Origin of the sequence: Cohnella faecalis (assembly GCF_003570905.1) — a bacterium.
GTDB lineage: Bacteria > Bacillota > Bacilli > Paenibacillales > Paenibacillaceae > Cohnella > Cohnella faecalis.
Genome location: NZ_QXJM01000029.1, coordinates 57,672 through 173,014 on the forward strand (window position 1 = coordinate 57,672; position 115,343 = coordinate 173,014).

Annotated in this window: 100 protein-coding genes, 4 pseudogenes and 1 riboswitch (1 of these 105 only partly in view); of the genes and pseudogenes, 22 read left to right on the top strand and 82 right to left on the bottom strand. The window is 53.4% G+C overall.

All coding sequences use genetic code 11. The features are described 5' to 3' along the window. Positions 1-147: 147 nt before the first annotated feature. Complete coding sequence (locus tag D3H35_RS08100; RefSeq protein ID WP_119147409.1) at positions 148-699, top strand: phosphatidylglycerophosphatase A family protein; 552 nt, start codon at positions 148-150, stop codon at positions 697-699. 1,811 nt (positions 700-2,510) lie between these two features. On the opposite strand, the gene D3H35_RS08105 is transcribed toward D3H35_RS08100, so the two are convergent. The 3 genes from D3H35_RS08105 to fni form a co-directional block, all read right to left on the bottom strand. Further along, positions 2,511-3,518 carry an MBL fold metallo-hydrolase gene (locus D3H35_RS08105; protein WP_119148593.1) on the bottom strand — a complete coding sequence of 336 codons (1,008 nt, stop codon included), beginning with the start codon at positions 3,516-3,518 and terminating at the stop codon, positions 2,511-2,513. Continuing rightward, on the bottom strand, positions 3,515-4,258 hold the full coding sequence (locus D3H35_RS08110) for a class I SAM-dependent methyltransferase (protein ID WP_119148594.1): 744 nt from the start codon (positions 4,256-4,258) through the stop codon (positions 3,515-3,517). The genes D3H35_RS08105 and D3H35_RS08110 overlap by 4 nt, the downstream gene beginning before the upstream one ends. 100 nt (positions 4,259-4,358) lie before the next feature. Next, positions 4,359-5,405 (bottom strand): type 2 isopentenyl-diphosphate Delta-isomerase, encoded by a 1,047-nt coding sequence (gene fni, locus D3H35_RS08115; protein ID WP_119148595.1) that lies wholly within the window; start codon positions 5,403-5,405, stop codon positions 4,359-4,361. 216 nt (positions 5,406-5,621) lie between these two features. Between fni and D3H35_RS08120 the strand changes: the two are divergent. The 5 genes and pseudogenes from D3H35_RS08120 (at position 5,622) to D3H35_RS08140 (ending at position 12,024) form a co-directional block, all read left to right on the top strand. Next, positions 5,622-6,991, top strand: a pseudogene (locus tag D3H35_RS08120) (YheC/YheD family endospore coat-associated protein). A gap of 134 nt (positions 6,992-7,125) precedes the next feature. Then, on the top strand, positions 7,126-8,142 hold the full coding sequence (locus D3H35_RS08125) for a YheC/YheD family endospore coat-associated protein (RefSeq protein WP_158593998.1): 1,017 nt from the start codon (positions 7,126-7,128) through the stop codon (positions 8,140-8,142). Next, entirely contained in the window at positions 8,123-9,499 is a 1,377-nt protein-coding gene (locus D3H35_RS08130; RefSeq protein WP_119148597.1) for a YheC/YheD family protein, read from the top strand. Before D3H35_RS08125 ends, D3H35_RS08130 begins: the two co-directional genes overlap by 20 nt. Next, positions 9,499-10,671 (top strand): YheC/YheD family endospore coat-associated protein, encoded by a 1,173-nt coding sequence (locus D3H35_RS08135; protein WP_119148598.1) that lies wholly within the window; start codon positions 9,499-9,501, stop codon positions 10,669-10,671. The genes D3H35_RS08130 and D3H35_RS08135 overlap by 1 nt, the downstream gene beginning before the upstream one ends. 120 nt (positions 10,672-10,791) lie before the next feature. Next, positions 10,792-12,024, top strand: coding sequence for a YheC/YheD family endospore coat-associated protein (locus tag D3H35_RS08140; RefSeq protein WP_119148599.1), 1,233 nt, complete (start codon positions 10,792-10,794; stop codon positions 12,022-12,024). Between the two features lie 171 nt (positions 12,025-12,195). Here D3H35_RS08140 and D3H35_RS08145 read toward each other — a convergent pair whose 3' ends face one another. The 27 genes and pseudogenes from D3H35_RS08145 to moaA all read right to left on the bottom strand — a co-directional run bounded on the left by D3H35_RS08145 (position 12,196) and on the right by moaA (position 43,183). Continuing rightward, positions 12,196-12,870, bottom strand: coding sequence for an HAD family hydrolase (locus tag D3H35_RS08145; RefSeq protein WP_378124834.1), 675 nt, complete (start codon positions 12,868-12,870; stop codon positions 12,196-12,198). A 108-nt stretch (positions 12,871-12,978) separates the two neighbouring features. Then, a complete protein-coding gene (locus D3H35_RS08150) occupies positions 12,979-13,167 on the bottom strand; it encodes a hypothetical protein (RefSeq protein ID WP_119148600.1) in 189 nt (62 codons plus the stop codon). A 377-nt stretch (positions 13,168-13,544) separates the two neighbouring features. Further along, positions 13,545-14,192 (bottom strand): annotated as a pseudogene (locus tag D3H35_RS08155) (rolling circle replication-associated protein); the annotation flags it as partial. Between the two features lie 988 nt (positions 14,193-15,180). After that, positions 15,181-15,408 (bottom strand): hypothetical protein, encoded by a 228-nt coding sequence (locus D3H35_RS08170; RefSeq protein WP_119148604.1) that lies wholly within the window; start codon positions 15,406-15,408, stop codon positions 15,181-15,183. A 135-nt stretch (positions 15,409-15,543) separates the two neighbouring features. Further along, positions 15,544-15,957 (bottom strand): hypothetical protein, encoded by a 414-nt coding sequence (locus tag D3H35_RS08175; protein WP_119148605.1) that lies wholly within the window; start codon positions 15,955-15,957, stop codon positions 15,544-15,546. A 238-nt stretch (positions 15,958-16,195) separates the two neighbouring features. Beyond that, complete coding sequence (locus D3H35_RS08180; RefSeq protein WP_119148606.1) at positions 16,196-16,747, bottom strand: hypothetical protein; 552 nt, start codon at positions 16,745-16,747, stop codon at positions 16,196-16,198. Further along, positions 16,744-17,433, bottom strand: coding sequence for a polymorphic toxin-type HINT domain-containing protein (locus D3H35_RS32180; protein WP_119148607.1), 690 nt, complete (start codon positions 17,431-17,433; stop codon positions 16,744-16,746). The genes D3H35_RS08180 and D3H35_RS32180 overlap by 4 nt, the downstream gene beginning before the upstream one ends. Further along, the gene (locus D3H35_RS32185) at positions 17,325-18,005 is read right to left on the bottom strand and encodes an RHS repeat-associated core domain-containing protein (RefSeq protein ID WP_119148608.1); all 681 of its coding nucleotides are present in this window, start codon (positions 18,003-18,005) and stop codon (positions 17,325-17,327) included. The genes D3H35_RS32180 and D3H35_RS32185 overlap by 109 nt, the downstream gene beginning before the upstream one ends. A gap of 1,026 nt (positions 18,006-19,031) precedes the next feature. Then, positions 19,032-19,466: a hypothetical protein gene (locus D3H35_RS08200; protein ID WP_119148610.1), complete on the bottom strand. Its 435-nt coding sequence runs from the start codon at positions 19,464-19,466 to the stop codon at positions 19,032-19,034. Positions 19,467-19,482: 16 nt separating this feature from the next. Continuing rightward, a complete protein-coding gene (locus tag D3H35_RS08205) occupies positions 19,483-22,395 on the bottom strand; it encodes a polymorphic toxin-type HINT domain-containing protein (RefSeq protein ID WP_119148611.1) in 2,913 nt (970 codons plus the stop codon). Beyond that, entirely contained in the window at positions 22,353-25,067 is a 2,715-nt protein-coding gene (locus D3H35_RS08210; protein WP_119148612.1) for an RHS repeat protein, read from the bottom strand. Before D3H35_RS08210 ends, D3H35_RS08205 begins: the two co-directional genes overlap by 43 nt. A gap of 3 nt (positions 25,068-25,070) precedes the next feature. Further along, entirely contained in the window at positions 25,071-25,979 is a 909-nt protein-coding gene (locus D3H35_RS08215; RefSeq protein ID WP_119148613.1) for a hypothetical protein, read from the bottom strand. A 30-nt stretch (positions 25,980-26,009) separates the two neighbouring features. After that, on the bottom strand, positions 26,010-28,778 hold the full coding sequence (locus D3H35_RS08220; RefSeq protein WP_119148614.1) for a fibronectin type III domain-containing protein: 2,769 nt from the start codon (positions 28,776-28,778) through the stop codon (positions 26,010-26,012). A 303-nt stretch (positions 28,779-29,081) separates the two neighbouring features. Beyond that, a complete protein-coding gene (locus tag D3H35_RS08225) occupies positions 29,082-30,524 on the bottom strand; it encodes a flotillin family protein (RefSeq protein WP_119148615.1) in 1,443 nt (480 codons plus the stop codon). 44 nt (positions 30,525-30,568) lie between these two features. Continuing rightward, entirely contained in the window at positions 30,569-31,069 is a 501-nt protein-coding gene (locus tag D3H35_RS08230; protein ID WP_119148616.1) for an NfeD family protein, read from the bottom strand. A gap of 301 nt (positions 31,070-31,370) precedes the next feature. Then, entirely contained in the window at positions 31,371-32,543 is a 1,173-nt protein-coding gene (locus D3H35_RS08235) for a KamA family radical SAM protein (protein WP_119148617.1), read from the bottom strand. Between the two features lie 190 nt (positions 32,544-32,733). Next, a riboswitch (cyclic di-AMP (ydaO/yuaA leader) is annotated at positions 32,734-32,874 on the bottom strand. Between the two features lie 98 nt (positions 32,875-32,972). After that, on the bottom strand, positions 32,973-33,542 hold the full coding sequence (locus D3H35_RS08240) for a manganese catalase family protein (RefSeq protein WP_119148618.1): 570 nt from the start codon (positions 33,540-33,542) through the stop codon (positions 32,973-32,975). Between the two features lie 12 nt (positions 33,543-33,554). Beyond that, positions 33,555-33,878, bottom strand: coding sequence for a spore coat protein CotJB (locus D3H35_RS08245; protein WP_119148619.1), 324 nt, complete (start codon positions 33,876-33,878; stop codon positions 33,555-33,557). After that, the gene (locus D3H35_RS08250; RefSeq protein ID WP_233567829.1) at positions 33,871-34,110 is read right to left on the bottom strand and encodes a spore coat associated protein CotJA; all 240 of its coding nucleotides are present in this window, start codon (positions 34,108-34,110) and stop codon (positions 33,871-33,873) included. The genes D3H35_RS08245 and D3H35_RS08250 overlap by 8 nt, the downstream gene beginning before the upstream one ends. Positions 34,111-34,238: 128 nt before the next feature. Continuing rightward, a complete protein-coding gene (ytvI, locus tag D3H35_RS08255) occupies positions 34,239-35,273 on the bottom strand; it encodes a sporulation integral membrane protein YtvI (protein ID WP_119148621.1) in 1,035 nt (344 codons plus the stop codon). A 24-nt stretch (positions 35,274-35,297) separates the two neighbouring features. Then, complete coding sequence (locus D3H35_RS08260) at positions 35,298-36,665, bottom strand: hemolysin family protein (protein WP_119148622.1); 1,368 nt, start codon at positions 36,663-36,665, stop codon at positions 35,298-35,300. Positions 36,666-36,734: 69 nt separating this feature from the next. Further along, on the bottom strand, positions 36,735-37,892 hold the full coding sequence (gene yfkAB, locus D3H35_RS08265) for a radical SAM/CxCxxxxC motif protein YfkAB (RefSeq protein WP_119148623.1): 1,158 nt from the start codon (positions 37,890-37,892) through the stop codon (positions 36,735-36,737). Positions 37,893-38,035: 143 nt separating this feature from the next. After that, positions 38,036-39,151: an HD-GYP domain-containing protein gene (locus D3H35_RS08270; protein ID WP_119148624.1), complete on the bottom strand. Its 1,116-nt coding sequence runs from the start codon at positions 39,149-39,151 to the stop codon at positions 38,036-38,038. A 159-nt stretch (positions 39,152-39,310) separates the two neighbouring features. Then, on the bottom strand, positions 39,311-40,162 hold the full coding sequence (locus tag D3H35_RS08275; RefSeq protein ID WP_199728492.1) for an undecaprenyl-diphosphate phosphatase: 852 nt from the start codon (positions 40,160-40,162) through the stop codon (positions 39,311-39,313). 30 nt (positions 40,163-40,192) lie between these two features. Next, positions 40,193-41,638 carry a bifunctional metallophosphatase/5'-nucleotidase gene (locus D3H35_RS08280; protein ID WP_233567830.1) on the bottom strand — a complete coding sequence of 482 codons (1,446 nt, stop codon included), beginning with the start codon at positions 41,636-41,638 and terminating at the stop codon, positions 40,193-40,195. A gap of 36 nt (positions 41,639-41,674) precedes the next feature. Continuing rightward, positions 41,675-42,154, bottom strand: coding sequence for a hypothetical protein (locus D3H35_RS08285; RefSeq protein WP_233567831.1), 480 nt, complete (start codon positions 42,152-42,154; stop codon positions 41,675-41,677). Positions 42,155-42,186: 32 nt separating this feature from the next. Further along, positions 42,187-43,183 (bottom strand): annotated as a pseudogene (gene moaA / locus D3H35_RS08290) (GTP 3',8-cyclase MoaA). Positions 43,184-44,515: 1,332 nt separating this feature from the next. On the opposite strand from moaA, the gene D3H35_RS08305 reads away from it, so the two are divergent. Further along, the gene (locus D3H35_RS08305; RefSeq protein WP_411675137.1) at positions 44,516-44,962 is read left to right on the top strand and encodes a ThiF family adenylyltransferase; all 447 of its coding nucleotides are present in this window, start codon (positions 44,516-44,518) and stop codon (positions 44,960-44,962) included. Between the two features lie 329 nt (positions 44,963-45,291). Next, positions 45,292-46,338, top strand: coding sequence for an HD-GYP domain-containing protein (locus tag D3H35_RS08310; protein ID WP_119148628.1), 1,047 nt, complete (start codon positions 45,292-45,294; stop codon positions 46,336-46,338). Between the two features lie 139 nt (positions 46,339-46,477). On the opposite strand, the gene D3H35_RS08315 is transcribed toward D3H35_RS08310, so the two are convergent. The 9 genes from D3H35_RS08315 to D3H35_RS08355 form a co-directional block, all read right to left on the bottom strand. Then, positions 46,478-47,482, bottom strand: coding sequence for a C40 family peptidase (locus D3H35_RS08315; protein ID WP_233567833.1), 1,005 nt, complete (start codon positions 47,480-47,482; stop codon positions 46,478-46,480). 141 nt (positions 47,483-47,623) lie between these two features. Beyond that, positions 47,624-49,018, bottom strand: coding sequence for a Fe-S cluster assembly protein SufB (gene sufB / locus D3H35_RS08320; RefSeq protein ID WP_119148629.1), 1,395 nt, complete (start codon positions 49,016-49,018; stop codon positions 47,624-47,626). A 22-nt stretch (positions 49,019-49,040) separates the two neighbouring features. Continuing rightward, the gene (gene sufU, locus D3H35_RS08325) at positions 49,041-49,487 is read right to left on the bottom strand and encodes a Fe-S cluster assembly sulfur transfer protein SufU (protein ID WP_119148630.1); all 447 of its coding nucleotides are present in this window, start codon (positions 49,485-49,487) and stop codon (positions 49,041-49,043) included. After that, positions 49,474-50,700: a cysteine desulfurase gene (locus D3H35_RS08330; protein WP_119148631.1), complete on the bottom strand. Its 1,227-nt coding sequence runs from the start codon at positions 50,698-50,700 to the stop codon at positions 49,474-49,476. Before D3H35_RS08330 ends, sufU begins: the two co-directional genes overlap by 14 nt. 2 nt (positions 50,701-50,702) lie before the next feature. Beyond that, entirely contained in the window at positions 50,703-52,010 is a 1,308-nt protein-coding gene (gene sufD, locus D3H35_RS08335; RefSeq protein ID WP_119148632.1) for a Fe-S cluster assembly protein SufD, read from the bottom strand. 24 nt (positions 52,011-52,034) lie between these two features. Continuing rightward, a complete protein-coding gene (sufC, locus tag D3H35_RS08340) occupies positions 52,035-52,814 on the bottom strand; it encodes a Fe-S cluster assembly ATPase SufC (RefSeq protein ID WP_119148633.1) in 780 nt (259 codons plus the stop codon). Between the two features lie 185 nt (positions 52,815-52,999). After that, entirely contained in the window at positions 53,000-53,572 is a 573-nt protein-coding gene (locus D3H35_RS08345) for a DUF1802 family protein (protein ID WP_119148634.1), read from the bottom strand. A 68-nt stretch (positions 53,573-53,640) separates the two neighbouring features. Beyond that, the gene (locus D3H35_RS08350; RefSeq protein ID WP_158594000.1) at positions 53,641-54,993 is read right to left on the bottom strand and encodes a DUF4179 domain-containing protein; all 1,353 of its coding nucleotides are present in this window, start codon (positions 54,991-54,993) and stop codon (positions 53,641-53,643) included. Further along, on the bottom strand, positions 54,980-55,522 hold the full coding sequence (locus D3H35_RS08355; protein ID WP_119148636.1) for a sigma-70 family RNA polymerase sigma factor: 543 nt from the start codon (positions 55,520-55,522) through the stop codon (positions 54,980-54,982). The genes D3H35_RS08350 and D3H35_RS08355 overlap by 14 nt, the downstream gene beginning before the upstream one ends. A 187-nt stretch (positions 55,523-55,709) precedes the next feature. On the opposite strand from D3H35_RS08355, the gene mtnK reads away from it, so the two are divergent. Further along, positions 55,710-56,924: an S-methyl-5-thioribose kinase gene (mtnK, locus tag D3H35_RS08360; RefSeq protein ID WP_119148637.1), complete on the top strand. Its 1,215-nt coding sequence runs from the start codon at positions 55,710-55,712 to the stop codon at positions 56,922-56,924. 19 nt (positions 56,925-56,943) lie between these two features. Further along, complete coding sequence (gene mtnA, locus D3H35_RS08365) at positions 56,944-58,002, top strand: S-methyl-5-thioribose-1-phosphate isomerase (protein ID WP_119148638.1); 1,059 nt, start codon at positions 56,944-56,946, stop codon at positions 58,000-58,002. 9 nt (positions 58,003-58,011) lie between these two features. On the opposite strand, the gene D3H35_RS08370 is transcribed toward mtnA, so the two are convergent. Further along, positions 58,012-58,332 (bottom strand): YunC family protein, encoded by a 321-nt coding sequence (locus tag D3H35_RS08370; protein WP_119148639.1) that lies wholly within the window; start codon positions 58,330-58,332, stop codon positions 58,012-58,014. Positions 58,333-58,486: 154 nt separating this feature from the next. Between D3H35_RS08370 and D3H35_RS08375 the strand changes: the two genes are divergently transcribed. Then, positions 58,487-58,933: a hypothetical protein gene (locus tag D3H35_RS08375; protein WP_119148640.1), complete on the top strand. Its 447-nt coding sequence runs from the start codon at positions 58,487-58,489 to the stop codon at positions 58,931-58,933. Between the two features lie 94 nt (positions 58,934-59,027). Here D3H35_RS08375 and D3H35_RS08380 read toward each other — a convergent pair whose 3' ends face one another. The 3 genes from D3H35_RS08380 to D3H35_RS08390 all read right to left on the bottom strand — a co-directional run bounded on the left by D3H35_RS08380 (position 59,028) and on the right by D3H35_RS08390 (position 62,092). Continuing rightward, positions 59,028-59,732: a TerC family protein gene (locus tag D3H35_RS08380; RefSeq protein ID WP_233567834.1), complete on the bottom strand. Its 705-nt coding sequence runs from the start codon at positions 59,730-59,732 to the stop codon at positions 59,028-59,030. Positions 59,733-59,746: 14 nt separating this feature from the next. Then, positions 59,747-61,591: a putative bifunctional diguanylate cyclase/phosphodiesterase gene (locus tag D3H35_RS08385; RefSeq protein ID WP_233567835.1), complete on the bottom strand. Its 1,845-nt coding sequence runs from the start codon at positions 61,589-61,591 to the stop codon at positions 59,747-59,749. A 129-nt stretch (positions 61,592-61,720) separates the two neighbouring features. Then, complete coding sequence (locus tag D3H35_RS08390; RefSeq protein ID WP_119148642.1) at positions 61,721-62,092, bottom strand: DUF423 domain-containing protein; 372 nt, start codon at positions 62,090-62,092, stop codon at positions 61,721-61,723. A gap of 77 nt (positions 62,093-62,169) precedes the next feature. On the opposite strand from D3H35_RS08390, the gene D3H35_RS08395 reads away from it, so the two are divergent. After that, a complete protein-coding gene (locus D3H35_RS08395; RefSeq protein ID WP_119148643.1) occupies positions 62,170-62,649 on the top strand; it encodes a hypothetical protein in 480 nt (159 codons plus the stop codon). Here the strand turns inward: D3H35_RS08395 and D3H35_RS08400 are convergent. After that, complete coding sequence (locus tag D3H35_RS08400) at positions 62,615-63,787, bottom strand: SulP family inorganic anion transporter (RefSeq protein WP_147355780.1); 1,173 nt, start codon at positions 63,785-63,787, stop codon at positions 62,615-62,617. The genes D3H35_RS08395 and D3H35_RS08400 overlap by 35 nt on opposite strands. Before the next feature lie 231 nt (positions 63,788-64,018). Here D3H35_RS08400 and D3H35_RS08405 point away from each other — a divergent pair, with 231 nt between their 5' ends. The 3 genes from D3H35_RS08405 (at position 64,019) to D3H35_RS08415 (ending at position 68,017) form a co-directional block, all read left to right on the top strand. Beyond that, positions 64,019-65,569 (top strand): HD domain-containing phosphohydrolase, encoded by a 1,551-nt coding sequence (locus D3H35_RS08405; protein ID WP_119148645.1) that lies wholly within the window; start codon positions 64,019-64,021, stop codon positions 65,567-65,569. A 179-nt stretch (positions 65,570-65,748) separates the two neighbouring features. Continuing rightward, positions 65,749-66,894 carry a sporulation protein YhbH gene (gene yhbH, locus D3H35_RS08410; RefSeq protein ID WP_119148646.1) on the top strand — a complete coding sequence of 382 codons (1,146 nt, stop codon included), beginning with the start codon at positions 65,749-65,751 and terminating at the stop codon, positions 66,892-66,894. A 673-nt stretch (positions 66,895-67,567) separates the two neighbouring features. After that, positions 67,568-68,017 carry a hypothetical protein gene (locus D3H35_RS08415; protein WP_119148647.1) on the top strand — a complete coding sequence of 150 codons (450 nt, stop codon included), beginning with the start codon at positions 67,568-67,570 and terminating at the stop codon, positions 68,015-68,017. Between the two features lie 72 nt (positions 68,018-68,089). Here the strand turns inward: D3H35_RS08415 and D3H35_RS08420 are convergent, their stop codons facing one another. The 11 genes from D3H35_RS08420 to D3H35_RS08470 form a co-directional block, all read right to left on the bottom strand. Next, a complete protein-coding gene (locus tag D3H35_RS08420; RefSeq protein ID WP_119148648.1) occupies positions 68,090-68,563 on the bottom strand; it encodes a YhcH/YjgK/YiaL family protein in 474 nt (157 codons plus the stop codon). Positions 68,564-68,622: 59 nt separating this feature from the next. After that, positions 68,623-69,477: a MurR/RpiR family transcriptional regulator gene (locus tag D3H35_RS08425; protein WP_119148649.1), complete on the bottom strand. Its 855-nt coding sequence runs from the start codon at positions 69,475-69,477 to the stop codon at positions 68,623-68,625. 18 nt (positions 69,478-69,495) lie between these two features. After that, positions 69,496-70,377, bottom strand: a complete 882-nt coding sequence (locus D3H35_RS08430) for an ROK family protein (RefSeq protein ID WP_325050031.1) — start codon at positions 70,375-70,377, stop codon at positions 69,496-69,498. Between the two features lie 10 nt (positions 70,378-70,387). Next, on the bottom strand, positions 70,388-71,077 hold the full coding sequence (locus D3H35_RS08435; RefSeq protein ID WP_119148651.1) for an N-acetylmannosamine-6-phosphate 2-epimerase: 690 nt from the start codon (positions 71,075-71,077) through the stop codon (positions 70,388-70,390). Between the two features lie 33 nt (positions 71,078-71,110). After that, positions 71,111-71,953, bottom strand: a complete 843-nt coding sequence (locus tag D3H35_RS08440) for a carbohydrate ABC transporter permease (protein ID WP_119148652.1) — start codon at positions 71,951-71,953, stop codon at positions 71,111-71,113. A 12-nt stretch (positions 71,954-71,965) separates the two neighbouring features. Next, the gene (locus tag D3H35_RS08445; protein WP_119148653.1) at positions 71,966-72,838 is read right to left on the bottom strand and encodes a carbohydrate ABC transporter permease; all 873 of its coding nucleotides are present in this window, start codon (positions 72,836-72,838) and stop codon (positions 71,966-71,968) included. A 69-nt stretch (positions 72,839-72,907) separates the two neighbouring features. Beyond that, positions 72,908-74,332 (bottom strand): ABC transporter substrate-binding protein, encoded by a 1,425-nt coding sequence (locus D3H35_RS08450; RefSeq protein WP_199728493.1) that lies wholly within the window; start codon positions 74,330-74,332, stop codon positions 72,908-72,910. A 14-nt stretch (positions 74,333-74,346) separates the two neighbouring features. Beyond that, positions 74,347-74,997 (bottom strand): SGNH/GDSL hydrolase family protein, encoded by a 651-nt coding sequence (locus D3H35_RS08455; protein WP_119148654.1) that lies wholly within the window; start codon positions 74,995-74,997, stop codon positions 74,347-74,349. After that, positions 74,994-75,905, bottom strand: coding sequence for a dihydrodipicolinate synthase family protein (locus D3H35_RS08460; protein ID WP_119148655.1), 912 nt, complete (start codon positions 75,903-75,905; stop codon positions 74,994-74,996). Before D3H35_RS08460 ends, D3H35_RS08455 begins: the two co-directional genes overlap by 4 nt. A 293-nt stretch (positions 75,906-76,198) precedes the next feature. Further along, on the bottom strand, positions 76,199-76,882 hold the full coding sequence (locus D3H35_RS08465) for an LrgB family protein (RefSeq protein ID WP_119148656.1): 684 nt from the start codon (positions 76,880-76,882) through the stop codon (positions 76,199-76,201). Next, on the bottom strand, positions 76,879-77,277 hold the full coding sequence (locus tag D3H35_RS08470) for a CidA/LrgA family protein (RefSeq protein ID WP_233567836.1): 399 nt from the start codon (positions 77,275-77,277) through the stop codon (positions 76,879-76,881). Before D3H35_RS08470 ends, D3H35_RS08465 begins: the two co-directional genes overlap by 4 nt. 164 nt (positions 77,278-77,441) lie before the next feature. Here D3H35_RS08470 and D3H35_RS08475 point away from each other — a divergent pair, with 164 nt between their 5' ends. The 3 genes from D3H35_RS08475 to D3H35_RS08485 are packed head-to-tail and all read left to right on the top strand — an operon-like array spanning position 77,442 to position 79,415. After that, a complete protein-coding gene (locus D3H35_RS08475) occupies positions 77,442-78,005 on the top strand; it encodes a bifunctional transcriptional activator/DNA repair enzyme AdaA (RefSeq protein ID WP_119148657.1) in 564 nt (187 codons plus the stop codon). 15 nt (positions 78,006-78,020) lie between these two features. Further along, the gene (locus tag D3H35_RS08480) at positions 78,021-78,584 is read left to right on the top strand and encodes a methylated-DNA--[protein]-cysteine S-methyltransferase (RefSeq protein ID WP_119148658.1); all 564 of its coding nucleotides are present in this window, start codon (positions 78,021-78,023) and stop codon (positions 78,582-78,584) included. A 12-nt stretch (positions 78,585-78,596) separates the two neighbouring features. Further along, the gene (locus D3H35_RS08485) at positions 78,597-79,415 is read left to right on the top strand and encodes an SPL family radical SAM protein (protein ID WP_119148659.1); all 819 of its coding nucleotides are present in this window, start codon (positions 78,597-78,599) and stop codon (positions 79,413-79,415) included. A gap of 17 nt (positions 79,416-79,432) precedes the next feature. Here the strand turns inward: D3H35_RS08485 and D3H35_RS08490 are convergent, their stop codons facing one another. The 15 genes from D3H35_RS08490 to D3H35_RS08560 form a co-directional block, all read right to left on the bottom strand. Continuing rightward, positions 79,433-80,119 (bottom strand): DNA alkylation repair protein, encoded by a 687-nt coding sequence (locus tag D3H35_RS08490; protein WP_119148660.1) that lies wholly within the window; start codon positions 80,117-80,119, stop codon positions 79,433-79,435. Between the two features lie 22 nt (positions 80,120-80,141). Continuing rightward, a complete protein-coding gene (locus D3H35_RS08495; RefSeq protein ID WP_119148661.1) occupies positions 80,142-80,759 on the bottom strand; it encodes a DNA-3-methyladenine glycosylase family protein in 618 nt (205 codons plus the stop codon). A 528-nt stretch (positions 80,760-81,287) separates the two neighbouring features. After that, the gene (locus tag D3H35_RS08500) at positions 81,288-83,084 is read right to left on the bottom strand and encodes a 4-alpha-glucanotransferase (protein ID WP_119148662.1); all 1,797 of its coding nucleotides are present in this window, start codon (positions 83,082-83,084) and stop codon (positions 81,288-81,290) included. Beyond that, positions 83,081-84,910 (bottom strand): 4-alpha-glucanotransferase, encoded by a 1,830-nt coding sequence (locus D3H35_RS08505; RefSeq protein WP_158594001.1) that lies wholly within the window; start codon positions 84,908-84,910, stop codon positions 83,081-83,083. Before D3H35_RS08505 ends, D3H35_RS08500 begins: the two co-directional genes overlap by 4 nt. Next, the gene (locus D3H35_RS08510) at positions 84,891-86,228 is read right to left on the bottom strand and encodes an HAD-IIIA family hydrolase (protein WP_119148664.1); all 1,338 of its coding nucleotides are present in this window, start codon (positions 86,226-86,228) and stop codon (positions 84,891-84,893) included. The genes D3H35_RS08505 and D3H35_RS08510 overlap by 20 nt, the downstream gene beginning before the upstream one ends. Further along, positions 86,225-87,655, bottom strand: coding sequence for a glycogen synthase (locus tag D3H35_RS08515; protein WP_119148665.1), 1,431 nt, complete (start codon positions 87,653-87,655; stop codon positions 86,225-86,227). Before D3H35_RS08515 ends, D3H35_RS08510 begins: the two co-directional genes overlap by 4 nt. A gap of 3 nt (positions 87,656-87,658) precedes the next feature. Beyond that, positions 87,659-89,143 (bottom strand): glycogen synthase, encoded by a 1,485-nt coding sequence (locus tag D3H35_RS08520; protein ID WP_119148666.1) that lies wholly within the window; start codon positions 89,141-89,143, stop codon positions 87,659-87,661. A gap of 12 nt (positions 89,144-89,155) precedes the next feature. Further along, a complete protein-coding gene (locus tag D3H35_RS08525) occupies positions 89,156-90,904 on the bottom strand; it encodes an ABC transporter ATP-binding protein (protein WP_158594002.1) in 1,749 nt (582 codons plus the stop codon). Beyond that, the gene (locus D3H35_RS08530) at positions 90,898-91,758 is read right to left on the bottom strand and encodes an ABC transporter ATP-binding protein (RefSeq protein ID WP_119148668.1); all 861 of its coding nucleotides are present in this window, start codon (positions 91,756-91,758) and stop codon (positions 90,898-90,900) included. The genes D3H35_RS08525 and D3H35_RS08530 overlap by 7 nt, the downstream gene beginning before the upstream one ends. Then, positions 91,755-92,654: an ABC transporter transmembrane domain-containing protein gene (locus D3H35_RS08535; RefSeq protein ID WP_119148669.1), complete on the bottom strand. Its 900-nt coding sequence runs from the start codon at positions 92,652-92,654 to the stop codon at positions 91,755-91,757. The genes D3H35_RS08530 and D3H35_RS08535 overlap by 4 nt, the downstream gene beginning before the upstream one ends. Before the next feature lie 20 nt (positions 92,655-92,674). After that, positions 92,675-93,697, bottom strand: coding sequence for a GHMP family kinase ATP-binding protein (locus D3H35_RS08540; RefSeq protein WP_119148670.1), 1,023 nt, complete (start codon positions 93,695-93,697; stop codon positions 92,675-92,677). Next, positions 93,694-94,299 carry an SIS domain-containing protein gene (locus D3H35_RS08545; RefSeq protein WP_119148671.1) on the bottom strand — a complete coding sequence of 202 codons (606 nt, stop codon included), beginning with the start codon at positions 94,297-94,299 and terminating at the stop codon, positions 93,694-93,696. The genes D3H35_RS08540 and D3H35_RS08545 overlap by 4 nt, the downstream gene beginning before the upstream one ends. Before the next feature lie 843 nt (positions 94,300-95,142). Continuing rightward, positions 95,143-96,296 (bottom strand): IS3 family transposase gene (locus tag D3H35_RS08550; protein ID WP_267901361.1). Its coding sequence is split into 2 segments (ribosomal slippage): positions 95,143-96,044 and positions 96,044-96,296, totalling 1,155 coding nucleotides; the frame shifts between segments, so codons are not numbered across the junction. 1,282 nt (positions 96,297-97,578) lie between these two features. Next, positions 97,579-98,613, bottom strand: a complete 1,035-nt coding sequence (locus D3H35_RS08555; protein ID WP_119148672.1) for a Gfo/Idh/MocA family protein — start codon at positions 98,611-98,613, stop codon at positions 97,579-97,581. A 2-nt stretch (positions 98,614-98,615) separates the two neighbouring features. Then, complete coding sequence (locus D3H35_RS08560) at positions 98,616-99,347, bottom strand: ThuA domain-containing protein (RefSeq protein WP_119148673.1); 732 nt, start codon at positions 99,345-99,347, stop codon at positions 98,616-98,618. A 185-nt stretch (positions 99,348-99,532) separates the two neighbouring features. On the opposite strand from D3H35_RS08560, the gene D3H35_RS08565 reads away from it, so the two are divergent. Continuing rightward, positions 99,533-100,459 (top strand): AraC family transcriptional regulator, encoded by a 927-nt coding sequence (locus D3H35_RS08565; protein ID WP_119148674.1) that lies wholly within the window; start codon positions 99,533-99,535, stop codon positions 100,457-100,459. 57 nt (positions 100,460-100,516) lie between these two features. Here the strand turns inward: D3H35_RS08565 and cobD are convergent, their stop codons facing one another. The 5 genes and pseudogenes from cobD to cobT form a co-directional block, all read right to left on the bottom strand. Next, positions 100,517-101,581, bottom strand: coding sequence for a threonine-phosphate decarboxylase CobD (gene cobD, locus D3H35_RS08570; protein WP_119148675.1), 1,065 nt, complete (start codon positions 101,579-101,581; stop codon positions 100,517-100,519). 12 nt (positions 101,582-101,593) lie between these two features. Next, the gene (cobS, locus tag D3H35_RS08575) at positions 101,594-102,415 is read right to left on the bottom strand and encodes an adenosylcobinamide-GDP ribazoletransferase (RefSeq protein WP_119148676.1); all 822 of its coding nucleotides are present in this window, start codon (positions 102,413-102,415) and stop codon (positions 101,594-101,596) included. Then, a pseudogene (gene cbiB, locus D3H35_RS08580) lies at positions 102,303-103,318 on the bottom strand (adenosylcobinamide-phosphate synthase CbiB). Before cbiB ends, cobS begins: the two are co-directional and overlap by 113 nt. A 39-nt stretch (positions 103,319-103,357) precedes the next feature. Next, positions 103,358-103,918: a bifunctional adenosylcobinamide kinase/adenosylcobinamide-phosphate guanylyltransferase gene (gene cobU / locus D3H35_RS08585; RefSeq protein WP_119148677.1), complete on the bottom strand. Its 561-nt coding sequence runs from the start codon at positions 103,916-103,918 to the stop codon at positions 103,358-103,360. A gap of 43 nt (positions 103,919-103,961) precedes the next feature. After that, positions 103,962-105,011 carry a nicotinate-nucleotide--dimethylbenzimidazole phosphoribosyltransferase gene (gene cobT, locus D3H35_RS08590; protein WP_378125343.1) on the bottom strand — a complete coding sequence of 350 codons (1,050 nt, stop codon included), beginning with the start codon at positions 105,009-105,011 and terminating at the stop codon, positions 103,962-103,964. Between the two features lie 312 nt (positions 105,012-105,323). Here cobT and desA point away from each other — a divergent pair, with 312 nt between their 5' ends. The 3 genes from desA (at position 105,324) to D3H35_RS08605 (ending at position 108,180) form a co-directional block, all read left to right on the top strand. Then, positions 105,324-106,379: a Delta(5) desaturase DesA gene (gene desA, locus D3H35_RS08595; protein WP_119148678.1), complete on the top strand. Its 1,056-nt coding sequence runs from the start codon at positions 105,324-105,326 to the stop codon at positions 106,377-106,379. A gap of 68 nt (positions 106,380-106,447) precedes the next feature. Then, on the top strand, positions 106,448-107,584 hold the full coding sequence (locus tag D3H35_RS08600; RefSeq protein WP_119148805.1) for a sensor histidine kinase: 1,137 nt from the start codon (positions 106,448-106,450) through the stop codon (positions 107,582-107,584). Continuing rightward, positions 107,581-108,180: a response regulator transcription factor gene (locus D3H35_RS08605; protein ID WP_119148679.1), complete on the top strand. Its 600-nt coding sequence runs from the start codon at positions 107,581-107,583 to the stop codon at positions 108,178-108,180. The genes D3H35_RS08600 and D3H35_RS08605 overlap by 4 nt, the downstream gene beginning before the upstream one ends. Positions 108,181-108,247: 67 nt before the next feature. Here D3H35_RS08605 and D3H35_RS08610 read toward each other — a convergent pair whose 3' ends face one another. From D3H35_RS08610 to D3H35_RS08640, 7 genes are all read right to left on the bottom strand, one after another. Further along, on the bottom strand, positions 108,248-108,616 hold the full coding sequence (locus D3H35_RS08610; protein WP_119148680.1) for an IDEAL domain-containing protein: 369 nt from the start codon (positions 108,614-108,616) through the stop codon (positions 108,248-108,250). A gap of 1,113 nt (positions 108,617-109,729) precedes the next feature. Continuing rightward, positions 109,730-110,977: a M20 metallopeptidase family protein gene (locus tag D3H35_RS08615; protein WP_119148681.1), complete on the bottom strand. Its 1,248-nt coding sequence runs from the start codon at positions 110,975-110,977 to the stop codon at positions 109,730-109,732. A gap of 5 nt (positions 110,978-110,982) precedes the next feature. Next, positions 110,983-112,323, bottom strand: a complete 1,341-nt coding sequence (locus D3H35_RS08620) for an LLM class flavin-dependent oxidoreductase (RefSeq protein WP_119148682.1) — start codon at positions 112,321-112,323, stop codon at positions 110,983-110,985. A gap of 22 nt (positions 112,324-112,345) precedes the next feature. Further along, positions 112,346-112,876 carry a GNAT family N-acetyltransferase gene (locus tag D3H35_RS08625; RefSeq protein WP_119148683.1) on the bottom strand — a complete coding sequence of 177 codons (531 nt, stop codon included), beginning with the start codon at positions 112,874-112,876 and terminating at the stop codon, positions 112,346-112,348. A gap of 30 nt (positions 112,877-112,906) precedes the next feature. Further along, a complete protein-coding gene (locus tag D3H35_RS08630) occupies positions 112,907-113,407 on the bottom strand; it encodes a DinB family protein (RefSeq protein WP_119148684.1) in 501 nt (166 codons plus the stop codon). A 39-nt stretch (positions 113,408-113,446) separates the two neighbouring features. After that, positions 113,447-114,586, bottom strand: coding sequence for an N-methyl-L-tryptophan oxidase (solA, locus tag D3H35_RS08635; RefSeq protein ID WP_267901366.1), 1,140 nt, complete (start codon positions 114,584-114,586; stop codon positions 113,447-113,449). Positions 114,587-114,607: 21 nt separating this feature from the next. Beyond that, positions 114,608-115,343, bottom strand: the 3' portion of a protein-coding gene (locus D3H35_RS08640) for an amidohydrolase (protein WP_119148686.1). Its footprint extends 422 nt past the window's final position; only the last 736 of its 1,158 coding nucleotides appear in the window; its start codon lies off the right edge, out of view; it ends in the stop codon at positions 114,608-114,610.

Consider the following 115,343-nt stretch of genomic DNA (forward strand, 5'->3'; position numbering starts at 1 on the left):
CCAGCGGAACCGTTTCCCCGGCCCCATCTTTGTAGTACTATGTATACGAGTCCCTGCGCCATTTATGTATGTTTGTCCGCTCCGGGTTGCGGAACGATTCGCGGGGCTCCACGCAGCCTAACCTGTGCGAGAAAGAGGTGTTGCTTCATGTCCGAACCGAATGTCTACAGACTGAACAGCAAAATCGTCGCAACGGCCACGGAAGAGTGGCTGACCAAAAGAGGAGTGACCAAGGAACAAATCGGTCAACTGGTCATGCTCCTGCAGAAAGATTATTTCCCCGAATTGACTCTTGATGAATGCGTGCGCAACGTGGACGCGGTTCTAGGCAAACGGGAAGTTCAGAACGCCGTCCTGACAGGCATTCAACTTGATATTTTGGCGGAAGAAGGCAAGCTGCTTCCTCCGCTGCAAGCGATGATTCAGCACGATGAAGGATTGTACGGCTGCGATGAGGTGCTTGCTCTCAGCATCGTGAACGTTTATGGCAGCATCGGATTTACTAACTTCGGCTATATCGACAAGTTCAAGCCCGGCGTGCTGAAAAAGTTGAACGACAAAAACTCCAACGAGATCCATACGTTTCTCGACGATATCGTAGGAGCTATCGCAGCCGCGGCTTCGAGCCGGATCGCCCACCGCAAGCAAGCCGAGCGGGAAGCGGAAACCGAAGCTCTCGAAGAAAGCGAGAACGGGTAAAGGAGCTTGACGTTGCTTGCCCGGTGAGACGGAGACAGCAGGGGTATCCCGCTCAGAAGTCATCTCGACGGGGAATTTGCGACGGACGGATGCTGCGCTAGAATGACTAGTATTGGCGATTCTAGTGCGAATCTGTGCCGTTACGTTTGTGAGACGAGATGAGCATCTGCTGGCAAGCTAGCGGAATAAGGTGCCGTCAGAGCGAGCGACGGGATGAGACGCTATCAGCGTTAATACCTCACGAGCGCGCTTAGGCGGCACCTTTCCGTTCTTGGAAGGCTGATTCGGATACTCGTTCGTGCGCCGACTCTGTAACCCGCTCTCGGCAGACTAATTCAGCTACTCGTTCGCGCCCCGACTCTGTAACCCGCTCTCGGAAGGCTAATTCAGCTACTCGTTCGCGCCCCGACTCTGTAACCCGCTCTCGGAAGGCTAATTCAGCTACTCGTTCGCGATCCGACTCTGTAACCCGCTCTCGATAGGCTATTTCCACCACTCGTTCGCGCCCCGACTCTGTAACCCGCTCTCGGAAGGCTATTTCCACCACTCGTTCGTGCGCCGACTCTGTAACCCGCTCTCGATAGGCTATTTCCACTACTCGTTCGCGATCCGACTCTGTAACCCGCTCTCGGAAGGCTAATTAGACTATTCGTTCGTGCGCCGACTCTACAACCCGCTCTCGGAAGGCTATTTCCACTACTCGTTCGCGCTCCAACTCTGTAACCCGCTCTCGATAGGCTATTTCCACTACTCGTTCGCGATCCGACTCTGTAACCCGCTCTCGGCAGGCTATTTCCACCACTCGTTCGTGCGCCGACTCTGTAACCCGCTCTCGGTAGGCTAATTCAGCTACTCGTTCGCGCTCCGGCTCTGTAACCCGCTCTCGGAAGGCTATTTCCACCACTCGTTCGTACGCCGACTCTGCAACCCGCTCTCGGAAGGCTAATTAGACTATTCGTTCGCGCCCCGACTCTGTAACCCGCTCTCGGAAGGCTAATTCAGCTACTCGTTCGCGATCCGACTCTGCAACCCGCTCTCGGAAGGCTAATTCAGCTACTCGTTCGCACCCCGACTTTGTAACCCGCTCTCGGAAGGCTATTTCCACCACTCGTTCGCGACCCGACTCTGTAACCCGCTCTCTGAAGGCTATTTCCACTACTCGTTCGCGCTCCGACTCTGTAACCCGCTCTCGGAAGGCTAATTCAGCTACTCGTTCGCGCCCCGACTCTGTAAGCCGCTCTCGGAAGGCTATTTCCACTACTCGTTCGCGCTCCGACTCTGTAACCCGCTCTCGGAAGGCTAATTAGACTATTCGTTCGTGCGCCGACTCTACAACCCACTCTCGGAAGGCTAATTCAGCTACTCGTTCGCGCTCCGGCTCTGTAACCCGCTCTCGGTAGGCTAATTCAGCTACTCGTTCGCGCCCCGACTCTGTAACCCGCTCTCGGTAGGCTAATTCAGCTACTCGTTCGCGCCCCGACTCTGTAAGCCGCTCTCGGAAGGCTAATTAGACTATTCGTTCGTGCGCCGACTCTGTAAATCGCCCATACCCGGCTATGTTCACTCACCTGCCCGTTCCTACTCCACGCTCCAATAGCGGCCCCCCAGTATTTGTGCCTTTTCCCTCCGATCTGAGCGAAAGGGATAATGGGACAGCAACCACGAACCCCAACGACTTCCTGCGACGACTCCCCGAACCGAACCGCACCAACCAATTCGCCTCGAACCCGCCCAGCTACGCGAACCGGCGAAGCTGTCCACAAAAAAATTAACCCAACCGTTCTCAAGAACGATTGGGTCACCTGCTTGCATTATGCCTTCCGAAACCGAATTATGGAGCCGTCGAAGTCAGCTGCTCGGATCAGCTTGCCCGACTTTTCCAAATAGACCGCATGGGCTATCGTCTCCGCCAAGGCAAATCGCAAATTGTGAATATTTCCGCGCAGCCGAGCGCCGAATGTCGCCTCGCATAGCTCGAACGTCGATATCGAACCATCCCCGACTAGCTCCAGCATATGGCTTAAGCGGCGGTCATGATGAGCCGCAATCTCCAAAACGCGCTCGTCAAACCTCGAGAACGGATCGCGATGTCCCGGAAACGCAATATCGACGGGCAATCCGAGCATCGACCGCAGCGTCTGCAAATAAGATCCGAGAGGATCGGGATCCCCTCCCGGCATCCAACCGATATTCGGAGTTATTTGAGGAAGCACCTGGTCCCCGCACAAAAGCAGCCGCCTGCGGCGATCCAGCAGCGAGACGTGCCCGGGAGCGTGTCCTTCACCGCCGATAATTTCCCAGATTGCTCCCGCCATTTTGAACTCCGTGCCCGGTTCGAGTATTCGAATGTCCGGCCTTTCCGGCCGAGGCGACACCTTCTCCCGGAACCCGGTCATATGCTCCAGCATCGACTGCTCCAGCTCGGAGGGGAGTCCGTGCTTCACGAACGCCTCTGTCAGCTCCGCCGAAAAAGTTTCGTCTTTCCCCCACAGCCGACGAGCCGTCTTCATCGCGGTTTGCGACATCCATATCGGGGCGCCCGACCTCATCTGCGCAAGCCCGGCGAGACCGTAATGGTCGGGATGATGATGAGTAACGACGATGGAGGAGATGCCGCTCCAGTCTATTCCAACCTGATCTAACACACTATCCCAACAAGCGATAGCCTCTTCCGTCCGCAAGCCGGGATCGATCATCGTCCAGCCTGCGTCGCCCGGCAGCAAATAGGAATTGACCCACTTCAGCGAAAAGGGGAGAGGAATCTTAACCTGCAGCCATCCATGCGCATGTTCCGTCCATATCGGCGATAGATCGCTCATTCGGCTCGCCTCCCTGTCATAATGAGACGGGCGGACTTCCGCTCATCGTAGCTCTCGCCTTCATAACCCCCGCGAACGGCTTCAATCGTCAAACCGGTCTGCTTGGCCATCGAACGGAAACGCTCCAATCCGATCAGCCGAACCCGTTCCTCATATCGGCGCGGCTCTCCCGTCTCGGGCGTTATTTCGATTCTTTTGACGACGAAATCGCCTTCTATGGAGCGCCGCTCGGAAATACGCAGCCCTGCAGCCCCGTCCAGCCTCTCCGAATACGGGACCAAATTTTCCTTTACGTGAGCCGCGTTCAGAAAATCGATCAAAAACTTCCCTCCGGGAACGAGCACGCGGCTCATTTCCGACAATGCCTTATCATTATCGGCATCATCCTTGAAATATCCGAATGAGGTAAACCAATTCACGACGGCTTCGAAGGAACCGTCAGCGAATGGAATTGACCTCATATCCCCCTGCACCCACTTGATCAGCCCCTTGGAATCCTTCTTCTTCGCCTCGTTTAGAAGCACGGGGGACAAATCCAATCCCGTCACTTTGTAGCCGAGCGCCCGAAGCGCCTCTGCATGTCTTCCCGTCCCGCAGCCTACGTCCAGCACTTCGGCTCCTTCCGGCAAGCTCATCCACCCTGTCATCGAGCGAATTTCCCGCTCGGCGTTCGCGAGACTGCGATGTCTATAGACGATTATGTAATCTTCTCCAAAGCTATCCTCGTACCACTCGCCCATGAAAAAAAGACTCCTTTGCCGCAATAAAGGGAAATTCGTTTCGTTATATTGTACATGTTGCCCCCGGTCAGCGGAAGAAAACTGGAGCGATGCGCTCCTGTTAGCCTAATATCCGTCTGTACAGCCGGTCCGTCGCCTGCAGCGATGCTACGTTCCGTGCGCCTATGCCGAACATAGCCGTACGAAGCTCCAGCTCGATTCGCTCCAGATCAAGCGCAACGTCGCCTCCGGGGACGGCCGCTTGCCGAAGCAACGAACGGCCGAAGCCCGCTGCGTTCGCGCCCAGCGCAAGCGCCTTGGCCGCGTCCACGCCGCTCGCCAATCCCCCGCTTGCGATAATAACGGCTCCAGGCAATACTTCACGCACTTCGCGCACGCATTCCGCCGTCGGATTGCCCCAATCGACGAACGCCTCCGCGGCGGCTCTTACTACCGGGTCGGACTGACGAAGTTTTTCGACCTGGCTCCAGGAAGTTCCGCCGGCTCCCGCTACGTCGATGAAAGCCGCGCCCGCATCCGTCAACCTTCGAGCGGTATCGCTATCGATGCCCCAGCCTACCTCCTTGATTCCGACCGGTACGGACAGGCGGCGGCATACTTCTTCGATCCGACGAAGCAAGCCGCCGAAATCGGTATCTCCTCCCGGTTGAAACGCTTCCTGAAGCGCATTCAGATGGAGCACGAGCGCATCCGCTTCCGCCAATGCAACGGCTCGGCGGCAATCTTCGGGTCCAAGGCCGTAATTAAGCTGAACGGCGCCCAAATTGGCGATCACCAACGTCGTGGGCGCTTGCTTCCGTACTCGGAACGTGGACGCAAGCTCCTCCCGCTCGATCGCCGCTCGCATCGAGCCGAGCGCGATCCCCCAGCCTCGCGCTTCCGCCGCTTCCGCCAGTCTCCGGTTAATGGCACCGGTTTGCTCGGTCCCTCCGGTCATGCTGCTTATGAGAAGCGGCGTCTTCAGCTTTTTGCCAAGCAGATCGACGCTCAATTCCGTCTCGGAGAGCGACAGCTCCGGCAATGCGGAATGACGAAACCGGTAATGCTCGAATCCGGTCGTCACCCCTTGCCCCGACACTTGCTCATCCAGACATATTCGAATATGATCCGACTTCCTCGTTGCCGTCGATTTCTCTTTTTCGTTCATTCCGTGCCGCCGAACGCGATCCTGTCGCCATTTTTCAACGCCGTTCCTCCTATTCGATAGGCCACGCCTTGCATTTTCATTCGTTCGATAACGCCTGACCACCAATCACCGATAGATAGATGTCCTCATATGATGGAGTATTCTCGCGAGCCCACGAGAGGAATTGTGGGAGTGCCTTCATCATGAAGAACGAATCGGTGGGAGGAGCAAGCTAGCATGTCCACCCCGAAAGTCAACGTCCAAATCGTCAGCTCCGACATCTTGTCCGACGACGTCCTCATGCTGGGAGAAAGCGTAATGAAGCAGCTTAAAATCCCTGCCCATCAGCCGATTTCGCTGAAATTCGGCGCGTTCCGTCACTCCGTCACTCTCGTCCCGGTTCCCCGCTTCGAAGGCATGCGCATGAGCCAGACGCTTTCTCACCGAATGGGAATCCATTCCGGTACGCCGCTAAGGCTGCAATACCGGACATCCGGCCGCACTCTTGCGCTTGGACCGCTTATCGGCGTCCTTGTCAGCCGCAGCTTCCCCCATATCCCGGATAAACCGTTCGGGGACATTACGCTCTTTTGCCGGGAATTGACAACAGCGTGCCGCGCCCAAGGAGCATACGTCTATTTTTTCACTCCGGGGGTATCGGGTCAAGTTCGAATTCGGTGGAGGGCTGGGTGCATAACGCAACCGGATGGCATCGGATGTCTCTGCCCGCACCCGATGTCGTCAACAATCGGCTGACGACCCGCAAGCTGGAGAACAGCGCCGTCGTGCAGAGCTTCATGAAGGATATCCGAAATCGGTATGGCTCCCATGTATTCAACGAGAAATTCCTGGACAAATCCGAAGTGTTCGAAGCTCTCAAAAAAGACAGCGCCGTCCAGAAGTATTTGCCCGAGTCGTACTCGCTGCGCAGCTACGCGATGTTCAAGAGTATGTGCACCCGCTATTCGGCGGTATTCTTGAAGCCCGTCCGGGGCAGCCTCGGCAAAGGAATTATCCGCCTGACCCGCGTCGGTTCGGAGAGCTGGCAGGCTTCCTATGCAACCGTCAACGGCACGCGAAGGCAGTCGTTCAACGATCCCGCCAAGCTGTTCTCCTCCATTTCCGGCAAAATGAAAACGGTCCGTTATTTAATCCAGCAAGGACTGACATTGATCGAAGCCGGAGGGCGTCCCGTCGATTTCCGGGCGTTAACGCAAAAAAACGCAAGCGGAGCGTGGCAAATAACGTCCATTGTCGGAAGAACGGCGGGTTCGCACCATTTCGTCTCCAATCTGGCTAGAGGCGGTACCCTCTCGACCGTCAAAGAAGCCGTTGCCAAATCGAATTTGCCAGGGACGCACAGAGCCGTCGCGTCGTCCCGGCTTCAACGCGCCGCACTCGATATCGCCAAAGGAATCGACGAGAAAATTCCGGCGCACTTCGGCGAGCTGGGGATCGACCTCGCGATCGACACATCCGGCCGGGTTTGGCTGCTCGAAGTGAACTCCAAGCCTTCCAAGAATGACAATACGCCATTAAAAGAAGGGAAAATCCGTCCTTCGGTGCGGATGATGATTCAATATGCCCGTCATTTATCCGGATTCTGACGCCTTCATCCGCGAGACTGACAAAGCGCCAGCGCTCGGCATACTCGTATGCGAAAAAAAATGCGCTGCCTCCGTTCGCGGAAAGCCGCTTCATCCGCAAGCTCGGCGAGCACGGAAGCCGGCAAGGCCTGTCGGTGTTCGCATTTGCCCCTTGGACCTGGAATCCGGCTGACGGAACCGTTCAAGGCTGGCGCTTTGAGCCGAGCTTGCTCAAGTGGCAGCGCGAAGCCCATCCGCTGCCAGCGCTAGTGTATGATCGCTCCTGGCCGGCGAACGAATCGGAGAAGCGCAAATATCGGCAAGCGCTGCGGAAGCTTAACTCTGCGCGACGGCTTGCTCATCTGAACGGACCCTTGCCCGGCAAAGCCGCGGTTCAGCTCGCGCTTGCAGGCGACGAACGGCTTTCTCCCTATCTTCCGCCTACGAGGCTCTATGAAGGAACCGATTCTTTTCTTCGCTGGCTGACAAGAAACCGGGGAGCTGCGTTCCTGAAGCCCGCTGCCGGAAGTCAGGGGCGCAGAGTCGTCGCCGTCCGCCGGAAAGCGGACGGAAGCGTCTCTCTACGCGGACGGCTTGCCGACAATCGAGCCTTCTCGTGCGATTGCGCCGACTTCCATGAAGCGGCAGCCCGCATCGGCAGATGGATCGGCGGCAGGGAATACGTCATGCAGCCGCTTCTTGACCTGCGCAACGCCAAGGACGAACCGTTCGACATTCGCGCTCTCGTGCAAAAGAACGGCAAGGGCCGTTGGGCGCTTACCGGCACGGCGATCCGCCGCGGCCAAGCCGAGACGGTTACCGCGAATTTGCACGGAGGGGGGACGGCTGAACCCGCGCAAGCCGCGCTTGCTTCGATGTTCGGCGGCGAGAAAGCCGTCATGCTGTTAGAAGAGATCCGGGAATGCTGCCTCCATGTCGTATGTACCCTTGAGCAATGTTACGGACGTTTCGCCGAGCTAGGCCTTGACTTCGGCGTCGATCGATCCGGCCGGCTCTGGTTTCTGGAAGCCAATTCGAAGCCTGGCCGCGCCGCCATGGAATGCTTCGGAGAGGCGGTCGCCCGGACGGCTGCCGGACGGCCGGTCAGCTACGCCCGTCATATCCTGTTTCGTTCACCTGGGAGGGTAATTCATGAGTTTGACCATCTGTAACGTCCACTTCACCCAGCAGCCCGAGAGAATCGTCTGGCTATCCAGCCCTCTCGCGAAGCAGCTCAAGCTGAACGGACGAAAATCGGTTAACGTCAAGCTCGGACGGGACACCGTTCCCGCCACGGTAAGGACGATTAATCGAGCGGGAAACCATGTCTATATGTCGGCCGGGCTTCGCCGTTCCGTGCGGATCCCGATGTCAGGCAACGTCCACTTGTCCAGCGCGGACACCGATGAAATCAAGCTCGGCCCTTTGATCGGCATTCTGACCGACAGCGCGACGAAATCGCCGACTTCGCCTTTCGGCACTCGAACCGGCTTCGTCAAGCAACTGCTTTACATGGGCCGCAAAAAAGCTTATTTCTTCGCCTTCACGCCCCGGGATATCAATTGGCAGCAAGAGACGGTTCACGGCTGGTTTCTGGATTCGGGAGGCACTTGGTTCCGTCGCGTCGTTCCGTTGCCCGACGTCGTGTATAACAGGCTTCCGAGCCGCCGCGCGGAAACAGGCACGACCATTTCCGCTCTCAGGGAGCGGTTCATACGGAAGCAAATTCCTTATTTCAACTGGAGCTTCTTCAACAAGTCGGACGTCTACAAGCTGCTGGACAACGATCCCGAGGCTCTGAACCATCTGCCGGAATCGGTCAACAACCCGACTCCCGAACGCATTCGCGAGATGCTGGAGAAGCATCACTTCCTCTATTACAAACCGACAGCCGGAAGCCTCGGCATCGGCATCTACCGTCTCACGTATCATCCCCGCCGCGGTTACTTCGTTCGCTATCGGCGGGGCAGCGGCAACGTGCTTCTGCGATTCACCCAGTTTTCCAGCCTTATGAAAATGCTGCGCTCCCGCCATGGCAGCGGACTGAGCAGCTACGTCGTTCAGCAGGGCATCCGGCTTATCGAAATCGATAATTGCCCGATCGATTTTCGCTTCCACATGCACAAGAACGGCAGCAACGAATGGGTCGTCGCCGGAATTGGCGCCAAAAAAGCGGGAAGAGGCAGCGTAACGACCCACGTTAAAAACGGCGGCTCTCTCATGACTCCCGAGCAGGCGCTAAACCGTACATTCGGCTCCAAGGCGGATGAAGTGCTTCGGGAAGCGAAACGAGTCGCCGTCAAGCTGTCGGAAGCGATCGAACGCAACCATAAGCATACGCTGGGCGAGCTCGGACTCGACATCGGCATCGACCGCGACGGAGAAGTATGGATGTTCGAGGCGAACGCGAAGCCGGGCCGCTCGATCTTCAAGCATCCCGCCCTCAAGGAACAAGGAAAAGCCTCTCTCGAATATATTCTGGATCACTGCCTCTACTTGAGCAAATTCCGGAAGAAGGAGGAGTCGTAATGCTGCCCAGACCGCTTCCGGCCGATGCGGCTTCTTCTTCCGACCGTTTCGAAGACAAACCGGTATTCGCGATTTTGACGATCGACGACGACATCCAGCTATTCCGGGGCAACCGGCAAAATTTCGCCGATCTACTCAAAACGGGCGAAAAGATGGGCTTCACCGCTTACGTCGTTACCGTCGGCAATCTAAAGCTGAAATCGGCCCGCGTGCTCGGTTACACGTACCGGGAGGAGGATGACGCTTGGGTGAAGGCTTGGTTTCCTTCCCCTGGCGTCATTTACAATCGCATTCCGCAAAGGGAAGACGAAATGCTGCCCCACGTCAAGAGGAAGCTTGTCGCTATCGCCCGCACCCCCGGCATTCGTCTGTTCAATCGCCGTTTTTTCAACAAATGGTCGTTGTTCAAGTGGCTGAATGAAAACCGGCTGAGCCGCCGTTATATTCCGGAAACGAAGCGGCTTACGGCTCCCGTCGTGCTGGCCAGCTTGCTGAAACGCCATCGGCTGCTTTATTTGAAGCCGGTGAGAGGAAAAGCGGGCGTCGGCATTATGTCGGTGAAGGTGCAGCCCGAGAAGTCTCTTCCTTACCGTCTTCAAATTCAGGAGGAAAAAGGAAGCCGCACTTTTCGATGCGCCACGCTCGGACGGCTATGGGGCAAAATGCGAAGCGAATCGGCCTCTTCGGGAGAGCCATATATCGCTCAGCAAGGCATCCAGCTTGCTGCCGTTGGCGAACGGCCTTTCGATCTTCGCGCTCTCGTGCAAAAAAACGCCGAAGGCCAATGGGAATTGACCGGAATCGGAGCCAGGGTCGCGGGGATTTCCAGCATTACCACTCACGTTCCGCGGGGAGGGTATATCGACGATCCGGAAAAACTGCTTGTATCGGTTTTCGGTCGCGAAAAAGCCGGCAAGGTGCTCGGGAAAGTGCGGGGAACGGCTGTCCTTCTCGCCCGGCAGATCGAGCGTTCTTCTCGTCTGCGGCTCGGGGAGATGTCGATGGATCTCGGAATCGATTCCGACGGGAACGTCTGGTTTTTCGAAGCCAATTCCAAACCTATGAAGTTCGACGAGCCGCATATTCGAGGAAAATCGTTGGAGCGAATTTTTCAATACAGCCTCTATTTGCACCGTTTGAATCAGAAGAGAAAGGGAGGAGGCCAACCATGAATGCAGCGGCCTCGTTCCGGCAGATCAATCTGGGCGAACAACGGCACATCGGACGGACGATCGCAATAATGAAAGCCGCGGCGCGAACCTTGGCTCGACGCAAAGGGAGGTGAGGCGGCTATGGCGCTTCCGTCCACTCCCGTACTCGGGATTCTGACCTTGTACTTGACCGACGAAGGGCGATTGGAAGAGCGCTCCGTCTACGAAAAAATGATCGCAGCCGGCAAAAGGCTCGGCATGACCGTCTTCGTCTTCACTCCCCGGGACGTGGACGACCGCAACGGCCGCATCAGCGCCCTCGTCTATCGGACCGATACGAAGAAGTGGAGCCGCAAGTGGATGAAATTCCCTCATGTCATCTACGACCGGTGCCGGATTCAAAAGTCGGTGCGATTCCAGGAGCTGCTGGCCTTCCGCAAAAAATATTCGCATCTCACGTTCCTCAACCGCCCGCTCCGCAACAAATGGACGGTGTATCGGACTCTCGGCAACGTCTCCTCCTTCCGCTCTCACCTGCCGTCGACCCGACTATTCCAGTCTTCCGACGACGTCGCCGATATGCTGAAGCGGTTTTCGACTGTTTATTTCAAGCCGATCAACGGAACCGGAGGCCGCGGCATCCTGCGCATCGACAAGGAGCGGAGAGGAACGCTTCTTCTTCAAGGACGGAATCACTCTCGCTCTATTGTTCAAGCCAAACGGATTCAGCCGGGCATGCTGTCGGCCGCGCTCCGTTCATGGGATAAACGGGGAGACCGTTACATCGTCCAGCAAGGCCTCAACATCAAGCTGCCGAACGGACGCGTGCACGACTACCGGATGCTCGTGCAGAAGAACGGACGCGGCGAATGGGAAGTAACCGGCTGCGCCGGCCGTATAGGTCCTTCGCAGAGCATTACATCCAATCTGCACGGCGGCGGGCAAGCCGCTTCCATGAACTCGCTGCTTCGGCATTGGGTAGGCAGCGAAGCCAAAATCTCGCAAATCCGCGAGACGGCCGAGTCGTTCAGCATTAGCGTCGCAAGGCATCTGGAGTCCACCTATTCGGACTTATGCGAGCTGGCGCTCGATCTCGCGATCGATCGCAACGGACGCGTGTGGCTGCTTGAGGTCAATCCGAAGCCGTCCAGAGAAGTGTTCCTCAAAGCCGGAGAAACCGACGTCTACCGGAAAGCGATTGTCCGGCCGATCGAATACGCGCTATGGGTGTACCAGCAAAAGCGCGGCTCCAAAAGCTCTCATCGCTCCCCTTCGGTAGCGTCCATTCGTTCCGTCGGCGGAGGCGGCTCTTACGCAGCCGGCTTCACCGGCCAGAATGGGGATTCTGCCATGGCCGAGGGCTATCCGACCTAAGCTTCTAAGGAAGCACTCGATTTCGCCCAATTGAAGCGGCTGGTCTGTTCGAGGTCTGCAAACTGCGAGAATAGACCGATTCCCGCGCTACCCCGTCAAAAACCAACCATAAGAGACATCCTCGGAAAATCCGAATGATTTTCGAGGATGCCTCTTACTTTTTACATACTCCTATGGAAGCAGAGTGATCAACTCTCTAAAGCTTCGAATAACCGCATCCGCCCCGTCGAGCTCGCCTTCGCGCCGGAAGCCTGCGTAATCGCAGCCGACTACGAACAACCCGTTCTTTTTGCCTGCCTCCACATCCGACGACCGATCCCCCACCATCCACGCCGACTTCACTCCGAACGTGTCCAGCAGCTTTCTCACCAGATCGACCTTCGACAACGTAGCGAACTCGCCCGCGCTGTAAGTTCCTTCGAACAATCCGGCGATCTCTTTGGCGACGGGAACACCTTTCACGTACTCCTCAAGCCCGTTGCTCGCTATGAACAATCGAATGCCTCGGTTTCGCAGCTCCTCCAGCGTCTCCCGGACGTGCGGATACAACGAGCCCCGGCCTGCCTCCAGCTCTTCAAGCTCATATTGAAGCATAAGAACGTTGGCTCGTTCGTGCGCCTCCTCGGAGCCATCCGGAATAATCTTCTTCCAAATGTCGCTCAGCAGCATTCCAAGCGAGCCGAGCAACGAAGCAATCGGCGGCGTCTCTTGCGTGTACAAGCCTTCCTCGCGCAACGTATCGAATACGCGGGCATGAACCGTCTCCAGCAGCGTTTCGGTTTGAAACAAGGTGCCGTCTAAGTCGAAGATGACGGCTTCGGGGGTAAGGGCAATAATTGACTTCACTTTCCACACCAGCTTTTGTTTGTATTTGATAAAGGCTTATTCGCATAAGATTTAGCGAATTTATTCGTCAACTTTACTTTCAATATAATATATCGTCACGAAAGCATCCTAATTAAAACCAAACATTCGCTTTTTAACTAAGTACTCCTTATCAAAAATCCCAACTATTTCATTCACACAAATCGTTGGCAACGGCACTCTAGTTTCCTGTTCCAAAATTAAATCTATCCCCACAAAAAATCTTGTAATAAAAAATTCTACTGATGAAAACAAAGGTTCATGATTCAATACTACCATTTCTATCCCTCCAGCATTTCGTATATTTTAATTCTACACCACTATTCAGGAACAGCCACCCGTAGCAGTGTTACTTGTAACCCTCTTGTTAAAAAACGAAGAGACTATAGGTTTCTGTTCCCCATCTTCCCAACAAATAAAGTCGTCCCTCAGCGGAAGCTTCTCAGCTGTAGGACGACTCTTTTCATTAATTCTATCTACTCGGAAGTAACCGTAGGGTAATGTCTTTCTTCATCGCCGTGCTGCCTTCCGCCAGCCTTTTCAGCAACGTTGCGGGCGAACTCATCCCGGTTCCGATAAACGTCCTCTACCGTCATTGGCCCGAGGATAGCGCGAAGGTGGCCCTCCATCGGCAGGCAATAAATCCGCCTCAGATCAACGCTTCCATGCCCCCAGATGGCGCTAAACGTCCCATCCGCCAACTCCGCTCTCGGAATCGTAGGGAGATCAGCGAGCAGGTGATAGTGAAGCGTTCCGCTCCGCTGAAAGGAACGGACGGCGAGATACTTAAAATCATCGTACCGTTCGCGCATCCGCTTCACCCAGTTCTCGAAGTCTCTGACCGATTCATCCAACGATACGTCTTCCTTCTCATAGGTCAACGTAAGGAACTTATGACCTTCGCAGAAGTTCCGATCCATCAGGTGACAGAAGCGCTCACGCTCAGAGAGCGTCAGTCGTCCCGGCTTCGGCGTTCGGTCAGGACGCTTTCCGGCATGTTCTTCCCTTTTCGACGGCTCCAGAATCGCCGTGTGGATGAGCTTCTCTAGCTTCGACAACAACGGGTTATCAGCTACCTCCGCAATTTCCGCGCTTCGCTCCGCCTTCGATCTCCGTGGATTCTTCCCGCCCTCGTAAATCTTCCGTCCGTAGCGTTTCGTACGCAGACAATTACCAATCTTCACCATCTGGCAGTTGTAGCTTTTCATCGCATCCATCTCCTCTCCGGGTTTTACGGAAGCAATACTTACGCTCAAACTTGCCTCTTTCCTGACTCGGCCAGTCCATACGCCAAAGCCTTCCATAACCCTCTGACCTTGCCAACGTCGCTACAGCAATCGTCGTCTTCGGGCGCAAGAGAGTCTTAAAATCGTTGGAGGAAACAGTGATATACAGCTCACCCCTCCTCCTCTTCATCCAGATAGATTCCCAGCCCTCGATTTCGTTGGTTGAAGAGCAGCCCATATCGCTTCATCTTCCTTTCTTGTTACAGATACCTAAATAAATCAGGCACTCCGAAATCCACACCACGTTGTGCTCATGGGAACCGAACTATTTCTTCGTTCAACGCGAAGGACAACACGGGGAAGGCATTACAGCATATAAACGCATAAAAGCCCCCATCAGCGACTTCAGGACGATTAACGTCCATCCAGTCGCCATCGGGGGCGAGTTAGAGCCATTCACTTCCAGAGAACAGGGAATTTCCAGCGCATTCTCATTCATCCAGATACCTCGATACCATCTCGTAAGACTTCGAAGGACGAGCGAAGCGAAGTCCTCTCCGAGCGATAGCGAGGAGTAGAGCACATTCAATTCCTTGAAGCTTTATCTGCGCGAAGCGGCTCAGGCTCCATTGGGCAGACCCTGCCCACAGATATTCAGGCGGCTTCACGTTCTTCCTCTTTCTCACCATCCGTTCTTCGCTTCGCTCGAAAGACTCCGCTTCGCTCCGTCCGCCTTCTTACCTTCGGTCTTCGGGAAGAGCAGGATGTTCAGGTGTAGAATCATGTTCTACTTCTGAATATCGCCACCGCTTTTATACGTCGTATACCACAACTCCTACAGTCTCGTCTCGCTTGGAGAAGACCTGATTTCCCATAGCAGCGCAGCCGATTCCTGTATTCTCCACATCGGAGCACATGGCACGTTCTCCATAGAATCAGCCCAAAGCGTAGCCGATCGGCGGTATATTCATTCGTCTCTCGGTATAGATATACCATAGTATTACAGGAGCTTATCGAGACTCAGTCACCGATAGGAAAGTTCTATCGCTCTTTTTCCGGCGCAGCGTTACTCCTCACGTTCGCCGCTTTCAGCATCCTTCACAGGTCGAACCCAAATCCCATTCTCCAGCAACGAGCGGAGCACATCCGCTTCCGTTCTTCTGGCAGGGTCGTACACCGCAGGCTTCCGCTCGCGATTTTCCAAGCGGATGAGTTTCCTTCTTAGCGCTGCTTCAAGGGAATCTTCCACGTCCAATCCTCCGCTCGATTCGGTCATCGTGGTCACAGGCTCCATAACGCTCTCTCTCGTCCATCTTACCGATACTTGCAAATAAAGTCTCAAGGAAGTGCCGAGAAGTCCACCTTGCACGGTTTCCGGTCGTCATACGTCCAATTCGCGTAGGCGGACTTCGTTCGGTTCGCGTAACGATTAGCGGATAGGCTCGTTTCGCTCATAGTACAACGTCCTTCTCGCCAGCTCGTTCTGCCCAAAGGTCATAACGCCGTCCATCCGAACGCGGGTCAAGTAATCCTCTCGCCCAGCCAGACGGTCAATCTCCGCAAGGACACGGGGGTCAACGAGGTCGGACGGGTCATCGGCGGCTAACGTTAGTTCCAAGCAAGCTCGTGATTCCAGTACGTGCCATTGTGGATCAGACTGGACGGGAGGGGGCTTTAGCTCCGAGAGCAGTTCAGTTAACACTTTCCGAATCGAATTCTCCAGATTCGCGTCGCCGCTCCCGCGATCTCGGTTAATCAGATCCACCACGTAGCTGCTCGCATTCGGAAGTCCGTCCAGAAAAGCCTTAATATCAGCAGGAACACTTATTGATTTGTTGGCCATCAGATATCTCCTCGTTTCATTCAGTTCCCTTTGAATAAGAACTTTCTAGTCTTGAATGATTCACCCCGCTCAAGCAGGACGAGACATACGGGCGATTGGCATTATATGAGTTCAGTTTCCGAGGGAAGTCACTATGAATTATTAAATAAAGCGGGTTACGACTTAGCCGCCCGATTCATTCGGCACTGGATTGGGTAAAGAAAGACCTTGAGGATTGCAGCCCTCAAGGTCTTAGTGACTAGGAAATCCCTAAATCATGTTTAATTTTACTTAGTGAATCAAGAAGTATTGTTAATTGCTCCGAAGTAATTTTAATGACTGTAGGTTTGTACCCTTTCATAAACGCTTCAAAAGGTATGACTTCCTCATTTTCTATTGGTTCTACATAGTGCCACCTATAACTAGGACTGAGTTCAATATAAGATTTACCGTCTTTCTGATAAACCCAGGTTTGAAAATCTCTACTAGACCAAATCCAATATTCTTGGTACACATCCTCCTCGTCTTCTCCTACTTCGTCCGATAAGTCATTTGTCCAAACATTCCACTTTTCCCCCACTCTACCGATGTCTAGAGTTGAATTAAGTGTCATTTGATTTGTTACACATTTAGATAGACCTCTATAAATAGTGGTCACAGCCTCTTGAATTGTATCTATAAAGATACACACTTCATTGGGTTTTTCTTTAAATATTACAGATATTTCATCAAGTTTATTTTTTATCGGATACTCAGAATAAAAGTCAAATTGAGTATCCTCGGTCAACTTAATGGAGCAATAAATACTCATTTTATCCTACCTTTCTTATCTACAAGCCCTTCCTTCCTAAGAATAGCTTGCATTGTTGGGGTCAGTTCACTCCATGACCTAACATGCCCATGGTAAAGCCCATCGCTTGTTTTATCAAGAACAACGAACTCCCCGTTACTAACTGCTATTCTTCGGTCAGTATTTGGCCCAATAGATAATGACTTATTTAATGCGTCTTGCCCGTCAATCGGCGCCTTAATCTTCACACTATTATTGGTAGTACCATGATATGGTGCGTCCTCATACTTTCCAAATGGACAATTCGTATTATGAACCCAAATACCAAGGTCACTGACGAAGTAGGTATGGAATTCATCGACTGTCATGTTGTAAACTGTGACGTGCTTGTGCAACAGTTCAATACTGGTTATTTCCAGTGTATTCCCATCACTCTGAACAAGCAAGTCACCAACCTTGAGGTCTTTGACAAACGTCCATCCCTTGTCTTCCACATAGAACGGATGATTGAAGGTCGATTCTATTACTTGGTCGCCCACATGGATGCTGTAAATCTCATCCGTCTCATGGTTCATTGTAGCCGTAACCTCTTTGTACGCTACCTCACGAGTCTCTTCATCCTTCGAGAGAACCATATCTCCGACTTCAATGTCTTCGATGTTTTTCTCCCCTTCGTCTGTTTGAACCTTAGTCCCTGCCGTGAACAGTTACAGGACGCTGCTTCTACTGCTTTGAGACCTTTGGCTAATCGAGGGACCGCCTTCGCAATGATCTTCATTGCCGCGCTGCTGCCCAGCGCCATCTGCAGCACATTGCCCAACTGCTTGCCGTACTCCTTCACCTCTGCGTTGGTCGGCTTTCCTCCCCATACGTGCTTGGAGTATTCAACAAGGTATTTGATAGGCTCGGTTGCGCTGGCTCCGATGGCCTTGCCTAAATCTACAATCGACAAATCCCCCGCGATTAGCGCTCTGCCCAATTGTAACAGGGTCCTTGGGGATTTCAGCATGTCCATGATCGCATCCCCGGCCGATGCCCCGATGCCCATCAACAGATTATCGATCTGGCGCCATCCGATATTTCCGCTCGGATCCAAGTACATCATCGGATTGTTGTAGACGTAGGTGTATAGATTGAGCGTCAGCGGATTCGCCAGATCCCCTTCGTAGCTGTCCTTGCTTATGAACCGGCCAATGGAAGGGTCGATACCTCTCTCGCAAATAATAGAGCCCCGTTTCCTTATCGTACATTTCTCCGGCGTACTTGAACGTGTTGTCAACCGTTTCCGACTGAGTGTCGATATTCCCCCACTCGTCGTACTTGTAGCTGTTTTTAACTACTCCGGCGGTATCTACGATTTGAACAACGTCGCCATGACCATTATACAAATAGTAATAACTCTTTTCTGTTTGTGTCGTTTTATCGAGCTTGGCCAGTATGCGGTCGGGGCCTCGTACATACTGGGCTTTCACCGTATTGGCAGCGTTAGATTCGGCTATTACTTCCCCTGCTGCATTATAGTGATACCGCGTGACATCCGATCCTGTCGTCTTCTTAATACGAAGACCGTCCAAGCCATACTGGATATTCGTTGTAGTCGCTCCGCTTTGAACCGAGGTCAGGCGATTCCACTTGTCGAAATTATAGGTGGAGTTCGTACGTATTAGCATCGTTGTCCCCGTTCGGGCGCAGCACGCTTGTCAACCGGTTTAACACATCGTAACCATACGTAGTCGTTCCGGTGCTGTCCGTCACCGATGTCATGCTCTGTTGTTATGTTCGTAATCTAGATGACGACTACGAGATTCGATACAGAGTTTAAGGTTCAGGCAATTGGTTTGACAGGGAGAATATCGAAGACGGAGAAAGATTACGGAGATTTCATTCCATAAACGCGGATGGTAGGAGCGGCCTCGTAGGCTCTTTGTACCCTGTACGGTGATTAAAGAGCGATGAAGGGCTAGACCTCTACACTAGCCTCCCGGCGAGGCGAATCTTTTCTGTATTTCTATTGTTCGGGTCGGCTTTTTCATTCAGATTATACGCACACAGCATTTCGAAGAAATTTATATGAATTTGGATTTTTTTCATCAGTAAGATGGGCTACAAAAAAGACCTTGAATCAGCCAGTATCTGCCAAAGGTTATCTCTTATCCATATATGACAAAGCAGGAAAAGAAAAGACTTGTCGAATCTACATCCAATGAGGGTTAAGATATTTTGGGTCGTGCCGCCCGATTTATTCGGCACCGATGTGGTAAGAAATTGACCTTGAAAGAATTATCTCTCAAGGTCAATTAATCTGTTATGATACTATCTTCTTTAACTCTTCAATATCATCATTAAAAACACTATTAGTAGTGTTAATGACATTAAGGACATTTCTTGATACCTTTTGAATTAATCGTTTCAATTCTAATATGCTCATATCAATTGAGATACTTATGTTTTCTCCGCTTGCATTTCTTTTAATAAATTCCAGTGTTACACTATCATTTTCTTTCTTCTCTCCTCGAATATTGAACGGGCCATCCATGAAACTAAAGTTAACAGCTACCCCAACTGGTGATAATTCAAGTTGGTTTATTGATTTATTCCACCATGTCAAAATGACAACAATAAAATCACTCCAGTTATATCCGGGGAAATATTCATTATCAACATTAAAATATATTTCGCCTGTTACTGCCCCCTTCTTATTAATGTTAATAGATGACTCATTAAAAATGATATCAAGCAACTCACTCACCGCCTTATCAGTATATCGGATATGCTGTTTCAATAGTCTTTGTCTTTGTATTAACCCACATTTCAACTGTAATTCCGTTAGCCTCCCCTCTAACCAATACTCTATCTCCCTGTGTTTGTAGTCTACTTCCGTTCTTATATGCTGCTCTAACTGTCTTTTCTACTTGAGCTTCGTTCATGTAGCTTGGAAAAATAGTTTTCCCGCCACTTTGTTGAGCACGAGAACCATTTGCAATATGTCCAGATGAGATATGTTCCATATCAATTTCTACTTTTTTATACGATGGGAGGTTTATCGGCTTACAGGCAGTATTATGCACCCAAATCCCAAGATCACTGACAAAGTAGGTATGGAATTCATCAACCGTCATGTTGTAAACAGTGACGTTCTTATATTCTAGTTCGATGCTGTCTATCTTGAGAGTATCCCCATCACTCTGAACAAGCAAGTCACCGACTTTGAGGTCTTTGACGAATGTCCATCCTTTATCCTTCACATAGAACGGATGGTTGAAGGTCGATTCAATCGTCTGACCGCCCACATAGATGTTATAAATCTCATCCGTCTCATGATTAAACGTAGCTGTAACCTCTTTGTAAGCTACCTCGCCCGTCGTTTCATCCTTTGAGAGAACTCTATCTCCAACCTCAATGTCTTCGATCTTCTTCTCGCCTTCGTCTGTTTGAACCTTAGTCCCTGCCGTGAAACAGTTACAGGATGCTGCTTCTACTGCTTTGAGACCTTTGGCTAATCGAGGGACCGCCTTCGCAATTATCTTCATTGCGGCGCTGCTGCCCAGCGCCATCTGCAGCACATTGCCTAGTTGCTTGCCGTACTCCTTTACTTCGGCGTTGGTCGGCTTTCCTCCCCATACGTGCTTGGAGTTTTCTACGAGATATCTGATTGGCTCGATCGCGCTGGCACCGATGGCCTTGCCCAAATCCACGAACGATAAGTCTCCTGTGATCAAAGCTTTGCCCAGTTGCATCAGGGTCCAAGGGGATTTTAGCATATCCATGAGCGTATCCCCGGCTGAAGCCGCTATCCCCATCAGCAGATTATCGATCTGGCGCCACCCGATATTTCCGCTCGGATCCAAGTACATCATCGGATTGTTGTAGACGTAGGTGTATAGATTGAGCGTCAGCGGATTCGCCAGATCCCCTTCGTAGCTGTCCTTGCTTATGAACCGGCCAATGGAAGGGTCGTAATACCTCGCGCGCAAATAATAAAGTCCTGTTTCCTTATCGTACATTTCTCCGGCGTACTTGAACATATTGTCAACCGTTTCCGACTGAGTGTCGATATTCCCCCACTCGTCGTACTTGTAGCTGTTTTTGACTACTCCGGCGGTATCTACTATTTGAACAACGTCGCCATGACCGTTATACAAATAGTAATATCTCTTTTCTGTTTGTGTCGTTTTATCGAGCTTGGCCAGTATTCGGTCGGGGCCTCGTACATATTGGGCCTTCACCGTATTAGCAGCGTTAGATTCGGCTATTACTTCTCCGGCTGCATTATAGTGATACCGCGTGGCATCCGATCCTGTCGTCTTCTTAATACGAAGCCCGTCCAAGCCATACTGGATGTTCGTTGTAGTCGCTCCGCTTTGAACCGAGGTCAGGCGATTCCACTTGTCGAAATTATAGGTGGAATCAGTCCACGCAGGCTGCTCGCCGCTAGTGCTTTGCTTCGAAATCGTACGGTTTCCGAAAACATCGTACGTATAAGCATCGTTGTCCCCGTTTGGACGCAACACGGTTGTCAACCTGTTTAACGCATCGTAACCATAAGTCGTAGTTCCGGTGCTGTCCGTCACCGATGTCATATTGCCGTTATTGTCATACTCATAGTTGAAAAAGCTGAGACTCTGGCTACCTTTTTTGTTGGTCACGCTCGTCAAACGATTAAGTTTGTTATATACATATTCCGTTTTCAAATACGTGCCGTCGCTTAGCTTGGGGTAAGTAACGGATTTCAGCTTGCCATCCGGGTAAAAGTCGTATTCTGCATACTGGCTGTCTGTCGTATACTGCGCGCTGCTCCCGTCTGTTTGTACTCGCTTGATACGTGATTTGTCAAAGTAATATCGTGTGTAGCGATCAAAGCTGTCTTCAACACGAGTTGTCCTTGCTAATTTATCGTACGAATTGGTAAATTTATGGATATACCCTTCACTGATTATCGTACTTGAACTCAGTAAACCGTAATTGGTGTACGATATGGTTTGGAATTGCTTTAGCCCATTGTTCTCGTACCATTTTACGCTTCCAGCTCCGAATGGCGTACTATAAAAAGTCCGGATTTCCTGATTGCCGACCTGCTCATTTTTCAATCGATTATTTGAATCGTATTGATAAGAAAAGACACTTTGGTTTAAGTCAGATTTGGCCGTCAGATTACCCGACTTGTCAGGAGCGAATTGTTCGCTTTGCCCAGAAGCGCTGGTCTTCGTGATCAATCTTCCCGCTTCGTCGAAAGTCCGGCTTGTCGTCCATGTGTTCCCTTGCTTGATAGCGCTCAACTCGCCTAGCAGATTATACTTGTACTCGCTAATCTGCTGCAGCGGATCGGTAACGGATACCAGACGATCCAACTTATCGTAAGCAAAGCTCGTCATGTTCCCTTTTGCATCCGTATTGGAAGTAACGTTCCCGCTGAAATCGTAGGTGTAATACTGATTCAGCGCCCCAGTAGTTGATGTCCAATTCGGATAAACGCTAGTCTGAACGATATTGCCCCATTGATCCAAAATGGACTCCAGCATATTTTCCTTCAAACTAGCGGAAGGAGCTTGCCTAAAGCTTGCTACGTTAGCGGCTGGTACAAAATAATTGGATCTCTTGCGAGTCGTAAAGTCATACTCGCTGCGATTCAAATTCCCGTAAGCATCGACAGTTTCCGCCAGCTCTCCCATGGATCGTAGGAATACGTTGCAACGTTACTCTCGGCATCTTTAACATAAATCGGTCGATTTACTTTATCATAGCGATAATCGGTTATAGCCCAACCATTGTCATCGTCATAAGTCTGAACTTGCCGCGGGTTTCCGAACCCATCATAGATCTGATTTTGTAAGTTGTACGTGGTGCCGAAAGATTCGCCGACTTTTTGGAGTTCGATATAAGATTCTAATACGGTATTAATAATTTGCGTATTGTTCGCATCATAATAGTTAGAATAACGATAGGGAAAATACTGATACTTTTGCGTCATGGTGTAGTCGTTGCCGTCTTCCCCTGTATAAGCAGGTAATGCAATGGAAGTTACACGCCCAAGATCGTCGTAACTGTATGTGGTCGTCGCACCTTCCGAATTCGTATCCGTGCGTACAAGCCCCAACAACAGATCATAGGTTTTGGTAGAAGTCGATTCGACTAAATTATTATTTGAATCCGTATAGTACTCCTTGCTTATAGTCGGAAAAGCGAATTTGCCGTCGGGTCCGTAAATGCGCACGGATTTTGCCTGCTTGTTGTTCTCCAGCGGCTTGGTTACCTCGATTCTGAAGCCTTCGGGACCTTGCGCATATACATATTGAGTCGTTTCATTCGCTGCGTTCGTGTAAGTCAGAATTCTGCCAAGAGTGTCAAAGGTATACGATTCCGTAAGCAAAGTTGCAGCCTTCTGATACCACTGCTTTTGAGTAAGCATTTTGTAGGTCGGTTCATACGTGAATGACGTCGTATACAGCGCCTTGGTAGCCGCATTCTGGTATTGCGTGCTCGTTAAAGGCTGGGTGATCGACTGAAGCCCGCCCCAATCCGTATAGGTTTGACCGATATACTGCGTATTGTACGCCGTTCCCCCTGACGTTATATCTTCTATTTTAAGCTTAGTTGGTTTTGTCTTAAAATTCGAATCGAATTCCTGATAGGTCACACGTTTTTTCTCATTGCTCGAAGTCGTCACTTCCGCCGTTACCATTTGCATCTTTTTATTATACGTCCGCTTAACTTTCTGGCCGCTTCCCAACATGTATTCGGACGAAAAAAGATAGGAAGTCGGAAGCACTTCTGTGGATGAGTACGTCGGGTATCCTGTTAGATCATTTGTGTATGCATATGAAGTGTCGTTAATTTTCGCGTTGGAAGCCGGATCGTTGCCTGTATAATACGAAGTGGCGGTGTTGGGATTATATCTACGCACTTCATCGTATCTTCGTGCTACTCTATAGGCGTCTGTCGCACCATCAGGTCCTAAGTTACGAATTGTTGCTCCGTATTCGTACATGGATCTGGAATGGGGGTATCTTGCCTCGGCTAATAGAATAGCAAAAGTATAAGCCGATGGATTTAAGCTTTTCGTATGAAACATAAAGCGGACCTTCTGTGACGGTGACTGGTACGAAAAGGAGTTTACTAGGCCTGCTCTATCCACTACTTGCCATAGCGTAGGAATGAAAAAGGTTTCGATTACGTTATCGTTAGAATCTAAAAGAGCAACGTTTCTTCTATCCTTTATATATCTGACAGAGACCGTATGAGAAGGATTGTCTGGATCTTTGACCAATACGTCAATATTCTCACCATTAAAGTTAGTGGCGTTGATGGTGTCTTCATAAGTAAACGTGACTGTTCTGCCGACACTGTCAATTATTTCGGAAATGAACGGATACGTATTACCGAATACTGTCCGATTCGTATGCTTGAACGTAATTTGATTTCCGAAACGATCTTGTATTCCGACTAACCGACCATCGTCAGCAAAATAGGTTCTTCGTTTGTCCGAGCTAACAAAAACATATGCAGCGCTGACTTGGCTGTTATTAAATCCGTATACAGGATCGTTGGTTTGAATCTGCCGAAATTCAGCATCTTTCCCTTCATAATTGGCTAGATTGGAATCGCTTGTATCAGGCGTGAATTCGACAGAGTAAGAGGCGCCGGTTCCATCATGAAAAGTCAGATAAGTCTTTCCACTATACTTTTCTTTCTGAACGGAAGGAAATGCCAGAAACCAGCCTGTTCCTAAGTCATATCGGGAACGCAGGTAATTATTTTTATCTGGTATGTTACTGGTTTTTACGGTATACGTGCTGTATGTCGTCTGCACTTGTCCATAAAATCGAGAGGCGAAATCAATATACGATGTATTTGTCGTAGAATAGTTATAATCATTTTCGACGAGCCACGCCGCAGATTCACTGGTGTATGGTCCTAAATAAAAAGTGCTGCAAGTTGATCCCGGGTAGCATCTTGTTACTTCGACGTACCATCCCAAGGTGGAGTACGTTGTCGACGAGCTGGAAGATGAGGTGACCGTGACTTTTTTAGTCGCGCCCTCTGACATGGATGAATTATAAATTCTGGCAATGGACAGATCCAATCCGTCCTTCCCCGGTAATACAATGTCTGTCTGCTTAAGCGTAAGCGAGCCGGTAATCGGGTCGATCAACTCCTCGGTCGAGTTCCGATCGGCGAGAAACGGCTTTTGATTTTCGTTATTCTGTTTGCTGGCAATATTGTTTAGAACGCCTTCCAGCCCTTGAATATTAACGGCAGCTTGTACGGACCCTCCGCTAAATGCCAAAAACATGGCGATAGCCAGGATAGACGAAAAGAAGGTCTTCTTAACGTTTCGTATCACAGACTATCTCACCTCCGTAGTCATTTTCACTGCAGCGGATTGACGATTCTTCTCGTCCTTGTATTGTTGCAACAACTCTTCCAATGGAATCTGATTCGCTTCTGCGAACGCCTTGAGCTTTTCAACGAGTAATGGAGGAAGGTCATTGACTTCGACGCTGTTCTCTTTATCCGAAATAACTTGTTTTTTGCCAAGAGAATCTTTCGTTAATCCCTCTTGACTCTCAGCCTCTTGATCGGGAAGAACATTTATCTCCGGCGCGGTATCTTGCGTTTTAACTTGATTGATTGCATCGCTAATTGCTTTCTTTCCTTGCTGTTGATATGCCCTAGCTACATCGGTGATGTTCAACTCTCTGTTTTCTTGCTTGGCTAATAGCAGCAGAGATTTTTCTTCCTCAGTCAACTTAAACGATCGTAGAGCATTATACTCGGAAGAAAATTGTTTTCTTAACTCCTGTTCAAGTCTGCTTTGCTTTTCATCCAATAACTTGGATTGCACGTCCTCCCAGTCGGCTCCATCCGTCTTGGCATGTAAAACTTCTTCAGGATCGATACCGACTTGATTACCGATTTCATCTGCCCGGAAGATATCTTCCAGTCCATAGCCCTCATTTAAAAACTTCTCTAACTGGTCAGCGTCAATGGAGTAGGGGTCAATCGCGGAATTACCGCCTAGTTGCTCAAGACTCCCTGAAAATAGGGGTTCGAAATTATCAGGACTATCCCCTTTGATCTCAATGGTTGTATCCGCTGGCTTGGCCGTGTCGGGAGGTACCGCTAGTTGTTTGCTCGGTTGATTTATATCCAAGCTAACTTCCTTTTTATCAGAACCAAACGTTATGCCAGAGAAGCTAGAAAATACGATGCCAAAGCATAGAGATACGACTACCCATTTATTGTTTGTTTTCATGTTTTACTCTCCTTATATGTTTTGATTAATTCAATTTTGCGCGATATCCACATCTTTCGTATCGCTTGCCGCGACAACAAAAGCTTTGCTCAGATCAGCCCCTGGAATTTGATTTAACGGAACTCTTAATTCCAGAATCGCGCTTGCAGCAACCTTCGTTCCGTTCACGATCCGCTTTGATCCGATGCCATCGCTTTCCGGGGTTCCCGTCCACATCCATTGCCAAGAACCGTTATTGTATTTGTGCACGGTTACATCGTTTTCATGCCAACTAGCAATTTCATAGTAGGCTTTTAATGTACCCACCGATGTATTGTTTCGAGTGACCGAAGAGTAGGTCGTGGCTCCGGTCATCGGAAAATAAACAAAATAATTATCGTCATTATAGCCGTGCGGGTACAATAGATCATAATCCGTTACTCGCCCCAATTCGATCATTAAATAAACATAAGAAGCATCTTGATCGATGTATACTCGTCTAATATCGCGTTCGGGCTGCTTGTCAGCCATATTTATAAAATCATCATAGCCGTCCTCAATCAACTTCGTTCTCGTTACCCATTCGACAGGGTTTCCATCTGCGATGAGAGTGTTTTGTGGTGGAACGGATATAGATCTTTTCGTAAGATTGCCGTTATTATCATATTGAAAGTTTATTTTCGCACCCGTCACGAAACTCTCCAATTGACTCAGTTGATTAGATGCGTTGTACGTGTATACTAACCCCTTGCCATTGACAGTGGCACTGTTTACTATTGACCAGGGGGTCCAGGAGGCACCGTTGTAAACACGCAAAGCAAACTCGTACTCTCCCCGCAGCAAACTAACGGAATGACTCGTTCCTGAACTTGTAACAATGCCTGAATCATAAGTTTCCCAATACCCTTTTTTCATCCCTACAATTTGATACTTGACTTGATAAGGATTACTTACATTCCATGCTAGAGTAAGACTGTTCTCTACCGTAGCATCGACACGAAAATTGCTAATTGTAGGCAGTGCATTTACGGTAATCGTCTGGGTAACTTCGCTGCTCCAGCTTTCCCCATTAAATACTTTTAGTTTAACCGTCCATGTCCCTTCCGACAGAGCGCTAAGGAACGTATGTTCATTTGCACTCGAAAGCTGGTCTTGAGAACTATAAGTTTCCGTTCCATTCACTTTCGACACCGTGACCAAATATTTAACTTGATTTAACGTTCCGCTATAGCTCCATGTCACTTTAGGATAAGGAGTAGTATATGCGATTCCGCTTGTGATTGTCGCGCTTGGAGATGGAACTTCGCTGTTACTCCAGTTTACAATCAGCTTTACATTATCGCAGGAACAGCCTCCGGGGTAACTGAAAGAGGCAAAAGAAACGTTGGCCCCTGTATGATTGATATTATCGCCGACAGAGTATAATCCAATCGAAATTTCTCCACCCGAAAAACTATCCTTAGTCATTTCCGTGACATCAAAATAGACATACTGTACTCCGCCCACTTGCATTACGTTAACGGCTGATCCCGGATTAGTAGTTACACGCAATGGTGCATTGCTGTACGTCGTATATTTATTCCATGTCTGTGCAACCCGATAAGGCTGAATTGTTGCCTGATAATAGTCTGATACACTAATAACTTTTGTTCTTAGCACACTGCTGGTAATAGTTGTTCCAGTAGAAGGAATACCGGATAAAGAAAATCTGGTATAGGCATTTTTATATCTATAAGTTGAATACATCCCATTAGTAGCACCAAGTTTGGCAACGGTTAGTAGAGGATCGTCTCCATACGAAGTGTTGGGATTTCCCGAATCGACAAATGTATCATCGTTCCCGTCTACAATCTCCGTAGACGGATCTATCGTTACCGGATAGCTTAATTGTGCGCTGTCCCACGTTAAGTCCAGATAGGTTCGGTCTCGCTCGTTACGTTTCGTTATGATTACGTCCCGACGTACACCATGATTATCCTCCAACCATGCGGGCATTATTCGCAAGCTTTCATTGGATAAACGATCATTCAAATTCCCTCTCAACTCGAAAGAAATTTGACTCGGAGATTGTTCGCTCTTTAGAATAATATTTTCCTTTACACCTTGACTGGTGGCGATCAGCTCTATATCCGTATTCTGCCAGACCTCGGCGTACAAAAGCTTATTTTTCGAACCATCAGCAGGTTTAACCCCTTTGGACGCTTCGGAAACACCGACCGGAATAAACGTCAGCTTCTCTTTTCCATGACCAATTGAATATCCTTTATATATTTTCTTGGGTAACTTTAAGCTAAAAGGCAATCTAAGAGCCATGAAATCCGTTTCGGATCGATCTAGCTTTCCTTGCTTTTTCTTTTGTTTCACCTTTTCCACATCATTGAACACTTCTTTAGAAAGCGTCGTGTTCGGCAACAGTTCAATTTCATCCTCATCAATCAAACTTGTGTCCATATCCTGAAGCTGTCCATTTGCGTCTTCATAATGAATATCCGTCATTGAATATTCCGTTTGGAAGGTACCGTCTCCCAACACAAATTGTTTACTATTGCGAGTACGCTTTTCAATCAATTCTATTCTTGTACGTGACGTTCCCTCAGTTCCCGCCTGCAATTTATCGGGGTTAAAATCATCGGATCCAAAAATAGGCGTGCTTGCATCAATCGCCGGAGGTTGCTTTAATTCAGCATCCGCAGGGATTTGAAGTGGAACAGATGTATCGGAAGCCGGGTCTAATTCTTCGGCATTCGTACTCAAGCTTGGGGCACAACAAAAAAGAATGAACGCGCTGATTGTGATAATCCTAATTAACTTATGGAACATAACATCCTCCTTGATAGTGCACTCGTCTACACTTTATTAAGATTAGAAATCTGAAAATACTACAAAAATGGAAATCTTTTTCTCCTTCCTATCGATAATATTTGCTTTTTTCCGTTATTTTAAGGTTACACTTCCATCATGTTACTTTATTATCTCAAAAATTGGAATGCTTGGATCGCAAACTGATTAATTGAGCTATTCTAACAGAGACTTCGTTTCTACCAGCAGGTTCTCATCACAAATTAAAAAGCCGCTCCTATAGAAGATGAACTTCTCTAAAGGAGCGACTCATTTTTATTTCTTCTACTCGGAAGAAACAGGAGGAGTAATGTCTTTCTTCATCGCGGTGCTGCCTTCCGCCAGCCTTTTCAGCAATTGGTTCACGTCGACCCCGGTCAGAGCGTTGACCGTTTCCGGCATTTTGGCGAGCAAATCCGTTACGTACCCGGTCACCTTGCCTGCGCCTCCGTTCGGTCCGCTCCCTCCGCCGTCGACGATAACGATTTTCTCCGTGCGGGAGAGCGGCTCAGCGATTGCCCTTGCAATTTCCGGGAATTTGTCGATAATGAGCTCCACGACAGCGGCCTCGCCGTATTTGCGCAGCGCGTCGGCAATTTTGTCCTTCGCCTCTGCCTCGGCTAAACCTTTCAGCCGGATAACATCGGCTTGCGCCGTACCTTCCGCACGTTCCTTATCTGCGTTGGCATTACCGGCGAGACGTACCGACTCCGCTTCTGCTCTCGCCTTTGCCTCGATCTGGTAACGTTCGGCTTCCGCTCGTTGTTCCTGCGCATAGCGGTCGGCATCGGCTTGCTTCTTCACGGTAGCAACGAGCTCGCGCTCGCGTCGTTCGATTTCCTTCGATTCTAGCTCGATTTGCTTTTCCCGCTCAATGACTTGAATTTGCATTTCCTCGGCTTTAACCGATTGGAGCGTTTTCGCTTCCTGCAGCTTGTACGCTTGGTCGGCTTCGGCTTTTTTCAAGTCCTGCTCCTTCTTGAATTCGGCCTTCTTCACCTCCATCGCTTTGTGCGCTTCGGCGATATTCGTCTCGGCATTGAACTCGGCTTTCTTGCCGTCCTCCATCGCTTTCGATTTTGCCACCGTCTCATCGCGAAACGCATTGGCTTTGGCAATTTCAGCATCTCTTTTTACTTGCGCAATTTGCGGCTGTCCGAGCGCATCCAGATAGCCGTTCTTATCCCGAACGTCGCGGATCGTGAACGAAACGATCTGCAATCCCATCTTGTTCAGGTCACTCGCAGCTACTTCCTGCACGTTGCGGGCGAACTCATCCCGGTTCCGATAAACGTCCTCTACCGTCATTGTCCCGAGGATAGCGCGAAGGTGGCCCTCCATCGTCTGCGTTGCAATGCTCTTAAGCTCTTCCTCCGGCTTACCCAAAAATTGTTCGGCAGCTGTCGCGATCGACTCTTGGTCGCCCTTGATTTTAATTTGGGCGACTCCGTCCACCATGACGGGAACGCCATGCATCGTATAAACTTCCGGAGTCGGAATTTCTAACGTTTGAACCTGCAAAGACAGCATCGATGCATTTTGAACAACCGGCCATATGAATGCGCCTCCGGCTTTAACGATTTTCATTCCGTCCTTGGTGAGCGCACCGGTAATGATCATTGCCTCGTCGGCCTTTACCGTCCGATAGCGGGACGCGAACACTACGATTAGCACTAGCACCACAATTACAATTCCAACCGGGATCAACAACGTGCTGTTTAATTCCATTTTCCGAAACTCCCTCTCTCTATTACGCGAATGATATAATGTCCTTACCAAGTCTCCACAACGAATGTTCCGGCCATTTCACCTACAATTCGGACCGACGTCCCTTGTGAAATAACGGGTTCTCCTGCGGATTTCGCTGGCGCGCTATGCCGGGTCCCCCCTTGCTCATACACGATCTCTCCCAATCGAGGAGCTTTGATGGCGGTAACGACTTCCGCGGCGAGTCCGATCATCGCTTTAGCCGATTTCGCCATTCCTTTCTGAGCGGCATGAAGCGGAAGAACGACGGCGAACAATACAACCGAAGACACCGCAAGCGCACTTATAAGCGATACGGATGCGACCGCTATCATTGACCAGTCGGTCTGATTCAACAGCATATAACCGATTCCGCCAAATACGTTCAAAAAGGTCGCAATGACCGTCGGCGACAAATAAGGCAAATCTCCCGAGTGGAAGTCGAAACCGAGCCAATCCCCAAAAACGAGCGATAAAAGGGCGTATCCCGCTCCAATCCCGAACAATACCAGCATAATAATGTCCATTCTCCACCCCCTCTCGATGACTAGGCATCCGGAATATACCAGTTTCAGAAGATTCTTTCCAGTACTACGTTGCATCTTGTGGAAGGTTTCTCATCGTAGGAGACGCAATTAACAGCAAAACAGGAGCTGCTCATTTGGTCAAAACCAACCAAACAAGCAGCCCCAGTGTAAATAATCACAAATAAATCTCGTACAGGGAGCGTAATCCCTCACCATTTTTTGCTCACTTTAACCTCTAATCGTCGCAATGTACGGGATTCTCATAGCGACGCTCACAAGCGAATAAGAGGCTCTTCCTGCCCTACCTCACCTTAACCCGTTGAACAGGCATATCCGACAGAGCGTTCACGGAGACGACAGCTTCCGTTTTCTTTTGCGGCGGGGTCCAATATCGATCGCTGCCCGGCAAATCGTCGAACCATGATGCGTCCTTGGGACAATCCAGCATCATGAAACGTCCGTATTGGCCATCTCTCGACTGATGATATTTCAAGTACGCCATGCCGTTCTCGATAGCCAAAATCTCGATTTTTCCGGACGTATGGCTCATAGCAAGACGAACCCGCTTGCCCAACCCGGAAGTCAGCGATTTGGCTTCTTCGACGATACGATACACCTTTTCCAATGGCAGCACGAACTCCCGATTGCCCGCAACCGGACGATTAATAAAGAAATAGTAAGGAGTCACCCCTGCCCACGATAGTCGATCAAGCAGCTCTCCCAGTACCTTCGGATTATCGTTGATCCCTTTCAACACGGGAGTCTGATTCACGACAATCGCCCCTGCCTTATGCAAAGCGTCGAAGCCTCTAACCGCTTCCGGCGTTATTTCCCGGGGATGGTTAATATGCGCCATGACATATATCCTTTTCTCCGGACCGGAGAACTCGCGGATCGCGGCGAGCAGCTCCTCATCCTCGTAAATCCGCATCGGATTAAATACGGGAATTTTGGAGCCCAGACGAATGATTTTTACATGGTCGATCTCACGCAGCCGTTGCAAAATCGCCCTCAGCTTCGGAGCCGCAAGAATGAGACTGTCGCCCCCCGTCAGCAGCACATTGCTGATTTCGGGATGGCTCGCGATATAATCAAGCCCCGGCTCTACATCAGAGGTCGCTTCTTTGACATCGTTGCGGAACAACCGTTTGCGGAAGCAATATCTGCAATAGGCTCCGCACACTTCCGATACGATCAGAAGCGCCGTCGAGTCGTATTTGTGCTGGCAGCCGGGAACGACGTAATTCGTGTCCTCGTCCGATGCGTCCCAGCGGCCGAACTCCTTCAACTCGCCTTCGTTCGGGATAACAAGCTTGCGGATCGGATCGTTAGGATCGTTCCAATCGATCAGCTTCAAATAATAGTCGTTGACGCGAAATACGAATTTGTTCGTAATAGACTTCAGATTTTCCCGCTCCGTCTCCGGCAATTGCGCGATTTTTCCGATGTCGGTAATATACTTGGGCTGCGGCAATGGAATTCCTCCTCAAGTGATATTGTCGATTCTCATGAAACGGCTCCCGGACCTCTCTCCCCCTCCCGAACCAAAATAAAAGACCCTTCGTGCGCGAAAAAAGAAGCTTTTCCGCGAGCAGGGTCTCATTCGTTTAAACAGAAAAAGACCCTCGAAGGGTCAGAAATATGCGGCCTGAATAAAAAGGCAACTATCGACCCATCCAAAGCCGACGAGGTTAGCTGACGGGCTCGGGATAGATGGTTCCCTACATTCCTCGCGGAATGATGCGCCCCTAACGATTGGTTCCCCCGCTTTCCGGATGAATCCGGAAACTAAGCTTGTATTAACTCTATTCTAATAATTCTAAAAAGTCAAACTTACATTATGGAAAAATGCCAAATAACCGATGCTGCCTCGCAGCGGACAACATCGGTTATCGAGGTGTACTCAGTACACCTTCTTCTGCTCCCTGTCCGCTTTCAAAATCTCGACCGCTTCCTTGAAACGGAAGGAATGGACGATCTCCCTCTCCCGGAGAAACTTGAGGCTGTCCTTAAGATCGACGTCGTCGGTAATGTCGATCAGCCATTGGTAAGTCGCGCGCGCCTTCTCCTCCGCTGCGATATCCTCGTACAAGTCGGCGATAGGATCGCCCTTCGTACCGATGTAGCTCGCCGTCCACGGCACTCCCGCCGCATTGTTGTAGAACATCCCGCCGTCGTGATTGACGAAGTTCGCGCCAAGACCCGCCGCTTCGAGCTGATCCGGCGTCGAGTCCTTCGTCAGCTTGTAGATCATCGTGGCGATCATCTCAAGATGGGCGAATTCCTCCGTGCCAATATCCGTAAGCAGTCCAATTACTCTGTCGGGTATGGAATAGCGCTGATTCAAATAGCGAAGCGCCGCCGAAAGCTCGCCGTCCGCCCCTCCGTATTGCTCGACCAGATATCGAGCCATCCTCGGATCGCATTTGCCCACGCGCACGGGATATTGCAGCTTTTTCTCATAAATCCACATGTTCGCCCCTCCTCATACTTGCCATGGCCATGGCGATTCGATCCATTGCCACGGATAGCGGGAAAAGCTGTGGCCGTATTGCATAAGCGGACCGTACTTCATCTCGAACGCATATGCAAGCTGCCCCCGAAGCTGGGCAAGCTGGTTAAACTGCTGGATCGACTGCATATCCGTTGGGTGGTTATCGAGATACAGCGTCAGCTCGACGAGCGCAAAATCGACTTTTTGCAGCTCTTCCAGTTCCTTGCGATACGCCTCGTTGCCGCGCTCCGGCTGCTTCTCCTCGGTCTTCTCCTCACGTTGGTCACGCAGCTCTCGAAATCTGCGCTCAACCATAAGAACCCACCTCTTTCGACTCCGAAGGCGGCGAATAGGGGCTGAATAACGGCGGCCATAACGTCCCTTTTCGAAGCGCTTCGTCAAGCGAAAATTGCGGCCAATTCATCGGCTGGAACGTAATGTACTGGTTCGGGGGCACGATATACCACTTGATCAGAATCGGCGGGCATGGGTCCGTCGGACTTACGTATGGCCGATATTCTCGCCATTGTCCGTCATGCTGCTGCAAGATGAATTCCTCCTTAAGTCGCCATGATAACGACCACATCTTTTAACATCCTATGAGGATCGCCTAGCATTCTTACCTCGCGAACGCAAAAAAACCGTTCCATATCGGAACGGTTCGCTTATGAAAGCTTATTGCAGCTTGATCTTGAAGTCTAGAAGTCCCGCTTTGCGGGCCGCCATGAAGACGATGACGACGATCGGACCGAGGAAAACGCCGATGACGCCGACGAGCGCATATCCTACGTACAAGCTGATCAACGCGGACAAAGCTCCTATGCCGACAGCGTCTCCGAGAATTTTCGGCTCGATGATTCGGCGGACGACCGTTATGACCAGGAAGAGCAGGATTAGACCGACCGCGGTGAAGATGTCTCCCGTTACGAACAAATACGCTGCCCACGGAACAAGTACCGACCCCGTCCCCAATACGGGCAATATATCCACAACGACGATCAACAGCGCGATGGCGAGCGGGTACCCGGTACCGATAATGAGCAAGCCCACGAATGAAATAATGTACGTCACGACGCTAAGCAGCAATTGCGCTCTAAGAAACCCGAATACCGATTTTCTCAGCGAGGCGAGCACTTGGTCCATTTTCCCTCTCGATTCGTCCTCGAACAATGACAGGAAAGACTCCTTCATCATCGGCAGACTCAGCGTGAACAAGTAGACGGCCACGAGGAACACGATCAGGAAAATAAAAAAGTCCGGAATGCCGCTTGCGAAGCTGCCTACGTACTTCACAATCGTTTGCGACAGGTTGGTGAGCGCTTCGGTCGCCTTGGACAGCCACCCCTCCAGTTGGCCGGGCACAGGGTCCGACCCGTCGCTGGAATAGGACTGAGCTTTCTCAAGCATATCCTTTATGTAGTCGTTGGCGTTCTTCAAATACGTCGGCACATTATCCATGAACGCTTTCAACTCGTTGACGACTTTCATTCCGATGAGCGACAGCAACCCAAGCAACATCACGGTGAACACCGTGCTCGATACGGTCGATGCCGCAAGCCGATTCATGCGCAGCTTTTGCATCATTAGCTGCGTAAGCGGCTCAAGGAAGATCGCGACGACCAGGGCGAGCAGGAACGGCGCCCCGACCGTAAAGAGCAGGTAAAGAAACACGAGCACGAACGCCATCGTCAGAACGATGCGCATCGGCATGGTCTCACCTCTTTCGTTTACCGATTATTCCGCTTTTGGCGAGACGACGGAAGCTTGCTCCGCCGCCGGCTCCGGCTTAGCCGCTTTTCTCCGATAAATATGAACCCGCTGAACGCGCAGACGTTCGGTTTGAACGATCTCGAACACGAAGCCGTGAGCTTCGACCTTCTGACCTTTTGCAATGTTCCCTTCGAGATGGTTGAACAGCCACCCCCCGATCGAATCGACTTCGTCGTCCTCGATTTCGAGTCCGAACATCGTATTCACGTCCTCGATGAGCATCCGCCCTTCGACCGACGTAACGTCGCCTTTCACGATTACGCTCGGAAGCTCGTCGTCGAACTCGTCGTGAATTTCGCCGACCAGCTCCTCCAGAATCGTCTCCGCCGTCAGCATCCCCGCCGTTCCGCCGTATTCGTCGATAACGATGGCCAGCTGCGATTTTTTGCGTTGCATCAGCTTCAGCACTTTGCTAATCTCCATCGATTCCGGCACGCTGAGAATCGGACGCATAAACTCGGTCAGATCGTGCTCCTCGTCCGGATCGGCCGTCAGCAGGTCCGTAATGTGAATAAAGCCGATAATTTGATCCTTATCCTCCACGCCTACGGGATAACGGGTATGCTTCGTGGAATAGACCGTCTTCATGTTGTCCGCGAGCGTAGCGCCCGTGAACAGGCAATCCATGTCCGTCCTCGGCAGCATAACCTCGCGAGCGACGCGGTCGGCGAACTCGAAGACGTTGTCGAACAGCGTCATCTCGTCTTTGTCGATAATGCCGCTCTTCGCGCTTTCGTTCATCAGAATGCGAATTTCTTCCTCCGTATGCGCCGCATCGTGCTCTCCGACCGGCTCGACGCCGACAAGCTTGAGCAGCCGGTTAGCCGTTCCGTTAAGCAGCCAGATGATAGGCAAAAACATACGATAAAACATAAGCAGCGGCCACGACAGCCACATCGATACGCCGACCGAACGCTGAATGGCAAGCGATTTTGGCGCCAGCTCTCCCAGTACGATATGCAAGAACGTAATGAGGGAGAACGCCACGATATAAGCGATCGTATGGACGACCGTCGGATCGGTAATCCCGAACTTGTACAAGAGCGGCTGAACGATCAAATCCGAAATAGCCGGCTCTCCGACCCAGCCGAGACCGAGCGAAGCAAGCGTAATGCCAAGCTGCGTCGCCGACAAATAAGCGTCCAGCTTTTTATTGACCTTGAGCGCGTAACGGGCCAGCACTTTGCCTTCATTGCTGAGCTGAGTCAGCCTGGATTGCCGCACCCTCACGAGAGCGAATTCGGACGCTACGAAAAAACCGTTCAAAAAGACCAAAAATAAGACGATAAACACATTCCAAACGATTGAACCCCAATGAAATTCCGTCTCCAAAACGACTGTGCTCCTCCTTTAACCTTCACACCGGCATAATGCTCTTCCATCCGTTGTTCTAGCTTAGCGTCACAACGCGGCTTTCCTCTGAAGAAAGTCGACGTCTTTGTAGTACATATCGGATACGAGCAAGTTGGGCCCGCAGCAAGCGGCTTCCGGGCAGTGGCAGTTGACGGCCTTCTGCATCGGATGAGCCTGCCACTTCGCGAATACGTCGTCCAAACGCTCCTCCTTCACATTGCCGAAAGGAGGGACGGCGGCAAAATCCGTCACATAGACGTCTCCGCTGAACATGTTCACATTAACCCTGTTGCGCCCATCGGGATCGTTGCGAACCGTCAGATTCGGCTCCGACCTTAGACGCCGAACGAGGCTGCGTTCATCGGAATCGGCGCTGCATGCGAAAAAGGGCAGCGTGCCAAGCAGCATCCATACGTCTTTGTTGCGATGCTCCAGCAGCTCTTCGATAGCTTCCCTCATCTGTTCGCGGGTTACCCGGGGAAGATTCGCCGCGAAAGAGCTTGGATACATCGGATGAACTTCATGCCGCTGACAGCCCATTTCTACGATTAGCCGGTGAATATCGGTTATTCGGTTATACGTATGAAAGTTGATCATGGATTCAGCGGATACGAAAAGTCCTCCGTCCGACAGCTTTCGCGCGTTGTCCACCATTCGCTCGTAAAGCCGAGAAGAGGCGTTCCGGCTTACGGATCTGCCCGATCGGGCAAAACCTACGCGATGGAAATCTTCCGCTTCCGTATAATTAAACGATATGTGCATAACGTCCAAAAAAGGAGCGATCAGCTCATATCGATCGTAGTCGAGGGTAATGTTCGAATTGAGCTGAGAACGGATTCCCCTCGAACGGGCGTACTTAAGCAGCGGAACGATGACTTCCTTCACCGTCTCCAGCCGGAAGGTCGGTTCTCCTCCCGTCAAGCTTATCGTTTCCAAATGCTCGACTTCGTCGAGACGCCTCAAGATCAAGTCGAGAGGCATAAAAGGCGCTTCCGTCATCGTCAGACTGTCGCCCACGGCGCAATGCTCGCACCGCATGTTGCAAAGATGGGTAACCGTAAGCTCTACGCTGGTTAAGGCGTGACGCCCGAATCTTTGCAAGGAATGGATAGGATCCCAAGGATCGTTCGTCGGCGACAGCGGCTTCCAGCCGTCCGGAGCGGCGAAAGGCGCCCTAGCGACGGTCGGAAGGGGAATGGCATGCATGCGTTAAAACTCCTGTCTCTCGTCTGAATTTACTGTTATTGTACTGGCACGACACAACGAAAGCAAACGATTCGCTACAGAAAAAACAGGCCGCCGTCGGCAGAATGGCGTCTGCAAAGGGCAGCCCGACATACTCGCAACGATCAAGCGGGAAGCGGATTCAAGTCGTGCCGCTCCATCTCGATCTCCGAAACGAGTACCGTCAAATGTTTGGACAAATCCATATCATAGGGCGCGCTTAGTGCGGCCCCTTCCTCGTCCGTCAAGATGCGAACAATCGGACGGTGTGCGCATGCCGAATTAATGTCTACGACGACAGCGCTTTGACCGGTGTTCAGCTTAACCGGAATGCCAATCGGATAGATCGCGACCTTATCCCGGAATTGGCTCAGCATCTGCGTGTCGTACAGCGTACCGCTGCCCGAATACAAGGCTTCCACGGCTTGATGCGGAAGCATCGCATCGCGATAGATCCGTCGGCTCGTCATCGCGTCATAGGAGTCGACGACTCCGATCCACTTGGCGTATTCGTGGATTTCATGGCCTCTTATTCCTCGCGGATAACCGCTGCCGTCCAATCTTTCATGGTGCTGATACGCGCAATGTGCGGCTACGAGCGGAATGTTGGGCTCGTCCTTCAACAAATAATAGCCGCGTTCGGTGTGCCGCTTCATTTCATCGAATTCATATTGGCTAAGCTTGCCCGGCTTCAATAGCACTTGCATCGAGATTTGCGTCTTTCCCACGTCGTGGAGCAGCGCGCCCATACCCAATTGTTCTAATTGATGGGTATCGTAGCCGTGCGCTATTCCGAGCAACGTCGTATAGACGCATACATTCAAGGAATGCATGTACAAATAGTGATCGACGGTGTGCAAGTTCATGAGCATAATCATTGCGTCCTTATTGCCGCTCAAATCGTCCATAATCATCCCCATTACCTGCCGCATATTGCGGCCGATGTAAGGATACGTGACGGATTTGCGCCTTGCGGGTTGATCGACGAATTCACGGAATGTAGACTTGATCGCCGTCAACGCCTTCCGTTGCGTTTCGTCAGAGAGGAGTTCCGGGACAACGATATCGTCGGTTAGTGAATCTTGAATGTACAAAAAGCTAATCCCGCATTCCGAAAGACGCCGGATCAGTGTCGCAGTAAGCTCCGCTCCTTCGGCTAACAGCACGATGCCATCGTCAGAATAAATTTTCTTGGCTAGTTTCATTCCTGGTCGACTTAACGATATCGGCATCATGCGCATTCGTCATGCTTCCCCCTTTCGCTCGGAAAATGGACAGACTGCCTCTCCTAATGTTAATGTAAGAGATTTTCAATGTTCTAGCAACTATTTCCATGAAATAATCCGACATAATCCGTCATTTATTTTGACAAAAAAGAGCCCTTGCGGACTCTATTTCTATTATTTCATTATGAACAGCCAGAAAAACGCGGCCAACGCAAAACGGTACCATGCGAAATATTTGAGCTTGATCTTTTGAAGCACTTTGAGGAATGCGACGACAACGATCCACGCGACGAAGAAAGAGACGATAAAGCCGGTAACGAGAAAACCGATATCGATGTTGCCGGAACGGAACTGGTCGATGTTGCCGAGCAGCTCGTATCCCGTTGCTACGGTCATGATCGGAATTGCGATAAAGAACGAGAAGTCGGCGGACGCGCGGTAGCTCAAGCCCGTCAGCATCCCTCCCGCCATTGTGGAGCCCGATCTGGAAAAGCCCGGCCATAGCGCGGATACGCACTGAATAAGTCCGATAATAAAAGCTTGCTTATAAGAAATATCGTCCATCGTCTCCGCCGTCCGTTTGATCTTGCCGGAATCGTACAGCGCTTCCGATATCCACATATAAATACCGCCAACTACCAACGCCCACAAGACCGGAGCCGCATTGAACGCATCTCCTTTGATCATGTCCTTAAACAGATAGGCCGCCGCCAATGGGGGCACGATTCCGAGCGCTACGTGCAGAAGGTTGAGCCGTTTTTTCGGGAACGCGCTGACCGACAGCCCCGTCGCGGATTCCGGGCGGCCGAAGCCAAATACTTGCGCGATCTTCCGGCGATAGACGAGTGCGATGGCGAGAATGGCGGCGAATTGAATGACGATTTCGAATGTTTTAAGCTGTTCCGGCACTTCTTCGTAACCGAGAAGCTTGTTAGTCAAGATCATATGCCCCGTTGACGAAACAGGCAAAAACTCTGTCAAGCCTTCAACGATACCTAGAATAATCGAATCGAACCAATGCAGCATTTTCTTTCTTCACTCCCATAATTATATTTTTTAGCGGCCGTTCGTCACATTCCAGCGGCGCACTCGGCTGCCCTCGATCCATTCCTTGTTCCGAAGCGCTTCGGACAGAACGTCGCGAATGAATTCCGGCAAAAAATAGCTCGGCTCCCGTCCGTTCTTGAGGCGGACGTACCCGACACCGAACGTGAACATGTCGAGAGTTCCGACGATGTATTCCCGCTCCTTGACGAGGCGTTCGCCATTGACGCGGGCGCCCGTAATTCTGCTGCCTTCCGGAAGCGACAAATCGGCGTCGACTTCCATCCCGTCCAGACAAAGTCCTCCCAGCCATTTGCCGCGAAAGCCGAAGCCTCGAATCTCAAGCTCCCGGAAGGAGATTTGCAAGCTTTCCTCCAATGTTAGGAGCAGCTCCTCTCCGGTCAGCCGAAGCGTGCACGGGTTAATGGGCGACGGACAAATGGCATGCACGACCGCCTCGGTGACATCGCCTTCGGGAAGGTCGCCCAGCATCTGCCCGGAGTTGACGAGTCCGATCTCCGCCCCCGTTCGGTGACGGATTGCTGTGGCGAGAAGCGTAGGAAGCCGGCTCTCTTCATGCAGCGATTGAGGCAGAACTTCTTCAAGCCTTGCAACGACGCGGCTCATCCTTCTGGCCGCTTGCTCTCTTCCGGCTGCGATGACGGCTTCCGCCTCTTTGTCCGTCTCTCGGTCGTCCATGGACAAGCAGCCGCCGGTTATGTTTATTTTTCCGGTTTGTTCGTCCTTGGCGATATGAAGGTGACCGATGTGGGTGCCGAATTTGCCGGCCGCGCATAAAACCGTGTTGCGGACGCGCAGCGGCGATTCGAGCAAATGATGCGTATGCCCGCCCAAAATGAGATCGATGCCGTCAATGCTTTGCGCGATCGTCTCGTCCATCTTGAGACCGACATGGGATAGAACGATTAACACGTCTACCTCCGGTCTCAGCTTGACCGTCCATTGCCTTAAAGCTTCGAGCGGATCGGAGGCTTTCCAGCCCAGATGATCGTAATAAGCTCCGAACGCGGCGGTCAATCCGATCAAGCCTATCTTAAGTCCGGAACGCCGAACCGTAAGCGAAGGGACAAGCCATGAAAGAGATGCCTCCGGATCGTGCGATTTGAAGTTTGCACAGACGACGGGGGCTGTCAACGGGCTATAATACCGATCAAGCTGTTCGTATGTATAGGTCAACCCTTCGTTATTGCCGAGAACGACGGCATCGTAGCCGATCGTCTCCATCAGACGGCGATTGACCGCTCCGTCCGTTCCTTCCGTCTCGGGCCTAGCGCGGTCGAGAAAATCGCCGCAATCGACGACGAGCAGCGAGCTCGGATCGCTCTTGGATCGTACGCTCTTGATGTAGGCCGCAATTCGAGCCGTTTGTTCCAAGTGGCTGTGCAGATCGTTCGTATGCAGCAGGGTTACGCCTGCGCCTTCGTTATGTGCGGACACAAGCATCCTCCTGGGGCCGTACGATGTCGGCGAGAATCAGTCTCGGGATTTGCGCAGCTCCATCATCCCCGCAGGAGTGATTTCGTTGCGGAAGCCGTAAGCGGCTTCTTCGCCGAGGGTTGGGTCAGAGACAAGACCGATGGTCACGACGCTCTTGACGTTCAAGCAAGCGCTCGATCCGTCGGGAACGTATAATCGGATCGGCTTGCCTTTGTCCAACGGCAGCCCGTCTATTCGGTATTGGAATAGAGCAGCGCCAAGCTGCTCCAATGGAATAACCGCTTCGAATTCGTCTGCGGCTCGTACGGACAAATGCGTCAGCGTCGCCGGTTCGCGGCCATCGGCCCGGCTTCTCTTCACGACCGCCGCGGAATACCACTCGCCGAAGTCGAACGCTTCCCCGGCTATGCCGGGCACCCTGTCGGCAACCGCGAACGTGCGGCCTGCCAAAAGCGCCATCTGCTCCGGCGTCGTAAGCTCGACATGTCCGTCTGACCAAGTAACGGTAATGCTCACCTTCGAAACGCTCCTTTTTTCCCGACTTTGTCTTATCCCCCTATTTGGGACATCCTTCTCTCGGTCGGCACGTGCGACTGGGATTGTCCCGCCAAAAGGGCGGCCATTTCGTGATTTTCCGGCTTGATATCCAATGCCCGGTAGAACAGGCTTTCCATTTCCTCCCTGGATCCGAGCGCGTTCTTCACGTTCAACTCGTCCACCCAATAAAGGCAAGGCTTCAAGTTGCCGTCGGACGTCAGGCGCAGCCTGTTGCAGTTCTGGCAAAAATGATTGCTGACAGGGTGAATCAAGCGAACGTTCCGAGACCGGAGACGATTCTGTAATTTTCGGAAGGGCCGTTCCCGGTCGGTCCCTCGACCTGCTGCAAAACGTAGCCAAGACGGTCCGCTTCCTCAAGCACTTTGCCAAGCGGCAAATAATGGCTGCGCCAGCCCTCGTCGTCATGCCCGATCGGCATATATTCGATGAATCGGACGTGTAGCGGCTGCTCCAAGGAAAGCTTCAGGAAGCGGGCGATCTCATCCTCGTTAACGCCTTTGAGCAGAACGCAGTTCAGCTTGATCGGAGTCAAGCCGGCGTCTGCGGCCGCTTCGCGGCTTCGAGCACCTTGTTCAGCTCGCCGCGGCGGGCAATGAACTTGAAGCGCGTCGGATCTAACGTATCGAGACTTATATTAACACGGTCCAGCCCGCTTTCTTAAGCTTATAAGCCTGGGGCGCAAGGAGCAGTCCGTTCGTCGTAAGCGATATATCGTCGACTCCCGGCAATTCCGCAAGTCCTGAGATGAGCTCTTCGATACCGGGGCGAACGAGCGGCTCTCCCCGGTAATGCGGTATTTTCGAATGCCGAGTCTCGCTGCCGTCTCCGCAACCTCAATAATTTGAGAGTAGCTGAGCAGCCGATCTTGTTCCATGAACTTCATGCTTCCTCGGGCATGCAGTAAAGACAGCGCAAATTGCAACGGTCCGTTACGGAGATGCGCAAATACGTATGTTTTCTTCCGAATCGGTCGACTAACTCCGGCATCTTCCGTCTCCTCCTCCGCGCTTCTTTATGTCCTTATAGAATAACATTTTCAAAGCCGATATGGTATTCTTAAGGCAAGGAATCTTTAACGCAGCACGGAAGGAAGTTGAACATCAAGATGACAAACGAATGGCGAATATCGCTTTTTGCCGGAATTGCCGAGCGAATCGGAACGCGGACATTGCGGGAAAGGCTGGCGGAGACTCGGCTCTTGGCAAGCGACGCAAATCTCGTCTGGATGACACGTTTTCCGGACAACAGCCGATCTCATAAGCCGCTCCTTTTATACTAGAAATCAAGCTTTCGCACACGATCCACACAAATGTTGAGCTCCGGCGACAGCTGCGCTCTGCCTCCCCGTTCCGCACGAAGATGCCGACGACGAAGAGTCGGTCCCAATCCCCTAACACCATCGTCGAACCCTATTGACACGGGTGCGGTTTACGAGCAAGCAGCCCATCCCATCACGGAGCCGCACCCGCTTCTCGGAACGACAGAGAATGACCGCGGGCAAGCGGGACGGTCAAACTGGAATACGTAAGCCTCACGTACCGATTGAAAATCGCCTTGCGCCGAGTCGCACGAAATAGCGGATCGCTGCCGGGCACACTGACCGCCAAATTTGCCATCGCATCGCGTTTGGCGTCGCAAAGCACTCGTCATCCCGTATCTTTCTCCTCACCGCGCTTGGCCCCCATACGAGTCGAGCCATACGACTATCGACGCTGAAGCAGACCCGGTGCGATGATGAAAAAAAAGTATTACCGAGACCGGACGGAGTAGAAAGACATCCAGACCGCGACCTGGAATCCGCACGCCGATATTGAACGGGATGAACCCATTCGGGACTGGGAAGCGCTTATGACGAAATCCTCCGAAAGGCTCGTATGCGAGACAGAATCAGATAATTCCCCCGATCGCGCAGGCAAAGCGCTCATTAGAACGCTCGAATCGCCATTGCGTGTGCGCCCCTCGCGCACTGCTCGCGCCAATCATCCTATCCCGAGCCGCGCCGGCCGCTGTCGCTATCGACCCGACGTCGTCTACGCAAAGCAAATCTGCAGCGCCACTGCTGTACGACAGCAAGAAAGGACGCCATCAGTTCACGCCGAAAGCTGTCGCGCGGCCAATCGCTCGCGCAGATCAATTCCGACATCGTCGTCGTCCCTTACGTCACGAAAGTAAGCGCGTTGAACCGGCCGAGACGTTTTGAGGCCAGCATGGATTTGATCGTAGGACGGAAGCGAGCAATTTCCGTTCGCTATCTGATTAACGAACGAAGTCAGCGTCAAATGCGGCATTTCCCTGGATTTACGGAGGCGCCGTCGGGGCATCGGGGATGTCCGCGACTTTTCGGCCCGGCGCGGCGGGCCTTGCTTTCATTGCCTCTTCCCCCAACCGCCGGCTGGCGGCTCGCTTGATACATGCGAGACGGCCGGAGTGCTGGCTCCGATCGTAGATACGATCGCTTCCCTGCAAGCGATGGAGGCGATCAAGCTGCTTACGGGCAACGAACAAGCGCTTCACGGATCGCTCGTACAAATCGATATGTGGCTAAACGGCTGGAACAGCCTCTCGCTCGCCGGAGCTCGCCGTCCGCAATGCCCCGTCTGCTCGGCGCATCAATATGCCCGGCTTTCCGGCGAGCACGATGAGCCGCTGACAGCCTCGCTGTGCGGAAGAAACACGGTGCAGGTTGTCCCCCACGACGGCTCGACGGCGGGCCTAACACATGGCCGAACGCCCGAACCTGGAGCCGTCTCGGCTCGGTGGAGTTGAACGCTTATTTGCTTCGGGTTCGAATCGAAGACGAATTAACCTTCGTTCTTTTCCCCGACGGCCGAGCGTTAATCATGGGAACGGACGACGCTGTGCGCGCTCGAAGACTTTATACCGATTTGCTTGGGATGTCTTGATTAACATACCGGCCCTATATGCCCGAAGAATGTACGCTTCGAGTCTATTTATGTTTAAATGTCCTATTTTTTAACATTAATCGATCATTTTCTGTTGCATGGAACCGCTTTCCTTGATAGCATATGTATATAATAAGAAAATAAAATTTTTCTCATTTCTTATCATATTCATCTTTCTAACCGAGGTGCGGCATGAGAGTCCATATTACCGATGTCCAATCCGGAGACACGTTGGCTCAGGATATATTCAACACTTACGGACTTCACGTCTTATCCAAAGGCACCTTGTTGAGCGAAAAAGAACTATCCCGCCTATACCAGCACCAAATCGAATTTTTGGAAATCGACTGGAGACAGGCCGAAGAGCCCCTCGACACAGCTGAGGAGCCGTCATCTTACAATCCGCTTCTTCGTCCGTTGTACAGCGATGCGGTCGCAGGCTGCGAGCAGCTATTCGAAAAAGCTTTGGCGGAAGGCAGAGTGTACGAAGGCGATTTGAAAGAAAGCTTTCAGCCTCTCGTCGACAATTTCAAATCGGAGAGGGACGTCGTTTCTCTCTTATTGATGCTTAATAATCAAGACGACTACACGTACCAGCACTCCGTTCAAGTCGGAATGCTCAGCTTCTATATTGCCAGATGGATGGGATGGAACGAAGAAGAGACGGTCCGCGCCGGAAAAGCGGGGTTTCTTCACGACATCGGCAAATGCCGGATTCCGGAAGCGATACTGAACAAGCCGACTAAGCTTACTGTAGAAGAGTTCCAAGAGATCAAAAATCATCCGAATTACGGATTTGAAATCGTCAAAAACTCGTTCAACGACAATATGCTCGCAATTGCCGCTCTTCAGCACCATGAGCGGATGGACGGAACCGGCTATCCGCTAGGATTGAAGGCGGAAGCCATTCACCCCATAGCCCGAATCGTCGCGGTCGCCGACGTCTACAGCGCCATGATTTCTTCTCGCGTATACAAAGAAAAGAAGGATTTGCTCTTCGTCCTTAAGGAGCTGTTCGAGTTGAGCTTCAAAGAGCTCGATCCGACGACGACGCATACGTTCATTCGCCACATGCTCCCGAACTTTATCGGCAAGAAGGTAGAGCTCACCGACGGCACTACCGGAACGATCGTCATGAGCAACCCGACCGATTTCTTCCGGCCGCTCGTCCAAGTGGACGAAGCCTTCATCGACTTGGCGCAAGTCCGTACTCTCGAAATCAAGAACGTCCAAATGTAAAAGCCGGAAGGTCTCCGCTTGATTGCATCTCGCAATCTAACCGGAGACCTTCTTTTGATTCGGCATAGACGGTGAACGCATGGAAGGGCTGTCGGCTACTGGCTGGACAGCCCTCCTAAAGTTCGAGGCCTCTTGATTTTTATCCTTTCAAATCAAAGCGCTTGGCGCTCAGGAAGGTCTCCTTCCAGAATGGCTTGTTAATGTCCGTTATTTGAACGCCGTCCTTCGGCTCCGGACAAGAGTGGATCATGTTTCCATCGCCCATATAAATGCCGACGTGACCGACTTTATTGTTGCTTTTGAACCGGCCCGGCACGTAGAAAAACAACAGATCTCCCGCTTGCAATTCGTCACGGGATACCGACTTTCCGAGCTGAGCTTGATCGTCCGCCGTACGAGGAAGGTTGACTCCGTATTGGGAGAACAGGTAATTCGTGAAGGAGGAGCAATCGAATTTCCCGCTTTGGGAGTAAGGCTCCGCTCCGAAGTCGTATTTGACGCCAATGTACTTCTTCGCTTTTTCAAGCAAGCTGTAGGCGGGATTATCCGTTTGGTTGTCGGCGTTGGCCTTCACTCGGAATTTCCCTTCCGCTTTGGGCAGCTTGTCCTTAAAATCGAGCGTTGCGCCGGTCTCACCCGTTTCCTTAGCTGTCGGCTTCGGGAAAAAAGAGACCTGTCCCGGCTCGACGGAGAAAGCGGCCTCTTTCCCTAACCAATCGCCAAGCCCGGCTGACGGAACGAACAGCCGGTTCCCTTCCTTGACGGCGGGCGCGGGCAGCTTGACTGCTTTTTCTCTCATTACAGCCGTGCTGTCGCCCGTCCGAAACTTGTAAGCCACATCGTAATCGCCGATACCGTATGAGCCGTCTTTTAACCATTTCCCGTTATAGCCGACCGCTTTGGACACCTCGTCCAACGCTACGTAGTCCGTATTGTGGATAGTTCGGGCTTTGACGACATGCCGCCCTTCGTTCAAATCGGCCGGTGCTTGACCGGACGAATGAATTTTCACCGTTCCGGATTGCTTCTTCATGCCGACCGTATTTCCCGTGTTATTCGCGCACCCCGCGATCCCGCTCGCTGATAGTACGATCGCCGATGCAAGAAGCGACGTCCGCCTCCAAGTTAGCCACTGGTCGTTCAAAACAGGCCTGCCCCCTTTTTCCGTCTTCAAGAATTCAACGGTTAGGATGCTTCGGAGGGCTGGGGTTATGCTTGAACTCAAGTATTCGATAACGCAAAAAGAACCGTCCGAGTTTGGACGGTCCTTCGTGGATACATTCAATTAACCGATCGAGCCTTCCATCTCCAGCTTGATAAGACGGTTCATCTCGACGGCGTACTCCATCGGGAGCTCCTTCGTGAACGGCTCAATGAAGCCCATGACGATCATCTGAGTCGCTTCGGCCTCCGACATGCCGCGGCTCATCAGATAGAAGAGCTGGTCTTCGGATACTTTGGAGACGGTCGCTTCATGCTCGAGCGTGATGTTGTCGTTCAAGATTTCGTTGTAAGGAATCGTGTCGCTCGTCGACTGGTTGTCGAGAATGAGCGTATCGCATTTGATGTTCGCTTTTGCGCCCTCCGCGTTCCGACCGAACGAAGCGAGACCGCGATACGTAACCTTGCCGCCGTGCTTGGAGATCGACTTCGAGACGATCGTCGAAGTCGTGTCCGGAGCCAGGTGGATCATTTTCGCTCCGGCGTCCTGATGCTGGCCTTTGCCTGCTACGGCAATGGAAAGCACCATGCCTTTAGCTCCGCGGCCTTTCAAGATGACAGCCGGATATTTCATCGTCAGCTTCGAGCCGATGTTGCCGTCGACCCATTCCATCGTCGCGTTCTCTTCGGCGACTGCGCGCTTCGTGACGAGGTTGTAAATGTTGGGAGCCCAGTTCTGGATCGTCGTGTAGCGAACGCGAGCGTCCTTCTTCACGATGATTTCGACGACTGCGCTATGAAGCGAATTCGTGCTGTAGATCGGAGCGGTACAGCCTTCGACGTAGTGAACGAAGCTGCCCTCGTCGGCGATAATGAGCGTGCGCTCGAACTGTCCCATGTTCTCCGAGTTGATCCGGAAGTACGCCTGCAGCGGGATTTCGCATTTGACGCCTTTCGGAACGTAGATAAAGCTTCCGCCGGACCAAACCGCGCTGTTGAGAGCGGCGAACTTGTTGTCCGTCGGCGGAACGATTGTGGAGAAGTATTCCTTGACGATTTCCGGATGCTCGCGAAGAGCCGTATCCATGTCCGTGAAAATAACGCCCTGCTTCTCCAGATCTTCCTGCATGTTATGGTAGACGACCTCCGACTCGTACTGAGCGGATACGCCGGCGAGGAATTTCTGCTCCGCTTCCGGAATACCGAGCTTGTCGAATGTCGCTTTGATTTCTTCCGGAACCTCTTCCCACGTTTTCCCTTGCTTCTCGGAAGGTCTTACGTAGTATTGAATGTCCTCGAAATCGAGGTCATCCATATTGCCGCCCCAGGTTGGCATTGCCATCTTGTTGAATTGCTCAAGCGACTTGAGACGGAATTTCAACATCCACTCCGGCTCGCCCTTGATTTCGGAAATCGTCTTGACGACTTCGGGCGTCAAACCTTTGCCCGATTGGAATATCGCTTTGTGCTCGTCGCGAAATCCGTACTTGTACTCTTCGAACTCCATTTGCTTCGCCATCGCGTTTCGCCTCCTCTATTGATCAGCTCTCGACGCCGTCATGCTTGCCGTTGCCTTGCTCTACTCCCTTGCGCAGCGCGTTCCACGCGAGGGTTGCGCACTTGATGCGAGCCGGGAATTTGTTCACGCCGGACAGGGCTTCGATATCCTCGTATTCCTCGAATTCCACCGATTCGCCCTTCATCAAGGAAGAGAATTTCTCGGCCAGCGCAAGAGCTTCGGCCGCTGTCTTCCCTTTGACCGCATCGGTCATCATCGAAGCCGAAGAGAGGCTGATCGAGCAGCCTTCTCCGCTGAACTTCGCATTCCGCACAATACCGTCCTCAACCTGAAGCTGCAGACTAATGCGGTCGCCGCACGTCGGGTTATTCAGGTTCACGGTGACGGAACCGTCCTCAAGCGTGCCGCGGTTTCGCGGGTTTTTATAATGATCCATAATAACGCGTCGGTACAAATCATCCAATTGCATAGCCGAAAAACTCCTTTGTCTCGACTAGCGCATCCGCCAATCGGTCGACGTCTTGCTCGGTGTTGTACAGGTAGAAGCTCGCCCGCGCCGTCGCAGACACGTTCAGCCACCGCATAAGCGGCTGACAGCAATGGTGGCCCGCCCGAACGGCGATTCCCTTCGTGTCCAGCACCGTCGCCACGTCATGAGGATGGACGTCGCCGAGATTAAACGTAACGAGCCCGGCCCGCTCTTCGCGGGGACCGTAGATCGTAAGCCCTTCGATGGCGGATAGACGCTCGATCGCGTATTGGGTCAGCTTTTTCTCATGAGCGTCGATGTTGTGCAATCCGACTTGCTCGAGGAAATCGATGGCCGCTCCTAGCGACACCGCTCCGGCAATGATGGGAGTGCCGCCTTCGAACTTCCAAGGCAGCTCCTTCCACGTCGATTCGTACAGGTCGACGAAATCGATCATCTCGCCGCCGAATTCGACCGGTTCCATCCGTTCGAGCAAGGGAGCCTTCCCATATAATACTCCTATTCCGGTAGCAGCGCACATTTTGTGCCCCGAAAAAGCGTAAAAATCAACGTCCAGCGCCTGAACGTCCACCTTCAAGTGCGGTGTGCTCTGAGCGCCGTCGACGACGATGACCGCGCCTTTCCGATGCGCGATTTCCGCGATGCGGGCAATCGGGTTGACCGTCCCGAGCACGTTGGAGACGTAGGTGACGGCAACGATCTTAGTATTCTCCGTGATCGTCGACTCTACGTCCGCTAACGCGATCGTTCCGTCCGGCTGGAGCGGAATGTACTTCAGCGTTGCTCCTGTGGCCTTTGCCGCCTGCTGCCAAGGAATTAGGTTGCTATGGTGCTCCATCGGAGTGATGACGATCTCGTCGCCTTCCCGGAGCGTCTGCCGGGCATAGCCGGAAGCGACCATGTTGAGAGCGGCCGTCGTGCCCCGCGTGAAAATAATTTGCCGGCTGTTCGCCGCGTTCAGGAACCTCGCCACTTTCTCCCTGGCGCCTTCGTAAGCGTCGGTCGCCCGGGAGCCCAGCGTATGGACGCCGCGATGAACGTTCGCATTATCCCATTCGTAATAACGCTTGATCGCGTTAATAACGGAGCTGGGCTTTTGCGTCGTCGCCGCGTTATCCAAATAAACGAGTGGGTAGCCGTTGATTTCTTGACCAAGTATCGGAAACTCCGCTTTAAGCAGGTTTGGATCCATAGTTATCCCAGCTTTCTTTCGAGAATGCGGTGAAGCTGCTCGCGCAATCCTTCCAGAGGGATTTCGGAAACGACGGGGTCCAGGAAGCCGTGAATAATGAGCCGTTCGGCTTCTTTGCGGGATATACCGCGAGACATCAAGTAGTACACCTGATCCGCGTTAACCTGCCCTACGCTTGCCGCATGTCCCGCTTTTACATCGTCTTCGTCGATCAACAGAATCGGATTCGCGTCGCCGCGCGCTTTCGGGCTGAGCATCAGCACCCGTTCGGTCTGCTGTCCGTTCGCTTTTGTAGCGCCGTGCTCGATCTTCGTAATGCCGTTGATGATCGCTGTCGCTTCTTCTTTCATGACCGCGCGGGTGATCATGTCGCTCTCGGAGCCGCGTCCGAAGTGAACGGCTTGCGTCGTGAGGCTCATACGCTGGCTGCCCGTGCCTACCGAAATAATTTTCGCATCGGAGTTCGAGCCGTTGCCCTTCAAAATCGACTTCGTATCGGTCAAAATGTTACCGTTGTGCAGTTCGCCGATAATCCACTCGACTCGAGCGTCGTTATCGAGAATGGCTCGACGGTAAGAAACATCGATGACGCTCTCGTCCATATGATGCACGGACGCATAACGCACATGCGCGCCGGCCTTCGAGAAGATTTCAACCGCGCCGTTCAGCAGCAACGTCGTCGTATTGCCGCTCTCAAGAGCAGTGGCAGCTTGTTCGACGAACGATACGCGGCTGTTCGTATCGGCTACGACGAGAATATGCGGCATGAAAGTAGCCTCAGCGTCATCCGCGAAAATCAACGCTTGGATCGGTTCTTCGATTTCGACGTTTTTCGGAATGTACAAGAACACTCCGCCGTTCCACAACGCCGCATGCAAAGCGGAAAGCTTATGCTCGTCTTTGCCGTAAGCTGTCATCAAATGATCCTGCACGAGCTTCTCGTGCGTGCGGGCCGCTTCTTCAAGGCTGGACAATACAACGCCCTTGGCCTTGAGCTCTTCCGGCAAATGAATGAACGTGACGGAAGAATTGTGCTGTACGATCAAAGGACCGTTCGCGTCCGTCGGCAGCAACGCCGCGATCGACGCGGGCAGCTCCGCTTTCGCAGCCGCGGACGCGCCCGGACGGTACGTACCGTACTGGTCCAGCGTCCAACGGTGAATCGGTGTTTTCTCCGGTTTTGGCAGCTCCAGCGTCTGCGCAAGCTCTCCGGCTTCCTCTCGCCAAGCGACGAGCCACGAAGGCTCGTTCTTGCTGCGAGCAAGCGCTGCGGCCGCTTCGCGTCCGAAAGAGGTGGTTGGTGTACTCATGGTTGCTGTCCTCCCCTTTTCCGTCTACGCTTGGCCGACAGTTTCGTCGACGATGCCCAGCTCTTCTTTAACCCAGTCGTAGCCTTCCGCTTCGAGACGCTCCGCCAGCTCCGGTCCTCCGGATTTGACGATGCGGCCTTGCATCATAACGTGGACAAAATCCGGTTTAATATAATCAAGCAAACGCTGATAGTGAGTAATGATCAGAAAGCCGCGGGCCTCATCGCGCATGGCGTTGACTCCTGCCGCTACGATTTTGAGCGCGTCGATATCAAGCCCCGAGTCGATCTCGTCGAGAATGACCAGCTTCGGCTCCAGCAGCATCATTTGAAGAATCTCGTTGCGCTTTTTTTCGCCACCGGAAAAGCCTTCGTTCAAATAACGGTGCATGAACTCCGGATTCATTTCGAGCTCTTTCATTTTCGCTTCCATTTGACGAACGAACTTGATAAGCGAAATTTCGTTGCCTTCGCCGCGGCGGGCGTTAATAGCGCTGCGCAGGAAGTCGGCGTTCGTGACGCCGGTAATTTCGCTTGGATACTGCATAGCCAAGAACAGACCCGCGAGCGCGCGCTCGTCGACGCCCATCTCCAGAACGTCTTCGCCGTTCAGCGATACTTCGCCGCCGGTTACTTCATATTTAGGATGACCCATGAGCGCGGATGCAAGCGTGCTTTTGCCCGTACCGTTGGGGCCCATGATCGCATGGATTTCCCCGCCGTTAATTTTAAGATCGATTCCTTTCAGAATCTGCTTTTCCTCGATGGACGCTGTCAGTCCACGGATTTCGAATTGTGTCGACATCTATTCATAACCTCCAAATTGTCCAAGGTGGCAAGAATCGATAACCGTTACCGGCTCTCTTCCTCGCTCCTTCTTTATAATCATTCTAAATTGATTCTCACTGATTCTCAACACCAATTTTATGAAAACATCTTGAAAAAAGCAAACTAGCCTTGCGCCGCCAAGAAAACGTCGATGTCTTCCAATTATTTCTTAAGCGCTTCTTGGACCGCCGAAACTTTCTCTGCGAACTCTTCGTCCTCAAGAACCGGTGTTTGCGCGCGACCGGGCAGCTCGTCCGAGAAAGCCGTCCACGACTTGCAGCCGTTATACTCTTCCCGCATCGGCAATTCGATAGGCTCCTCCAGCTTATAAACTCTAAGCAGCAGAACGTGAAGCGGCTTCGTCTTTTTCCATTTCAGCCGTTCCTCCGCGTAGTCGTGCGTCCAGATGTGCAATTCATCCAGCTTTGAAAGAGTAGCCGAGTCGGTCACCTCGATTTCCTCCGCCACTTCCGCATACGAGGTCAGCTTGAAGAAGCCGGGATGCCTGGCAGCTTCCTCTTGCGTGGACGCCACGACGGCGCGTTCGTCCTCCTTCACCAACTCCGCTCTTTGGTGCTCGAACGTGGGGAACAAAAAAAACGCCGGACTTTCCAATCGGAAGTCCCTCGTCTCCTCGGAAATGCCGCCTTTGCGCAGCACAATAATTTGTCTTCCTTCTTCCAAAGCTTTGACGGCTACAGCCCACTCCTTCAATCCGATCGATTGCCCGTTCATCTGTACGTCGTCTCCCCCATTCCTGTTAATAATGATTATAACATAGAAAAAAGCCGGCGGGCGCCGGCTTACTTCAAATCGACAGGAACGATGGTATCGAGCTCCGGGAAATAGACGGGGGCGGCAAACCGATGGGTTACGAAAGAGCGAATATCCTTTTCCTGGATCGGAGGAAAGTCCGTAAAAAATTCGGATTTCTGCAAATCCTCAATAACATAGACCAGCTCGGGAAGGCGATTTACCCTGTTCCCCCCACTATCTTCAATGGCCAGACCCGAAGCTCGAAAAAAAGGAAACTTCCCTTGGACTCGATAATGAACCCGCGTGCGGTCGCGAAAATATTCGACGGACAAAATGTCCATTTTTCCCGCCTCGCCCTGCAAAAGAACGATCGGTTGATCCGGTGCCGGAGGCGAAACCATGCCCGCTTTCGTTTCCTCCCCTAAATCTGTGGAAGGCAGGAACGGTTTGATCTTTATCCACTTCGGAATACGGCCCGTCGGCCCGAACAGCAAGCTTGTCTCCAACGTTTTATTTAGTTGTTTTGGCGCTATAATGGTTGACCATGTCGATTCATAAGGCGGGTATTCGACTCCTTGATCATCCTCCAAAACATAATCCAAAACTATGTTTTCCATTACCGCTTGTTGAACGTCCAAATCGACAGCGGTCATCGTCGGGGAAAACCGAACCTTGCGGACTAACAGAGAGAAATCCGGAGACGATTTCCCAACATTCGGGAATAGCGTCAACCGTCCTTCCTTGTACTCCTCTACCGGAACGGTTACGGACCAATTGCCCTTCACGTCGCCGACCCGGCTTACTTTCAAGGACAAATCGAACTTTTCGGGCAGAGAATCGGGTTGTTCAGGTCGTTCGTGCCATATGTAGCCGTTCAGTTCGCTCATGGCATATCCGAAGCCGCGAAAATCCGTCTTTTTCCCGTTCACGTAAACATCCATTCGTATATTGCTGGAACTGATGCCCTCGTCGGCCCCGTCAAAATAATAGCCGAACGCCAAGCTTGTACCGTCGTACAGCACATCCCGAACGTGAAACGTAATCCCCTTGTGCGAATCGGACAATTGAACTTTTGTTGATGTCTTTCCTTCATAAATCAAACGCAAGCCGTAATCGCCAACCTGTCCGAACACCGAACCGATGATCGGAACTTGCCGCAATGCGGCCGCGGCGGGAGCCGAAAGCATCGAAAATCCGCATAGTATCGTAATAACCGCAGCGACGATTCCGGTTGCAATCGCCGCCCTTCTTCCTCGCCATTCGACTCGTCGACTTCGATCCGGCAATCCCGTCAACGTTTTCTCCAAGCGCTCCAACACATCGTCGGGCATTTCCTCCTGCTCGGACATGGCCGCTCGACCTATACGCTTCAGCTCCAACTCCAGATTAGTTAAGTTCATATTCCATCTTCCTTTCATCGGGAGATCGCAGTTGCTCGGCCAATTGCTTCCGGGCTCTAAATAATCTGGATTTGACCGTTCCTTCGGAAATCGCCATCAGCTCGCCAATGCGGGATAACGGAAGTTCGGCAAAATAGTGCAGCTTGACCGCAATCCGAAGCGACTCCTCTAATCGGTCCACGGCGCTATGTAAATCATAATCCGGTATAGCTTGAATAACGCCTTTCTCCGGCAAGCTTGATTGCGGGAGCATCTTCTTGTTTCTACGCAATGTTTGCTGGCATTCGCGAATAAGAATTCGAAACAACCACGTACGAAAAAATAGCGGCTCTCTCAGCTTCGTTATTCCTCCGTATGCGCGTACGATCGTCTCTTGCATGGCGTCCGCGCAATCCTCGTCATTGACCAGAATAGCTTTTGCCAATCGGTACATTTCATGGCTAAGCTTACGAATCAATAGGCCGAACGCTTCTTTGTCCCCTGATCGGGCTTCCAATATCATCGATGTATCCAACGGCGGTTCCGGCATTCAGTGCACCTCTTTTCATTAATGCAAATTAGATGCGGCATCCTGTCTTTCGGTTCACGGCAGCCTCGCTTGAATCCAAACAAGCATCGTTTCCTTTAATATCGATCGGAATTGATTTATACTATTAAAAGGTGTGCCCGCACGCGCGGAACAGACGTTTCTTATCCCCCTCGGAGGTGTATCGTATATGAGCAGCTATCATCCGTTAACCGAAGCGGAAGCGATTGAAATCGCCAAATCGGTGCCCGGCGTCTTCAACGCCGACGCCAAGCTTGTCAGCCGCGAAATCGGCGACGGCAACTTGAATCTCGTATTCCACGTAAGCGATCCCGCTACGAATGCAAGCCTTATTCTAAAGCAGGCGCTTCCGTATGCCAAAGTCGTCGGCGAATCCTGGCCGCTCACGCTGGACCGCGCCCGCATTGAAAGCGAAGCCCTTATCCTGCAGGAAAAGCTCGCCCCCGGACTTGTGCCGAAAGTGTACGTCAACGATAACGTGCTGGCGTTGACCGTCATGGAGGACCTGAGCGACCACGTCATCATGCGGCGCGGGCTGATCGAAGGCGGAACGTATCCGAAATTCGCCGAAGACATCTCGGACTTTCTAGCTCGTACGCTTTTCTTCACGTCGGATCTGGGCCTCAACCAGCAGGAGAAAAAAGGGCTCGTCCGATCGTTCGTCAACCCGGAGCTATGCAAAATTACCGAGGATCTCATCTTCGACGATCCTTACACGAATTCGCCGAACAATAGCTTCGACGATCATTTGAAGGAAGACGCGCAAGCGCTCTGGGACGATTCCGACCTCCATTTCGAGGTTGCTCTGCTGCGGGAGAAGTTCTTAACCCACGCCCAAGCGCTGCTTCACGGCGATCTTCATACCGGCAGCATCTTCATTACGCCGGAATCGACCAAGGTCATCGACCCCGAATTCGCCTTTTACGGTCCGATCGGCTTCGACATCGGGGCGATCTTCGCCAATTTGCTCATGCATTACGCCGCTCAAGAGCATTGGACGCCGGACGAGGCCACTCGCCGAGATCGCCGAGCTTACTTGACGAATACGATCCGCGACATTTGGGCGGGCTTTGACCGCAAATTCCGCGAGTTATGGAACGAGAATGGCGTTGACCGAATTTCCCGGACGCCGGGTTATCAGGACGATTATATGAACAGGCTTTTGAAGGACGCGTTCGGATTCGCCGGAGCGAAAATAGTTCGCCGCATCGTCGGTCTCTCCCATGTCGCCGATATCGACAAAATCCCGGACGCCGCAGTAAGAGCCAAAGCGCAGCGGCTTTCTCTCGCCATCGGAACATCGTTGATCAAGCGCAACCGCAATGCCGCCTCAATCGAAGAGCTGATCGGCATCGCGGAATCGGCTGTCGCAGCGTCGAAGTAAGGAAGGGAGCTAATCTACAGTGACTCAATCTATCAGCCAGGAAGTGCTGCAATCGGTTCGTTGGGCAGGCGAGTCGGTCGATCTGCTCGACCAACGCCTGCTGCCTGAAGAAACCGTGTATTTGCGGCTTACGACTCCCCATGATGTATGGGAAGCCATCCGCGAGCTCAAAGTCAGGGGCGCTCCCGCGATAGGCATCGCGGCCGCTTACGGAGTCGTATTGGGAATTCTCGGATTCGAAGGAAACTCGAAGGAGCTTGCGGCGGAAGTGCGGAACCATGCGGATTATCTCGCGACTTCCCGACCGACCGCAGTCAATCTGTTCTGGGCATTGGATCGGATGAAAGCGAAGGCCGCCGTTCTTGCCGAGAGCGAAGCTCCCGTCTCGGACGCTATCGGCGCTATGATCGCCGAAGCACTGCTCATTCAAAGCGAAGACGAAGAGACGAACCGCCTGATCGGAGAACACGCGCTGACGCTGTTCGAGGACGGAATGGGCGTATTGACGCATTGCAACGCCGGAGGATTGGCCACGGCCAAATACGGTACGGCTCTCGCGCCTTTTTATTTGGCTCTGGAGCGCGGCATCTCCCTAAAAGTATTCGCTGACGAGACTCGTCCGGTGCTGCAAGGCGCGCGACTGACGGCTTTCGAGCTGCAACGCGCCGGAGTCGACGTAACGCTTATTTGCGACAACATGGCCGGCCACGTAATGTCCAAAGGATGGATTCAAGCCGTCATCGTCGGAACCGACCGCGTAGCGGCGAACGGCGACGTCGCCAACAAGATCGGAACGTACAGCGTGGCCGTGCTGGCGAAGGCGCACGGCATTCCGTTCTACGTCGCTTGTCCTCTTTCGACGATCGACTTGTCGACGCCTACCGGCGCCGACATTCCGATTGAGGAACGCCATCCCGACGAGGTAACCGCAGGTTTCGGCAAGCGAACCGCCCCGGAAGGGATAGCGGTATACAATCCCGCTTTCGATATAACGCCCCATGAGTATGTGACGGCCATCATTACCGAAAAAGGCATCGTTAAAGCTCCCTTTTCGGAAGGGCTAAAAAAATTGTTCTAACTAACGAATTTACGGCCGCGACGCGTTCTCCGCCATTATACGGAGCGCGTCGCTTCCTTGTGTTCCGATGACGATGCCCAGCGATTCCGCGGCGACGGTGACGGATTCGAGCGGCGCATGGAGGAGCTGTTCGAGAGTCTTCACGCCGACGGCTCTTCCGGCGACGATCCCCCGAGTCCGCAGCCGATCGTTGAGAAGACCGACGTCAAGCGCCCCGCACATGATATATCCGTCTCCGGCCGTAATCGCTATGAGCGTCGTCTTGGGCAGCAATACCTCGACTCCGATCGCCGTCCATGGGCCGATCTGAATCGGTTCCATTCGAATCATGCATACCACCTCCTCCGTGCGATACATGATATGCTTGATTCTACAAAATTAACCGGGTAATTAGCCCTATAAGCAGTTACTTTCGACCGATGTTTCATGTTATATTTAGTATCTAAGAAATAGTAGCAAAGCCCTGTGTGATGGAGGCCCTGGAATGAAGCAAACGACATCGGCAACGGATGGATCCTTCCTTTTTCAAATCGAGATCATGGTTTCGGGAGAGACGAACGGAGAAGCGTTGGAAAAGCTTCTGCACGTCTTGAACGAAGGCGGCTTTGAAGATTTCCGGATCAAGTCAGGAATTCGGCTCGGTAAGAAAATAGACGAAGCGCTTGCCGCATCCGCCAACAACAAGAATCCAGTTGACTTGCCTGCTCCCGCCGCCGCTTCTCCAAGCGGTCTGGGATTGGATATTCAACAATACATCAAGACGAACAAGCTGCTTCGCTTGAACATTAACAAAGGTAGAGGCATTAGGTTGAGCATTCCTTGCCGGGTAATCGGATTTGATGCGGACAGCCAGCAAATTACCGTCTATCATGTCGACGAGAAGCAGGTCTATAGCTTCAAGCTGAACGAGATCGACGATTTCGAGGTTTAAGCGGTCGAGGAACAGCATAAGAGCAAAGAAAAAGCGGCGATCGCCGCTTCTTCTTTGCTCTTATCTTTGTTCCTATGGGACGGCATCCCGGCCGCTACTTTTTGGATTTTGTATGGAGTTTCAACGCCGGCTTGTCCGCCTTGCGGGAAGCCAACCGCCTCCACACAGCGCCTGCGAGAAGCGTGACCGCTGCTGCCGCAACGGGAACCCATCCGAGCCCCCAGGCTCCCCAGCCGGGCAAAATCCGCTCTACCGCATCCACGCCCTCCAGCATTTCGCCCGCCGTGTATCCAAGAACGGCCGCTCCGATCCAGACAAGCGCCGGAAATCGGTGCAGCACCTTCAGAATGAGCTGACTTCCCCATACGATTAAGGGAATGCTCAGCGCAATTCCTAATGCCATAAGCCACAAATTATTGTGCGCTATCGATGCAATGGCAAGCACGTTGTCCAAGCTCATGATCAAATCGGACAGCAGAATGATGCCGATCGCTTTACCGAGCGAAGCACTGCTTCGAACCTCTTTCGCTTCGCCGTCGTCCGTTAACAGTTGGACGGCGATGTAAATCAGGAGCAACGAACCGACGATCCGTACGGAAGGCACATCCAGCAGAGCAACAGCCGCAATCGACAACACAATCCGAAGGGCTACGGCCCCCATGGCGCCCCACCAGATGGCCCGCTTTCGCAAATCATCCGGCAAATTACGGCTAGCCATTGCGATAACGACTGCGTTATCCCCGCTTAGAACGATGTTCACAAGCAGGATTTCCGCTAGAAGCAACAAATTTTCCAACATCTTGAACCGCCTCTTTACTGTGTTTCCTTCCAATGTTCCATCATCGGAAGACTGTTATACGCTGCAGGCGACTGCTGAGCCGAATTTAGCATCTTTCGAATATCGCCTACCGGCAATGGCGGACTGCCGAAATAACCTTGCATCTCGTCGCAGTGATGACGTCTCAGGAAGTGCACCTGTTCCTCCGTCTCCACACCTTCCGCAATAACCTGAAGCTGCAAATTGTGCGCCATCGCGATGATGGCCGCGACAATCGCCGCATCATCCGGATCCTGCTGAATGTCGCGCACGAACGAACGGTCTATTTTCAACCGGCTGATCGGCAGGTTTTTCAAATAACTGAAGGAGCTATAGCCCGTTCCGAAGTCATCCACGCTAATATTGACGCCCAAATTCGTTAATTCGACGAGACAACGGGTCGCTCGCTCGACGTCCATCGTCATGCTCTCGGTAACTTCAAGCTCCAAATACTGCGGAGAAAGCCCCGTGTTTTTCAGAATGTCCGCCACTTTCCCGGTGAGATCGCGCTGTGCGAATTGCCGAATCGACAAATTGACCGACACCGGAATCCGAGGCATTCCTTCGTCGTGCCATGCTTTGTTCTGCCGACATGCTTCCTCAAGCACCCAATCGCCGAGAGGCACGATTAAGCCGCTCTCTTCCGCAGCGGGTATGAACTCCCCTGGCGGTACGAGCCCTCTTACCGGATGCCGCCAACGTACGAGGGCTTCCAGTCCGACGACCTTGCCGGAGCCCAAATCGTACTTGGGCTGATAGTAGAGAAGAAATTCCCCGTTGTTCAACGCTTTTCTCATTTCGTGCTGAAGCGTTAGCTTATGAAGCGCAGTCGGCCCCATCTCGGAGTCGTACAACAAATAATCGTTCTTGCCGTTTTCTTTCACCCTGTTCATAGCTGCGTCGGCTTTTTTCATCAATGAGCTCATATCGTCATCCGGATCGCCGACGGCCATTCCGATGCTGGCCGTTATATGTAGGGGAAGCCCGTTAAGCTCAAACGGTTCTTCCATCGCTCTCAAAATACTGTTACCCAGTCTTTCGAGCCCGTCTCCCTCGCGGCTGCCGACAAGCATCCCGACGAATTCGTCGCCTTCCATGCGCGCCAAATCCCGGGGAGAATCGAAGCAATGCGTCAGCCGTTCCGCGATTTGGAGCAGCAGCATATCGCCGAAATCGCGCCCGAACGAGGCATTGACGAGCTTGAACCCGTCCACGTCCAGAAAGCATACCGTAACAATATCCCCCGACGCCTTCGTTTCCGCCAGACGATCCTCCAGCCTCTTCATGAACGAACGACGATTGGGCAAGCCGGTCATGTCGTCGTAATAAGCCATATACCGAATCCGTTCCAACGTTCTTTTGCGGTCGCTGTCGTCGTGAACGAAAGAAAGAATACCGATTGTCCTGCCTTTGCGAACGAGTGGAGAAGTACTAATATTCAAATCGATCGGACTGCCGTCCTTATGAATAATCCGGATATCTTGCGTGCATCTTTCCCCCTGCAGCGTCTTATGGAACATTTGCAGCGTTGCATCGTAAGATTCGTCTGCCACAAGCGAGGCAAAAGGCTGTCCCGACAATTCGGAGAAAGTATAGCCCGTTAGTACCGACGGTTCATGGTTCACGTCAAGAAATCGGCCTTGGCGATCGATTACGGCGAACGAGACGGGACTATCCTCATATAGCGATTGAAGCAATTCCGAATGATAGGATGGGGCGTCAGCCGAAGGACGGGCTCGCTTGCGCCCGGCAGCCCAGCCCGCGTAAGCGGCGATAGAGGCAAGCAATACAGCCGATCCCGTTATTGCCGACCATAATCCAATGTCCGACCATTCATCCACTTGGCGACCGTCCTTCCCGCGAGTCATTCAATGTCCCGTAAATTCCATTATAAAGAAATCCGATGACATGTATATATTAATTCGCTTAACAATCGCCATCTTTTTCCAAAATGCGAGATTAGGTCCGGATCAGCCTTTCGAACGAGCGGCGAGCGCCAGGCATACCCACCCCGCGATAAACGCAACGCCGCCCAGCGGCGTTATAGCCCCAAGCACTTTCACTTCGGTCAAAGCGAGTACGTAAAGGCTTCCGGAAAATAACACGATCCCCGCCGTCAGCAGACGGCCGGCCCATATCGCAAGCTTGGACGAAGCGAGCCGATCCATAAGCAAGCCAACTAACAATATGCCGAGAGCGTGAGCCATATGGTATTGAACACCGGTCTCGAACACATCCATGTAATGTGCGGACAGCTTGTCTTCAAGCGCATGCGCTCCGAAAGCGCCGATAGCTACCGACAGCATGGCGGCGACAGCGCCGATTTGGACATAACGATTCATGCAGGAATCCTCCCTAGCGATGTGGAATATCGAATTTAGCGACATAAACATCATACTCTTTTGAAAGGTGACTTGCCATGAACGACAACAAAGATCAAGTTCCCCCTCCGCCGGAAGGAACGCAAGCCTTCTCTCCCGCTTTTCAGCCCGTCAACGATTATTCTTACTCGCAAGCTCCGATCAAAAATAGCGGAACGGGAATCGCTTCCTTCGTGCTCGGCATTATCGGCATATTGGGCCTGGTCGGAACGACGATGGCTTTGTTCGTCTCCTTTGCCTCCAAAGTAGATGTCGGTACGCTTGTTGACGATGCTGGAAATTTAACAATGACCGAACAAGAGCTTATTGATAAGCTCGGCTCGACTATCGTGCTCGGATTTATGTATCCGCTCCTTCTTCTCATTGCCTTCATCGGCTTGATTCTCGGAATTATCGGCATCGCGCAAAAGAACCGAAAAAAAACGTTTGCCGTACTGGGAACGATATTCAGCGCGCTGCCGCTCCTGTTAGTCGTCTTAGGTCTTATCGTTGCGTTAGCGGCCGGCGGCGCCGGTTAACCGCAGACACCGCGAACAGCCCGACTCCCGCCAGCACGCCGAAAGCCAAATTGTCCGTAACGACGGACACAACGACGGTAACAAGCATGACGACGGTATCGAGGATGGGCAGACTGCGAATTTGACCGAGAAATTTCCAATCGAATATTTCGAAGCAAACCATAAGCATTACTCCGACTAACGCCGCCACCGGAATCGCCTTCAGGACGGATCCGAAGCAGGCGACGAGAAGCAGCAGAACGACGCCGGCCGTCAGATTGGACAGCCGGCCCCTTCCCCCCAGCTTAACGTTAATGGCCGATTCGGCGATCAGCGCACAGCCCGCCATTCCTCCGAAAAAGCCCGTAGCCGCGTTAGCAATTCCTTGCCCTTTCATCTCTCGGTCCTTGTTCGTCTTCGTATCGGTCATTTCATCGACGATGTCTTGCGTCAGAAGCGTCTCGATAAACCCGACTAACGCAAGCGAGAAGGCATAAGGGAAAATAATCAGAAGCGTCTCCGCGTTTAGAGGGACGTCCGGCATGTGAAATAGCGGAAAGCCCGAAGCGATGTCGGCAATATCCCCTACCGTTTTGCCGTTCCAGCCGACGACGAAGGCAACCCCCGTCACTAGCGCGACAGCGATGAGAGGCGACGGAATCGCCTTGGATAGACGAGGCCACAGGAATATGACGGCGAGCGTCAGTGCAACCATCGCGTACATCCCCCACGATTCCCCATGAAAATGGCGCAGCTGCGCCACAAGAATCAAAATGGCGAGCGCGTTAATAAAACCGACGACGACCGAACGCGGAATGTATTTCATCCAGCGGCCCATTTTGAATACGCCCATAAACCATTGCAAAACGCCGGTCAGCACGGTTGCCGCGAACAAATACTCGACGCCGTGGCGGGCGACTAGCGCGGTCATAAGAACGGCCATCGAGCCGGCCGAAGATGACAGCATCGCCGGTCTCCCTCCGAAAAAAGCAAGAATAATCAACATGCAAATGGCAGAGTAAAAGCCGACCATCGGATCGACCCCCGCAATAAACGCGAAAGCGATGCAATCGGGAATTAGTGCGAGCGTCGCGGTAATGCCGGCCAGCATATCCCCTCTAACGTTGAACAACCAAGTTCTTTTTATAGATTGAAGCAATTCCGAAACACTCCCGTTCGACAAGATGAGAGATACGCGATGCACCTTGTACAGGATACCCCCCTTGCCTAGACCGGTCAATTGGCAAGTAGGAATGAAATGAGATTAATGTCGAAAAATATATTTATCTGTCGAAATTAAAGGAATTCTACCTCGGGTGTGGAAAATAGTAACATTGTCCTGCGAAGTAACGCTTACCTATTGATTCCTACAGAAGAAAGAGGAACCTCCTTGGAGATTTACCGCGCGTTTAGTCGGCAATTCATACGAAACTGCACAGCCGGCTCGACTGTATCCGTACTTGTAGTCGGGAGTCTATTCATTTTCTCCACGCTTGAAATTTCACAAGTCGAATTTCTCCGTTTGGCGGGCGTTCTCATCGGTTCGTTGATCATTATGATGACATTGGAGCTATTTTTCATCCGACGCCAAATCGCGCCCATCCGAACGTTATTGCATGCCTTAGAGTCATCGGACGTCCCGAGCGACTGGTCGAAGGTTCAATCGGTATACCAGCACGTCCATCGATTGCCCGTACTTACAGTAGGTCGCATTCTGGGCCCTCATCTGCTAGGCTTATCCGTTCCTGCCATTCTCGCGACCTTGCTTCTCATTCGGCTGGACTTGCTCCATTTCCCGTATTTCTATGTCTGGCTGGCGATAGCGGGATCTCTGCTGGTCGCCGCTCTGCATGCGATGATCGAATTTTTCCTGACCGTCCAGACGATTAAACCCGTGCTGCTCTATATTCGAAGACGCTCTCTGGATCTAAGCGGCTACGATCCTTCTCTTAACGGCCAAATCATCGTCTCCATTCAGAAGAAGTTCCAATTGAGCGCTTTTCTGATCGGAGCTTTCCCGCTGTTCCTCTTTGCCTTGGCCGGACAGGTTCGTCTTCAGCGCTTGACCGGACAAGACAGCATGGAATATTGGAGATGGGCGGCTGTTATTATCGTCATCGGAGTTGCATTCGCATCTCTCGGCGCATGGCTGCTGTCAAGGGACGTCCAGCAGCCGATTCGGAATTTGTACGAGCGTATGGGCAGCGTCCGCGAAGGCAATTTCGACGTGCAGGCTGCCGACATTTATTCCGATGAGTTTTCAAAGCTTATTTCGGGCTTCAATCATATGGTGAACGGACTCAAAGCCCGCGACCGCATGAACAGCCAGCTTATCCAAAGCTACATTACGATGCTCGCGGCAACTCTCGACGCCCGCGACCGCTACACGGCGGGTCATTCGGAGAGAGTCGCCGGCTACTCCGTGCAGATCGGCTGGCTTGCGGGCTTATCGCTGCAAGAGCTCGATTTGGTCAAGAAATCGGCCCTTCTTCACGATATCGGCAAAATAGGCGTGCGCGACTCCGTTTTGCTGAAGGAAGGACGGTTAACGGACGAAGAGTTCGCCCTTATTCAGGAGCACCCCGTTCTCGGAGAGAACATACTGAAGCAGATCGAGCCTGTGGACGCGATGGCGGACTTGATGCCCGGCGTGCGATCCCACCATGAGCGATACGACGGCAAAGGATACCCCGACCGGCTATCCGGCGACAGCATCCCGCTTTTGGGACGAATTATAGCAATCGCGGACGCCTTCGACGCCATGACTTCCGATCGGCCTTACCGTCAGGGCATGTCCGTCGAAAAAGCGCTTCTCATTCTGGAGGAAGGCTGCGGCACCCAGTGGGATCCGAAGCTGACCCCCTTGTTCGTCGCGGACATACGCGAAGAGCAAAGACGGACGAAGCCGACCAGCTCCGCGGATGCGTTCAAGCCCGCATAACAAACAAGCCCGCCAGCTCCGTTTCTTCCATAGCTCGATACTCTCGCTCCCAAGGACTCCGAAGCCCGTGCTTCGGAGCCTTTTTTATTTTAATGTTTCGTTGCACACATCCTTTCCGTTGCCTCGAATATATTGATTACCACACACCAAAATAAAGCGACCGAGGAGGTGGCCCGGCGATGAACCAACCGTCGTTCCTTTTGTCCAGGGAAGATTGGTCTTTGCACCGCAAAGGGTATCAAGATCAGGCGCGCCATCAGCAGAAGGTCCGGGAAGCCATCAAGCAGAATTTGCCCGACCTCTTATCCGAAGAAAACATCGTCCTCTCGGACGGCAAGCAAATTATTAAAATACCGATTCGCAGCTTGGACGAATACCGGTTTATATTTAACGGAAACAAGAAAAAGCACGTCGGCCAAGGCTCCGGCGACAGCCAGGTCGGCGATGTGCTCGGGCGCGATCCCGCCGAAGGACCGGGCAAGGGCGAAGGAGCGGGCGATAAGCCGGGAGACGACGTCGTCGAAGCCGAAATTTCCATCGTCGAGCTCGAAAATCTGCTGTTCGAGGAGCTTGAGCTGCCCTATCTGAAGCGCAAGGAGAAGGAACAGATCGAAGTGCGGGAAGTCCGGTTCACCGACGTCCGGCGCAAGGGCATCATGTCCAACATCGACAAGAAGCGGACTATTCTGGAGAACCTGCGGCGCAATTCGCGGGAAGGGAACGGCGAGATCGGAGGCATATCCCCGGACGATCTTCGGTTCAAAACGTGGGAGGAAATCATCAAGCCGCAAAATAATGCGGTCATCCTCGCCATGATGGACACCTCCGGCTCCATGGGCTCGTTCGAAAAGTATTGCGCCAGATCGTTCTTCTTCTGGATGACACGATTTTTGCGCCGCCAATACGAGAAGGTCGATATTGTCTTCATCGCGCACCATACGGAAGCGAAGGAAGTGACCGAAGAGGAATTTTTCACCCGCGGCGAGAGCGGGGGCACTATCTGTTCGTCGGCCTACGTGAAGGCGCTGGAGATCATCGACAGCCGTTATCCGCCGTCGCTCTACAACATCTATCCGTTCCACTTCTCGGACGGCGACAACCTGACGAGCGACAACGAGCGTTGCGTCAGGCTCATCCACGAGCTGATGAAGCGCTCGAATATCTTCGGTTATGGAGAAGTGAACCAGTACAACCGCAGCAGCACGCTAATGTCTGCCTACAAGCACGTGGATCACGAGCAGTTCTTGTATTACGTCATCCGGGAGAAATCCGAGATTTACAGCGCATTGAAAACCTTCTTCCGCAAGCGGGATGCCGCGGGATGACAGCGGGCTGTATCCTAATCCCAACGAATAAGGGCTGCACCTTAAGGTCTGCAAAGGCCATAGGGGCAGCCCTTATTTCACGCGCAACAGTGGGACGTGCTACCCTACATTCGGCGAGATGCGTGTTCGAGAGCGCAACAGTGGGACGAGGTACCCTACATTCGGCGGGATGCGTGATCGAGCGCGCAACAGTGGGACGAGGTACCATACATTCGACAGGATGCGTGATCGAGAGCGCAACAGTGGGACGTGGTACCATACATCCGGCGAGATGCGTGTTCGAGAGCGCAACAGTGGGACGAGGTACCCTACATTCGGCGGGATGCGTGTTCGAGAGCGCAACAGTGGGACGAGATACCATTATGCTTGAACGCTAAAAGGGGGCGTTCTGAAAGTCTTGACCGGCGTAAACTGCTCGCAACCGATGTCCATTTTTTCTACGCGGTCGGGCAGGACAATCTCGCCATTTTCATCTTCAATGACTATTCCTCGTTCCATTGTATTTTTATTGGTCCGTCGCCAATCGGTTCTATCGTTTTTTTACTTTACATCATTGTAAATAGCGTTGTGCAAGAACAGCGGCTTTGTTCTCCATCGTAACATTCCGTTCATCGTCCGTTCATTTTACAAATTTACAATCGCGAATGTACAGAACGGAAGGGAGACGGGTATTATGTTCGGATTCATGTTGTTTTTGCATCTGACCGGATTGGCGATTTGGATCGGATCCATGCTGGCCATCGTCGTAACGTTGTCGCTGCTCAAGAAGCAGCTCGGCTCGAAGGAGCCGAACGAGCTTGCCGGAAGAGTCATTCGCGCGTTCAGCCTGTTCGCCCATCCTTCCGCCGTCGTCGTATTGGGAAGCGGCGTCTATATGATCGTCAAAGCTTGGGGCGGCGGTTCCGATCGACCGCTGTGGCTGGATGTGATGGAAAAAGGCGGCGGCATGGTGCTTCTGCTCGCGCTTATTCTGACCGGCATTCTGGGGGGCAAGGTGCGGAAGCGCTTGAAGGACGTCCAAGGCCAAGGCAGCAAAGTCAAACTCGGCTTCTACTTATCGTCGATAGCCGCATTCGTCACATTGGCCATCGCTGTCGTGCTCGTAGTCAGTATCCGCATCTGACCATACGAAAAAGGGGAAGGGGTTGTCTCTAAGATCGTAAGCAATCTTAGGGACAACCCCTCTGTTCCGATATTATGAATTCAGCAAGTCCATTCGAACCTTCGCGACCGCCTTCTTGATCTTTCCGCCCTTTTCTCCCATGCCGGGCCGATGAATATCGTGAGGAAAGAAGATGGCGAACATGCCCGGCGCAAGCCGAAGCGGTACTTCATCCCCTGCCGGAGCATACAACGCGTAGTCGTCTTCTTCGACATAAGGCTTCGAAGGCTCAAGCTCCTCGCGAAGCGGGAACCATCCGATCGTCTCTTCCCCATCTATCAAATATTGCACGTCGATATACCTTTCGTGCTTCTCGGCGACCTGGTCCTTCGGCGATTTGGCGTCGAACGTCATGACATTGACGTACAGCCTGTCGCCGTCGATCTCGATTCGACCTGGCTCGGGATTCCGTTCCGCGATATCGATCAGCGCCTCCACCGCCTTGACGATGGCCGGATGCTCGAACACTCGCTCCTTCTCCCACGACAGCTTTGAACCTAGTCTCATTACGCTCTCTCCGTTCCGTTGTCCGGAAGCCGGCGCGACCGACGGTTCTCCGCCTTCGCCTATAGCAGCTTTACGGTTACCGACGACGCCGTGCTTTCCTTATTCATGGTGGATTGCTCATACGTCCGCTTGAAGTATTCCACGTAAAGAACGTCGAGCAAATACAATTGGGATAATTTCGCAGACAGCGAGCCTCCCTGCAGCGGCCCTTCGTTAGCGCCGCACAGGAGCGACAAATCCGAATGGGATGTAAGCGGCGACTTCTCGAACCTTGTGATGGAAATGACGAAAGCTCCGCGCTCTTTCGCCTTCCTTGCTACCTCGATGCTGTCTTTCGTTTGGCCGGAATAAGAGATGATGACGGCGATATCCTTGTTCGTCATAAGCGCGGCCGACATCATCTGCAGATGCGAATCCATCGCGCACTCCGTCTTGTTCGTAATCCGCATAAATTTGTTCCATGCTTCCATCGCCGTCAACAAAGACGAGCCCACGCCGAAGAACAGAATGCGCTCCGCTTTCACCAAATAATCAACGGCGCGGTCCATTTTCTGAAAATCGATCAAATTGAACGTCTCGCTGAGCGCGTTAATATTCGTCGTCAGAACCTTGGAAGCGACCTGGTCGATCGTATCGGTCGTCAGAACCTTGTCGGTCAGCTGCGGAATTTCGTTCCCCACCGTAATGGTGTGGGCGAGCGCGATCTTGAACTCCTGGTACCCTTTGTAAGCCAGCGACTTGCAAAACCGGAAGATACTCGATTCGCCCACTTCGCAAGCGTCGGACAAATCGGTAATCGACATGTACACGACGTTCTTCGCGTTCTCGAGCACATAGTCGGCCACTTTCTTCTCGGTGTTCGTCAAGTTGTTGTATTTGGAATGAATAGACGAAAAGATACTGATCGAGCGCAACCGATCACCTCATAACGTTCAGCTAAAATAAAGCGATGCCGCTCCCAGCAATCCCGCCTTATTCCCGAGGGAGGCTTTCAGGATGCGAACGCCTCCGAAGCTTTCCAACACGAGCGATCTCGTTCGTTCCTCGACCATCCGAACCAGGAAATCCTGTTCCATGACGCCTCCCCCCACAATAATCGCGGACGGATTGAAGATGTGAACGAGCGACGCCAGCCCGGCGGCCACTTCGGCGATCCATGCATCGACGACGCGGAGCAGCGCATCGTTTCCTCTTTTTATTTTATCAAATATCGCCTTTCCGTCCACACATTCCGAATCTGCTTCCTTCGCCATGCGGACCAAAGCCGTCGTTGAGGCATAAGCTTCGTAATAAGGCTTGCGGCCGCCGACCGTTTCCGACAGCGGATGGGTAAACAAATGACCGAATTCTCCGGCTACGCCGTCTGCCCCTCGGTAGATGCGGCGATCCATAACGATGGCCCCTCCGACGCCCGTGCCGAAGGTAAGGCACAGAAAGTCGCGATAAGGCTCCCCGGCGCCGAAGCGCGCTTCTCCGAGCGCCGCCGCATTGACATCGTTCTCGACCTTAACGGGCTTGCCGAAGCGGTTCTCGACGATTTCGCGAATAGCGGTCCCGGTATAATTCGGTATATTGTCGTTCGCGAAGACGATTCGTCCCTTCTCCGTGTCCACTTGTCCGGCTGTGCTGATCGCAATGGCATCGCACTGCTCATCGTAAGCCGCAAGCCGCTCCAATAGACGGTTCATGACGTGCGGTCCTCCGAGATGACTTTCGGTCGGAAACTCCCGGAACCGCTCGATAGCGCCTAGTTCGTCGCATATGCCGATTTTCGTATGGGTGCCCCCGATATCCGCCGCTGCGATTTTCATCATGTGTCCTTCCTTAGTCGACGACCATAGCGAATTTTTTTGTAATTTCCAACGGTCGCGTAATGGCGGAGCCGACAACCGCGGAGTAGATTCCGAGCTCGAACAGCCGCTTCAATTCCTCGGGCGTCGAAATGCCTCCCTCGGCGATAACGGGAACTTTCAATCGGGCCGTCAGCCTGCCGATCAGCTCGAAATCGGGGAGCGACCGGCCTTTCGTCGCCTCCGTGTAGCCGCTAAGCGTCGAACCGACGCAATCGAAGCCGAGCTCGGCGGCGCGTACCGCTTCCTCGTAGGTCGAACAATCGGCCATGAACAGCTGATTGGGATAGGCGGACCGAAGCAGGGGGAACAGCTCCTCGATCGTCGAACCGTCAGGCCGGATGCGGTCCGTCGCGTCCATCGCAATAATGTCCACGCCTTCGCGAACGAGCTCGTCGACTTCGTGCCGCGTCGGCGTAATGAACACGTTTGAACCCGGATAATTATTCTTAATGATGCCGATCAAAGGCAGATCCACCTTTGATTTGATTTCACGTATATCTTCCACGCTGTTCGCCCTTATTCCCGAAGCGCCGCCAAGGTAAGCCGCTCGCGCCATACGTCCCATAATGAACGGGCTGTGCAGCGGTTCGTCGGGCAGCGCCTGACAGGAGACGATCAGCTTTCGTTTGATTTGTTCAAGAACGTTTCGTGCGGTATCCATAAGGCTCCAACTCCACTCCGTGCGTAATTTACGCTATTCCTTGACGGCTCCTGCCGTCATGCCGGTCGTAAAATATCTTTGGAACATTAGGAAGATAAGCAGCATCGGAATAGCGGCGACCGTCGCGCCGGCCATCTTGTAGGCAAAATTCGGATTGAGATCCTGCATGAGCGTGGCGGTGCCGACCATGAGCGTCTTCATGTTCTTCTCTTGACCGACGACCAGCTGCCACAAATAGTCATTCCATACTTGAACGAAGTTCAAGATAAACAGCGCGCCGATTCCCGGCTTGATGATCGGCAGCATGATCCGGGTGAACGTCCGCCATTCGCCGGCTCCGTCGATCCGGGCCGCTTCGCGGAGCGCATCCGGCGTCGCGTCGAAAAATCCTTTCAATAAAAACACGCCGAATGCGGTAGCCACATTAGGCCAGATCATGCCGTGGAAGCTGTTGACCATTCCGAAATCCTGCGTGATTCGGAACAGCGGCACGATCATAATTTCCTTCGGAATCATCAAGCTCGAGATGAAGACGACGAAGATGATATTCCGTCCGACGAATCGGAGCTTCGAGAAGGCATAGGCAGCCATTGCTCCGACGATAATGACCATAACGGTGCTCGCTCCGGACACGAACAAGCTGTTGAACGCCCAGCGAAGAGCCGGCTGGTTGCGAAACACGTCCACGTAGTTGTCGAACGTTATCGAGGAAGGCCACCAATCCGGGGGCATCTTCACGACGTCCGAGCTGTTCTTGAGAGAGCTGGTGAACAGCCAGTACAACGGGAACAGATTGCATATCGCGAATAAGGTTACGATCGCGTTCGAGATAACGTCGAATCGTTCCAGCTTCTTTTTGTTTTTCGTCTGCGTCATACGGCGTACCCCTCACTTCTCCTTGATCATGCTTCTCAGCTGAGGCACCGACAGCAGCAACGTAATCAGGAACATGATCACCCCGACCGCGGAAGCCGTACCGAGTTGGTTGAATTTGAAGGCGTTGTTGTATAGATAATACATCAGCGTCACGGAAGCGTTGTTCGGGCCGCCGCCGGTCAGCAGTTGGATGACGACGAATATTTTCAAGACGGCGATGATATTGATGATCGTGATATAGACCGTCGAAGGCTTAACGGAAGGAATCAGAATTTTGCGGATGACCTGCCAGCGGCTGGCGCCGTCCACTTCCGCGGCTTCGAACAAATCTTTGGGCACACCGATCATCGCGGCGATGTACAGGATGATCGCTTGCCCGACATTCGTCGCGAACGTCACGAAAATAATAACGGGCAACACCGTCTGCGTATTCCCAAGTAAGTTGACCGTCCCCATTCCGGATTCCCGCGACAGATAGGAAATGAGTCCGTTGGCGGGATTAAGCAGGAAGCTCCAAACCATGCTCATGACGACCATGGATACCATGACGGGGATATAGTAGCTGCCTCGGATGAACGAGACATATTTGGCGTTTTTGTCAAAGACGGCGGAGGCGACGAATAGCGCGAAGCCGACCGTGAGAATGACGATGAACACGACGAACACAATCGTATTGACAAGCGCTTTGAAAAAGACGGGATCGTTGAACAGTGTTGCGTAATTGTCCAGTCCGACGAACTTTTCGCTCTGATAGTTGATCTGGTACAGGCTGAGACGGATGCCTTCCAATATCGGATATACGAGAAAGACAAGGAAAATGAGAATTTGCGGAAAAATAAACAGATAGCCGGTCATATTCTCTTTGAAGGAATTGCGAAGTCTCATATCGTTTTACCTTTCTAATCGGAGGTCCGGGGAAGCCCCCGGACTGCCGATCGCGTAATGTTTATCCGATTACGGCTTTTGGAAAATGACCGAACTTGCCTTGTTCGTCTCGATAAGCTTGTTGCCCTTCTCCTGGTAATCCTTGACGACTTGCTCCGGCTTCTTGGCTCCCATATAGAGCGCCTGCAGCTCGGGGTAGAGCACTTCGCGAAGCTGGCTGTATCCCGGCACGTTGCCCGTGAAGTTGAACAAGTATTTGGAATTCGCATCATAAGCCGCGAAGAGCGGTTTCTCCGCTTTGTAGGCTTCGGCTACGGACGAACGAACCGGAATGGCGTTCTTGGACGATTTGACCAGCTCCGGATCGGTGGAGAAAAATTTCACGAAATCTTTTGCGACTTCCACGCGTTTTGCATCCTTCGATTGGAAGACGCTTGCGCCGACGACGTACGTAAACGACAGCGGGTCTCCGCTTTCGGACGGAATGTTGGCTAGACGCAGATCGAACTTGGTCGTTTTGCCGCTTTCCATGTCCGCCTTCGCGTTGTTGAACAGCACAGGGTTAGTAAAGCTGATCGCAAGCTGCTGGTTCAGGAACATCGCGTTGGCGTCGTTGGACGATACCGACTCCGGTCCCGGATTCGTATAGCCTGCGTCCTTGATTTTTTTCAACCAGGCCGCCGCTTTGACGCCGTTCTCGTCGTTCAGAACAATGTTGCCTTGATCGTCGAAAAATTTGTTGCCGAACATACGGAGATAAGCCAGATTCCAGGTGTCGCCTTGGTTATTCACTCCGTACAGCGCCATCGGATACGCATTCGAATATTTGTCCTTAGGCAAGTTGTCCTTCAAATTTTTGAGAATGTCCTCGTATTCGGCGAGCGTCCACGTCTTGATCTCCGTATCGCCGCCGACGTATTTCTCAAGCCCAGCCGCTTTGAACATGTCCGCGTTGTACACGAGCGTGCCCGGATTGTTCTGGAACGGATAGAAGTAGACGTCGTTGCCGAAGGTGACCGTATTCCAGTAGCTTTCGTTAATATCCTTCTTGGCCTCGTCGTCGACGATATCGGTCAGAGGGACGAGCGCGCCGCGGTGGACGTAATCGCCCATTGCAAACACGCTTTCGAAGAAGACGTCCGGCGGGGTGCCGCCGCTCAGGTTAACGTTCAGCAATTGATCCCGCTGATCGCCCGCAATGACTTCCACGTTGATCTTCGCATCGTATTTGTCGTACTGCTCGGAGAATTTCTTCGCTGCGTATTTAAAGAAGCTGTCGTAGTCGGCGCCTTGCTCCGACGCGTCCAGTACGCCCTTCCATTGCGGAGTCAGCCATACTTTGATGTCGACTTTTTCTTTTTTGCCGGTGGTCGTCTGTCCCGAATCGGTCGCGGCGGCATTGCCTGCCTCGTTATTGTTGCTCGAGCAGCCGGCCAATACGGAGGTTGCCAGCGTCAAGGCGGCAACGGTCGTCAGTAAACGCTTTCTCATCATGCAAGTCTCTCCTTCTAGTTGAATATGCGCGAAATGTGCTTATGCATGAACTCGGCCATCTTCCCATGCCCTTCGGCATCCAGATGCATGTGATCCGTCTCGCCCATGGCCGCAGCCTCGTTCGAATCCGCGAAGCGAATGCCCGTTTCCTTGAGCAGCGCTTCCAGATGGACGGGCAGCTCAAACGATTTTTCGTCGCAGCGAGCGCCCATCGGAGCACCTATTGGCGTATCCGCGTAAGCTTTGCCTATAACAGGCGGAGCGACGACGAGCACGTCGGGCGCGACTCCGCCGTTTCCGGCGGGCGTTCCCTTCGCTTTATTCGATAACCGCGTTATCCCTTGAGCAATATTGAAGGATGTCAGGCCGAATCTTTCTTTCGTGTCATTCGTACCTAGCATGATTACGACCAGATCGATCGGCGAATGCGACAGGAGACAAGGGTAAATGTAATCGAGCCCGCGCAGCCCTTCGAACAGCGGGTCCTCGCATACGCTCGTCCGGCCGCTCAGTCCTTCTTCGACGACCCGATAGCCGTCTCCCAGAAGGCGGGCCAACCGTCCCGTCCACCTCGTCTCCTCGTCGAAGCGCGCATCCGTCTTTGCATCGTAGCCCCACGTATTGGAGTCGCCGAAACAGACGATCGTTTTTCTTCGTCCGGTCATGCGCCGTGCTTGACCGCCGCTTCGTCGATCTGACGCACGATAGCGTCGATCCGGGCAGCGTCTTCTCCGGATATATCCTCCAATGGCGAGCGCACGCCTCCGACATTCACGCCTCTGCGGCGCAGAACTTCCTTAATACCCGCGTACATCGAGCCGTCCAGCGAGCATAGAGCGATAATAATGTCGTTAATGTCGCTTTGAATGGCGCCCGCTTCGGCAAACCGGCCATTCCGGACGAGCTTGTCCGCTTGCAGGAACAGCTCCGGCATCGCGCTGTAGGTGCCGCCGATTCCCGCGCCAGCGCCCATGATCCGACCTGCGACGAATTGCTCGTCCGGCCCGTTGAACACGATGACTTCGTCGCCGCCTGCGTTCTTGAACCTTTCGATGTCGAGAACCGGCATCGAAGAGTTTTTGACGCCGATGACTTTCGGATTTTCAAGCAGCTTCCGGAACAGCGAGGTCGTCAGCGTATAGCCCGTCGTCTGCGGAATGTTGTAGATAATAAAAGGCAGAGGCGTCGAATCGATAATCTCGCTCCAATACCGGTAGACGGCGCTGTCCGGCAGCTTGAAGTAAATGGGCGGAATAGCGGACAATGCGTCGTACCCTAAATCTGCCGCATGCTTCGCAAGCTCCACACTGTCTCTTGTAGATGGCGCTCCGACGTGGGCAATCAGTGTCATCTTGCCTTGGAGACGACGCGCAACATGGCCGAGCACCGCCTTCCGCTCTTCCAGGCTCTGGTAGATACATTCGCCTGAGCTTCCTCCGACATAGACGCCTTGCACCCCTTTGCCGTGCAAGTAATCGCACAGCTCGTAAGTGCGAGCTTCCGAAATATCCCCTTTGTCGTCATAGCAAGCATAAAAAGCAGGTATGATGCCTTGAAACTTCGCGATACTCATTGAGCTCCCCCTTTTATCGATGATGCTTGCAAATTCAAGATAACACTTTCGAGTGTTATTGTAAATTAATTTCTCCAACTTTTAATTTGTGAAAATTATTTCCGCCAGAATGAAAAATGCTCATCTGATCGCGTATTCACACGCCTGTGCGACAAATCAGTATCGTAGTATGGGTTCAATTCCCTCTCGCTATACAACCTCGGGCAGCGAACAGCACAACAAAATAGCCCTCGCAACCGGGTGCGAGGGCTTGCCGAATACCATTATTCCATCGTGCTGCGCATGCTAACGATTCAACCACCAGACAAGGGAATATACATAATTCCGGTCAAAATTCCGTTCACGGCCATTGCGAATCCGCTGTAGCTGCCGAGCGATTCCGACTGTCGGAGCAGCTTGGCCGTCCCGATGCCGTGCGCCGCCGTTCCGGTGGCGATGCCGAGCGGCAGCTCGCCGCTTATGCCGAGAAGCTTAAGCCAAGCGCCGCCGAGCATGCTGCCGACGAGACCGGTAACAACCGTTAACGTTGCGCTCAATTCGGGGTTGCCCCCGGTCAGTCTGGACAGTTCAAGCGCAATGGGCGAGCTGACCGACTTGGGCATGGCGGACAAGATCGCTTCGCGCGAACCGCCGAGCCCCCACACAAGCAGCCCCGTCGATACGATTGCCGCAATGGCTCCGACGGAGATGCCGCTTAATACGGCGAGAAGCTGGAATCGGATTCGTTCCCTGTGCTTGTAGAGCGGAACGCCTAGCGCTACCGTGGCCGGCCCTAGAAAAAAAGTTAGCAGCTCTCCCCCTTTTTCGTAATACTCATAGGGAATATCCGCCAGCGAAAGCAGCAGAATGAGGCTCCCCGCACCGACGAATAACGGATGCAGCCAGCGAACCCGCTCGTGAACGAGCAAGCTGACCGAATAAGCGATTACGCTCACTGCGACGCCAAAGAGCGGTTGATTCATCCACTGAGCGCTCATAGAAGCTTCTCCTCCCGACCAGACGGCTTTTCGAGCTTTGCCGTCACGAAACCGACAGCCGCAACTACCAGCAGCGGGCCTAGCACTACGCTAAGCGCGATCGGAAACAGCTGCGCTCCAAGCATTGGAATCAACGCCATCGCGCCGACGATGTACGGGATGAAAAAAAGCATCATATGCTTCGTCAGCCATTGCGCCGACGCTTCGACCCATTCCAGCTTGACGAGCTTCGCGAATAACGCGATCGTAAACAGTACAAGACCGATAACGTTGCCCGGCATCGGAATATGCAGCCACTCCTTCAGCCCTACGCCAACCAAATTAAACGATAACAATATCGCGAGACCTCGCATTTCCCCCGCCACTCCCCTTTTTCCCGGTTGTTCTTCTTCCATCCGTCTCCTTCGCTTCTAGACAATATAACAATATAACACATCCGTTATCTTGCCTGCCCGGACAAAATAGGTTGACGGTTCATTTCGTTATCTTGCTATTCCATTCGAAAAAGCGTACAAATGCGCAGCCCCGGGGTTATACTGTCGGTGTGGAGGTGAACGTCATGACAGATTCGGAAAGCGCATCGGACGAACAATGGCAGGCCATTGTCGGGAACGACGCTTCGTATGACGGACGGTTTTTTTACGCGGTCAAAACGACGGGCATTTTTTGCCGCCCATCATGCAAATCCAGGCCTCCCAAGAGAGAAAACATTCAGCTGTTCCATTCCGCAGACGAAGCGCTATCCGCCCGCTTCCGCCCGTGCAAGCGGTGCAAGCCGACCGGCCAGCGGCTGCCGGACGCCGAATGGGTCGCGCTGATTGTCGAATATATCGACCGCTATTACATGGAGACTTTAACGCTGGATAAGCTTGCGGAGCTCAGCCACGGCAGTCCCTATCATTTGCATAGAACGTTCAAGCGTGTCATGGGAACGACCCCGGTCGCCTATATTCAACAACTTCGTATCGATAAGGCCAAGGAAGAGCTTCTCGCTTCGAATCGTCCGATCGCAGACGTCGGAGCGAGCGTAGGAATGCCGAGTCCGCCGTACTTCATTACGTTGTTCAAGAAATGGACCGGAGTTACGCCAGCCAGCTACCGGCAATCGAACACCCGATCCTAGAGGAGGCTTATGACAATGGAAAAGAACGCAAAACCGAATATTTATTGGTCGCTGCTCGTCCATGACGACTGGAGCGTGTATATCGCGGCGACTGAGGAAGGGCTATGTTTCGTCGGCTCGCACAGCCGGGCCTTCGACGAGCTTGAAAATTGGAGCAATGCGCGTTTCCCCGGCAGCGCGTTAATTCGCAACGATGAGAAGCTGCAGCCTTTCGCGGCTGAGCTGATCGGCTATTGGAAAGGAACGAGAACAAGCTTCGGAATATCGTTCGACTTGCGCGGGACGCCGTTCCAGTTGGCTGTGTGGAACGCCCTTCTCGAAATCCCGCACGGACAAACGAGCTCGTATTCGGATATTGCCCGCCGGATTCAGAAGCCTGCCGCCGTTCGCGCCGTCGGCGCGGCCATCGGAGCGAATCCCGTATTGATCGCCGTTCCGTGCCATCGCGTTATCGGAAAGAACGGCGCGCTGACCGGTTATCGCGGAGGCATGGACATGAAGACGAGGCTGCTCGGTCTGGAGCGGGACGGCGCTGACGATGGGCACAGCTTGGGAATTATTTTTCATGACGCGAAATAGAGGAACAAGCCTATGATACCGGCATACTTTCACAAATATCCGAAGACGCTCCTGAACAAAGGAACGGGCTTTCTGTCCGGCTACAGCCATTCGCTTAACCCGTACGCGGGCTGCTCGTTCGGCTGCTCCTATTGCTACGTTCGACAGATGCCCGTATCTGTGTTCCGGGGAGCGGAATGGGGGACTTGGGTCGACGTCAAAATGGGGGCGGCCGAGCTGTTTCGAACGGAGCTGCAAAAAGCGAAAGCCAAAGGACCGGTGACGATCTTCATGTCGTCGAGTACCGATCCTTACCAGCCTGCCGAGCACAAGGAACGGGTAACTCGTTCTTTGCTCGAAGCTATGGCCGACGATCCGCCCGACTTTCTGTTCGTGCAGACTCGAAGTCCGCTCGTCTGCCGGGATGCCGACCTGCTGCGCCGTCTTGGAGACAAAGTCCGGGTGAGCGTAACCGTGGAGACGGACCGGGAAGATATTCGCAAACATTTTTCGCCGTATGCTCCGCCCATTAACGCCAGATTGAGGACGCTGCGGTTGCTTGCCGACGCCGGCATTCCGACGCAAGCGACGATCGCCCCGCTGCTGCCAAGCACCGACAAATTCGCGGAAACGTTGCAAACGCTCGTCGATCGAGTCTGCTTGGACGATTATTTCATGGGGGACGGCAGCGGAGGGAAGCGGACGCGCCGGATGGGCATTCGAGCTTTGTACGAGCAGCTTGGACTGGAGGAATGGTACGATCCTTCGGCTTACCGGGTCGTCCGCGAAAGGCTGCTGAAGGTTTTCCCGGAAGACCGGGTTTATATAAGCCAGGCGGGATTCGAGCCGTGACGAGGCCGTCCCGCCTTTTATTTTTTGCGTTTCATGGCGCGAATTCGCGTTTTGACATCGGGACTTACCCGGTACGATTCCGTTATTTTTTGCAGCGCCTTGTTGTAGGTGAAATTGTCGAGCGTATTGTTCTTCAAGAGAGCCGTCGTTCGCTCGGGGAACTTCACGAAGCAGATGGACAGCGCCCATGCGACCGCCATCTTGACGTAATAGCCTTCGTGCTTGACGCCGTCAAGAAGCTCAAACGTTCTATCGATGTACTCTTCTTCGACGAAAAAATCGAGCAGCATGACGACTCCGAAGCGGGCGTCGTATTCGCTCTCCGACGACAAATACGGGAGCACGAACGCCCATACCCGGCTCCTGTTTCCCGCCGTGAATTTTAGTCCGATACAAAAGCTGTCGCACACCGACCAATTATCGATTTTCGGCACGAAATCGGCTACGTACCGCAGCGTCTCTTCGATATCCGCATGGATGCAGCCGATTACCATGCCTTGAAGCATCGTTTCCTCGAAGTAGTCGTCGTCCGCTTCCGCCAAGTAGGCTCGCCAATCCCCCTTAGCGATTGTACGGGCCATTTTGCGAAGCTCGGGCAACCGAACGCCAAGCACATTGTTAATATTCGGAATGAGCGCGGCGGAAAATAGCCGGTACTTCTCGTCAGCCGATTCGGTCAATCTTTCCTTTATCGTCTTCTCCACGCGCTTGCTCCTTCTGGTTGGATTATTCGAATGACAGCTCCCACAGGTAAATCGACGCGACGGAGCCGTAAGGCGCGTAGCTCGCGCGGTATCGATCGAACTGCTTCTTGGTCAGCTCCGTAAGGCCGTACAATTTCATCATGCCCCGCCGAATGGCCATATCGCCCCAACTGACGACGTCTCGCCGCTCCAAAGCATGAATCAGCATCATTTCGGCGGTCCACTTGCCAATGCCGTCCAACGACGACAGCTTTCGAACGACTTCGTCGTCCGTCAGCTCGCGCAGTTGTTGCAGATCGAACAAGCCGTCCGATATTTTGCGGGCGATGCTTGCGATGCATATCGCCTTGTTCATCGTTATTCCGCAGCTTTGAATCTCGTCGGCCGATTTCGCAGCCAAATTTTTCGGCGTTATCTCGCCAAGTCTTATATGCATCCGTTCCCAAATCGTGCGCACAGCCTTGGCGGAAATTAGCTGGCCGACGATCGCATGAACGAGAGCGGCGAACGGATCGGGAATGACGCCGCGCTCGATCTTCCCCATACGCGCCATCGCGGCCCCAAGGATCGGGTCCGCGTTCGACAAATATGCCATTTCTTCTTCCCCGTATGCAAAGAATTTTGTTACGACCGCAGTCACATAATCTCCCTCCCATCGGTATTCCTACTATACCGCAGATGCCTGATCAATTGAGAAATTCCGAATGAAAGAGCAAGATAGCGAAATCTCTTGGAGGGGAAAATACGGATACTGGCGGACGGCGGGTAGTCGGGGAGTAATTGTGGCGCTTTCGAGCACAACGGAGGCTACCGGCGAGTTGCCAGAGTGTTATTGTGACGCTTTCGAACACAACGGAGGCGAACGGTGCGCTGTCAGAGTGTAATTGTGACGCTTTCGAGCACAACGGAGGCGATCAGCGAGTTGCCAGAGTGTAATTGTGACACTTTCGGGCACAACGCGCGCTAGCGGCAGGCAGCCGGATGTCGAACAGTAAATGCGGCCACTTTCAGCGCAGCCCTAAGCCGATATAGTAAAAGCTCTCGGCAATTCTCTGCCGCTGAAAGCTCCTTGCGGCAGGCCGCAAAAAAATAGCGATCGCCCCCCACCGGGACGATCGCTTCGCTTCTATAGGCGGGCAGCTCAGCTAGCCCTAGCGCACCTTGCCAATCAACCCTCTCTCGCCGCAACGCCAAGCCCGTCGTCCACGACTTCCTTTACCGGGCCCACAAGGCGATCTTCCAACAGCTCTTCCAGCGAAAGAGGAAGAGTGAGCGACCAATTTCTTGCATATCCGTCGCCGGGACGATTGAACCTCAAGTCCGCATAGTTTCCTTCCGCGTACCCGAGTACGACCAGCCAATCGATGATGGAATGAATGCAGTAAACGGCATTGGAGCGCAACGCGCTTGCCATCGCCGCGGGAAGAACTTCCCGTCCCGCCTTGTAGCGTGAGGAACTGTCCAAGCCCATCATCTCCAAAAGCTGCTCCTTCTCCCCGTAGGTGCTGCGATACTCCTTAACAAGTCCTTCGACCTGAAAGGCATGTCTGTCCACGCCTCTCAGCATTTTCTCCACCGTATCGACGTCGCTTCTCCATCGCAGCTTGTTTTCGTCGGAGCGAGCGGGGTCGAACAGCTTGTCCTTGACAGTCTCGTATTTAAAATCCAGATAGCCGCAGTAGCTCCGAAACCACCCCGTATCTACCGTTCCCGCTTCGTTGTCCCACCAATCCGCCCAGCAGGAGGTATCATGAGTCGATAGAACGATAGCAGTCAAATAGTCGTACTGCTTCGGATCGGTGAAGCGGTAGGTGTTCCCGTAATCTTTTTCCCAGCGCTGAAAATTAATGATCGGGATGCCGAGTCCCCGCACCTCCGGAGTGAAGAACGTGGTGAACGGACCCAAATTTTCCGCGCACAAAGTCAGCTTCGTGTTCGAAAGTATCGTCCGCAAAATTCCGGTTCCTTGCTCCTCCCACTCTTCGAAGTCAGAAGGGTAAAAAAAGCCGTTTTGCCCCTGGTTCTCCCACGGCTCCTCGAAAGGAATGCACCAAGTCCGGAAAAAAGCAGCCGGATGATCGATGCGAAGCATATGGTAGAAGTTCTCGTAATAGGCCAATCTGTGCTTGACTAATCGATAATCGTCCGCTTTGATGCGGCTCCAATCATAGACGGGCTGATCGTCCCAACGCTGCCCTTTCGGGCTGGACGGCTCGGAAGGCAGCCCCGAGCAGCAGTCCAGCCTGAACAGCTCCCTGTTCGACCAAGTGTCCGCGCTGTCGCTCATCGCGATGTAGAAGTAGTCGCCCATTAGCTGCACGTTTTTGGAATCCGCGTAACGCTTAGCTTCGCTGAGCTGCTCGTACAGCTGCCACTGAACCCACTTGTGGAACTGAATCTCATTGAAGTTCTCTTGAGCGAAAGCGTCCAACGCCTCCGGATCGCGATTGCGAAAAGGCTCGCCCCATTCATCCCAACGGCCGGGGAACAGCACCTGCTTAATCGCCATGAACAGCGCGTAATCGTGGAGCCAGTACCGCTGTTTTTGCAAAAATCCGAGAAACCTCGGATCGGGGCAATCGCCGCCGATTCGCTCGAACAATCCGCGCAGCGCGGTCACCTTCGCCATTTTCACGCCGTAGTCCACAAAGCCTTTCCCGGTTGGAAAAGCTTGACGAAGCTCGGCGGCAGCCGTCTCGCGCCAGTCCTCTCGAACGCCGACAAGCCGGTCGATAGCGACATGCTCCGGATCGAGCGCGAATAGGCTCGTAGGCGCGAACACCGAGGCAATGTTATCGTTCATAGGCAGCAGTTGCAAAATCGTCTGCCCCGTCCGCTCGCACCAATCGACTGCCAGCTTCAAATCCTCGAAGTCGCCGACTCCGGCACTCCTCGCGGAATAGACGGAGAATAGAGGAACGAATGCGCCCGCCCGCTTTCTGTGCGCTTCCCGTCTCATCATCATGAAGCTTCACCGATTTCGATGGAATCCCGTACGGTTCGGCAAAAGCTCTCATCCATTAGCGCCTCCAGCGATACGGGCAACGCCCATGTCCAGTTCCGTCCCCGCTCGGTCCCCGGGCGGTTCAGCCTGTAATTGCCGTAATCGCCGTCTATAATGCCGAGCAAGCACAAATAATCGACGATCGAAACGATAGACCAAATGGCGTTGGAGGTAATGATGGACCGGATCGCATGCTTTAAGATCTCGCGGTCGGCTCTCTGTCGCATCGGGCCTTCGAGCTTCATGATCTCCCACAGCTTTTCTTTCTCGCGGTAGCTGTTCAAGTAATCGTGAATAAAGCCTCCGATAGCCGCTTCGGGCAAGCCGACAATTTCGGCCACCCGGCTCGGCGAATTCACGGAATCCCTCCATCTCAGCTTGCTGCCTACGGACGTCTTATCGTTGAACAGCCTCATCTTCAATTCCGCCTCCGGCAAGCCGTAATTAAAGCAAAATTCCGTAAACATCGAAGCCTCGATCGTCCCGGCCTCGCCCTCCCACCATTCCGCCCAGAGAGACGTATCGTGATTGGATAGAACCATCACGGTGACGGGGTGAAGCTCGTCCGGAGGAATAAAATCGTGAAGCTCGTCCCATTCCTTGTCCCAACGCTGGAAGTTGATCGGAGGAATGCCGAGTTCCCTCACGGACGGCGTAAAAGACAAGCATGCAGGCGACAAATTTTCCGCACACAGCAGCATGCTCGTGCTGCTCAGCATTTGGCTCAGCAGCGATTTCCCCCGCTGCTCGCAATAATCGCTCATCGCCTCGGGATAGAAGAAGCCGTTCAGCCCTTGATTAATATCGGGCTCGTCCCTTGGAATGCACCACATCCGGAACAAGGCCGATGCCGTATCGAGCCGGGCGATATCATAAAAATTCGCGTTATACCGCAACCGCTGCTTCAACAGCTCGTCGCCGCTTTCCCGGATCGCATCCCAATTGTAGACAGGCTGGTCTCCCCACCGCTGCCCTTTCTCGTGAGCGGGCTCCGGCGGCAAGCCGGGAACGAGATCGAGCCGAAAATAATTCCGGCGCTTCCACACGTCCGCGCTGTCCCGGGATACGACGTAGAACATATCTCCCATGAGCAAAATTCCTTTGGCATTGGCATAAGCCTTCGCCGCTTTCAATTGCTCGTACAGCTGCCATTGCAGCCATTGTACAAACCGGATTCTCACTTCGTGCTTTCGAGCGAACTCGCGCAGCGTCAACGGATCGGCTTCCCTGTAGCTAGGCTCCCAATTCTCCCACGTATCTTGCGAATACTCGAATTTCAAGGCCGTATACAACGCGTAATCATCGAGCCAATAGACGTTGTTCTCAACGAATTCGGCATAAGCGGCATTCTCTGTGCCTAACGAGTACTCGCGGAATATCTCGTACAAAGCGTTGATTTTCTCATGCTTGACATCGTACTCGATGTAGCCGCACCCGGTAGGATAACGCTCTTGAATCCGGCGTATGACCGGCTCCAGCTTTTCCGGGGGAACGCCGATTAGACGATCCAGAGCCATATACATCGGATCGATCGCAAACAAGCTGAAAGTGGAATAAGGGGAATTGTAATAATCGTTAATCGGCAGCAATTGAAGAATCGTGTGCCCCGTTCGTTCGCACCAATCCGCCGCCAGCTTCAAATCTTCCAAATCGCCGATACCTGCGGTTCGCCGGGAATAGAGGCTGGCGAGCGGAAGCAGCGCCCCGACTCTGCGGTTCGTTCCGATTCGTTGCCACTGCTCCGCCGATCGGCTGCCCAAAAAAGGATCACTTACATAGCTCTGCATTAGCATTTCGACTCCTCGACAGGACTTTGCCCGAAATAATACCGTTCACCGCCTCCAGCAAATCGTCGGCCTCATAGTCGGGCACGACGCTATACCGGCCGTCCGTTCCTCCCAAGCCCGTCGCCACTAGCACGGTCGTCACGCCGGCGTTGCGGCCGGTCTCCAAATCTACCGTCGTATCCCCTATCAGGAACGACTGGGCCAAATCAATGTTGTATTTCTCAGCGGCCTGAGTGAGCATGCCAATAGATGGCTTCCTGCAATCGCATGGGATTTTGTACTTGACATTCTCTTCCGGGTAACCCTTGTCCGGATGATGCGGACAGTACACGATGTCGTCCACGTACACGCCACGCTCGCCCAGCCGCGTTTCCAATCTGTCGTGAATAAGGCCAAGCTCCTTCTCCGTACACAAGTTTCTCGCTACGACCGGCTGATTCGTGACGACGATAGCCAAATAAGCGGAATCGTTGGCAAGCTTAAGCGCCTCGACGACGCCGTCCTCGATTTCGAGCTGCTCCGGACTGGAGACGAGTCCGACGTACTTGTTGAGCGTTCCGTCCCGGTCGAGGAAAATCGCCTTCTGCTTCGACGACAAGTTTTTGGCGCTTACGATACCGTCTTCCAGATGACGCTGCACGAGAGCGTAGCGGTCTGGAGTTCCCATGTCCTTCATATATTCCGTCGTCCGGTAAGCGCTGATCCGGCCTTCGCCGATTAAAGCCGCAAGAACGTCCTTTTCCAAATCCTGCTTGGCGTTGTCCGCGATCGTCTCCAGAAGCTCCGGCTCGAATGCGTACACTCCGGCATTTACGCAATTGCTGTAGTCGAAATCCCTTTTCTCGTTTTTCCGAAAAATACGTTCCACTCTTCCGGCCGCGTTAACTTTAAGGACGTCGCTGTCGTAAGGATGATTATTCGGATGAACGGTCAACGTCCCCACTGTGCCTTGAGACCGGTGAAAAGCGGCGAAACGCTCCAGATCCATATCGAACAATACGTCTCCGTAGACGAGCAGAAAAGAGTCCGTCAACCGCTCCTTCAAAAAAGCCAAAGCTCCCGCCGTCCCAAGCGGCCGCTCTTCCCGGAAGTATTCGATTTTCGCTCCGAAGCTCGCGCCGTCTTCGAAATACTGTTCGATACGCTCCCCGAGATGTCCCGTAACGATCAGAATGTCCCTGATGCCGTATCTGACGAACAAGCGGATCTGATGCTCCAGAACGGGCTTGCCGCCTATCGGAATGAGGGGCTTGGGGATTTCCTTCGTAAATTCGCTCAATCGGGTACCCTTACCGCCTGCCATAATAACGGCTTTCATCCGACCAACATCCTCTCGTATACGTCTGCGTATTGTTTCACGTAAACAGGCCACCCGTGGTTTTCCGACATGCCGTTGGTGACGAGAGTTCTCCACGTATCCGGACGCTTATAAGCTTCGAGCGCTTTTCGAATCGCATAGAGCATCACTCGCGGATGATACGGCTTGAAGACGAAGCCGTTCCCCGCTCCCGTCGCCTCGTCGAAAGGCCGGATGCTGTCGTTCAGCCCTCCGACCTGCCGGACGATCGGAACCGCCCCGTAGCGCAGCGCGATCAATTGGCCGATTCCACACGGCTCGTAGCCGGACGGCATCAAGAACAGATCGGCGCCGGCGTAAGCTTGGTAAGCGAAATCGTTATCGTAGAGCACGAAAGCGAATCGGTCGGGGTGACGGATTGCCGCTCTGCGGAAAAATTCCTCGTAGACAGCGTCGCCGTTCGAGACGATAACGAACTGCAAGTCCAGCCGCATCAGATCTTCGAAAGCGCTCATGACAAGATCGAGTCCCTTCTCCGTCTTAAGCCGGGAGAACAGCGATACGATTGGAACGTCGTCCCTCTGGGGAAAGCCGAGCGCTTGCTGGAGCGCCCTCTTGTTCGCGAGCTTGAGCTCGGGAGAATTCTCGTCGTAACGGGCATGAATTCGGACATCGGCGGCGGGATTATTGATTTCGGTATCCAAGCCGCACAGAATGCCATACAGGTCGTTGCTCCTCCGCTGAACCGTCGCTTCGAGCGTCGATCCGTACTGCTCCGTCGCGATTTCCTTCGCATACGTAGGACTTACGGTCGTCAGCGAATCCGCGTGCAGAAGTCCGGCCTTCATGAAGCTGATCTGGTCGTAATAGTCCGCTCCGTTCTCCACCCACTTCTCCCAAGGCACATCCAGGAGCGAGGCGTTTTCCTTGTCGAATACGCCCTGGTAGCCCAAATTATGCACAGTGAGCAGCGTCTTGACGCCTTCGTAGAACGGCTCTTCCTTATATTTCGTTCTTAGCAGGAACGGAATCAGACCGGTGTGCCAATCCTGAATGTGCAGAATGCTTGGTCGGAAGCCCGCTTGGGGCAGAGCCTCCAGAACGGCTTTGCAGAAGTAGCCGAATCGTTCCGCCTCGTCTTCATGACCGTACAGCTCTTTCCTGCCGAAATAGGCAGGGGCGTTCACGAAATAGACGGGCACCCCGTCATAGCTGCCGAATTCGATGTCGCATTCGTACGACCGTTCGCCCATCGGAATATCGAGGGATGCCGCAACCCGGATATCCGCCGGGTACTCCTTGTAAGGATTGGGAATTCGGGGAACGATGACCCGAGCGTCCCATCCAAGACCGATCAGGTGCTTGGGCAGCGAGAAATTGAACACTCCCATCGTGCCGGTCGTATACGGATAAAGCTGCGATGTTACGAACAGAACCGATTTCTCCATCCTTCACTCCCCCTTTCCGACCGAGATGAGCGCCTTCGCGAATTCGCCATCTGCAAGCTCGTCGTATAATTTGGCATACTCGGCCGCAGCGCGAGCGGCGAAATACTCGTGGCCCATTCCATTCTCCGCCAATACTTGCCACGCTTCGGCGTCGCGATAGAGCCGAAGCGCTTCCCGCACCGAATGAAGCATGACCTTCTCGTTGGCGTACCGGAAAACAAAGCCCGTTCCTTTACCCGAGTCCGCATCGTACGGCTCGACCGTATCCGCCAGCCCGCCGACGGATCTGACGATCGGCACCGTGCCGTATCTCATCGCGATCAGCTGTTCAAGCCCGCCGGAATCCGAAGCGGACGGCATCAGATAGATGTCCGCTCCGGCGAACAGGCGTTTGATCCTTCCCCGTTCATAGGGGAGGAAGCGCAGCTTGCCCTCCTTGCTTGAAGCAGCCTCCGAGAAAAACGCCGCGAACGTCTCCTCCTCGAACCCGCGGCTGCCCTCTTCCGCCGGCATCACGACCAACTGCATGTCGCTCTTCAAAATATCGGCCAGACTATACCGAAGCAAATCGGCGCCTCTCTCGCAGCTGAGCTCGGAATGGTAGAGAATAACGGGAACGTCCGCCCTTATAGGCAAGCCCAGCTCCTCTTGCAGCCTCGCCTTGCTGATTCGCTTGCCTTCCATCCGGCCGATGCCGTAATTCGCGGGCAGCTCCGGGTCGTTCTCCGGGTCCCAGTTCGCCGGATCGATACCGCCTACAATTCCGCGCAGGCGATCCCGCCTTGCGTTCACGATGCTCTCCATCGTCATTCCGCCCATTTCCGTACCGATCTCCCGCGCATAAGTCGGACTTACGGTGGTGAGGGCGTCCGCGTACAACAAGCCTGCCTTCATGAAATTCAACTGCTCATAGTAATCCAGCCCGCTCGCCGACAGAGCCTCCGCATCCAGGTCCAAATGGGCGGCCGCTTCGATATCGAAGATCCCTTGGCTGCCGATCGATTGGAACGTATAGACGGTTCGAATCCGATCGGGCTTCCGTCCGTTCTCAAGATCGCTAACATGCTTGAGGTAAGGAATGAATGCCGCAGGCCAATCCTCGCAATGGATAATGTCCGGCAATCGCTCCATCAAAAGCAATGATTCCAATACCGCCTTGGCGAAAAAGGAATAACGTTCCGCATCGTCCATATGGCCGTTGACGTTGTCCTCGTCGAAATAGGAAGGGGCATCGATCCAATAGAAGGGAATGCCGTTTCGGATCGATTGCCTGACCGCGCCCTCCACGGTGTCCGAAGCCATCGGAACGGCTATCGTTCCCAACTCGCGGCTCTCTGCCAAAGCTTCGGGCTCCCGATTTCTTCGCAACGGCGTTATGACTCTCACATCCAGCCCCTTGTCCGCCAATTCCCGTACGATACCGAGGTTCAACGCATTTCTGCCCGCCCCGTCGATATGACCGGTCGCGACAAGGATCGTCTTGTTCATTAATGTGCCTCCTCAGCCAGCCGCATCTTTTAATTGAAGTCGATATAATCTTTCGTAGAGTCCTTGTTTGCGGATCAGCTCCTCGTGTCTGCCTTCCTCGACCGATTGTCCGCGGTCGATGACGTAGATGCGGTCCGCATGCTCGACTGTCGATAGCCGGTGAGCGACCAGAATAACCGTTCTTCCCTTCGCCAACATTCGAAGCGCATCCTGCACCTGCTTCTCGGATTCCGCATCCAGGGCGGACGTAGGCTCGTCCAGCAATAGAATAGGGGCATTCTTCAGGAAGGCTCTAGCGATAGCGATCCTCTGCTTCTGCCCTCCCGACAGGCGGCTTCCTCTCTCGCCGATAGCGGTCAAATAGCCGTCCGGCTGTTCCTGAATAAACTCGTGGGCGTTGGCCGCCTTCGCCGCCGCTATGATCGCTTCCCTCGAAGCGTCCATATTCCCGTAACGAATATTTTCTTCGATGGTGCCGTCAAACAAATACGCTTCCTGCGGAACGTAGGCGATCATATCCCTGACTTCGGATAAGGAGTACGATTGTCCGCTCCTTCCCCAATACTTGACGCTTCCCGACTCGATCGGATAGAAGCCGAGCAGCAGCTTGACGACCGTACTCTTGCCGCCGCCGCTCGGCCCTACCAGAGCAACCGTCTGCCCTCTTTCGACGGCGAGAGACAGCCGATCCAACGCAGGCGCGCCCTCTCCGTAACGAAAGACGGCGCCGTCCAGCTCGATCGCTTTTTTCTCGTCCCCCAATAAGGATCGTTCGCTTCCTTCGCGTTCGACCGGATCGTCCAACAGCTCGAATACGCGGTTCGCCCCGGCCAGCACCCTTTGAACGTCGGTCGCCAAATTACCAGCCTGGGAGAACATGAAGCCGATATTGCCTTGAAGCTTGATGAATGCCATTACGGTTCCGAAATCGGTCCCTTTCTTCAACGCCATCGCTCCGCCGACAATGACGATGCCGACGAAGCTCAAGCTTCCCAGCACGGAATTGACGCTGTCGAGATAAGCGTATTTTCTCGTCCGCTTCGTGCTGAGTCCGGCTACGTCTTCATTGGTCTGGTCGTACTTGCGTATAATGACGCCTCCGAGGGAGAACATCTTGACGAGCGGTACGCCCGAGATAACGTCGGACAACGCCTGAGTCATCTTCCCCGTTCCTCGCTGGATTTCGTCGTTGATCTTTCGGAACGAATCGGCGAAGCGGGTGTTGACGTAGAACGTCAAAATTCCAAGAGCGATGGCGAACAGAGCGATGGGCCAATTAAGCGCGAACATGGCGATCGCCGCCGCAAAGCCGACTACAACGGCGTAAATGATTCCGCCGAGCGAATCCGCGTACAGATGCTCGATCGTATTGAGATCGTTGGTCATGCGCGACAGCATCTCGCCGCTGTGAGTGTTTTCGAACCGGGACATCGGCAGCCGCTGCACGTGACGGAACGTTTGCTGCCGAATATCCGTCATCGTGTATCGGATGCTCGCATTGTAACGATAAGTGAGAATGGTGCACAGAAGGCTGGATACGGCCAGCAGCGCGAACGCCGTCCCGATCGATCGGAGCAGGAGCGGCATATCGGACCCGACGGCCGCGTTGACGATGTCCTTGTAGATGAATGCCATGAGAATGTTCAAGCCCAGCGCCGCGATCACATTGTTGCCTACAATGCCGATCCCGTACGTCCAAGCTCTCGGCTTCATGTAGCTCATCGCGCGCTTGAACTCCTGCCAATATTGCAGCTTTACCATGCGACCCCCTCCGCCAAGGAGAACACATTCTGCTTCTCGCATAGCTCCCTGTACCATTGATTCGTCTGCAGCAGCTCCCGGTGCGTTCCTCGGCTTACCGCCCTTCCTTTGTTCATGACAATGATTTCGTCCGCCTCCATAATCGTGGAGAGCCTGTGAGCGATAACCAGAACGGTGCGATTGGCGACAAGCCGCTCAAGCGCGGCCTGCACCTGCGCTTCCGCATGGGCGTCCAGCGCCGAAGTAGGCTCGTCCAGCACGAGAATGGGCGCATTCTTGAGGAAAGCTCTCGCGATCGCGAGGCGCTGACGTTGACCTCCCGACAGCGTAGCTCCGCGTTCCCCCACCATCGTATCGTAGCCGAGAGGCCATTCGCGGATGAACTCGTCGGCATGAGCCATTCGCGCCGCTTCGATAACCTCGTCTCTCGTAGCGTTCAGATTTCCGTAAGAGATATTCTCGAACACCGAGCACGGGAACAAGAACGAATCCTGCGACACGACGGAAACTCTCGCCCTCGCCTCCCTTATATCCCATTGCTTCAGTTCTCCGCCGAAGATCGAAATCAATCCCTCGTAATCCTCGTAGAAGCCGCAGAGCAGCTTCGTGACCGTGCTTTTTCCGCATCCGCTCGGCCCTACCAGAGCGGTAATTTTGTTCTTCTGCAGAACGGCGTCGAAATCGATTAGCGCTGGCTCCCGCTCCTCGTACGAGAAGCTTACCTTCTTGAATTCCACCATGCGCCCGTCGTTCTCCTCGGCGTATACGTTCCCGTTTTTGCGTTCTTCCGGCTCCTCCGCGATTTCGACGACTCGCTTGGCGGATTTGATCGTCACTTGAATGCTGACGATCAATCCGGGGATGCTGGACAATGGGCGATCAGAAAGCCGAGAAGATAGGTGAAAGCGAGCAGCTCTCCCGGCGTGATTTGCCCCTTCACCGTCATGTAACCGCCGTACAGAACGCAGCTCATCTGGGGGACGACTCCGAGCACCATCGAGATCGGAGCGATGAACAAGCATCTCCAATCCGTCTTGAGCTTCTTGTCCATAATATCGTCCGTGACTTCCTTGAACTTATCGAAGAGAACGGGCTCAAGCTTGTACGCCTTGATCGTGGCGATCCCGCCGGTAACGTCCTGGATCGTCGCGTTGAACTTCGCGAAGCCCTCCTGAAGCTGGACGGCATAGGCGCTGACCGCCTTCCCGAGCCTCTTCGCGGCGATCATGCTCGCGGGAAGCAGAATAATGCTGGCCAGCAGCAGCTTCCAGTTGAGCCAGAACAAATATACGCTTACTCCGGCGATGGCCAGCGGAGTGTAGATCATGTTGGCGATCTGCCACTCCACGAACCCTTGAACCGCCCCGACGTCGTTATTCAGCCGCGACAGCAGGTCTCCCGAATGACGCTTCTCCAAGTAGGCCGCCGGCAAATTGGCCAAACGATAAGCCAATTTCCGGCGGACGTCCCGAATGACTTGCACTCCCAGATGGCCGGAGTAGTACTTGATGACGTATCTGACTGCACAGCCCGAGAGAAGAATGAGAACAATTGTCAATACTGATGTCGTGAAGCCGGACGAATCGCCCGCGATAGCGTGATCCACGATTCCCTTCAAATAGCGGGCTTGAAAAATATCGAAGAACGTTCCAAAAACGGCGCCGAACAAACAAAGCGACACTTCGAGCGGATAGGGCTTGACGAGGGAAAGCAGGAAAGCAACGACTTTGCCCGTCTTCACGTTGTCCATCGCGATTTCCCCTCCGCCGCTTAAATCGCGAGCGCCGCCGGCTCCCGGTATTGCAAAAATCCGCTGCGGTCGTTCAGATTCATAACGATTCTGCTTCCATACTGCTCGAACGTAATCGGCAATTCCTTGTAGTCCCTGAGAGCTCTGCGCAAATCAAGCTGCTTGTCCGGAGGGCAGACGAACAGGAAAAATCCGCCGCCTCCCGCGCCGAGCAGCTTCCCGCCGTAAGCGCCCGCTTGCCTTCCCAAATCGTACATCCGGTTAATTTCGTCATTATGGATTTTATCCGAGAGCAGCTTCTTGTTCTCCCAGTTCTGATGCAGCATATCGCCGATGAGCCGAATGTCGCCGTTCACCAAGCCTTCCTTGCCGAGATCCGACAATTTCTTCAAGGCGTGAAGCTGGCTCAGCTTGGCATCCGTATTCGCCTTCTGGTCTCCGAGTACGGCCGAAGCCTTGCGCGTCATGCCGGTATAGAACATCAGCGTGTTCATCTGCAGCAATCGGGAGTCTTCCTGCGTAATTCCGATCGCCTCCACGTCTACGGAGCCGTCCCGGCGGAACATATACTGTTTGAAGCCGCCGAACGCAGCCGCATACTGATCCTGCTTCCCGATCGGCTCGCCCAGCAGCTCGATCTCGATATGGCAGGCGAGCTCCGCCAGCTCGGACGCGTTCTTCCACATGCCCTGATAAGCGAACAACGCGTTCAGAAGTCCGATGGTAAACGAGCTCGACGATCCCAAGCCGCTTCCTTGCGACGGAATATCGGCGATGCTCGTAATTTCGACTCCTTTCGTGACGTTCGCTAATCGCAGCGCTTCGCGAATGATCGGGTGCTTGATATCATGAATATCCTTAACCTGCTCGCGTTCGGAATAATTCAGAACAATATCGTCGTCACAGCGGCGCTTGACTATGATGTAAATGAATTTATCGATAGTGACGCTCGTAACGGCGCCCCCATGGTTCTCGTAATAATCCTTCAAATCCGTCCCGCCGCCGAAGAAGCTGACGCGCAAAGGCGTTTGGCTAATAATCATCCCGCCCACCTCTCCAGATAGTCCTTCAGGATGAACATCATCAGGTGATCCATAATCATATGGACGTCCTCCACCTTCTGCATGTCATCGATAGGGACATGAATGGATGCCGATGCGATTTGCTTGAGCTTGCCTCCGTTGTAGCCGACGAGACCGATCGTTTCCGCGCCGACGCTGTTCGCATACTCGATTGCGGCCAACACGTTTTTCGAATTGCCGCTTCCCGAAATGCCGATAACAACGTCGTTAGGCGTCAAGTAATTTTCCAGTTGAATTTTGAAAATTTGGTCGTAGCTGACGTCATTGGCGATAGCCATAATGGTCGATACGCTATCATTCAGGCAGACGAACCGGAATTTCTTGCCCAGCTTCTCGCTTACGCCTTTGTTGAAATCGTTCACGAAATGGGAAGCGGTCGACGCGCTGCCGCCGTTTCCGAAAATGTAAATGAACCCTTGGCGTTGATTGACCTCGATCAACTTGCTAATGACAGTATTGATTTCGTTCAAATCGAGGCGATCCAGCACCTCTTTCAGTCCGCTCAAATAGTCGCTAATTTCCACCTTAAAATCGTATCCAACCTGCTTAACAATTCCACTCATCTCCAAACGCTCCCTCCGAATAGTTGTTTTTGTTGAACCCGATGCGGCTTCCCGCGTTACGGCTTCCTCCTTTGTTCAAACGTTTGCACTAACGAATAGAAAGCTCCTTCGATCGGTTTCGGATAGAAGGGATTCGACCCTTATCGATACAAAAAGGAACACTGCTTCCGTTAGTGTTTCAAATTGTATCACCACTTTCTCGAATTTGTCAAAGAATCCAAATGTCGCAAAATTCGACAAAATACCTCATTTTCTACGACCAATTCCCCACTTCATTACTCGCTGCGAGATTGTCATTTCGGCTATGTAACATTGAAAAAGACCGTTTGCTCCGCACGGCCCGGGTGTTATGACCGTCGACATTTTTCCCGATTTTCGACAGCCAATATGTCGAATCGAGAAGCGAGAGCGACGATAATTGGTAGAATAGTTAGAACTCTGAATGCGATATAAATACAAGGGCTGCTCCCTAAAGTTAGGGGGCAGCCCTTGTATTTTCGATCACACTTCTCGCTGAATGTATGGTACCTCGTCCCACTGTTGCGCTCTCGATCACGCATCCCGCCGAATGAATGGTACCTCGTCCCACTGTTGCGCTCTCGACCGCACTACCCGCCGAATGTATGGTACCTCGTCCCACTGTTGCGCTCTCGACCGCACTTTCCGCCGAATGTATGGCACCTCGTCCCACTGTTGCGATCTCGACCACACTTCCCGCCGACTGTATGGTACCTCGTCCCACTGTTGCGCCTTCGACCGCACTTCTCGCCGAATGTATGGTACCTCGTCCCACTGTTGCGCTTGAACCTCTGTCAAGAAAATAGACACTTAGAATCGAGAAAATTAGGCCGGATTTGAAAACGCCCGTTCGTAACTGTTCGGCGATAAATAGCCAATGGTTGAATGAATTCGTTCACCATTATAGAAACATGTAATGTACTCAAAAATCTGTTTCTTCGCGTCCTCACGCGTCCTGAATTTTGTAAGATAAATGAGTTCTTTCTTGAGGACGCTATGGAACGATTCAATGCAGGCATTGTCGTAGCAGTTGCCTTTTCGGCTCATGCTTCCTTCCATCTTGTACTGCTTCATTTTCTTCTGGTATTCGTGTGAGGCGTATTGGCTTCCCCGATCGGAGTGATGGAGTAATCCGGCTCCTGGCCGACGCTGGGCGTAGGCACGATCTAGCGCCTTAATGACGAGATCTTTGGTCATTCGATCCGACATGTGAAATCCAACAATTTTACGGCTGTACAGGTCCATGACGCTCGCTAAATACAACCAGCCTTCATTGGTCGGGCAGTAAGTAATATCAGTAACCCACGCCTGATTGGGAGCCTCAGGTATGAACTTCCTGTTCAGCGTATTATCATGTACGGGCAGGTTGTGTTTGGAATTCGTGGTAGCTTTATATTTCTTGACGGTACGGGATTTTAACCCCATTACCTGCATCAAGCGAGCAACGCGTTTCTCGGATACAACGACTCCCCGAGTACGAAGGGCAGCTGTTACTTTCGGGCTGCCATACAGGCGTCTGGAGCCAAGAAATATACGCCTAATCTTCTGCTCCAAATCTTCTCTGCGTTTGCGGCGCTCAAGCCGCTTGTCGTAGCTTTTTTGCCATGCGTAGTAACCGCTTCGGGAAACCTTAAATACAGAGCACATCTTTGCGACACGGAGCTTAAAGCGGTATTTGTAGATAAACGGAAAAATCAGCGCCGGTCTTTTGCAAAGTAGTGCATTGCCTTTTTTAAGATTTCATTTTCCTCCTGCAAGTCACGAAGTTGTTTCTGCAAATCGCGTAGCGCCTTATCCTCAGGCTTTAGATTACCGCTTCCTGGGAAAGCCTGCATACCATCCTGTTTGAGCTCGGCAATCCAACGATATAGTGAGTTTTCATGGACGCCTACCTCACGTGCTACCTGCGCAATCGGCTTGCCTTCTTGAATCATCTGAACCGTCTGCATCTTAAACTCTCTGTCGTATTTCTTCGTCATGTCGGACACCTCGAATGAAAGTAATTATATTCTCCCATTCTCGATTCTTCGTGTCCACTTTCTAGTCTAACAGCAGCTCTCGACCACACTTCTCGCCGAATGTATGGTACCTCGTCCCACTGTTGCGCTCTCGATCACGCATCCCGCCGAATGTATGGTACCTCGTCCCACTGTTGCGCTCTCGACCGCACTACCCGCCGAATGTATGGTACCTCGTCCCACTGTTGCGCTCTCGACCGCACTTTCCGCCGAATGTATGGTACCTCGTCCTACTGTTGCGCTCTCGACCACACTTCTCGCCGAATGTATGGTACCTCGTCCTACTGTTGCGCCTTCGACCGCACTTCTCGCCGAATGTATGGTACTTCGTCCCACTGCTGCGCTCTCGACCGCACTTCTCGCCGAATGTATGGTACTTCGTCCCACTGTTGCGCTCTCGATCACGCATCCCGCCGAATGTATGGTACCTCGTCCCACTGTTGCGCTCTCGACCGCACTTCTCGCCGAATGTAGGGTACCTCGTCCCACTGTTGAGCGCTCGATCACGCATCCCGCTGATTGTATGGTACCTCGTCCCACTGTTGCGATCTCGACCACACTTCCCGCCGACTGTATGGTACCTCGTCCCACTGTTGCGCTCTCGACCGCACTTCCCGCCGAATGTATGGTACCTCGTCCCACTGTTGCGCTCTCGACCGCACTTCCCGCCGATTGTATGGTACCTCGTCCTACTGTTGCGCCTTCGACCGCACTTCCCGCCGATTGTATGGTACCTCGTCCTACTGTTGCGCCTTCGACCGCACTTCTCGCCAAATGTATGGTACCTCGTCCCACTGTTGCGCTCTCGATCACGCATCCCGCCGACTGTATGGTACCTCGTCCCACTGTTGCGCTCTCGACCGCACTTCTCGCCGAATGTATGGTACCTCGTCCCACTGTTGAGCGCTCGATCACGCATCCCGCTGATTGTATGGTACCTCGTCCCACTGTTGCGCTCTCTACCACACATCCCGCCGAATGAATGGTATCTCGTCCCACTGTTGCGCTCTCGATCACGCATCCCGCCGAATGTATGGTACCTCGTCCCACTGTTGCGCTCTCGATCACGCATCCCGCCGAATGTATGGTACCTCGTCCTACTGTTGCGCCTTCGACCGCACTTCCCGCCGAATGTATGGTACCTCGTCCCACTGTTGCGCCTTCGACTACACAATAATGGGGGCTATCCCTCCGGTCTTTACAGACCTTTCGGGACAACCCCCATCGCATTCATATTACAGCCTTACAGCCGGATTTCTCGTCCGAGCTCGGCCGACTCGTAAATCGCGGACAAAATCTTGATCATATCGACGCCGTGGTCCGGCGTTATGATTGGCGTCTCGCGGCCAAGCACGCATTCGACGAAATGCCAGATGTTCGCGGTATGCTGAGGAACCGCGGCTTCCGGAAACTTCGGCTGCTGATCGATCAGCACGCCCGCGTTCTCCGTGAACAAGCTCAGCTTATCGTTCACAAGACTGAAGCCGCCCTCCGTGCCTCTCCACTCAAGGAACTTCTTCTCTTCCTCGATGTTGGACGCCCAGCTGAATTCAATCTGCAGCGAAGCTCCGTTATCGAAGCGGATGAAGCCGGCCGCCAAATCCTCGACGTCGAACGTTCCTTCCGGAATGTTACCGGAAGCGTCCGGACGGTCGGCGAACTTGCGGTACGTCGAGCCCGATACCGTAACCGGCTTCGGATTGCCGCTCAGCCACATCGCCATGTCGATCATATGAACGCCCAGATCGATCAGCGGCCCGCCGCCGGACAGCGATTTCGTCGTGAACCAGCCGCCGCGTCCCGGAATGCCCCGGCGGCGAATCCAGCCGCAACGTCCCATGTACAGGTCGCCGAGCTGCCCTTGCTCGATAATCCTCTTGGCGAATTTCGCTTCCTCGCTGAACCGGTTGTTGCGCATTGTCATGAGCAGCTTGCCGGACTCGCGAGCGACGTCGGCCATCTTTTGCGCCTCGATCGGATTGACAGCGTCCGGCTTTTCGCAAAATACGTGCTTTCCTTTGCGAAGAGCCGCGATGGCGATTTCCGAGTGATACAAATTCGGCGTGCTGATTCCAACAATGTCGATGGAAGGATCGTCGATCAGCTCGCGATAATCGTCATATACCTTGGCGTCCGGGAAATCCTTGGCCGCCGCTTCCGCAGAAGCGCGGAAAGCGTCGCAGAACGCCACGATCTCAACTTCCTTATGCGACGTCCAGCCTGGAAGATGCGCCCATTTGAAGATGCCGCCCGTTCCGATTACTCCGACTTTTAGCATTATTAATTTTTCTCCTTAATGGTTTCCAGAGGTTGGGCATTGCCGTATTTCGGATATTCCCGGTTTACCGGAGCGGCCCATTTCACTGCATTGGAGATCACTTTGCGAACTTGCGGATTGAAATAGGTCGGGTACGTCTCGTGTCCCGGACGGAAATAGAACACTTTACCCGCTCCGCGAGTGTAGCAGCAGCCGCTGCGGAATACTTCCCCGCCTTCGAACCAGCTCACCAGAACAAGCTCGTCAGGCTGCGGAATATCGAAGTGTTCGCCGTACATTTCTTCCTTCGGCAGCTCGATATATTCGCCGATGCCTTCCGCGATCGGATGGCCCGGATTAACGACCCATATACGCTCTTTCTCGTCCGCTTCCCGCCACTTCAGATCGCAAGACGAACCCATCAGCTTTTTGAATATTTTCGAAAAGTGTCCCGAGTGAAGCACGATCAAACCCATGCCCTTCAGAACGCGATTATACACTCTCTCCACGATGTCGTCCTGGACATCGCCGTGAGCCATATGCCCCCACCAGATTAGAACATCCGTGTCGTTCAAGACCTCTTCCGTCAAACCGTGCTCCGGTTCGTCCAAGGTTGCCGTGCGGATTTGTCCCGTAATTTCCAGTCCTTCGGCGATTGCCGTATGCATGCCTTGCGGATAGACGGAAGCGACCTTCTCGCTTGCTTTCTCATGACGATATTCGTTCCATACCGTAACATTAATGGATTGACTCATGGCTTGACTCCCCTTTAGGTAGATTTCCTCCTTCATTTTATTCGAGGTTGACGGGTCAATCGATTGCCGATTCGATTCATTTTTTACGGTATTCTGTCATCGCCTATATCATTTGCAACGGTTATGTTACTATATCATTACGCGATCCTGTCGCACATATTCATTCAAGAGGAGTCCGGCCGACCATGTATCCCGAGATGCGTTACGAGCATGTCGTCTACCAAAATCCGTTTCTTGCAATGAGGATTTGGCAGATCGATTCCCAGAATCAGGCTTCCGAGGAAACTCTGCGAAGATTGCAGCAGGACTGGAGGCAAAAAAGATATTTCGACTGGCATTACCACGAAGAGGTCGAGCTCGTTCTTATTTTGGAGGGAGAGCTTACGGCGTTTTTCCGGGAGGAGAGGCAGACGTTATGCGCCGGGGATGTCGCCCTGTTCGGGTCGTCCGAGCCTCATATGACGCTGCAGGTGAAGGATGAGACGCTCAGCTACATCGTGCTGCAGATCGACCTGCGCAAATATTGGGACCCGAGCACGCTGAACAGCATGCAGCACTTCTCGGAGGTCATCCGCCCGCTTAGCTGTCTCAATTATATTTACATGGACAATGAGGACGCTCGTACGCAAACCGCGGATCTCATATGCGAAATATACAAGGAAATGAACGATGAGCAAATCGGCTACGAGCTTGCCGTCTCGTCGCGGATCAAGAACATTCTGCTGCTGCTGCTTCGGAACGACACCCGGATGCAGCTGAATTACAACAACAATAGGCTGCTCGAACGGCTCCAGCCGGCCATCGATTTCGTCGAAGAGCATCTGGGCGAGAAGCTGTCCGTAGCCGAAATCAGCGGATTGGTCAACATGAGCTATACCCATTTCGTCAAGACGTTCAAAAAAGCGGTCGGCATGTCGTTCACCGATTTCGTCGTCTTCAAGCGGATCAAAAAAGCCGAGCAGCAGCTTCTAACCAACGATGAAGCCAGCATAGCGGAAGTGGCCGAATCGGTCGGCATCTCCAACATCGGCCACTTCTACGATATGTTCCGCCGGTTCAACGACTGCTCGCCCAAGCAGTTCAAGGATCGGCTGCGCAGCCCGGTGCAGTAGAATGCCGGCGGCAGTCGCGCCGAACATCAGGCTGCGGGGCGGGCGGCTGCCGCTCCGTCAGCGCAGGCATTCCTTCAGCTCTTTGATCAGCCGTTCGTTGTCCGGGCGAAGCCGAATAGCGATTCGGAAGTAGGAGTCGTTAAGTCCCTCGAACAGCGAAGCGTCCCGAATGAGGATGCCTCGCCCGGCCATTGCCCGCTGCAGCCGCCCGACGTTCCAGCCCTCCAGTCCGGCCAGGGAAACGAGCAGAAAATTTACATCGCTCGGATACACGACAAGACCCAGCGAGCGCAGCTCGCCGGACAGCCAGGGACGCTCCTCCAGCAGCCACGTTTTCGTCCGTTCCGCGTAAGCGCGCTCGTCCAATACGGCTTCCCCGACCAATTGGGCGAGGAAGTTCACGCTCCATGCCGTCTGCGCTTCCGCGAGACGGCGAATCAGGTCCGGGTGCGCGACCATGAAGCCCAATCGTATGCCCGGAATGGCGTAAAACTTCGTCATTGAGCGAATAACCTGAATTTGCTCCGATTCCGATGCCCGCCGAATGTAAGACAGCTCCTCTTCGTCGGGAACGAAATCCATGAACGCTTCGTCGATAATCATCCTCGATCCGGCTTCGCGCAGCTCGTCCAGTACATGAGCCGGAATCAATCTTCCCGTCGGATTGTTCGGATGGCCGAGGAAAACCGCTCCGGATGCGAATTCCCGTGCATTCGCAAGCTCGAACATCCTCTCCTCGCGCAAAAGGACGGAGCGGGTCCGCCCGCCCGCCTTCAGCACCGCCTCCTCATATTCTGAAAAAGAAGGGCGGGCAAGCACGGTTTCTTCCGGCTTGAAAACGCGAACGACGAGGTCGATCAGCTCCGCCGCCCCGTTGCCGACAAGAATGCTTTCGGCGGGAATCCGGTACGTCTCGGACAGCTTCGCTCGCAACCGGCGAACGGCCGGATCGGGATACTTGGCGACGTCGCGCCAATGCTCCTTCATTAGCTCGCCCACTATTTCCGGCGGCCCCCAAGGATTCATATTCGAGCTGTAATCCAGCCAGCTTTCCTGCGGAAGCCCGTAAGCTTCCGTAGCCGTCGCCAAATCCCCGCCATGTCCGTACCGCTCAAGCTTCATCCGATACCGCTCCTATCCCAAGTTGTGTACATACCCGACCAATGCCGTCAACAGGCCGAGCTCAATGCATTCGTTCAGCGCGCCGTACACGTCGCCGGTAAGGCCTCCAAGCTTGCGGGAAATAGCGGAAGCCATCGCCGCGCCTAACCCGCAGGCAACCGCTGCCGATACAAGGATGATCGCGCAAGCTTCGGTTCCGCTCCAGCCCCCGTAGGCAAATAAAAAAACGGCGGAGAAAAAAGCCGCTCCCAGGCTCGACGCAATAGCGTGCTTCATCCGAACCGAGCGGTATAACGAACCGATGCCTCCTTGCGGTCTCGCATACGGCCACGCTGCGATCGCCGCGACCATGAAGCTCCGGCTCCAAGCGGGAATCGTCGCGATAAGCACCAGAGGCATCGCACTTCCTTCTTCGATCAGGAAGGCAAGCGACGCCGTTTTTAGTCCCAGATAGAAGACGCAGACGATAACTCCCATCGCGCCGACTCTGCTGTCCTTCATAATTTCTAGCATCCGCTCCTTGGAACGGTGGCTGAGCAAACCGTCCGCCGTATCCATCAAGCCGTCCAGATGCAGCGCCCCCGACAACATCGTCCACAGAGCGGCAAGCAGGATCGCGCTTATTGCGGCAGGAAACCAATCGTTCAGAAGAAGCCCGGCGGCCAGAACAATTCCTCCGATAACCGCTCCCGCAAGCGGATAGAAGACGACGCTTCGGCGATTAAGCTTGTCCGTATATTCGAGGGCAAAGGGCAAAGGGATGCGAGTCAAAAATTGAAAAGCCGCGACGACAGCCTTCAGCCATTCCACAACGGCCAACCGAAAGCCGCGCATGCCAATCCCCCATAACCAAATAGGTTGTAACGTACAACAGTCGAATCGTATGCAGGATGTCGTCCTTTTCCAGCTTGCGCAATGCCCACCCGAGCCTGGCCCGCTCGCTTGCCACGCCTCCGTAACGGTTCAAGCCGCCAAGCTGAACGCCAAGGCCGCCCGCGACGGCCGATTCCGGAATGCCGCTGTTCGGACTCGGATGCAGACTAGCGAATGTGAAGACAGCCTTCCAAGCGCGGGCAGCCGAAGCTTTAGGATAGAGCAGCGCGGCCAACACCAGCAGCGCTCCGGTCAGTCTTGCGGGCACCCAGTTCAAGACGTCGTCGAAGCGGGCGGACGCCCATCCGAACAGGGCATATTTGGCGTTGCGATATCCGACCATCGAATCGAGCGTATTGGCGGAGCGATACAGCATCGCAAGCGGCGCTCCTCCCAGCAGTGCGAAAAACAAGGGCGAGATGACCGCGTCCACCGTATTTTCCGCCACCGTCTCGACTGCCGCCCGGACAGCTCGCCCTCGCCCAGCTCTTCCGTATCCCGGCCGACGATATACCCCGTATACTTGCGAGCGCCGGCAAGATCGCCTCGGCTCAAACAATGATAGACGAGCATAGCGGCGTCTTTAAGCCCCTTCACAGCTATCGTCGTGGATATAAACCACGTATTCACGGCATATCCGAGCCAAGGATGTATCCATGAAGCCGCAGCAACCAGTCCCCATACGACCGCAAAGCCCGTCGAAACGACGATCAACGTAAGCGCTATGCCGTATAGACGTTTGGGAGACCGGGGCAGCAGCCGTTTTTCCCAAAAGCCGATCCATTTGCCGATAATAATAACCGGATGCGGCAGCCGCTTCGGATCGCCGATCGCCCAATCGATCGCGATTGCGCCCATTAGCATAAACAGAGTTTCCCGCAAGGAAAACAACAGCAACCACGATCACCCATTTCCGTCGGCAAGCTTGAATTCCTTGCTCTTCAATTCGATCGGAATGCCCGCCGTGACCAGAAATACCTGATCGCTGATGGCGGCCACGGCCTGATTCATAGCACCTGACAAATCCCTGAATTGCCGTCCCAGGGCATACTCGGGAACGATTCCGTCTCCGACCTCGTTGGTGACCAGAATGACCGTTCCGGCGCAGGCCGCCAACGTTCGCGTCAGCTCGTCCAGCTTGCCTTGCACCTTGTCTTCCATACGCTCCTCGTCTGCATACAGCAGCAGCCAATTGGACAACCAGAGCGTAAGGCAATCGACGAGGACGATCGGATCGTCCGACTCGGCCAGCAGCTCGCCAAGACGATAAGGCTCCTCGACCGTGCGCCAGGAAAACCCGGACGAATTCCGCCGTTCCCGGTGTTTCTCGGCTCTTTGGCTCATTTCTTCATCGTAGATTTGAGCTGTCGCTATGTATTTGCCGCGGGAGCCAATGCTGGCGGCGTAGCGTTCGGCAAAGCGGCTCTTCCCGCTTCTTGCCCCGCCCGTTACGAGCACAATCATTCCGCTGCCCTCCTCTCCCCATCCTTTACCCGGCTCGCTGCGCTCAAGCTCGGGAAACTCCCGCGCTGTCGAAGGTCGCCATTTCCTTCACGATCAAGACAGCCGCATCGATGAGAGGAAAAACAAGCGCCGCGCCCGTTCCTTCTCCGAGCCGCATCTTCAAATCCAGCATCGGCTCCAGGCCGAGCCGAGCGAGAAGCGGCCGATGTCCGGCCTCTTGGGACGCATGGGAAGCGATCATGTATGCCTTGGAATTCGGTGCCAGTCGATAAGCGGTCAAAGCGGCAATCGAAGCGATAAAGCCGTCAATGACGACGGGACAGCCTCGCGCCGCCGAGCCGAGAATCACTCCGACGAGTCCCGCGATTTCGAATCCTCCCAGCTTTCTTAGCACGTCCAGCGGATCGGTGGAATCGGGAGCGTTCACGGCGATTGCTCTATGCACGACTTTCCGCTTCCTCTTCATGCCTTCATCGTCGATGCCGGTTCCGCGTCCGACCGTCTGCTCCGCGTCAATACCGGTCAGAACCGTCAGCATCGCCGCGCTAGGCGTCGTATTCCCGATTCCCATCTCGCCTGTCGCGAACAGACGATAGCCTTGTCCGAATAACCCCTCCACGACTTCGATGCCATGGTTGATCGCTTCGAGCGCCTCTTCGCGGCTCATCGCAGGCCCGCGCGCTATGTTCCCCGTACCTTTCCCGACTTTGCGGGAAATCAAAGACTCGTGGCAAATATCCGCATTAACGCCTATATCTACGCAATACACATCCGCTCCCGCTTGGCGGGCCAGCACATTAATAGCCGCACCCCCGTTCAAGAAGTTCGCAACCATCTGGGGCGTCACTTCCGGAGGATAGGCGCTAATTCCTTCCTCGCATACGCCGTGGTCCCCGGCCATGACGATAACCGCTTTTTTCAAGATCGCTTCGGGACGCGCTCCCGCTATTCCGGCCAATTGAACGGCCAACTCTTCCAGCCTGCCCAAGCTTCCCCGAGGCTTCGTCAACGTGTCCAAATAAAGCCTGGTCTCGTTCATAGCCGATTCTTCGAGAATGCGAATGTTTTCTATTGTCTTTAATAATGGATTCAAGCTTGGAGCCCTCCTCGTCAAAATAACCGGCAATGCTCACTCACCAGAAACCCCCTTGCTTCCAAATGGAAACAAGGGGGCGGCAGCTCGGAAATAGCTTGAATAATCTATTAAAAAATTATAGCTTACCGGAGTGAAAAAGAGAAGCGGCAGCTTGACGCATGGGCACGCGCATGACATTTGTCATATCTGCATACTGACGTTTATGACTATCAAGCCTACGGCGTTTTTTCTACAATAGTAGTAACATACGCGACCGCTGACGCCCGGACTTGCTCCCAAGCGTCTCACGCGAGGAGGAAAAATCGATCAATGAAAGCAAAGGAACTGCAATTAAAAAAAGAAGTCGCCCCCTTTGAAAAAAACGATATTCGATCGAGCGTCAGACAAATGGCCAACACGCTGCTCCCGTTAGCGGCGCTCTGGATAGCGGCTTATTATAGCTTGTCGATCTCCTTCTGGCTCACGCTTCCTTTGGCAATCGCAGCTTCGGGATTCGTCATCCGTACCTTTATCATTTTTCACGATTGCTGTCACCAGTCCTTCTTCAAAAGCAAGCTCGCCAACGAAATCGTCGGCACGATCACGGGCGTCCTGACTCTCGTTCCCTATCATCAGTGGAAAACGACGCATTCCATTCACCATGCCACGAGCAGCAATCTGGACAAGCGCGGCGTAGGCGATATTTGGATTATGACGGTCGAAGAATTCGCCGCCGCTTCCTTCTGGCGCAGGCTCGCCTATCGGATCTACCGCAATCCGCTCGTCATGTTCGGAATCGGTCCGGCTTTTATTTTTCTTGTCGACTACCGCTTTAATCGGAAAGCCGCGAGGCGCCGGGAGCGGATTAACACTTATTTGACTAACGTATCCCTGGTCGCTTTGTATGCGCTGCTTATTTGGGCGATCGGCTGGCAAGCCTTTTTGCTCGTTCAAGGTCCCGTCTTCTTCTTCTCCGGGTTGGCAGGCGTTTGGCTCTTCTACGTTCAGCACCAATTCGAGGATTCATACTTCGAAAATGAGGACGAGTGGAGCTACGTCAAAGCGGCCGTCGAAGGAAGCTCTTACTACAAGCTGCCCAAGCCGCTGCAATGGATGACCGGGAACATCGGGTTTCATCACGTCCATCATTTGAGCCCGCGGGTGCCTAACTACCGGCTGGAGGCGGCTCATAACGCCACGCCTCCGCTTCAACAAGCGACGACGATCAATCTTCGCACAAGCCTGAAGTCGTTAAACTTCCGGCTGTGGGACGAGAACAACAAAAAATTCGTCGGCTTCCGGGAGTTCAAGCTCGCCTATCGCAAGGGTCGTTCCGACAGCCAGTCGAATCTTGCGATTCCCCGTCCCGGGCTCGAAGCGAAATAATCATCCGCGAAACCGATTATGCTACAATGGATGAGAGTACCGGACACCGCCGTAGGAGGGGATCGGCCATCCAAAAGTGGCACCAGACGCTTCACAAAAATACCGGATTAAGCCCGTATGTATGGGTCGTCTTTTTTATACTGCCTTTTTACTTTATTTTCAGCTCCTCGTCGACTTGGCATATCGTCGCGGGGTTCGCGATGATCGTCGCGTTTTTCGTATGCTATGTTCTCTCCTTTGTCTCCAAGGGCTGGCCCGTCTATGTCTGGACGAGCGTGCTGATCGCCATCTCGATTACGATGACCGTCGTGTTCGGCTATGTGTATTTCGCGTTGTTTCTGGCCTTTTTCATAGGCAACTTGAAAAGCAAGGCCGGGTTTTTCACGCTTTATACGATTCATCTCGTCACGACGCTGGCTACCATCAACTACGGCATCGTGACCAAGAACAGCTGGCTGCTGTCCCAGTTTCCGTTCGTACTCATCAGTCTCATCGCCGTTATTCTGCTTCCCGTCAACACCTATAACCGCAACAAAAGGGATCAGCTGCAAGGTCAGCTTGAAGATGCGAACAAAAGGATCTCCGATCTCGTCAAGATGGAGGAGCGCCACCGGATCGCGAGAGATTTGCACGATACGCTGGGACAAAAGCTGTCTCTTATCGGCTTAAAGAGCGATTTGGCCGGAAAGCTTGTCCGCAAAAATCCGGAGCAGGCGCTGCAGGAGCTCAGCGAAGTTCGCCAAACCGCCAGAACCGCGCTCAAGGAAGTTCGGGAAATGGTTACGAGCATGCGCGGCATGCGGTTCGAGGACGAAATTTTCCGTGTCGGGCAAATTTTGAAGGCGGCGCAAATCGAATTTACGCTTGAAGGGAACGCTAAGCTCGTCCAAACTTCGCTGCTGAATGAAAATGTGCTCGGCATGTGCCTGAAAGAAGCGGTGACGAACGTCGTCAGACATAGCGGGGCGACCGCCTGCACCGTCTCCATCGAGCTTACTCGCGCAGAGCTCGTCATTCGGGTCAAGGATAACGGAGTCGGACCTCCCGTCCCCGAAGGCTACGCCAGAGGGAACGGTCTGCGCGGCATGAAGGAAAGGCTGGAATTCGTGAACGGATGCCTGGACATTCAGTCGGACAACGGAACCGTCCTTACGATGAAAGTGCCGAACGTAATCAAACAACCGTTGGAGGAGGCGAACTCATGATTCGCATCGTCATTGCCGAGGATCAGCGGATGCTGCTAGGAGCTTTTGCTTCCTTGCTCAATCTCGAGGCGGACATGGAAGTCGTCGGCCAAGCGGGCAACGGCGAGGAAGCGGTCGCGCTCGTTCATCGGCATAAGCCCGATATTTGCATGATGGATATCGAAATGCCCGTCAAAAACGGTCTTGAGGCGGCCGAGGAGCTGAGGGACTTCGACTGCAAGGTGATCATTCTAACGACGTTCGCCCGTTCCGGCTATTTCGAGAGAGCGCTCAAGGGCGGCGTGAGCGGCTACTTGCTGAAGGACAGCCCAATCGAGGAGCTCGCCGATTCGATACGGAGCGTCATGGCCGGCCGCCGCATATTCGCCGCGGAGCTCGTCGACGAAGCTTACAGGGAAGACAATCCGTTGACGGAGAGAGAGAAAGAAGTGCTCGGACTTATGGCCGACGGCAAGAACACCAAAGAAATCGCCGGCAAGCTATTCATCACTACGGGGACTGTCCGCAATTACATTTCTATTATTTTAGACAAGCTGAAGGTAAGCAACCGGATCGAGGCTACGATGCGGGTTAAGGAAAAAGGCTGGTTTAAGTAAATAGATGCGAAAAAAAAGCGACCGCTCTTCTTATAGAGCCGGTCGCTTTGCGCTTATGGAAGTCGTCTCATCCTGCCAAGCCGAGTCTGTTGCGTACGGCGGCAGCCGTTCGGCTGCGCTGTCCGTTCGAATTCGAGCCTCGTTGAAGAGCGATCAGCTTCTCCGTTAGCTCCATGAACCAGGTCTCGTCCTTCGTCGACAACGCGATATCGATCAAGCTCATCAGATCTTCTTCGCTGTCGAGCGAGCTTAGCGGCATTATTTTGGCTTCTTGGTTGCGGACGATGATCGCTTTGCCTACCGCAAATTCATGATCGGAAGCGATGACGCGTACTCCCAGCGTGCCTTGAACGACGTCGATCGAATCGATAAACCCTTGAATCAGTTCGTCCTCCGTAGAGGTTGCCGTTACCCAATCGCCGATTTCGAATTTCATTGCGAATCACCGCCATCCCCAAAGTTTAAGCAATCAATTACTTCTCTACAGTAACTATCTTTATGTCTTACTGTAAGAATAATAGTTACAGTAACTTCTGTCAAGTGGCGTTGCTGCCGGAAATAACCTTTTGGAGACGGGCTATTCACAAACTATCGAGTATGCGCGGTACAGTAACCCAACGAGACCGGGCTACTCGCGTCGTTGCGGGCATGCGGCGCGAAATAGCCCAACGTAGGCGGGCTATCCTCAAACTATCGAGTAGGTGCGGTACCGTAACCCAACGATACCGGGCTGCTCGCGTCGATGCGAGCATGCGGCGCGAAATAGCCCAACGTAGGCGGGCTATTCACAAACTATCGAGTAGGTGCGGTACCGTAACCCAACGAGACCGGGCTGCTTGCGTCGATGCGGGAATGCGGCGCGAAATAGCCCAACGTAGGCGGGCTATTCACAAACTATCGAGCATGCGCGGTACCGTAACCCAACGAGACCGGGCTACTCGCGTCGATGCGAGCATGCGGCGCGAAATAGCCCAACAAAAGCGGGCTATCCACAAACTATCGAGTATGCGCGGTACCGTAACCCAACGAGACCGGGCTACTCGCGTCGATGCGGGCATGCGACGCGAAATAGCCCGACCAAGGCGGGCTATTCACAAACTATCGAGTGTGGGCGGTACCGTAACCCAACGAGTGACCAGGCTACTCGCGTTGATGCGAGCATGCGGCACGAAATAGCCCAACGTAGGCGGGTTATTCACAAACTATCGAGCATGCGCGGTACCGTAACCCAACGATACCGGGCTACTCGCGTTGATGCGAGCATGCGGCACGAAATAGCCCAACGTAGGCGGGCTATTCACAAACTATCGAGTGTGGGCGGTACCGTAACCCAACGAGTGACCGGGCTACTCGCGTCGATGCTGGCTTGCGGCGCGAAATAGCCCAAGGCGGGCTATTCACAAACTATCGAGTATGCGCGGTACCGTAACCCAACGAGACCGGGCTACTCGCGTTGAGACGGGAATGCGGCGCGAAATAGCCCAACAAGAGCGGGTTACTCACCTGACTACGAAACTACGGTGCAATTTCGACTACTCGCCTGCGCTGTCTATCTGTCTACCTCTGTGCCGACTATCGAGCCTTCCCCGACTTCCGCGACGAGTTGCACGAACAACTTCGCACCCACAACCAGCGCGCTTTCGTCGAGGTCGAATTCGGGATGATGCAGCGGATGGACGATCCCTTTTTCCGCATTGCCAACTCCGATCAGCACCATCGCCCCCGGCGCTTTATCCAAATAATAAGCGAAATCCTCTCCAGCCAAGCTCGGTTTTTCCAGTAGGACGGTTCGCTCGCTGCCCGCAGCCGAAGCGCCCGCCCGAAGCACGGCTTCAACGCCGCGAGCATCGTTGATCAGCGCCTTGCCCATGCGAAAGCTTGCCTCGTATTCTCCTCCGAACCGCTCGGCGCAAGCGGCGGCGCAGCGCTCCAGAACGCTCCTGACGCGGAGCACGGTCCGCTCCTCGAAAGCGCGGTACGTTCCCGCAGCTTCCCCCGATTCGGCGATAGCGTTAATAACCGTGCCCGCCCGCAGCGTGCCGAAGGCGAAGGCGAACGGCTCCAACGGATCGACCGCCGCATAGACGGCCGCTCGGGCTTCCGCCGCGAAGTGAGCGGCCATCAGAAGGGCGTCAGCAGCCAGATGCGGCGAGCCGTGATGGCCCGATCTTCCTCGGAATGCGATTCGGAAGTGGGTGGAAGCAGCCATCGCATATCCCCGATGAACGCCAATCCAGCCGGCTGGAAGCTCCGGCCAGACGTGAAAAGCAAAAGCGGCGGACGCATCGTCCGCCACCCCGCTTTCGACCAGATCGCGTCCGCCGCTGCGAAGAATGCCGTCGACCGGACTGACCGCCGCTCCCTCCTCCGCAGGCTGGAACACGAACTTGATCGTTCCCGCAAACCGATCGCGAAATCGGCTCAAGCCGTATGCTGCCGCCAATAGCATCGTCATGTGGGCATCGTGCCCGCACGCATGCATCGCTCCTTCGACGGCGGAACGATAGTCGGCTCCGGTTCGTTCCTGTATCGGCAACGCGTCCATGTCGGCGCGGAACAGCACCGTTTTCCCGATCTTGCCGCCCCGCAATATACCGACGATCCCTTTGCCAAAATGATGCCCGACGTTACGCTGAACTTCCAGTCCGTAACTCTCCAAGAGCGCGGCAATCCGGGTTGCGGTCCGGTCCACGTCGTACATCAATTCGGGCTGCCGATGAAACTCTCTCCGAAGCGCGATCCAATCCTTTTCCCGTTCCTTCAGCAAGGCAAAAATCGGAGTCGTATCCAGCGTCATTTCGTTCAGCTTCCTACTTGAACTTTCGCTGCGGCCGCGTAACGGTTTTCCGGAATCGGCAGTCCCAGGTTCCCGCGCAGCGTATCCGACTCGTATTCTGTCCGATAAAGACCCCGCTCCTGCAAAATCGGCACGACCAGATTAACGAAATCGCTCAAGCCGCTCGGAATCGACGAATGAATGATGAAGCCGTCCGCCGCTTCCTCCTCATGCCACTGCTGGATGAGATCGGCGACGTACTCGGGAGTGCCTACGAACGGGCCCCGAGGAGTGGCGGACTGAAGCGCAACCTGGCGCAGCGTCCAACCGTTCTCCTTCGCCGCCTTCTTGAGTTTGTCCGTGCCGCTTCGGAAGCTGTTGCTGCCCAAATCGCCCAAGTCCGGAAACGGTTCGTCAAGCGGGTACTGCGAGAAGTCGTGATGCTCGAAAAACCGGCCGAGATAGTTCAGCGCGCTCTCGATGCTCACAAGGCTGGCGATTTCCTCGTATTTGCGGTCCGCTTCCTCCTGCGTACGACCGATAATTGGGCCGATGCCCGGCAAGATGACGACGTCGTCCGCCGAACGCCCGGCGGCGACTGTGCGTTCCTTGACTTCCTTGTAAAATTGCTTGGCCTCCTCGATAGTCTCGTGCCCCGTGAAGACGGCGTCCGCTCCCTTGGCTGCGAGATTTTTGCCGCTTTCCGACGAGCCTGCCTGGAAAATGACCGGGTGCCCCTGCTTCGAACGGGCAATGTTCAGCGGGCCCTCCACCGAGAAATACGTTCCTTTGTGATTCAACCGATGCAGCTTCGACGGATCGAAAAAGACGCCCGTTTCCTTGTTGCGGACGAACGCGTCGTCCTCCCAGGAATCCCATAAGCCGCGCGTAACCTCCAAGTATTCTTCCGCGATCCGATAGCGCTCGTCATGCGTCGGATGCTCCGGCTTGCCGAAGTTTTTGGCCGAGCCTTCGAGCGGAGACGTAACGACGTTCCAGCCCGCCCTCCCGCCGCTAATATGATCCAGCGATCCGAACTGCCTTGCGACGGTGAACGGCTCGCTGTATGAGCTCGACAGCGTCCCGACGAGCCCGATCTTCGAGGTGACGGCCGCGAGCGCGGACAATATCGTGAGCGGCTCGAACCGGTTCAAAAAATGCGGAATCGATTTCTCGTTGATATAGAGACCGTCGGCGATGAAGACGAGATCGAACTTGCCCGCTTCGGCCGTCTGCGCCTGTTCCGTGTAAAACTTGAAGTTGACGCTCGCGTCCGCCGGCACCTCCGGATGTCTCCAAGCGGATACGTTGCCTCCGACGCCGTGAATCAAAGCGCCGAACTTGATTTGCTTCTTGTTCTTCGTCATCGTTTTTCACCCTCCCATAGTGTCACGCTTGCAACAGCGCCGCTTCTTTCAATTGAAGACGATAGCTCTTTACGAGAATTTCGCCGTTCTGAATATCGTAATCGTAAGCTCTTTCGAACCCGAGCCGCTCATAGAGACGAACGGCGGATTCCATAAGATCGGAAGTGTGGAGATGAAGCGTCTGTGCTCCCCATCCTCTTGAAAGCTTTGCGCTCGCCCGGATCAGCTCCGTCGCCACTCCGAAGCCGCGCGCTTTTTGGGATACGGCCAGCAGGCGAATGATCGGCGTATCGATACCCGAGTAGCCATACGCCGTGTCGGACGATTCGAATACGAACACGCTTCCGACGATTTCCCCGTCGAGCTCGGCGACAAGCCTTGCTTTCGTCGGGCCTCCCGCCGCCGAAGCCTCGATATTTTCCTTGTACTGCTCCCACCGTTCCCGAGAGAGAGTATTCTCGTATTGACCGTAAGCGTCGAAGAGCACCGCTTTGACCGCTTCTCGGTCGGACGGAGTCTCTTCGCGAATGACGATTCGATTATCCGACATCATAACCACCCGCTTTCTTTTATTTAAGTCAAATCAGATCGAACAGCTAGAGCCGAGCGATTCGCCCGATCCTTGCTTGATACGGGCAATTTGCGATAGATGCGTCTGGACGTGAGCGATGAAGGCGCGAATAATAATCGGCAGGTTGACGGTCTCGTCTTTGAAATTAACTCCCGTCTTCTTCCAATTTTCCTTGCCGAGACGCCGGAACAACAAGCTGTTAAAGACAAGCAGAGCATGGAAAGAAGCGAGAAATTCGGCGGCGGTTCCTTCGTTCGCCTTCTGGCCTTCCACCCACGGATCTTGTCGGAACGCAGGCAGACGAACGTCGGAGCCCGATAAAATTTCGCGGATGCGAAAAGAGACGACGATATTGTGATCGGCCAAGTGGGCAAGTACTTCCGTGATGCTCCATTTGTCCGGCGCCGCTTTCCATTTCAGTTGTTCGTCGTTTAAGCCCCGAATCGCATCGAGAAGCTGCTCGTGCGTATGCAAGTATGCTTCGATATCGACGGGTATTTCGGATTGACTCATATTCGTTCCTCCTTGAATGGGCCGCGATCGGCTTGGCTCTCAGCGGGCAACGGCAAACCGTGCGACGGAGAACAGCCTCAGATCCTGATCGGATACGCGACGTTCGATCAGATCGGCCGCTATTTCGCCTACAACGCTGGCGAATTTAAACCCGTGTCCCGAAAAGCCCCCTGCCAAAATAACATTCGAATGATGCGGATGAGTATCGATAATGAAATTGTCGTCTGGCGTTAACTCGTACTTGCAGGCCGCTCCGTTAAGAAGCTTGCCCGCCGAATCCGGCAGGAACGTCTCCAGCGTCCGACGCAAGTAACCTTCGTCCTCGGGATAAGCTCCGAACGGCTCAAACGGTTCTCCCGGCGTCCACTCGACCCCCGTGTCGTGCCGGCCAAGCTTTACTCCGGCGCCGGCAATGTTCGGGAAGCCGTAGTAGCCTCCAGCCTTCGTTCCCAGCGTAAACCCGGGAAACGTGCCGGCGTCGAACAAGGTCCCGCGAGGCTCAAACCATGCGACCGACTTGCGGACGGCGCGGATCGGCAGCTTGATGAACGGCTCCAGCGTCTTGAACCAAGCTCCGGCCGACAGCACGACGTGTCCGGCGAGGAATGTGTCGTCTTTCGTCCTCACGGACACAATGGAGTTCTCAGCCTTCACGTCCGTCACGAACGTATTCGTCACCAGCTCCGCCCCGGCTTTCAGCGCGAGCTTCTTGTATGCGGCGACGCACCTCTCGCTGTACAAATATCCCGCATCGGGCTCATACATGGCACGATACGTGTCCGGCAATCGAACTCCCGGCCAACGCTTGACGATTTCCGGAACGTCCAGCATTTCCAGCCGTACTCCAAGCTTTAGCGCGTCGTCCAATCGGCCGTCGAACGTATAGACGTCGGGATCGGACATATTCAGCACGCCGGCTCTCTCCAACAGCTTTTCTCCGGCGGCAGCCTCAAGCTCCAGCCATCTCTCGTCCGCTCGAAGCGCCAATCGGACGTAAGCTTCGCCGCCGTGGTAAGCATGCCGGATCAGCCTCGGCTCCCCGTGATGGCTTCCGTTCGGGTGAGGCGGGTCGAAGGCGTCGATCAGCAGCGTCTTGAAGCCTCTTCTTGCAAGCTCGTAGCCGGCGCTCATGCCCATCGAGCCTGCGCCAACGACGATGACATCGTATATTTTGCGAATGTCGGTAGCCTCCCTGACCGTTTATGGCTTTTCCGTTAACCGGATGAGCGCGTCAACCGCGAGCGCGGCGAAGAAAGAGGCGCCGATCGGCAATGCCTGCTCATCCACATCGAACGCGGGGTGATGCCACTCTTTCGGTCCGGAAGTGCCCAGAAAAACGAACAATCCCGGCGTTTGCTGCAAGTAAAAGGCGAAATCCTCGCCCGCCGGCGAAGGGGTCGGTTCGATAACCGTCAAGCCGAGCGATTCGGCTGTACGCGCCGCCTGCGCCGCCCATTCGGCCTCGTTGACGACGGCTGGCGGCCCTTGGAGCCAGTTCACCTTCGAGCTGGCGCCGAACGCGCTCGACACGCCCGCGACAATCTGCTCGAACCGCTCGCGCACCTTCAAGCGTACCCGCTCGTCGAACGTGCGCAGCGTGCCGTCGAATACGGCCTTTTCCGCAATGACGTTCCATGCGGTGCCTCCGTTCAGCCGGGTGACGCTTACGACGGCGCTGTCGAGAGCCCCGACGTTGCGGCTGACGATCGATTGAAGCGCCGCGATAATATGAGCGGACGTTACAATAGGGTCGATGCCGGCTTCCGGAACGGCGGCATGGCTGCCGCGTCCTTCGACTTCGACGATGAAGCCGTCCGCTGCGGCCATAATCGGGCCCGCTTTGATGCCGATCGTGCCGACCGGCAGGTCGGGCTTGTTATGCATGCCGAAGATAGCGCGGACTCCGGCTAGAGCGCCGCTTGCGATCACTTCTCCG

Coding starts and splice junctions, on each gene's coding strand:
- D3H35_RS08100 (WP_119147409.1), top strand. CDS start 148: ATGTCCGAACCGAATGTCTACAGACTGAACAGCAAAATCGTCGCAACG.
- D3H35_RS08105 (WP_119148593.1), bottom strand. CDS start 3,518: ATGAGCGATCTATCGCCGATATGGACGGAACATGCGCATGGATGGCTG.
- D3H35_RS08110 (WP_119148594.1), bottom strand. CDS start 4,258: ATGGGCGAGTGGTACGAGGATAGCTTTGGAGAAGATTACATAATCGTC.
- fni (WP_119148595.1), bottom strand. CDS start 5,405: ATGAACGAAAAAGAGAAATCGACGGCAACGAGGAAGTCGGATCATATT.
- D3H35_RS08130 (WP_119148597.1), top strand. CDS start 8,123: ATGAGTTTGACCATCTGTAACGTCCACTTCACCCAGCAGCCCGAGAGA.
- D3H35_RS08135 (WP_119148598.1), top strand. CDS start 9,499: ATGCTGCCCAGACCGCTTCCGGCCGATGCGGCTTCTTCTTCCGACCGT.
- D3H35_RS08140 (WP_119148599.1), top strand. CDS start 10,792: ATGGCGCTTCCGTCCACTCCCGTACTCGGGATTCTGACCTTGTACTTG.
- D3H35_RS08150 (WP_119148600.1), bottom strand. CDS start 13,167: ATGGTAGTATTGAATCATGAACCTTTGTTTTCATCAGTAGAATTTTTT.
- D3H35_RS08170 (WP_119148604.1), bottom strand. CDS start 15,408: ATGGAGCCTGTGACCACGATGACCGAATCGAGCGGAGGATTGGACGTG.
- D3H35_RS08175 (WP_119148605.1), bottom strand. CDS start 15,957: ATGGCCAACAAATCAATAAGTGTTCCTGCTGATATTAAGGCTTTTCTG.
- D3H35_RS08180 (WP_119148606.1), bottom strand. CDS start 16,747: ATGAGTATTTATTGCTCCATTAAGTTGACCGAGGATACTCAATTTGAC.
- D3H35_RS08205 (WP_119148611.1), bottom strand. CDS start 22,395: ATGGGAGAGCTGGCGGAAACTGTCGATGCTTACGGGAATTTGAATCGC.
- D3H35_RS08215 (WP_119148613.1), bottom strand. CDS start 25,979: ATGAAAACAAACAATAAATGGGTAGTCGTATCTCTATGCTTTGGCATC.
- D3H35_RS08220 (WP_119148614.1), bottom strand. CDS start 28,778: ATGTTCCATAAGTTAATTAGGATTATCACAATCAGCGCGTTCATTCTT.
- D3H35_RS08225 (WP_119148615.1), bottom strand. CDS start 30,524: ATGGAATTAAACAGCACGTTGTTGATCCCGGTTGGAATTGTAATTGTG.
- D3H35_RS08230 (WP_119148616.1), bottom strand. CDS start 31,069: ATGGACATTATTATGCTGGTATTGTTCGGGATTGGAGCGGGATACGCC.
- D3H35_RS08240 (WP_119148618.1), bottom strand. CDS start 33,542: ATGTGGATTTATGAGAAAAAGCTGCAATATCCCGTGCGCGTGGGCAAA.
- D3H35_RS08245 (WP_119148619.1), bottom strand. CDS start 33,878: ATGGTTGAGCGCAGATTTCGAGAGCTGCGTGACCAACGTGAGGAGAAG.
- ytvI (WP_119148621.1), bottom strand. CDS start 35,273: ATGCCGATGCGCATCGTTCTGACGATGGCGTTCGTGCTCGTGTTTCTT.
- yfkAB (WP_119148623.1), bottom strand. CDS start 37,892: ATGCATGCCATTCCCCTTCCGACCGTCGCTAGGGCGCCTTTCGCCGCT.
- D3H35_RS08270 (WP_119148624.1), bottom strand. CDS start 39,151: ATGCGCATGATGCCGATATCGTTAAGTCGACCAGGAATGAAACTAGCC.
- D3H35_RS08275 (WP_199728492.1), bottom strand. CDS start 40,162: ATGCTGCATTGGTTCGATTCGATTATTCTAGGTATCGTTGAAGGCTTG.
- D3H35_RS08310 (WP_119148628.1), top strand. CDS start 45,292: ATGAGAGTCCATATTACCGATGTCCAATCCGGAGACACGTTGGCTCAG.
- sufB (WP_119148629.1), bottom strand. CDS start 49,018: ATGGCGAAGCAAATGGAGTTCGAAGAGTACAAGTACGGATTTCGCGAC.
- sufU (WP_119148630.1), bottom strand. CDS start 49,487: ATGCAATTGGATGATTTGTACCGACGCGTTATTATGGATCATTATAAA.
- D3H35_RS08330 (WP_119148631.1), bottom strand. CDS start 50,700: ATGGATCCAAACCTGCTTAAAGCGGAGTTTCCGATACTTGGTCAAGAA.
- sufD (WP_119148632.1), bottom strand. CDS start 52,010: ATGAGTACACCAACCACCTCTTTCGGACGCGAAGCGGCCGCAGCGCTT.
- sufC (WP_119148633.1), bottom strand. CDS start 52,814: ATGTCGACACAATTCGAAATCCGTGGACTGACAGCGTCCATCGAGGAA.
- D3H35_RS08345 (WP_119148634.1), bottom strand. CDS start 53,572: ATGAACGGGCAATCGATCGGATTGAAGGAGTGGGCTGTAGCCGTCAAA.
- D3H35_RS08350 (WP_158594000.1), bottom strand. CDS start 54,993: ATGAACTTAACTAATCTGGAGTTGGAGCTGAAGCGTATAGGTCGAGCG.
- D3H35_RS08355 (WP_119148636.1), bottom strand. CDS start 55,522: ATGCCGGAACCGCCGTTGGATACATCGATGATATTGGAAGCCCGATCA.
- mtnK (WP_119148637.1), top strand. CDS start 55,710: ATGAGCAGCTATCATCCGTTAACCGAAGCGGAAGCGATTGAAATCGCC.
- D3H35_RS08370 (WP_119148639.1), bottom strand. CDS start 58,332: ATGATTCGAATGGAACCGATTCAGATCGGCCCATGGACGGCGATCGGA.
- D3H35_RS08375 (WP_119148640.1), top strand. CDS start 58,487: ATGAAGCAAACGACATCGGCAACGGATGGATCCTTCCTTTTTCAAATC.
- D3H35_RS08380 (WP_233567834.1), bottom strand. CDS start 59,732: ATGTTGGAAAATTTGTTGCTTCTAGCGGAAATCCTGCTTGTGAACATC.
- D3H35_RS08390 (WP_119148642.1), bottom strand. CDS start 62,092: ATGAATCGTTATGTCCAAATCGGCGCTGTCGCCGCCATGCTGTCGGTA.
- D3H35_RS08395 (WP_119148643.1), top strand. CDS start 62,170: ATGAACGACAACAAAGATCAAGTTCCCCCTCCGCCGGAAGGAACGCAA.
- yhbH (WP_119148646.1), top strand. CDS start 65,749: ATGAACCAACCGTCGTTCCTTTTGTCCAGGGAAGATTGGTCTTTGCAC.
- D3H35_RS08415 (WP_119148647.1), top strand. CDS start 67,568: ATGTTCGGATTCATGTTGTTTTTGCATCTGACCGGATTGGCGATTTGG.
- D3H35_RS08420 (WP_119148648.1), bottom strand. CDS start 68,563: ATGAGACTAGGTTCAAAGCTGTCGTGGGAGAAGGAGCGAGTGTTCGAG.
- D3H35_RS08430 (WP_325050031.1), bottom strand. CDS start 70,377: ATGATGAAAATCGCAGCGGCGGATATCGGGGGCACCCATACGAAAATC.
- D3H35_RS08435 (WP_119148651.1), bottom strand. CDS start 71,077: ATGGATACCGCACGAAACGTTCTTGAACAAATCAAACGAAAGCTGATC.
- D3H35_RS08440 (WP_119148652.1), bottom strand. CDS start 71,953: ATGACGCAGACGAAAAACAAAAAGAAGCTGGAACGATTCGACGTTATC.
- D3H35_RS08445 (WP_119148653.1), bottom strand. CDS start 72,838: ATGAGACTTCGCAATTCCTTCAAAGAGAATATGACCGGCTATCTGTTT.
- D3H35_RS08450 (WP_199728493.1), bottom strand. CDS start 74,332: ATGATGAGAAAGCGTTTACTGACGACCGTTGCCGCCTTGACGCTGGCA.
- D3H35_RS08455 (WP_119148654.1), bottom strand. CDS start 74,997: ATGACCGGACGAAGAAAAACGATCGTCTGTTTCGGCGACTCCAATACG.
- D3H35_RS08460 (WP_119148655.1), bottom strand. CDS start 75,905: ATGAGTATCGCGAAGTTTCAAGGCATCATACCTGCTTTTTATGCTTGC.
- D3H35_RS08465 (WP_119148656.1), bottom strand. CDS start 76,882: ATGAGCGCTCAGTGGATGAATCAACCGCTCTTTGGCGTCGCAGTGAGC.
- D3H35_RS08470 (WP_233567836.1), bottom strand. CDS start 77,277: ATGGAAGAAGAACAACCGGGAAAAAGGGGAGTGGCGGGGGAAATGCGA.
- D3H35_RS08475 (WP_119148657.1), top strand. CDS start 77,442: ATGACAGATTCGGAAAGCGCATCGGACGAACAATGGCAGGCCATTGTC.
- D3H35_RS08480 (WP_119148658.1), top strand. CDS start 78,021: ATGGAAAAGAACGCAAAACCGAATATTTATTGGTCGCTGCTCGTCCAT.
- D3H35_RS08485 (WP_119148659.1), top strand. CDS start 78,597: ATGATACCGGCATACTTTCACAAATATCCGAAGACGCTCCTGAACAAA.
- D3H35_RS08500 (WP_119148662.1), bottom strand. CDS start 83,084: ATGATGATGAGACGGGAAGCGCACAGAAAGCGGGCGGGCGCATTCGTT.
- D3H35_RS08505 (WP_158594001.1), bottom strand. CDS start 84,910: ATGCAGAGCTATGTAAGTGATCCTTTTTTGGGCAGCCGATCGGCGGAG.
- D3H35_RS08510 (WP_119148664.1), bottom strand. CDS start 86,228: ATGAAAGCCGTTATTATGGCAGGCGGTAAGGGTACCCGATTGAGCGAA.
- D3H35_RS08515 (WP_119148665.1), bottom strand. CDS start 87,655: ATGGAGAAATCGGTTCTGTTCGTAACATCGCAGCTTTATCCGTATACG.
- D3H35_RS08520 (WP_119148666.1), bottom strand. CDS start 89,143: ATGAACAAGACGATCCTTGTCGCGACCGGTCATATCGACGGGGCGGGC.
- D3H35_RS08525 (WP_158594002.1), bottom strand. CDS start 90,904: ATGGTAAAGCTGCAATATTGGCAGGAGTTCAAGCGCGCGATGAGCTAC.
- D3H35_RS08535 (WP_119148669.1), bottom strand. CDS start 92,654: ATGGACAACGTGAAGACGGGCAAAGTCGTTGCTTTCCTGCTTTCCCTC.
- D3H35_RS08540 (WP_119148670.1), bottom strand. CDS start 93,697: ATGATTATTAGCCAAACGCCTTTGCGCGTCAGCTTCTTCGGCGGCGGG.
- D3H35_RS08545 (WP_119148671.1), bottom strand. CDS start 94,299: ATGAGTGGAATTGTTAAGCAGGTTGGATACGATTTTAAGGTGGAAATT.
- D3H35_RS08555 (WP_119148672.1), bottom strand. CDS start 98,613: ATGCTAAAAGTCGGAGTAATCGGAACGGGCGGCATCTTCAAATGGGCG.
- D3H35_RS08560 (WP_119148673.1), bottom strand. CDS start 99,347: ATGAGTCAATCCATTAATGTTACGGTATGGAACGAATATCGTCATGAG.
- D3H35_RS08565 (WP_119148674.1), top strand. CDS start 99,533: ATGTATCCCGAGATGCGTTACGAGCATGTCGTCTACCAAAATCCGTTT.
- cobD (WP_119148675.1), bottom strand. CDS start 101,581: ATGAAGCTTGAGCGGTACGGACATGGCGGGGATTTGGCGACGGCTACG.
- cobS (WP_119148676.1), bottom strand. CDS start 102,415: ATGCGCGGCTTTCGGTTGGCCGTTGTGGAATGGCTGAAGGCTGTCGTC.
- cobU (WP_119148677.1), bottom strand. CDS start 103,918: ATGATTGTGCTCGTAACGGGCGGGGCAAGAAGCGGGAAGAGCCGCTTT.
- desA (WP_119148678.1), top strand. CDS start 105,324: ATGAAAGCAAAGGAACTGCAATTAAAAAAAGAAGTCGCCCCCTTTGAA.
- D3H35_RS08605 (WP_119148679.1), top strand. CDS start 107,581: ATGATTCGCATCGTCATTGCCGAGGATCAGCGGATGCTGCTAGGAGCT.
- D3H35_RS08610 (WP_119148680.1), bottom strand. CDS start 108,616: ATGAAATTCGAAATCGGCGATTGGGTAACGGCAACCTCTACGGAGGAC.
- D3H35_RS08615 (WP_119148681.1), bottom strand. CDS start 110,977: ATGACGCTGGATACGACTCCGATTTTTGCCTTGCTGAAGGAACGGGAA.
- D3H35_RS08620 (WP_119148682.1), bottom strand. CDS start 112,323: ATGACGAAGAACAAGAAGCAAATCAAGTTCGGCGCTTTGATTCACGGC.
- D3H35_RS08625 (WP_119148683.1), bottom strand. CDS start 112,876: ATGATGTCGGATAATCGAATCGTCATTCGCGAAGAGACTCCGTCCGAC.
- D3H35_RS08630 (WP_119148684.1), bottom strand. CDS start 113,407: ATGAGTCAATCCGAAATACCCGTCGATATCGAAGCATACTTGCATACG.